This window comes from Methylobacterium sp. A49B, from assembly GCF_053346215.1.
The window spans coordinates 1-115,343 of sequence record NZ_JBKFBO010000112.1; the positions used below are offsets into that span (position 1 = coordinate 1).

Annotated in this window: 97 protein-coding genes (1 of these 97 running past the window's edge); 43 read left to right on the plus strand and 54 right to left on the minus strand. The window is 70.3% G+C overall.

Features of this window, described 5'->3' with window-relative positions; translation table 11 throughout:
• Window positions 1-14: 14 nt before the first annotated feature.
• On the minus strand, window positions 15-698 hold the full coding sequence (locus ACLBX9_RS19040; RefSeq protein WP_010684663.1) for a transglutaminase-like cysteine peptidase: 684 nt from the start codon (window positions 696-698) through the stop codon (window positions 15-17).
• A gap of 251 nt (window positions 699-949) precedes the next feature.
• On the opposite strand from ACLBX9_RS19040, the gene ACLBX9_RS19045 reads away from it, so the two are divergent.
• The 5 genes from ACLBX9_RS19045 to ACLBX9_RS19065 all read left to right on the plus strand — a co-directional run bounded on the left by ACLBX9_RS19045 (window position 950) and on the right by ACLBX9_RS19065 (window position 6,710).
• Window positions 950-1,537: a c-type cytochrome, methanol metabolism-related gene (locus ACLBX9_RS19045; protein ID WP_010684662.1), complete on the plus strand. Its 588-nt coding sequence runs from the start codon at window positions 950-952 to the stop codon at window positions 1,535-1,537.
• Window positions 1,538-1,675: 138 nt separating this feature from the next.
• Window positions 1,676-2,884 (plus strand): FIST signal transduction protein, encoded by a 1,209-nt coding sequence (locus tag ACLBX9_RS19050; RefSeq protein WP_010684661.1) that lies wholly within the window; start codon window positions 1,676-1,678, stop codon window positions 2,882-2,884.
• On the plus strand, window positions 2,881-4,227 hold the full coding sequence (locus ACLBX9_RS19055) for an ATP-binding response regulator (RefSeq protein ID WP_447720044.1): 1,347 nt from the start codon (window positions 2,881-2,883) through the stop codon (window positions 4,225-4,227). Before ACLBX9_RS19050 ends, ACLBX9_RS19055 begins: the two co-directional genes overlap by 4 nt.
• A 203-nt stretch (window positions 4,228-4,430) precedes the next feature.
• Window positions 4,431-5,843, plus strand: coding sequence for an MFS transporter (locus ACLBX9_RS19060; protein WP_010684659.1), 1,413 nt, complete (start codon window positions 4,431-4,433; stop codon window positions 5,841-5,843).
• 69 nt (window positions 5,844-5,912) lie between these two features.
• Entirely contained in the window at window positions 5,913-6,710 is a 798-nt protein-coding gene (locus ACLBX9_RS19065; protein ID WP_010684658.1) for an SDR family NAD(P)-dependent oxidoreductase, read from the plus strand.
• Window positions 6,711-7,162: 452 nt separating this feature from the next.
• Here ACLBX9_RS19065 and ACLBX9_RS19070 read toward each other — a convergent pair whose 3' ends face one another.
• The gene (locus tag ACLBX9_RS19070; RefSeq protein ID WP_010684657.1) at window positions 7,163-7,522 is read right to left on the minus strand and encodes an SWIB/MDM2 domain-containing protein; all 360 of its coding nucleotides are present in this window, start codon (window positions 7,520-7,522) and stop codon (window positions 7,163-7,165) included.
• Window positions 7,523-7,766: 244 nt separating this feature from the next.
• Between ACLBX9_RS19070 and ACLBX9_RS19075 the strand changes: the two genes are divergently transcribed.
• From ACLBX9_RS19075 to ACLBX9_RS19085, 3 genes are all read left to right on the plus strand, one after another.
• On the plus strand, window positions 7,767-7,889 hold the full coding sequence (locus ACLBX9_RS19075) for a hypothetical protein (protein WP_010684656.1): 123 nt from the start codon (window positions 7,767-7,769) through the stop codon (window positions 7,887-7,889).
• Between the two features lie 57 nt (window positions 7,890-7,946).
• Window positions 7,947-8,432, plus strand: coding sequence for a DUF2721 domain-containing protein (locus tag ACLBX9_RS19080; protein WP_447720045.1), 486 nt, complete (start codon window positions 7,947-7,949; stop codon window positions 8,430-8,432).
• A 122-nt stretch (window positions 8,433-8,554) separates the two neighbouring features.
• Entirely contained in the window at window positions 8,555-8,989 is a 435-nt protein-coding gene (locus ACLBX9_RS19085) for a PRC-barrel domain-containing protein (RefSeq protein WP_447720046.1), read from the plus strand.
• Between the two features lie 37 nt (window positions 8,990-9,026).
• On the opposite strand, the gene ACLBX9_RS19090 is transcribed toward ACLBX9_RS19085, so the two are convergent.
• On the minus strand, window positions 9,027-9,434 hold the full coding sequence (locus ACLBX9_RS19090; protein WP_010684653.1) for a hypothetical protein: 408 nt from the start codon (window positions 9,432-9,434) through the stop codon (window positions 9,027-9,029).
• 326 nt (window positions 9,435-9,760) lie between these two features.
• On the opposite strand from ACLBX9_RS19090, the gene ACLBX9_RS19095 reads away from it, so the two are divergent.
• The 5 genes from ACLBX9_RS19095 (at window position 9,761) to ACLBX9_RS19115 (ending at window position 16,487) form a co-directional block, all read left to right on the plus strand.
• On the plus strand, window positions 9,761-10,492 hold the full coding sequence (locus ACLBX9_RS19095; RefSeq protein ID WP_447720179.1) for a PRC-barrel domain-containing protein: 732 nt from the start codon (window positions 9,761-9,763) through the stop codon (window positions 10,490-10,492).
• Complete coding sequence (locus tag ACLBX9_RS19100) at window positions 10,489-11,871, plus strand: MFS transporter (protein ID WP_447720047.1); 1,383 nt, start codon at window positions 10,489-10,491, stop codon at window positions 11,869-11,871. Before ACLBX9_RS19095 ends, ACLBX9_RS19100 begins: the two co-directional genes overlap by 4 nt.
• 204 nt (window positions 11,872-12,075) lie before the next feature.
• Window positions 12,076-13,845: an ABC transporter ATP-binding protein gene (locus tag ACLBX9_RS19105; RefSeq protein ID WP_447720048.1), complete on the plus strand. Its 1,770-nt coding sequence runs from the start codon at window positions 12,076-12,078 to the stop codon at window positions 13,843-13,845.
• Window positions 13,846-14,056: 211 nt separating this feature from the next.
• Complete coding sequence (locus tag ACLBX9_RS19110) at window positions 14,057-14,986, plus strand: glutaminase (RefSeq protein ID WP_010684649.1); 930 nt, start codon at window positions 14,057-14,059, stop codon at window positions 14,984-14,986.
• A gap of 94 nt (window positions 14,987-15,080) precedes the next feature.
• Complete coding sequence (locus ACLBX9_RS19115; protein ID WP_447720049.1) at window positions 15,081-16,487, plus strand: MFS transporter; 1,407 nt, start codon at window positions 15,081-15,083, stop codon at window positions 16,485-16,487.
• A gap of 6 nt (window positions 16,488-16,493) precedes the next feature.
• On the opposite strand, the gene ACLBX9_RS19120 is transcribed toward ACLBX9_RS19115, so the two are convergent.
• On the minus strand, window positions 16,494-16,946 hold the full coding sequence (locus ACLBX9_RS19120; protein WP_447720050.1) for a hypothetical protein: 453 nt from the start codon (window positions 16,944-16,946) through the stop codon (window positions 16,494-16,496).
• Between the two features lie 82 nt (window positions 16,947-17,028).
• Between ACLBX9_RS19120 and ACLBX9_RS19125 the strand changes: the two genes are divergently transcribed.
• Window positions 17,029-17,583, plus strand: a complete 555-nt coding sequence (locus ACLBX9_RS19125; RefSeq protein WP_447720051.1) for a Uma2 family endonuclease — start codon at window positions 17,029-17,031, stop codon at window positions 17,581-17,583.
• A 52-nt stretch (window positions 17,584-17,635) separates the two neighbouring features.
• On the plus strand, window positions 17,636-18,649 hold the full coding sequence (locus tag ACLBX9_RS19130; protein WP_447720052.1) for an adenosine kinase: 1,014 nt from the start codon (window positions 17,636-17,638) through the stop codon (window positions 18,647-18,649).
• A 53-nt stretch (window positions 18,650-18,702) separates the two neighbouring features.
• On the opposite strand, the gene ACLBX9_RS19135 is transcribed toward ACLBX9_RS19130, so the two are convergent.
• The 9 genes from ACLBX9_RS19135 to ACLBX9_RS19175 form a co-directional block, all read right to left on the minus strand.
• Complete coding sequence (locus tag ACLBX9_RS19135) at window positions 18,703-20,397, minus strand: HAMP domain-containing methyl-accepting chemotaxis protein (protein ID WP_447720053.1); 1,695 nt, start codon at window positions 20,395-20,397, stop codon at window positions 18,703-18,705.
• Window positions 20,398-20,506: 109 nt separating this feature from the next.
• Complete coding sequence (locus tag ACLBX9_RS19140; protein WP_447720054.1) at window positions 20,507-21,478, minus strand: NADPH:quinone oxidoreductase family protein; 972 nt, start codon at window positions 21,476-21,478, stop codon at window positions 20,507-20,509.
• Between the two features lie 55 nt (window positions 21,479-21,533).
• Window positions 21,534-23,621, minus strand: coding sequence for an ATP-binding protein (locus tag ACLBX9_RS19145; RefSeq protein ID WP_447720055.1), 2,088 nt, complete (start codon window positions 23,619-23,621; stop codon window positions 21,534-21,536).
• A 224-nt stretch (window positions 23,622-23,845) separates the two neighbouring features.
• Complete coding sequence (gene polA, locus ACLBX9_RS19150) at window positions 23,846-26,998, minus strand: DNA polymerase I (RefSeq protein WP_447720056.1); 3,153 nt, start codon at window positions 26,996-26,998, stop codon at window positions 23,846-23,848.
• A gap of 22 nt (window positions 26,999-27,020) precedes the next feature.
• Window positions 27,021-27,380 carry a HepT-like ribonuclease domain-containing protein gene (locus ACLBX9_RS19155; RefSeq protein ID WP_447720057.1) on the minus strand — a complete coding sequence of 120 codons (360 nt, stop codon included), beginning with the start codon at window positions 27,378-27,380 and terminating at the stop codon, window positions 27,021-27,023.
• A gap of 117 nt (window positions 27,381-27,497) precedes the next feature.
• Window positions 27,498-27,722 carry a nucleotidyltransferase family protein gene (locus tag ACLBX9_RS19160; protein WP_447720058.1) on the minus strand — a complete coding sequence of 75 codons (225 nt, stop codon included), beginning with the start codon at window positions 27,720-27,722 and terminating at the stop codon, window positions 27,498-27,500.
• Window positions 27,719-29,191 (minus strand): UdgX family uracil-DNA binding protein, encoded by a 1,473-nt coding sequence (locus ACLBX9_RS19165; RefSeq protein WP_447720180.1) that lies wholly within the window; start codon window positions 29,189-29,191, stop codon window positions 27,719-27,721. The genes ACLBX9_RS19160 and ACLBX9_RS19165 overlap by 4 nt, the downstream gene beginning before the upstream one ends.
• A gap of 173 nt (window positions 29,192-29,364) precedes the next feature.
• Window positions 29,365-30,576 (minus strand): putative DNA modification/repair radical SAM protein, encoded by a 1,212-nt coding sequence (locus ACLBX9_RS19170; RefSeq protein WP_447720059.1) that lies wholly within the window; start codon window positions 30,574-30,576, stop codon window positions 29,365-29,367.
• A 76-nt stretch (window positions 30,577-30,652) separates the two neighbouring features.
• Window positions 30,653-31,180 (minus strand): regulatory protein RecX, encoded by a 528-nt coding sequence (locus ACLBX9_RS19175; RefSeq protein ID WP_447720181.1) that lies wholly within the window; start codon window positions 31,178-31,180, stop codon window positions 30,653-30,655.
• A gap of 224 nt (window positions 31,181-31,404) precedes the next feature.
• Between ACLBX9_RS19175 and ACLBX9_RS19180 the strand changes: the two genes are divergently transcribed.
• From ACLBX9_RS19180 to grpE, 3 genes are all read left to right on the plus strand, one after another.
• Window positions 31,405-32,832: a TAXI family TRAP transporter solute-binding subunit gene (locus tag ACLBX9_RS19180; RefSeq protein WP_447720060.1), complete on the plus strand. Its 1,428-nt coding sequence runs from the start codon at window positions 31,405-31,407 to the stop codon at window positions 32,830-32,832.
• Window positions 32,833-32,914: 82 nt separating this feature from the next.
• Window positions 32,915-35,707: a [protein-PII] uridylyltransferase gene (locus tag ACLBX9_RS19185; RefSeq protein WP_447720182.1), complete on the plus strand. Its 2,793-nt coding sequence runs from the start codon at window positions 32,915-32,917 to the stop codon at window positions 35,705-35,707.
• Window positions 35,708-35,811: 104 nt separating this feature from the next.
• Window positions 35,812-36,423 (plus strand): nucleotide exchange factor GrpE, encoded by a 612-nt coding sequence (gene grpE / locus ACLBX9_RS19190; RefSeq protein ID WP_010684633.1) that lies wholly within the window; start codon window positions 35,812-35,814, stop codon window positions 36,421-36,423.
• Window positions 36,424-36,440: 17 nt separating this feature from the next.
• On the opposite strand, the gene ACLBX9_RS19195 is transcribed toward grpE, so the two are convergent.
• From ACLBX9_RS19195 to ACLBX9_RS19205, 3 genes are all read right to left on the minus strand, one after another.
• Window positions 36,441-36,812: a hypothetical protein gene (locus tag ACLBX9_RS19195; protein WP_010684632.1), complete on the minus strand. Its 372-nt coding sequence runs from the start codon at window positions 36,810-36,812 to the stop codon at window positions 36,441-36,443.
• A gap of 178 nt (window positions 36,813-36,990) precedes the next feature.
• Complete coding sequence (locus ACLBX9_RS19200) at window positions 36,991-37,731, minus strand: outer membrane protein (RefSeq protein WP_447720061.1); 741 nt, start codon at window positions 37,729-37,731, stop codon at window positions 36,991-36,993.
• Between the two features lie 36 nt (window positions 37,732-37,767).
• A complete protein-coding gene (locus ACLBX9_RS19205) occupies window positions 37,768-37,902 on the minus strand; it encodes a hypothetical protein (RefSeq protein WP_447720062.1) in 135 nt (44 codons plus the stop codon).
• A gap of 480 nt (window positions 37,903-38,382) precedes the next feature.
• Here ACLBX9_RS19205 and ACLBX9_RS19210 point away from each other — a divergent pair, with 480 nt between their 5' ends.
• Window positions 38,383-39,228, plus strand: a complete 846-nt coding sequence (locus ACLBX9_RS19210; protein WP_447720063.1) for a DUF6502 family protein — start codon at window positions 38,383-38,385, stop codon at window positions 39,226-39,228.
• An 11-nt stretch (window positions 39,229-39,239) separates the two neighbouring features.
• On the plus strand, window positions 39,240-40,526 hold the full coding sequence (locus tag ACLBX9_RS19215) for a DUF5666 domain-containing protein (protein WP_447720064.1): 1,287 nt from the start codon (window positions 39,240-39,242) through the stop codon (window positions 40,524-40,526).
• A 334-nt stretch (window positions 40,527-40,860) separates the two neighbouring features.
• Here the strand turns inward: ACLBX9_RS19215 and ada are convergent, their stop codons facing one another.
• A complete protein-coding gene (gene ada, locus ACLBX9_RS19220; protein WP_447720183.1) occupies window positions 40,861-41,925 on the minus strand; it encodes a bifunctional DNA-binding transcriptional regulator/O6-methylguanine-DNA methyltransferase Ada in 1,065 nt (354 codons plus the stop codon).
• A gap of 174 nt (window positions 41,926-42,099) precedes the next feature.
• Between ada and ACLBX9_RS19225 the strand changes: the two genes are divergently transcribed.
• Entirely contained in the window at window positions 42,100-43,083 is a 984-nt protein-coding gene (locus tag ACLBX9_RS19225; protein ID WP_447720065.1) for an alginate O-acetyltransferase AlgX-related protein, read from the plus strand.
• A gap of 270 nt (window positions 43,084-43,353) precedes the next feature.
• Here ACLBX9_RS19225 and ACLBX9_RS19230 read toward each other — a convergent pair whose 3' ends face one another.
• On the minus strand, window positions 43,354-44,100 hold the full coding sequence (locus ACLBX9_RS19230; RefSeq protein WP_447720066.1) for a YebC/PmpR family DNA-binding transcriptional regulator: 747 nt from the start codon (window positions 44,098-44,100) through the stop codon (window positions 43,354-43,356).
• A gap of 195 nt (window positions 44,101-44,295) precedes the next feature.
• On the opposite strand from ACLBX9_RS19230, the gene ACLBX9_RS19235 reads away from it, so the two are divergent.
• Entirely contained in the window at window positions 44,296-45,366 is a 1,071-nt protein-coding gene (locus ACLBX9_RS19235; protein WP_447720067.1) for an SDR family oxidoreductase, read from the plus strand.
• Here ACLBX9_RS19235 and ACLBX9_RS19240 read toward each other — a convergent pair.
• From ACLBX9_RS19240 to ACLBX9_RS19260, 5 genes are all read right to left on the minus strand, one after another.
• Entirely contained in the window at window positions 45,356-46,624 is a 1,269-nt protein-coding gene (locus ACLBX9_RS19240) for an ABC transporter substrate-binding protein (protein ID WP_447720068.1), read from the minus strand. The two genes, ACLBX9_RS19235 and ACLBX9_RS19240, sit on opposite strands and share 11 nt — an antisense overlap.
• Before the next feature lie 211 nt (window positions 46,625-46,835).
• Window positions 46,836-47,585, minus strand: a complete 750-nt coding sequence (locus ACLBX9_RS19245; RefSeq protein WP_010684620.1) for an HAD-IA family hydrolase — start codon at window positions 47,583-47,585, stop codon at window positions 46,836-46,838.
• Window positions 47,579-48,265 carry a ribulose-phosphate 3-epimerase gene (gene rpe / locus ACLBX9_RS19250; protein WP_010684619.1) on the minus strand — a complete coding sequence of 229 codons (687 nt, stop codon included), beginning with the start codon at window positions 48,263-48,265 and terminating at the stop codon, window positions 47,579-47,581. The genes ACLBX9_RS19245 and rpe overlap by 7 nt, the downstream gene beginning before the upstream one ends.
• A 221-nt stretch (window positions 48,266-48,486) precedes the next feature.
• Window positions 48,487-49,347 carry a phosphoribulokinase gene (locus ACLBX9_RS19255; RefSeq protein ID WP_039893448.1) on the minus strand — a complete coding sequence of 287 codons (861 nt, stop codon included), beginning with the start codon at window positions 49,345-49,347 and terminating at the stop codon, window positions 48,487-48,489.
• Window positions 49,348-49,370: 23 nt separating this feature from the next.
• Window positions 49,371-50,426 (minus strand): class 1 fructose-bisphosphatase, encoded by a 1,056-nt coding sequence (locus tag ACLBX9_RS19260; RefSeq protein ID WP_010684617.1) that lies wholly within the window; start codon window positions 50,424-50,426, stop codon window positions 49,371-49,373.
• Between the two features lie 194 nt (window positions 50,427-50,620).
• Here ACLBX9_RS19260 and ACLBX9_RS19265 point away from each other — a divergent pair, with 194 nt between their 5' ends.
• The gene (locus ACLBX9_RS19265) at window positions 50,621-51,568 is read left to right on the plus strand and encodes a LysR family transcriptional regulator (protein ID WP_010684616.1); all 948 of its coding nucleotides are present in this window, start codon (window positions 50,621-50,623) and stop codon (window positions 51,566-51,568) included.
• Window positions 51,565-52,806, plus strand: a complete 1,242-nt coding sequence (locus ACLBX9_RS19270) for an NAD(P)/FAD-dependent oxidoreductase (RefSeq protein WP_447720069.1) — start codon at window positions 51,565-51,567, stop codon at window positions 52,804-52,806. The genes ACLBX9_RS19265 and ACLBX9_RS19270 overlap by 4 nt, the downstream gene beginning before the upstream one ends.
• A 6-nt stretch (window positions 52,807-52,812) precedes the next feature.
• Here the strand turns inward: ACLBX9_RS19270 and ACLBX9_RS19275 are convergent, their stop codons facing one another.
• The 3 genes from ACLBX9_RS19275 to ACLBX9_RS19285 all read right to left on the minus strand — a co-directional run bounded on the left by ACLBX9_RS19275 (window position 52,813) and on the right by ACLBX9_RS19285 (window position 55,804).
• Window positions 52,813-54,054 (minus strand): MFS transporter, encoded by a 1,242-nt coding sequence (locus ACLBX9_RS19275; protein WP_010684614.1) that lies wholly within the window; start codon window positions 54,052-54,054, stop codon window positions 52,813-52,815.
• An 84-nt stretch (window positions 54,055-54,138) separates the two neighbouring features.
• Window positions 54,139-55,044, minus strand: a complete 906-nt coding sequence (locus ACLBX9_RS19280; RefSeq protein WP_447720070.1) for an amino acid ABC transporter substrate-binding protein — start codon at window positions 55,042-55,044, stop codon at window positions 54,139-54,141.
• 115 nt (window positions 55,045-55,159) lie between these two features.
• Window positions 55,160-55,804: a glutathione S-transferase family protein gene (locus ACLBX9_RS19285; protein ID WP_447720071.1), complete on the minus strand. Its 645-nt coding sequence runs from the start codon at window positions 55,802-55,804 to the stop codon at window positions 55,160-55,162.
• 185 nt (window positions 55,805-55,989) lie between these two features.
• On the opposite strand from ACLBX9_RS19285, the gene ACLBX9_RS19290 reads away from it, so the two are divergent.
• The 4 genes from ACLBX9_RS19290 to ACLBX9_RS19305 all read left to right on the plus strand — a co-directional run bounded on the left by ACLBX9_RS19290 (window position 55,990) and on the right by ACLBX9_RS19305 (window position 60,528).
• Window positions 55,990-56,370 carry a response regulator gene (locus tag ACLBX9_RS19290; RefSeq protein WP_010684611.1) on the plus strand — a complete coding sequence of 127 codons (381 nt, stop codon included), beginning with the start codon at window positions 55,990-55,992 and terminating at the stop codon, window positions 56,368-56,370.
• 81 nt (window positions 56,371-56,451) lie between these two features.
• Window positions 56,452-58,425: an AI-2E family transporter gene (locus tag ACLBX9_RS19295; RefSeq protein ID WP_447720072.1), complete on the plus strand. Its 1,974-nt coding sequence runs from the start codon at window positions 56,452-56,454 to the stop codon at window positions 58,423-58,425.
• A gap of 153 nt (window positions 58,426-58,578) precedes the next feature.
• On the plus strand, window positions 58,579-60,195 hold the full coding sequence (locus tag ACLBX9_RS19300; RefSeq protein ID WP_447720073.1) for a hybrid sensor histidine kinase/response regulator: 1,617 nt from the start codon (window positions 58,579-58,581) through the stop codon (window positions 60,193-60,195).
• 18 nt (window positions 60,196-60,213) lie between these two features.
• Window positions 60,214-60,528, plus strand: a complete 315-nt coding sequence (locus ACLBX9_RS19305; protein ID WP_447720074.1) for a plasmid stabilization protein — start codon at window positions 60,214-60,216, stop codon at window positions 60,526-60,528.
• 17 nt (window positions 60,529-60,545) lie between these two features.
• On the opposite strand, the gene ACLBX9_RS19310 is transcribed toward ACLBX9_RS19305, so the two are convergent.
• The 4 genes from ACLBX9_RS19310 to ydiJ all read right to left on the minus strand — a co-directional run bounded on the left by ACLBX9_RS19310 (window position 60,546) and on the right by ydiJ (window position 65,522).
• Window positions 60,546-60,875 carry a type II toxin-antitoxin system PemK/MazF family toxin gene (locus tag ACLBX9_RS19310; protein WP_447720075.1) on the minus strand — a complete coding sequence of 110 codons (330 nt, stop codon included), beginning with the start codon at window positions 60,873-60,875 and terminating at the stop codon, window positions 60,546-60,548.
• Window positions 60,868-61,110 (minus strand): hypothetical protein, encoded by a 243-nt coding sequence (locus tag ACLBX9_RS19315; RefSeq protein WP_010684606.1) that lies wholly within the window; start codon window positions 61,108-61,110, stop codon window positions 60,868-60,870. The genes ACLBX9_RS19310 and ACLBX9_RS19315 overlap by 8 nt, the downstream gene beginning before the upstream one ends.
• 420 nt (window positions 61,111-61,530) lie before the next feature.
• Window positions 61,531-62,421, minus strand: coding sequence for a ketopantoate reductase family protein (locus tag ACLBX9_RS19320; RefSeq protein WP_447720076.1), 891 nt, complete (start codon window positions 62,419-62,421; stop codon window positions 61,531-61,533).
• Window positions 62,422-62,432: 11 nt separating this feature from the next.
• Window positions 62,433-65,522, minus strand: a complete 3,090-nt coding sequence (gene ydiJ / locus ACLBX9_RS19325; protein WP_447720077.1) for a D-2-hydroxyglutarate dehydrogenase YdiJ — start codon at window positions 65,520-65,522, stop codon at window positions 62,433-62,435.
• Between the two features lie 199 nt (window positions 65,523-65,721).
• Between ydiJ and ACLBX9_RS19330 the strand changes: the two genes are divergently transcribed.
• The 6 genes from ACLBX9_RS19330 (at window position 65,722) to rpmG (ending at window position 71,164) form a co-directional block, all read left to right on the plus strand.
• Window positions 65,722-66,060, plus strand: a complete 339-nt coding sequence (locus ACLBX9_RS19330) for a hypothetical protein (RefSeq protein WP_447720078.1) — start codon at window positions 65,722-65,724, stop codon at window positions 66,058-66,060.
• Window positions 66,061-66,196: 136 nt separating this feature from the next.
• On the plus strand, window positions 66,197-68,518 hold the full coding sequence (gene rnr, locus ACLBX9_RS19335) for a ribonuclease R (RefSeq protein ID WP_447720079.1): 2,322 nt from the start codon (window positions 66,197-66,199) through the stop codon (window positions 68,516-68,518).
• A gap of 23 nt (window positions 68,519-68,541) precedes the next feature.
• Window positions 68,542-69,006, plus strand: coding sequence for a DUF983 domain-containing protein (locus tag ACLBX9_RS19340; protein ID WP_447720080.1), 465 nt, complete (start codon window positions 68,542-68,544; stop codon window positions 69,004-69,006).
• Complete coding sequence (locus tag ACLBX9_RS19345) at window positions 68,963-69,706, plus strand: NUDIX hydrolase (RefSeq protein ID WP_447720081.1); 744 nt, start codon at window positions 68,963-68,965, stop codon at window positions 69,704-69,706. The genes ACLBX9_RS19340 and ACLBX9_RS19345 overlap by 44 nt, the downstream gene beginning before the upstream one ends.
• A gap of 83 nt (window positions 69,707-69,789) precedes the next feature.
• A complete protein-coding gene (locus tag ACLBX9_RS19350; RefSeq protein WP_447720082.1) occupies window positions 69,790-70,890 on the plus strand; it encodes an MFS transporter in 1,101 nt (366 codons plus the stop codon).
• Between the two features lie 106 nt (window positions 70,891-70,996).
• On the plus strand, window positions 70,997-71,164 hold the full coding sequence (gene rpmG / locus ACLBX9_RS19355) for a 50S ribosomal protein L33 (RefSeq protein ID WP_010684598.1): 168 nt from the start codon (window positions 70,997-70,999) through the stop codon (window positions 71,162-71,164).
• Window positions 71,165-71,303: 139 nt separating this feature from the next.
• Here rpmG and ACLBX9_RS19360 read toward each other — a convergent pair whose 3' ends face one another.
• From ACLBX9_RS19360 to ACLBX9_RS19390, 7 genes are all read right to left on the minus strand, one after another.
• Window positions 71,304-72,128, minus strand: a complete 825-nt coding sequence (locus ACLBX9_RS19360; protein ID WP_010684597.1) for an alpha/beta hydrolase — start codon at window positions 72,126-72,128, stop codon at window positions 71,304-71,306.
• A 186-nt stretch (window positions 72,129-72,314) separates the two neighbouring features.
• Complete coding sequence (locus ACLBX9_RS19365) at window positions 72,315-74,045, minus strand: alpha/beta fold hydrolase (protein ID WP_447720083.1); 1,731 nt, start codon at window positions 74,043-74,045, stop codon at window positions 72,315-72,317.
• 49 nt (window positions 74,046-74,094) lie between these two features.
• Window positions 74,095-76,530, minus strand: a complete 2,436-nt coding sequence (locus ACLBX9_RS19370; RefSeq protein WP_447720084.1) for a glycosyl hydrolase 2 galactose-binding domain-containing protein — start codon at window positions 76,528-76,530, stop codon at window positions 74,095-74,097.
• A 9-nt stretch (window positions 76,531-76,539) separates the two neighbouring features.
• A complete protein-coding gene (locus tag ACLBX9_RS19375) occupies window positions 76,540-77,511 on the minus strand; it encodes a DUF1839 family protein (protein WP_447720085.1) in 972 nt (323 codons plus the stop codon).
• Window positions 77,512-77,515: 4 nt separating this feature from the next.
• Complete coding sequence (locus tag ACLBX9_RS19380) at window positions 77,516-78,472, minus strand: amino acid--[acyl-carrier-protein] ligase (protein ID WP_447720086.1); 957 nt, start codon at window positions 78,470-78,472, stop codon at window positions 77,516-77,518.
• Complete coding sequence (locus ACLBX9_RS19385) at window positions 78,472-79,635, minus strand: acyl-CoA dehydrogenase family protein (RefSeq protein WP_010684592.1); 1,164 nt, start codon at window positions 79,633-79,635, stop codon at window positions 78,472-78,474. The genes ACLBX9_RS19380 and ACLBX9_RS19385 overlap by 1 nt, the downstream gene beginning before the upstream one ends.
• Window positions 79,632-79,886, minus strand: a complete 255-nt coding sequence (locus tag ACLBX9_RS19390) for an acyl carrier protein (RefSeq protein WP_447720087.1) — start codon at window positions 79,884-79,886, stop codon at window positions 79,632-79,634. Before ACLBX9_RS19390 ends, ACLBX9_RS19385 begins: the two co-directional genes overlap by 4 nt.
• Window positions 79,887-80,284: 398 nt before the next feature.
• Between ACLBX9_RS19390 and ACLBX9_RS19395 the strand changes: the two genes are divergently transcribed.
• The 9 genes from ACLBX9_RS19395 to ACLBX9_RS19435 all read left to right on the plus strand — a co-directional run bounded on the left by ACLBX9_RS19395 (window position 80,285) and on the right by ACLBX9_RS19435 (window position 92,954).
• On the plus strand, window positions 80,285-81,373 hold the full coding sequence (locus ACLBX9_RS19395; RefSeq protein WP_447720088.1) for an acyltransferase family protein: 1,089 nt from the start codon (window positions 80,285-80,287) through the stop codon (window positions 81,371-81,373).
• Window positions 81,374-81,736: 363 nt separating this feature from the next.
• The gene (locus tag ACLBX9_RS19400; RefSeq protein WP_010684589.1) at window positions 81,737-82,906 is read left to right on the plus strand and encodes a glycosyltransferase; all 1,170 of its coding nucleotides are present in this window, start codon (window positions 81,737-81,739) and stop codon (window positions 82,904-82,906) included.
• Between the two features lie 11 nt (window positions 82,907-82,917).
• Window positions 82,918-85,110 carry a GumC family protein gene (locus ACLBX9_RS19405; protein ID WP_447720089.1) on the plus strand — a complete coding sequence of 731 codons (2,193 nt, stop codon included), beginning with the start codon at window positions 82,918-82,920 and terminating at the stop codon, window positions 85,108-85,110.
• Window positions 85,110-86,336, plus strand: a complete 1,227-nt coding sequence (locus ACLBX9_RS19410) for a glycosyltransferase (protein WP_447720090.1) — start codon at window positions 85,110-85,112, stop codon at window positions 86,334-86,336. Before ACLBX9_RS19405 ends, ACLBX9_RS19410 begins: the two co-directional genes overlap by 1 nt.
• A gap of 44 nt (window positions 86,337-86,380) precedes the next feature.
• On the plus strand, window positions 86,381-87,517 hold the full coding sequence (locus ACLBX9_RS19415) for a glycosyltransferase family 4 protein (RefSeq protein WP_447720091.1): 1,137 nt from the start codon (window positions 86,381-86,383) through the stop codon (window positions 87,515-87,517).
• Complete coding sequence (locus ACLBX9_RS19420) at window positions 87,498-88,745, plus strand: glycosyltransferase family 4 protein (protein WP_447720092.1); 1,248 nt, start codon at window positions 87,498-87,500, stop codon at window positions 88,743-88,745. Before ACLBX9_RS19415 ends, ACLBX9_RS19420 begins: the two co-directional genes overlap by 20 nt.
• 110 nt (window positions 88,746-88,855) lie before the next feature.
• On the plus strand, window positions 88,856-90,079 hold the full coding sequence (locus ACLBX9_RS19425; protein WP_447720184.1) for a glycosyltransferase family 4 protein: 1,224 nt from the start codon (window positions 88,856-88,858) through the stop codon (window positions 90,077-90,079).
• Window positions 90,076-91,596: a lipopolysaccharide biosynthesis protein gene (locus tag ACLBX9_RS19430; RefSeq protein ID WP_447720093.1), complete on the plus strand. Its 1,521-nt coding sequence runs from the start codon at window positions 90,076-90,078 to the stop codon at window positions 91,594-91,596. Before ACLBX9_RS19425 ends, ACLBX9_RS19430 begins: the two co-directional genes overlap by 4 nt.
• A gap of 113 nt (window positions 91,597-91,709) precedes the next feature.
• Complete coding sequence (locus ACLBX9_RS19435; RefSeq protein WP_447720094.1) at window positions 91,710-92,954, plus strand: O-antigen ligase family protein; 1,245 nt, start codon at window positions 91,710-91,712, stop codon at window positions 92,952-92,954.
• A gap of 187 nt (window positions 92,955-93,141) precedes the next feature.
• Here ACLBX9_RS19435 and ACLBX9_RS19440 read toward each other — a convergent pair whose 3' ends face one another.
• The 17 genes from ACLBX9_RS19440 to ACLBX9_RS19520 all read right to left on the minus strand — a co-directional run.
• A complete protein-coding gene (locus tag ACLBX9_RS19440) occupies window positions 93,142-93,537 on the minus strand; it encodes a response regulator (protein ID WP_244625717.1) in 396 nt (131 codons plus the stop codon).
• Between the two features lie 509 nt (window positions 93,538-94,046).
• The gene (locus ACLBX9_RS19445; RefSeq protein ID WP_010684579.1) at window positions 94,047-94,964 is read right to left on the minus strand and encodes a LysR family transcriptional regulator; all 918 of its coding nucleotides are present in this window, start codon (window positions 94,962-94,964) and stop codon (window positions 94,047-94,049) included.
• A gap of 76 nt (window positions 94,965-95,040) precedes the next feature.
• Window positions 95,041-96,702: an OFA family MFS transporter gene (locus tag ACLBX9_RS19450; protein WP_010684578.1), complete on the minus strand. Its 1,662-nt coding sequence runs from the start codon at window positions 96,700-96,702 to the stop codon at window positions 95,041-95,043.
• Window positions 96,703-96,901: 199 nt separating this feature from the next.
• A complete protein-coding gene (locus ACLBX9_RS19455) occupies window positions 96,902-97,195 on the minus strand; it encodes a formate dehydrogenase subunit delta (RefSeq protein WP_010684577.1) in 294 nt (97 codons plus the stop codon).
• 9 nt (window positions 97,196-97,204) lie between these two features.
• On the minus strand, window positions 97,205-100,066 hold the full coding sequence (gene fdhF / locus ACLBX9_RS19460; RefSeq protein ID WP_447720095.1) for a formate dehydrogenase subunit alpha: 2,862 nt from the start codon (window positions 100,064-100,066) through the stop codon (window positions 97,205-97,207).
• Window positions 100,067-100,076: 10 nt separating this feature from the next.
• Entirely contained in the window at window positions 100,077-101,636 is a 1,560-nt protein-coding gene (locus ACLBX9_RS19465; RefSeq protein ID WP_447720096.1) for a formate dehydrogenase beta subunit, read from the minus strand.
• Window positions 101,633-102,106, minus strand: a complete 474-nt coding sequence (locus ACLBX9_RS19470; RefSeq protein ID WP_010684574.1) for a formate dehydrogenase subunit gamma — start codon at window positions 102,104-102,106, stop codon at window positions 101,633-101,635. Before ACLBX9_RS19470 ends, ACLBX9_RS19465 begins: the two co-directional genes overlap by 4 nt.
• Window positions 102,107-102,485: 379 nt before the next feature.
• The gene (locus ACLBX9_RS19475; protein ID WP_447720097.1) at window positions 102,486-103,142 is read right to left on the minus strand and encodes a glutathione S-transferase family protein; all 657 of its coding nucleotides are present in this window, start codon (window positions 103,140-103,142) and stop codon (window positions 102,486-102,488) included.
• Between the two features lie 96 nt (window positions 103,143-103,238).
• Window positions 103,239-103,703, minus strand: coding sequence for a cytochrome c-type biogenesis protein (locus ACLBX9_RS19480; RefSeq protein WP_039893440.1), 465 nt, complete (start codon window positions 103,701-103,703; stop codon window positions 103,239-103,241).
• Window positions 103,703-105,703: a heme lyase CcmF/NrfE family subunit gene (locus ACLBX9_RS19485; protein ID WP_010684571.1), complete on the minus strand. Its 2,001-nt coding sequence runs from the start codon at window positions 105,701-105,703 to the stop codon at window positions 103,703-103,705. The genes ACLBX9_RS19480 and ACLBX9_RS19485 overlap by 1 nt, the downstream gene beginning before the upstream one ends.
• Window positions 105,704-105,713: 10 nt before the next feature.
• Complete coding sequence (gene ccmE / locus ACLBX9_RS19490; RefSeq protein ID WP_447720098.1) at window positions 105,714-106,226, minus strand: cytochrome c maturation protein CcmE; 513 nt, start codon at window positions 106,224-106,226, stop codon at window positions 105,714-105,716.
• Window positions 106,227-106,402: 176 nt separating this feature from the next.
• On the minus strand, window positions 106,403-107,881 hold the full coding sequence (gene ccmI / locus ACLBX9_RS19495; RefSeq protein ID WP_447720099.1) for a c-type cytochrome biogenesis protein CcmI: 1,479 nt from the start codon (window positions 107,879-107,881) through the stop codon (window positions 106,403-106,405).
• 186 nt (window positions 107,882-108,067) lie between these two features.
• Window positions 108,068-109,486, minus strand: coding sequence for an ATP-binding protein (locus tag ACLBX9_RS19500; protein ID WP_010684568.1), 1,419 nt, complete (start codon window positions 109,484-109,486; stop codon window positions 108,068-108,070).
• Window positions 109,487-109,749: 263 nt separating this feature from the next.
• Window positions 109,750-112,404 carry a CBM35 domain-containing protein gene (locus ACLBX9_RS19505; protein ID WP_447720100.1) on the minus strand — a complete coding sequence of 885 codons (2,655 nt, stop codon included), beginning with the start codon at window positions 112,402-112,404 and terminating at the stop codon, window positions 109,750-109,752.
• A gap of 221 nt (window positions 112,405-112,625) precedes the next feature.
• Complete coding sequence (locus tag ACLBX9_RS19510; protein WP_447720101.1) at window positions 112,626-113,645, minus strand: ABC transporter ATP-binding protein; 1,020 nt, start codon at window positions 113,643-113,645, stop codon at window positions 112,626-112,628.
• 43 nt (window positions 113,646-113,688) lie between these two features.
• Window positions 113,689-114,534, minus strand: a complete 846-nt coding sequence (locus tag ACLBX9_RS19515) for a carbohydrate ABC transporter permease (protein WP_447720102.1) — start codon at window positions 114,532-114,534, stop codon at window positions 113,689-113,691.
• 2 nt (window positions 114,535-114,536) lie between these two features.
• A protein-coding gene (locus ACLBX9_RS19520; protein WP_447720185.1) for a carbohydrate ABC transporter permease crosses the window boundary here: on the minus strand, window positions 114,537-115,343 show its 3' portion. Its footprint extends 144 nt past the window's final position; only the last 807 of its 951 coding nucleotides appear in the window; the start codon falls outside the window, past its right edge — the gene reads right to left on this strand; its stop codon occupies window positions 114,537-114,539.

A 115,343-nucleotide genomic window follows, 5' to 3' on the forward strand; every position in this document is an offset into this window, starting at 1 on the left:
CCGCCTGAGGGCGGTCAGCGGTTTGCGGTGGTGACGGGGGAGGTGACGCCGCCGAGGGACACCCAGGCGACGGCGTCCTGGCTCTCGCGCTTGATGAACACGTAGCCGGTCTTGTGCCAGGGCAGGATCGCGCTGGTCTTGTTGTCGAGCACGAGGTCGCCCCGGTCGGTGATGAGGGTGAGCACCGCGTGGCCCTCGCCCTTCTCGTCGATCACCACGGTCATGCGCATCGCCCGCCGCGGCAGCCCGGCCTCGGCCAGCAGGTGGCGCTTGAGCAGTTGGAAGTCCTCGCAGTCGCCGATGCCGTCCTCGGCCAGGTCCCAGCGGTCGGCCACGTGCAGGTGCTCCTGGTCTGTCATCGGCTCGACCGCCTTGTTGACCCGCCGGTTCACCGACACGATCGTCGCCCAGGTCGACGGCGTCAGGCTGATCCGCGCCGGCTCGCTGCGGTCCACCGTGCACTCGGCCGCGTAGGACTGGCAGAACGTCACCCACGCGGCGATCGGACGGGCCTCCCCCTGAACCCGCGCCCCAGCCTCGCTCGGAAGGCTCGCCAGCGTCTGAGCCTGCGCGGTGGCGACACCGGCGAAGCCGAGGGCCGCCAGGGCCAGTGCGGCCGCGGCGCGGCGGCCGCGGGAGAGCCGACGCGATGCAGAGCCGGAAACCAGTCCCTGCATCTTCGAAGCCGCGAACCGCATCGCCGTGACCCAACCGTTAAGCTCTCGTTAACGAAAGCTCTCACGCCGGAGGGCCGGCGGCAATCCGCGGATTAACAAAAGGTTAATGCTGTGCGCAACGCGGATAAGCTGAGGGGACGCGGGGGCCTGCAACCGAGCGCGCACATGGCGCGAAAACGTGAACGCGCGCCGGTGCAATCGATCCGCGGGAACACCGTTATCCCCCCGCCGCGCCACCTCCAAAAAGCTTGTGGGCGGATGGAGGAACGCTCATGCGGTGCGCGGCAGACCTATTTTCCAGCTTGATGCTCGCCGGGATCGCGGCAGGCCTCGTTGCGGCGAGTCCCGCCGCCGCGGCGACACCGCCCGCCGCGCAGCCATCGAGCGCAACCGCAGCGCCCGCGGACCTGAAGAGCGGCGGCCCGACCCAGCCCGCCAAGGTGCAGGACGGTCAGTACACGGACAAGAACGGCGATCCGACGTACCACGTGACCGACGACGGCAAGAAGGTCGACTGGTACACCATGTCGGGCTACCTGCGGTACAGTTCGAACTGCATCGTCTGCCACGGGCCCGACGGCATGGGGTCGACTTACGCGCCCTCGCTCGTCGATGCCCTGAAGGGCATGAGCTACGCGCAGTTCGCCGGCATCGTCGTCGGCGGCAAGAAGGACGTGAACGCCTCGCAGGAGCTGGTCATGCCGGCCTTCGGCGAGAACAAGAACGTCATGTGCTACATGCCCGACATCTACACCTATCTGCGGGCCCGCTCCGAGGGCGCCCTCGGCCGCAACCGGCCGGCGGAGCACGAGCCCAAGCCGGCCGCCTTCGAGAAGGCCGAGGACGCGTGCATGAAGTGAGGCCGCGGGCGCCGGATCCGCAGGTCCGGCCACGGTCCGCCGGACGGTTGCACCGATGGGTTGCGCACGACATACTCACCCCACGACGCTGAAGAGCGGGCAGCAAGCCCGCCGAGGGGGCGCCAGGGGGTAGGAAACGTGGCTCAGGGAACTGGCGTGCGCCGCCATCTGTGCGGCATCCGGACGGCCTGGACGGACGCGGCCTCGGCCGCCGACGCGGTCTCGGACGTCGCCGCCTCCGTGGCCGACGCCGCCCTGTCGCAGATCGTCGTGTTCTTCTCCGCCGATTACGACGCCGAGATCCTGGCCCGCGAGCTGGAAAGCCGCTTCCCCGGCGTGCCGGTGGCCGGCTGCTCGATGTCGGGCGGCATCGCGCCCGCCGGCGGCCTCGATCGCGGCCTCGTCGCCATCGCGTTCCCGGCGGAGCGGTTCCGCATCGTCTCGACGGTGCTGGACGCCATCGACCATCTCGACGTGGAGCGGACCGCCTCGGCGGTGCGGGCGCTGCGCCGGACCCTCGATCCGCAGGAGCGGTGCCGCGAGGGCGACCCGGCGGCCACGCAGCGGCGCTTCGCGCTCTCGCTGATCGACGGGCTGACCAACGCCGAGGAGACGGTGGTCTCGGCGATCGCCTGGGCCCTCGACGGGATCCCGATCGTCGGCGGCTCGGCCGGCGACGACCTGCGCTTCCGCGACGCGGTCCTGCTCCACGGCGGCCGGATTCACCGGCAGGCTGCGGTCCTGATCCTGGTCGAGACCGATTTCTCTGTGGAGATCTTCAAGAGCGACAATTTCGAGCCGACGCAGACCAAGTTCGTGGTCACCGCCTCGGACGGCGAGCGCCGCACCGTTCACGAGCTCAACGCCGAGCCGGCGGCGCGGGAATACGCCATGGCGATCGGCCTCGATCCCGAGGGCCTGTCGCCGATGAGCTTCGCCGCCTACCCGCTCGCCGTGAAGGTCGGCGGCGAGTATTTCTGCCGCTCGATCCGGCGGATGAACGAGGACGGGTCGCTCAGCTTCTTCTGCGCGGTGGACGAGGGCGTGGTGCTCACCCTCGCCGAGCCGCGCGACATCGTCGCCTCGACCCGGGCGGAGCTGGCGCGCCTCGACGCGGCGCTGGGGGGCGTCGACCTGATCATCGGCTTCGAGTGCGTGCTGCGCCGCCTCGACGCCGAGAGCCGGCAGGTCCGCCACGGCATCGCCGACCTCTACCGCCGCTACAACGTCGTGGGGTTCGAGACCTTCGGCGAGCAGTACCGGGCGATGCACCTGAACCAGACCTTCACGGGCATCGCCATCGGCCGGTCGTTGGCGGAGGGCGGCGACCTCCCGGTGGCGTCGTGACGCTGCACCCGAACGGCCTCGAGGCCGACGCGTCCCTGCGCCGGCGCATCGAGAAGCTCGAGCGGATCAACGCGGCGCTGATGTCCCATGTCGAGCGCACCATGGACCAGCGGGGCAGCGCCTACTCGCTGTTCCAGACCGCCATCATGCTGGAAGGCCGGGTCCGCACGCGCACCGAGGAGCTGACCGGGCTGATGCACCGGCTGGAGCGCTCCAACGAGGCCCTGGCGGCCGCCAAGGAGGAGGCGGAGACCGCCAACCGCTCCAAGACCCGCTTCCTGGCCGCTGCGAGCCACGACCTGCTGCAGCCGGTCAACGCCGCCCGCCTGTCGATCTCGGCGCTGGCCGACCTCGACGTGCCGCCGGAGGCCCGCACCATCGCGGGCCAGGTGGAGCGCGGGCTGCAGACGATCGAGGACCTGATCAAGACGCTCCTCGACATCTCCAAGCTCGACGCGGGCATCGTCCGGCCGCAGCTGCAGCCGGTTTTCCTGCCCGACCTGCTCGCGGAGCTGGCGGAGAGCTTCAAGCCCTTCGCCGAGCGGAAGGGCCTGCGGCTCTCGGTGCGCTGCCCCGACCTCACCGTGACCAGCGACGTGGTGCTCCTGCAGCGCATCCTGCAGAACCTCGTCTCGAACGCGGTCCGGTATACCGCCGCGGGCGGGATCATCCTGGCGGCGCGCCGCCGGGGCGGCGGCGTCCGGGTGGAGGTGACCGATACCGGCTGCGGGATCAGTGCCGAGGATCAGGGCTTGGTCTTCGACGAGTTCTTCCGCGGCAGCGCCCGCACGGCCGCCGGGGAGGATCCGGGGCTCGGCCTCGGCCTCTCCATCGTCCGACGCATGGCCCAGGCGCTCGATCACCCGCTGGCACTGCGCTCGCGGCCCGGCCACGGCACGCGGGTGACCCTGGCGCTGCCCGTCAGCGCCGTCCCGGCCGCCGCGGCGCCGCCCGCCCCGGTGGCGACCCGGCTCTCGGGGGCGCATGTCCTGGTCGTCGAGAACGACGCCTCCACCGCCGACGCCCTGGCGCGCCTCCTGCAGAACTGGGACGCCCGGGTCTCGACCTTCCGGGATCTGGCCGGGGTGCGCGCCGCCGTCGAGGCCGGCGCCCCGCCGCCGGATATCTTGGTGCTCGACTACCATCTCGACGACGGCGCCTGCGGGCTCGACGTGGCGGCCTATTTTCGCGGACTGACGACCGAGCCGCTCCCGGTGATCGTCACGACCGCCGACCACACCGGCGCGGTCGAGGACCGGGTGACGGCGACCGGCGCCGAACTCGTGCGCAAGCCGATCAAGCCGGCCCAGCTCCGCTCGCTGCTGACCTACCTGCTGGCCTGAGGTACGAGCCCCGCGCGGCGCCGTTGACCTCCGCCGCGCAGCGAACGAACCCGTCCGCGCCGTGTCATTCAGCACACCGCGCCCCTCGACGGGATGCCCGGCCTGCGCGACAGGGGATGGCCTTCCCGGCGCCTGCTGCGCCCGGATCAACCCCAGCCATCGACGTCACGGACCCGACCGGGACGCCGCAGGAGCGCGCGCGCATGGCGCAGGTCCCGCCCGGTCCCGGCGCCGCCAAGGCCAGCCCTTCGGGCACCCCGCAGGACGGCCTGCCGCCGCGCGAGCGCGTGCTGGCCATGGCGGCGATCGGGCTCGCCATGACCATGGCGGTCCTCGACGGGGCAATCGTCAACGTGGCCCTGCCGGTGATGGCCAAGGACCTCGCGGTGAAGCCCGCCGACGCGATCTTCGTGGTCAACGCCTATCAGGTGGCCGTCACGGCGAGCCTGCTGCCCTTCGCGGCGCTGGGCGACATCTTCGGCTTCCGGAAGGTCTATCTGCCGGGCCTGGCGCTGTTCGTCGCCGCCTCGCTGGCCTGCGCGGTCGCGCCGAGCCTGCCGCTGCTGATCGCGGCGCGGGTCGTCCAGGGGCTCGGCGGCGCGGCGATCATGAGCGTCAATATCGGCTTCGTGCGCTTCATCTACCCGCACCGGATGATCGGCCAGGGCGTGGCCAACGTGGCGCTGGTGGTGGCCGTCGCCTCGGCGGCCGGACCCACCGTGGCGGCCGCGATCCTCTCGGTGGCGACCTGGCCCTGGCTGTTCCTGGTCAACATCCCGGTGGGCTTGGCGGCCCTGGCGGTCGCCTCCCGCACCCTGCCGGTGACGCCCGCCAGCAAGCGGCCCTTCGACCTCGTCAGCGCCGTGCTCAACGCCCTGACCTTCGGCCTGCTCATCATCGGCATCGACGGCCTGGGCGACCCGGATGCCCAGCGGATCGCCGCCGCCGAGCTCGTCGGCGCCCTGGTGATCGGCGCGGTGTTCGTCCGCCGCCAGATCCGGCTGCCGGCGCCGCTCCTGCCGGTGGACCTCCTGCGGATCCCCGCCTTCGCCCTGTCGATGGCGACGTCGGTCGCGTCGTTCTGCGCCCAGATGGTCTCCTACGTGGCGCTGCCGTTCTACTTCCAGGACGTGCTGCACCTCTCCAGCACGCAGACCGGCTTCCTGCTCACCCCCTGGCCGATCGCGGTGGCCGCCATGGCGCCGGTCTCCGGGCGCCTCGCCGACCGCTACCCCCCGGGCATTCTCGGCGGGATCGGGCTCGCGATGCTGGCGGCCGGGCTCGTCAGCGTCATCCTCCTGCCCGAGGCCCCCGCGACCCTCGACATCGCCTGGCGCCTGACGCTCTGCGGCCTCGGCTTCGGCCTGTTCCAGTCGCCCAACAACAAGGTGATCGTCACCTCCGCGCCGCGCGAGCGCGCCGGCGGGGCCAGCGGGATGCAGTCGACGGCGCGGCTCACCGGCCAGTCCCTCGGCGCGGCCCTGGTGGCGGTGATCTTCGGCCTGACCCACGGCCTCGGGCCCGAGCGGGCCGTGACCCTGTCACTCTCCTGCGCGGTGGCGCTCTCGGTGATCGGCGGCTGCGCCAGCGTCCTGCGGCGCAGTCGGAGCGGCTAGACGGCCGGTTCATGCCACCGGCCGCCACGGGTGCGCGTTGACCGCCCGTCAGACGCACGGGAGGGTCCCATGGATCTCGATCTCACCGGCCGCAAGGCCCTCGTCACCGGCTCCACCGCCGGCATCGGCTACGCCATCGCCAAGGAACTCTGCGATCTCGGGGCCGAGGTCGGCATCAACGGCCGGACGTCCGAGCGGGTCGAGGCGGCCCTGGCCAAGCTGCGGGGCGAGGCGGGTGCCGGCCGCGCCTTCGCGGCCGTGGGCGATGTCGCCACCGCGGCGGGCGTCTCAGCCCTCGTGCAGGCCCTGCCGACGGTGGACATCCTCGTCAACAACACCGGCATCTTCGAGCCGAAGCCGTTCTTCGAGATCCCGGACGCCGACTGGCAGCGCTTCTTCGACGTCAACGTGATGAGCGGCGTGCGCCTGTCGCGGGCCTACGCGCCCGGCATGGCCGAGCGCGGCTGGGGTCGGGTGATCTTCATCTCCAGCGAGTCGGGCATCAATACGCCGACCGAGATGGTCCATTACGGGATGACCAAGACCGCGCAGCTCGCGGTCGCCCGTGGCCTCGCCCAGACGGTGGCCGGGTCCGGCGTGACCGTGAACAGCGTTCTCCCGGGCCCGACCCTGTCGGAGGGGGTCGCCGAATTCATGACGCAGATGGCCGGCGGCAAGGCCGACGCGGATCTCGACGCGATGGGCCGCGCCTTCGTGGCCGAGCACCGCCCCTCCTCGCTGATCCGGCGCCTCGCGCGGGTGGAGGAGGTGGCGAACCTCGTCGCCTACCTGTGCAGCCCGGCGGCGAGCGCCACGACCGGCGCGGCGCTCCGGGTGGATGGCGGCGTGCTGCAGGGCATTTCCTGACGCCGTGGCCGGTCGGGTGACGACAGGGCCGAACGAGACGCGGGGCCGCTCTTCCGCACAGGCTTGCAGATTTACCCATCTGCGTCGGGAAAGACGGGTCTGCGGCTCCGCGCATTCCCTCCCCCGCAGAAGGGGGAGACGCGCTGAGCCGTCCACGATGCGTGAAGCCGGAACCCGCACGGGCGCGGACGCGTGTTGCCGGCTGCCTCGACCGGATGGGGCACCAGGGCCGGGAACACCGCACAGCGAAGCCCGGAATCCAAAGCGGCCGATCCCTCGCGATCGCGGCGGCCATCTCCGCCCGATCGGTCAGAACCCGCGGCTCGGGATTCCGGGCTCCCGCCTGTGGCGGACCCCGAAATGATCGTCGGCGCTCGCAGCCGACGCGCGAAGCGTCGGCACGCCAGGGCCGGGGCTCCGGACGCGAAGTCCGGCCTGGCCCTGGGGCGCGCTCAGGCCTTCAGGTGCGCGGCGAGATGCTTGTTCATCTCGAACATCGAGCACTTGTCTTTGCCGAAGACCTTCTTGAGCTTGTCGTCGGCCACGATCTCGCGCTTGTTCTGCGGGTTCTGAAGGTTGTGCTTCTTGATGTAGTCCCAAACCTTGCTGACCACCTCGCCGCGCGGGAGCGGGCTGGTGCCGACGATGGCGCCGAGTTCGGCCGAGGGCTTGAGGGGCTGCTGCAGGGCGTTCGGCTTCGTGCCGGCGGACTTGGTCGCGGCGGGCTTCGCAGCCTTGGCCGGGGCGGCCTTCGTCTCGGGCTTGGTGGTCTTGGCCGCCTTCGGTGCAGCCTTCTCGGTCTTCGTGGCCATAAACTTCCTCCGGTTCTCGGGCCGCAGGCCGGGGCATGAGCGCCCCACGGCCGAGCCAGCATAGCAGCAACTAAGCGGTGCCGCCCCCGTTCCAAGGGGAAATCGCCTTCGCGGGCCTCTCATCCACAAGGCAGGCGCGGAAATCCACACGGGAAGCTGCCGATCCGCACGGTCCGCGAAGATTATTCAACGGATCCGCACGCGCGAAACCTGCTCTTAACAATCCTGCGCCTCAAGTACAGTCATGTTCGCTCCTGCCCTCACGCTCGCGCTGCTGCTCGCCACGGCCCTGGTGACGGCGCTCGGCCTCGGCGTCAGCGCCGAGCCCGCCGCCCGCGGCGCGGAACCGGGGCGCGGTCTGGTCTGAGCCGCCCGCGGTCGCCGGGATTGCCCCGGGGACCGAGCGGGTGCACTGCCGGTCGGCATGACCAACCTGATCGTCCCCGCCACCCTGGAGAGCACCGCCCATGTCGTCCAGGTGGCGCTGAGCCCGGTCTTCCTGCTGTCCGGGATCGCGACGCTGCTCAACGTCTTCGGCACGCGCCTCGCCCGCGTGGCGGACCAGGCCGACCGCGTCTCCGGCCTCCTCGCGGGCGCGACCGACGCGGAGCGCCTCAGCCTGGGCCGACGCCTCGACCGGCTGCACCTGCGGTCCCTGGCCCTGGACGCCGCCGTGCTGATGGCCGCCCTCGGCGGGGTCGCCACCTGCGGCTCGGTTCTGACGCTGTTCGTCGGGGCCCTGCGCGACAACACGGTGGCGACCGTCCTGTTCGGATTGTTCGGCGCGGCGATCCTGTGCACGCTGTGCGCCCTCGTCACCTTCGGCTTTGAGATGCTGCTGGCCAGCCGCTCGGTCCGCGACCGGATCAACGAGCGGCGCGCCAGGGCAGGCGTTCCGCCCGATCTCTGAGCGCCCGGCACCCCGCCACGGGCACGCTCCCGGCCGGAGCGCGGAACCTGTGCCCGGCGACCCGCTTAGTCCGCAGGGACAACGGGATGCGGGACGGCCGCATCCGCGACCTGGGAGTGCGTATGCCGACGGACCTGCCCAACGAACGCGCCGTGCGGAAGCCCGGAACCCTGGAACTGGATCCCGCCGGCCCCGGTGTCGCCATCGACGAGACCAGCCGGCTGATCGCGTCCAACAAGGTCGAGGGCACGGATGTCTACGACCGCGGCGGGCGCCATCTCGGGGCCGTCCACAACTTCATGGTGGATAAGGTGTCGGGACAGGTCGCCTACGCGGTGCTGGCCTTCGGGGGCTTCCTGGGGCTGGGCGAGAACCACCACCCCCTCCCCTGGAAGGCGCTGACCTACAGCACCGAGCTCGGAGGCTACGTGGTCGATATCGATCCGGCCGCGCTCGCCGGCGCACCCAGTCACGGGCCGGGCGAGGACGGGTTCGCGGATCCGAGCTACGGCGGCCGGATCGAGGATTTCTACGGCCGGCGCGCGCCGACCGCGTGACCGGGGTTCTCCGGCGTCGCGACGTCGGGGGTCCGCTTCAGAACTTGCCGCCGAGGCCGACGCTGCCGCCGGGGGCCATCATCGGCCCCATCGATCCGCCGCTGCCGCCGCCCGAGACGGCCCCGTTGCCGCCGTCGAGGTCCTCACGGCGGATCCGCCGCTCGCTGGCATCCGCCGTCCGCGCCCCGGCGCCGGTGCTCTTGGGCAGCGCCAGCTGCCGGGTCGGGGCTGTCTGGAGCGGGCGGCCGTCGGCGTCGACACCGGCGTTGTGGGGCTCGCGGTTGGGCAGGGCGCCGCGCAGGGACGGCGGCAGGCCGACCTGCGTATCCGGCATCACGCCGCCGCCGCCGCCGAGGGCTTGGCAACCCGCCACCAAGCCGGCCAGGGCGGTGCCGAGCACGAGCCCGCGCGCGGCGGCGCTTCTCGACGGGGGGAGGGTCGACATCGTTCAGTCCTCGCAAGGGGCCGCGGTGCTGTCCGCGGCTCGCATGAGCTTTGATCCGCTCTCTACGCTGGGGTTGCGGCGAAAACCAGACGCTAGCCAGGCGCTCCCGCAACCGGCATCGGTTCCCGCCTTCGCCGCGGCCCGAACCTTGCTGCCCGGACGGCCGGATCCATAACTTCGCCCAGGTCCTGCGGCACGACGGCCGACCGCGGGCGGTTTCCTGCCGATGAGGGCGCTGGAACCGACCGAAACGGTCGCGGTTGCGTCGGCGTATCGATTCGGCCCGGCCCATCCTCAGAGGACGAAGCGTGTTCAGAACCATCCGGATGATCGCGGCCGTCACGCTCGCCCTCTGGGCGTCGGGAGCCGCGGCGCAGGCCCAGCCCGCCGGCAGCGAGGGCGCGTCCGGCGCGGCCCAGCCGCAGGCGCCGGCCGCCACGCCGGCTCCGAACGCGCCGGCGGCTCCGCCCGCACCCGCCGGGCCGTCCGCCGCGCCGGCGACACCGGCCCCGCCGCAGGCCCAGCAGCAGGGTACCCCGGCGACGGTCCTCGACACCCAGGACTACGAGAGCCTGCTCGGCCGCAGCGTCCGCAGCGCCGGCGGCGACGAACTCGGGCGGGTCATCGACATCATCATCGACAAGGATGGGCATCCCCGCGCCGCGATCATCGATTTCGGCGGCTTCCTCGGCGTCGGCACCCGCAAGATCGCGGTGGATTGGCGGGCCCTGCGCTTCACCCCGGATGGCGGCAAGGAGCGCAAGCTGTCCGTGGCTCTGACCCGCAATCAGGTCCGCGTCTCGCCCGAGTACAAGTCTGGTGAGCCGATCGTCGTGCTCGGCCCCGCGAGCCCGGCCGCCCCCGCCGAGGGGGAGCAGGCGGCAACGCCCGCCGCAACGCCCACCGCAACGCCCACCGCACCTGCCGCCGGCACCGCACCCGCCGGATCCCCCGCAGCGCAGCCGGCCCCCGCCGGCACGACCCCGGGCGCCCCGGTTCCGCCCGCCCCAGCCCCGGCCGCACCCGCCGCCCCGCCGGAGAAGGCTCCGGATAAATGACGGTGGCTCGATTGAAGGTCAGACCCGCCGCCTCCCCCCGCGAGCGCGAGGTGTCCCGGCAGGATCCGCGGTCCCGCGCCGTCCGCCTGAAGGATCCGGCGGCCGAGCGCCCGCGCGAGCCCGCGGCCGCGGCCGGGACCGCCCCGCCCGAGCGCGCGATCTCGGCGGCGAGCCGGTACGGCCTCGACGCCTTCGCGTTCTTCGTGGCGAACCTGCAGACCGGGTTCGGACCGTTCCTGGCGGTGTACTTCTCGCAGGCCAAGTGGACGCAGTCCGATATCGGCTTCGCCCTGACCGTCGGCAGCCTCGTGGCGCTCCTCGGGCAGGTCCCCGGCGGCGCCTTCGTCGACGTCGTGCGCTCCAAGCGCTTCGCCGCCGCGGTGGCGGTGGTCGGCATCTCGGGCAGCGCCTTCGCCCTGGCGGTCTGGCCGAGCTTCCTGGTCGTGCTCCTGGCGATGGCGGCCCATTCCGCGGCGAGCTGCGTGCTGACGCCGGCCATCGCGGCGATCAGCATCGGCCTCGTCGGGCGGGCCCGGGCGGGCGAGCGCCTCGGCCGCAACGCCAGCTTCGCGGCGGTCGGCAACGCGCTGGGCGCGGCCGGCATGGGGGCCATCGGCTACTACCTGTCCAACGGCGCCGTGTTCTACCTGACGGCGGCCCTGGTCGTGCCGACGATCATCGCCCTGGCCCGCATCCGGGCCCAGGATATCGACCCGGCGGTGCTCCGGGAGGCGCCTCCCGCCCAGACGGCCGCCGTCCCGGCGCCAGCCTCTGCCGGACCGGAGGGGATCCGGGCGCTGCTGACCAATCGCGGGCTCCTGTCCTTCTCGGCCTGCATGGTGCTGTTCTTCCTCGCCAACGCCGCGATGCTGCCGCTGGTCGGCAGCGTGCTCACCCTGCGGGCGAGCGAGACCGCCACCGCGCTGGTGGCCGCCTGCATCATGGTCCCGCAGGCGGTGCTGGCCGTCAGCGCCCCAGCGGTCGGCCGCGCGGCCGAGCGGTTCGGGCGCTACCCGGTGCTGCTGTTCGGCTTCGGGGCGCTTCCCCTTCGAGGCCTGATGCTCGCCTACACGACGAACCCCTACGGCCTCGTCGCCATCCAGGTGCTCGACGGGATCTCGGCCTCGGTCCTCGGTGTGATGGTGCCGCTCGTCGTCTCGGACCTCACCCGCGGCACGGGACGCTTCAACCTCGCCCTGGGCGCCGTCGGCACCGCCATGGGGATCGGCGCCGCACTCTCGACTTCGCTGGCCGGAATCATGGCCGACCGTCTCGGCAGCCACAGCGCCTTCCTGGGCCTCGCCATCGTGGGTTTCGCGGCGTTCATGCTGGTCGCGCTGATCATGCCGGAGACGCGCCAGGCCGAGCCCGCGTCCTGACCGGCCGCGGCACCGGATTCGCATGCCTGCGCGAGCGCCGCTCAAGCGGCGTTCAGATTGTGCGGATAAAAGCGCATCGTAGCTGCGGACCGGTGCAACATATGGCAACGCTGTCGCGTTGCCGCTGCGGGTCAGACTGCGCCCGCGCTGCACTCCGCCTCAGCCCGTAAGCCAAAGCCGCGCGAATACGGAATGGTCACCGCGATGGAAGAGCTGCACCGATACGCCGACAGGCCCTTCGCCTTCGTCGGGCGGTACCTCCGCCGCCGCTGGCTGCCGCACCTGGTAATTCTGATCTCGGTGCTGGGTGCCGTCGGCTTCTCGGTCTCCACCGATTATGCCCTCAAGGGCGTGGTCGATGCCCTGACGAAGGGTCCCGGGCCCGGCAACACGGTGGTGTGGAGCGCGCTCGCAGTCCTGATCGCCTTCATCGCCGCCGACAACATGCTCTGGCGCGTGGCGGCGCTCACGGGCGCCTTCACCTTCGTGGGCATCACGGGCGACATCCGGCGCGACCTGTTCCGGCACCTCACCGGCCATTCCCCGACCTTCTTCTCCGACCGCCAGCCCGGCACCCTGGCGTCGCGCATCACGGCAACCTCGAACGCGATCTTCACGGTCGAGAACATGTTCGTGTTCAACGTGATGCCGCCGACGGTCGCGGCCTTTGGGTCGATCGCCTACATTGCCACCGTCAACCTCACCATGGCGGGCATCCTGGCGGGCGTCTTCGCCGCCGTCGTGGTGCTGATGTTCAAGATGGCCTCCGCCGGCAAGCCGCTGCACCACGACTTCGCCGCCAAGGCGGCCTCCGTCGACGGCGAGATGGTCGACCTCGTGGGCAACATGTCGCTCGTGCGCGCCTTCTCGGCGTTCAAGCGCGAGGGTCAGCGCTTCGAGGGCACCATCGCCACCGAGATGCGGGCGCGCCGCTCGTCGCTGCTCTACCTCGAGAAGCTGCGCATCGTGCACGCGGTCCTCACCGTGCTCGCGGTCTTTGGCCTGCTCTACTGGGCGATCCAGATGTGGGAGGCCGGCCAGGCGACGAACGGTCAGGTGGTCCTGGTCTGCACGCTGGGCATCCGCATCCTCGCCGCCACCCGCGACCTCGCGGTGGCGCTGGTCGATGCCACACAGCACACCGCACGCCTGTCCGAGGCGCTCCACACCCTCCTGCAACCCCACGACCTCGTGGATCATCCGGAGGCCAAGCCCCTCACCGGCCAGGGCGCGCAGATCGCCTTCGACCACGTCGCCTTCAGCTACCCGGACGGGCGCGCGGTCTTCACGGACTTCGACCTCGTGATCGAGCCGGGCCAGCGCGTCGGCCTCGTGGGCAAGTCGGGTGGCGGCAAGTCGACCCTGTTCTCGCTGATCCAGCGCTTCTACGACGTGCAGAGCGGAACGATCCGCATCAACGGCCAGGACATCGACCGGGTCACCCAGGAATCCTTGCGCGAGGCCATCACCGTGGTGCCGCAGGATGTCTCGATGTTCCACCGCTCCTTGCGCGAGAACATCCGCTACGGCCGGCCAGAGGCCACCGACGACGAGGTCTGGCAGGCGGCCGAGGCGGCGCACTGCACCGACTTCATCAAGGCGCTGCCGGAAGGCTTCGACACGATCGTGGGCGACCGCGGCGTCAAGCTCTCGGGCGGTCAGCGCCAGCGCATCGCCATCGCACGGGCGATCCTGAAGGATTCCCCGATCCTGCTCCTCGACGAGGCGACCTCGGCGCTGGACGCCGAGTCCGAGCAGGCGATCCGCCACGCGCTGGCGAACCTCATGAAGGGCCGCACCGTCATCGCCATCGCCCACCGGCTCTCGACGCTGCAGGATTTCGACCGGATCGTCGTGCTGGAGGGCGGCCGCATCGCCCAGGACGGTTCGCCCGACAAGCTGACCCATCTCGACGGCTTCTTCCGGGAGTTGATGAAGAAGGAATCCATGGGCACGGCGCTCGCCGCCGCCTAGCGACCCGGGTCGGCGCGACCTTCCGGAGCCTGGCGCGCAGCGAGTGGCCTCGCTGCCTCGTCAGGATCCCAGCCGCCGGGTGTAGCGCCGCCCCTGTTCTCCCGGCCCCGGCGCGCTGCTAGAGCATTCCGCACCCGGACCGGACCTTGCATCGCCCGAGACGTCGCCGACCGGCCCGGCAGCGACGCGCCTCGTGCCTTGAGCCTCACCCTTGCCCGACCTCGCCCACGTCATTCGGGACATCTCCGACGAGATGGCCCAGCGCGCCGACCGGGGCTCGGTCGCCGACTACATCCCCGAACTGGCCCGGGTGGATCCGAACCAGTTCGGCATCGCGGTGATCGACGCCGCCGGCCAGGTCTTCGCGGGCGGCGACTGCGAGACGCCGTTCTCGATCCAGAGCGTCTCGAAGGTGTTCACGCTCACCCTGGCGCTCGGCATGGTCGGCGACCGGCTGTGGAAGCGGGTCGGGCGCGAACCCTCCGGCAACCCGTTCAACTCCATCGTGCAGCTGGAGCGGGAGCGCGGCGTGCCGCGCAACCCGTTCATCAACGCCGGTGCGATCGCGGTGACCGATGTGATCCTCTCGGGCCACGAGCCGCGGGAGGCACTGGGTGAAATCCTGCGCTTCCTCCAGTTCCTGGCCCAGGATTCGTCCATCGCCATCGACGAGACGGTGGCGGCTTCGGAGAAGCGCACAGGTTTCCGTAACACCGCGCTCGCCAACTACATGAAGTCCTTCGGCGTCATCGACAATCCGGTGGACTATACACTGGGCGTCTACTTCCACCATTGCGCCATCGCCATGAACTGTCGCCAGCTCGCCATGGCGGGCCGGTTCCTCGCCCATAACGGCGTGAACCCGTCGACCGGGCACTCGGTGGTGTCGGCCGAGCGGGCGCGCCGCATCAACGCCATCATGCTGACCTGCGGCCATTACGACGGCTCGGGCGAGTTCGCCTACCGGGTTGGCCTGCCGGGCAAGAGCGGCGTCGGCGGCAGCATCCTGGCGGTAGCACCGGGCAGGGCTTCCATCGCCGTGTGGTCGCCGGGGCTCGACGCCGCCGGCAATTCCCATCTCGGCCGCGTAGCCCTGGAACGGCTGACCCATCGCATGGGCTGGTCGGTGTTCGGGGCGTGAGCCGTGGAGCCCGCGATCAGCGCGGGCGCCCTTGTGGGCTCGGCCGTTCCGAGGCAGTTGCGGGCTGGGGCGGGAACGGAGCTCGGGGCGGCGCATGGCGACGATGGAAGTGCGGGCAGCCCCGGAGGGCCTTGAGACCGGCGTCCTGCTCGCCCGGCTCGACCGCCTGCCGCCGACCCGCACGATCCGGCGGCTCGTGGCGCTGCTCGGCCTCGGCTTCTTCTTCGAGCTCTACGACCTGCTGTTCACCGGCTACGTGGCGCCCGGCCTCGTCAAGGCGGGGATCCTGACCCCGACGACGCCCGGCCTGTTCGGTGCCAGCGGTGTCGCGAGCTTCGTCGCGGCCCTGTTCACCGGCCTGTTCATCGGCACCCTCCTGTGCGGCTGGCTCGCCGACCGCTTCGGGCGCCGGGCGATCTTCACGTGGTCGCTCCTGTCTTACACGGCGGCCAACGTGGTCATGGCCTGCCAGACCGAGGCCTTCGGCCTCAATCTCTGGCGGCTCATCGCGGGCATCGGCCTCGGCCTGGAGATGGTGACGATCGGCAGCTACCTCTCCGAACTGGTACCGAAGGCAATTCGCGGCCGCGCCTTCGCCCTGTGCCAGGGCATCGGCTTCACAGCCGTGCCGGCTGTGGCGTTTCTGTCGTATCTGCTCATCCCGGTCGCCCCGCTGGGCGTCGATGGCTGGCGCTGGGTGGTCCTGATCGGCGCCTCCGCGGCCCTCGTGGTCTGGTGGCTGCGCGCGGGCCTGCCGGAGAGCCCGCGCTGGCTGGTAGAGCACGGGCGCCTCGCGGAGGCGGACGCGGTTCTTCGCCGGCTTGAAGCGCAGGTGGCGGCCGAGTCCGGGCGCCCGCTGCCTGCACCCGCTGCACCAGAACCGGTGCAGCCGCGCGGCGCGTTCCGCGACCTCTGGGTGCCGCCCTACCGGCGCCGGGCGCTCATGATGGCAGGCTTCAACGTCTTCCAGACGGTCGGCTTCTACGGCTTCGCGAACTGGGTCCCAACCCTGCTGGTGGCGCAGGGAATCACGGTCACGTCGAGCCTCGCCTACACGGCACTGATCGCGCTTGCTGCCCCGGTCGGCCCGCTGATCGGGCTTCTCATCGCCGACCGGTTCGAGCGCAAGCACGTCATCGTGGCGGCCGCGCTCCTCTACATCGCCTGCGGCGTCGCCTTCGCACGCACCACGGACGTCAACGCGATCGTGGCGCTCGGCATCGGCCTGACGCTCGCCTCCAACGTCATGTCGTACAGCTTCCACGCCTATCAGGCCGAGCTGTTCCCGACCGGCATCCGGGCTCGGGCCGTGGGCTTCGTGTACTCATGGAGCCGCTTCTCGGCGATCTTCACCGGGTTCGTCATCGCCTTCGTGCTGCGTCAGGCAGGCACGCCGGGGGTCTTCCTGTTCATCTCGGCGGCGATGCTCATGGCGGGGCTGCTCGTCGGCCTCCTCGGTCCGCGGACGCGGGACGTGGCGCTGGAGAAGATCGTCGGGTGAGGATCCTCACCGGTCCGGCGGCGGACCGAAGCGTCCGAGGTAGCGGCGCGCCCGAGGCAGCGCATCGTGGACGAACTGTCTTGGCTCCCGGAGCCACAGCCCGCCGATGCGCCAGGACCTCCTTTCCGAGATCGGAACTTCCGGCGGCAGCGGGACCAGAGCGGCGCCCCAGCCGGGCATCCGGAGCCGCGCGCGGTCGAAGGTGCGGGCGATGTAGCGATTGCGCACGCAGTAGCCGTAATAGTCGAAGACCCAGGCCTCCGTCGCCACCACGATGTGGTTCCCGGTGAAGCCGGGCGCCGGCTTGAACCAGAGGACGGTCATCCCCGGCCTGCCGTACCGTTCGAGGAAGGCGTAGGCCAGGATGTGGCAGGCGCCGCAAGCGAAGAAGACGCGGTCTGGCAGGTTCCACCGCTTGACCGGGTCGTGCTGCGCGCCGGGAGTCCTGCGCAGATACATGCCTCGACGCTCCGCGGATCCGGCTCTCAGGAGCCCAGATCCATGCTAGCCTCTCCGCATGGTCGCACAGCCGAAGCCGCGGATGAATGTCGACGAGTTCCTGGCCTGGGCCGAGGATCGGCCGGGACGCTTCGAGCTGGTCGACGGCGAGGTGTTCGCGATGTCGCCGGAACGGGCCGGGCACGCTCTCGTGAAGTACGCCGCACAGACGGCCCTGCACCGGGCGATCGCCCGCGCCGGGCTCGGCTGTCGCATGATGCCCGACGGCATGACAGTCCGCGTCGACGCTAGGACGACGTTCGAGCCCGACGCGCTGGTCTATTGCGGTCCCCGAATGGATCTCGATGCCGTCGAGGTGCCTGATCCCGTCCTCGTCGTCGATGTGCAGTCGCCGGGTTCTCGCGCGGTCGATTCGGGCCTCAAACTGACCCGCTATCTCAGCCTTGCGAGCGTGATGCACTACCTGATCGTGGATTCGGTAAAGCGTCTCGTCATTCATCACCGCCGCGCGCAACGCGGCCTCATCGAGACCCGGATCGCGACCGAGGGTACGTTAGACCTGACCCCGCCCGGCCTCAGCCTGCCCGTGCCGGACCTGTTCGCCGATCTGCCGCCGGCCTCCGACCACGGAGCTTGATCCGATCCGAGGTGGATGCCACAGCGGCGCGGACTCGAATCAGGACGCCCGGATGACTGCAGCCCTCGATCTCCTCGTTCTCGGCAACGCGATCGTCGACGTGATCGCCCGGACGGACGACGCGTTCCTCGACGCGCAGGGCGTCACCAAGGGCGCGATGCAGCTCATCGACGAGCCGCGGGCCGAGACCTTGTTCCAGGCCATGGGACAGGCGACGATCGTCTCGGGCGGGTCGGGGGCCAACACAGCCGTGGGCGCGGCCCTGCTCGGCGCCAGGACGAATTTCGTCGGCAAGGTCCGCGACGACGAACTCGGCGGCCTGTTCAGCCACGATCTCAAGGCCACCGGCGTGGGCTTCACGGTCCCGGCCGCGATGGACGGACCGGCGACCGCGCGGTGCCTCATCCTGGTGACGCCGGACGGCGAGCGTACCATGAGCACCTATCTCGGCGCCTGCCAGGGACTCTCGCCCGACGACGTCGACAAGGCGCTCGTGAGCTCGGCCCGGGTCGTCTACCTTGAGGGCTACCTCTGGGATCCGCCGGCCGCCAAGGACGCGTTCCGGAAGGCCGCACAGATCGCCCATCAGGCCGGCAACGCCGTCGCGCTGACCCTGTCTGACGCGTTCTGCGTCGGACGCTACCGGGACGAGTTCCTGGACCTCGTCCAAGACGGCAGCATCGACATCCTGTTCGCCAACATGGGCGAACTCCAGAGCCTCTATCAGACCGACGATCCCGAGGCCGCCGTGGCAGCCCTGCGCGACGAGCGAAACGCCCGCGGGCGGCACCTGCTCGGCCTGGTCACGCGCTCGGCCGACGGTGCCCTGATGGTGCAGGGCGGAGAGGTCCGCGCGGTCGAGGCGAGCCCGGTCGACGCGGTGGTGGACACGACCGGCGCGGGCGACCTGTTTGCGGCCGGCTTCCTGGCGGGGCACGCCCGTGGCCTCGACAACGTAACGAGCGCGCGCCTCGGGACGCTGGCGGCCGCGGAAATCATCCAGCATATCGGCGCCCGCCCGCAGGCCGATCTCGTCGGGCTCGCCAAAGCGCGCGGACTGCTCTGAAGCACCCGCCGGGACAGGCGGCCAGCGTTCGCGCAGGCCGCGCCGGGTCCCGATCAGGCCGCTCGCACCGTTCCGAGGAAGTGCGTCACCTCGCGGCCGAGGGTCTCGGCGTGGTGCGTCAGTTCGGACGCCGCCGTGAGGACTTGGTTCGCCGCGGCCCCGGTCTCCTTCGCGGCCTCCGCCACGCCGGAAATCGTGTCTGTCACCTTGCCCGCGCCCTGCGCGGCCTCTGCCACGTTGCGGACGATCTCCTGCGTGGCGGCCCCCTGCTCCTCGACCGCGGCGGCGATCCGGGTCGCGACGGCGCTGATCTCCTGGATGCGCCCGCTGATCCGGCCCATGGCCGCGACGGCGTCCCCCGTCGATCCCTGGATCCGGGCGATGTGGCTGCTGATCTCGTCGGTCGCCCGGGCGGTCTGGCCGGCCAGCGCCTTCACCTCCGCGGCGACCACGGCGAAACCGCGGCCGGCCTCACCGGCACGCGCCGCCTCGATCGTCGCGTTGAGCGCCAGCAGGTTGGTCTGCTCGGCGATGGCGGTGATCATCGTCACCACGTCGCCGATGCGGGCCGCCGCGCCGCTCAGATCCTGCACCAGATGGGCGGTGGATTCCGCGTCCTCGACGGCCGCTTGGGTCATCGCCGTGGAGCTTGAGACCTGACGGTCGATCTCCTGGACGGAGGTTCCGAGTTCCTCGGCGGCGGCGGCCGCGGTGTTGACGTTGGATGCTGCCGTGCCGGCCGCGCTCGCCACCAGCCGCGACCGGTCGGCCGTGCCGGTCGCCGCCGTGGTCATGGTCGAGGCCGTGCTCTGAAGCGCCGCCGCCGCCGTCGACACCGTGCCGATGATCCCGCCGACGGCATTCTCGAAAGCGTCGGCGATCTGGCGTATGCCGGCCCGCCGCTGCTCCTCGGCGATGGCGCGTGCCTGGGAAGCCTCTGCCTCAAGGGTCCGATTCCGGAGCAGTCCGTCCTTGAAGACCTGGACGGACGCGGCCATGGCGCCGATCTCGTCGCGCCGCTCCGCGCCGAAGACCGGTACGGTCAGGTCGTCCGCCGCCAAGCGTCTCATCATGTCCGTCAGAGACCGGATCGGCCGCGCCACCGAGCGCCAGACCCACCAGAGCGCCGCTCCCGCGGCGATCAGGCCGATCAGCAACAACCCCAGGGAGAAGATCCAGGCCGCCTGGTAGGCCGCGTCCGCGCGGCGCGTCGCCGTCTCGGTACCCTCAGCGTTTACCTTGGCGAGGTCCGCGAGCGCGTCGAAGCTGTCAACCAGCGGCGGTCGGGCGGGCGCGATCGCGTCGCGGGCCGCGTTCCGGTCTCCCCGCGCGACCGCGGCGACGATCGGCTCGCGCACGGACAGGTACGCCTTCCAACGCTTCTCGAACGCGTCCCACAATGCAGCCTCGCGGGGGGTGCCGACGCGGGCTCTGTATTGCCGGAACTTTCCCGGGATCAAGGCGTCCATCTCGATGAATTCGTTATCGAGGTCCCGGTTCTCGCCCGCGTCGACGGCGACGACCTTGCGGATGGTCGTGGTGTGATAGCGGAGAACTAGGAATTGGAGCGCGTCCAGCTCCCTGTCCTTCCGCAGCCAGGTCTCGCGCGCCTCCGGGCCTGACGACTCGATCGTCTTGAGCTGCACCAAATTGCCAACATCACCTATAATCAAGATCAAAAGTCCGATTATAGATGATAGCGCCAGCTTGAAAGCTATATTATTAAACCAAATCATCGTCAGCTCCATTGCGATCACACCGCGGATCTGGCAGAGCATGATGACATTTTGCCGTAAATGCTTGGTTTCTCGACGATACGTCCTATGGTTTGTCTGGTGAATTCTTGGCGCGCGGCCCTCAGGGTCGCAGCAACACCTTCCCCACCGCGGCCCTGCGGGTCAGCAGGCCGAAGGCCTCGGGGAACTCGGTCAGCGGATAGACTCCATGAACCTTCGCGGTGAGCTCGCCCTCCGCCACCCAGCCGAGGAGCTGGCGCTGGTCGGCCTGATGCGCCTCCGGCTCGCGGTCCAGAAAGGCGCCCCAGTGGACGCCCTGCACGTCGAGTTCCTTGAGGAGCATCAGGTTCAGGGGCAGCCGCGGGATCGCGCCGGCGGCGAATCCGATCACGAGGTAGCGCCCGCGCCAGCCGAGCGCCCGCAGGGCCGGCTCCGCGTAGGCGTCCCCGACCGCGTCGTAGACCACGTCCACCCCGCCGCCGCTGATTGCGCGCAGCTCGTCCTTGAGCGTCGCGGGGTCGTAGACCAGCGTCGCCTCGGCCCCGTGGGCGCGGGCGACCGCGAGCTTCTCCTCCGAGGAGGCGCAGGCGATCACCCGCGCGCCGATCAGCCGGCCGAGTTCCACCGCGGCGAGGCCGACGCCGCCGGAGGCGCCGAGGACCGCGAGCCACTCACCAGGCTGCAGCCGCGCCCGGTTCGCGAGCGCGTGGAGCGACGTCCCATACGTGATGGTGAGCCCAGCCGCCTGCTCGTCCGGAACGGCGTCCGGAACGGGCGTGAGCTTCCTGGCATCGACGGCGATCCGTTCCGCGCAGCAGCCGTGCCCAGCATGGACGATCACCCGGTCGCCCACCGCGACGCCCGAGCTTCCCTCGCCCAGGGCTTCCACCACGCCGACGCCCTCTCCGCCGGGGGAGAACGGCAGCGGCGGCTTCACCTGATAGCGGCCGGCGACGATGAGCGTATCGAAGAAGTTCAGCGCCGCGAGCCGGATCCGCACCAGGGCCTGCCCAGGGCCGGGCACCGGGTCGGGGCGCTCGGCGATCTCCAGATGCTCCGGCCCGTCGAGCCTCGTGCACAGCAGCGCCCGCATCGCGTATCTCCTCCCCGGCATTTGCCGGTCGATGAGGCCCGAACCGGCGGCGCGGTCAAGCCGTGCCGATCATCTCGCGGATGCGCGCGCCCAGCACCTCCACCACGAACGGCTTGGTGATGACCTGCATGCCGGGATCGAGCTGGCCGTTCCCGAACACGGCGTTCTCCGCGTAGCCGGTGATGAACAGCACCTTGAGCCCCGGCCTATTGACCCGACCGGCCTCGGCCATCTGGCGCCCGTTCATCCCGCCCGGGAGCCCGATATCGGTCACCAGCAGGTCGATGCGCACGTCGGATTGCAGCACCTTGAGGCCGGCGCTGCTGTCGGCGGCCTCGATGGGAGTGTAGCCGAGATCCTCCAGAACCTCGGTGATCAGCATCCGCACGGTCGGCTCGTCGTCCACCACCAGCACGGTCTCCCCTGGGGCGGCCCGCGGCGGCGCGCCGAACCCGGCGTGCGGATCCTCCTCCGCCGCCGCCCCGAGATGGCGCGGCAGGTAGAGGCACACCGTGGTGCCCTGGCCGACCTCCGAGTAGATCCGAACCTGCCCGCCCGATTGCTGCGCGAAGCCGTAGATCATCGAGAGGCCGAGACCGGTCCCCTGCCCCAGCGGCTTGGTCGTGAAGAACGGCTCGAAGACCTTGTCGACGATCTCCGGCGGCATGCCGGTGCCGCTATCGGTGACGCACAGCGACAGATACTGGCCCGCCGGCATGTCGTGGCGCCGGGCGGCGCGCTCGTCGAGCCACGCATTGGCCGTCTCGACGGTGATGCGTCCGCCCTCCGGCATCGCGTCCCGAGCGTTGATGCAGAGGTTCAGGAGCGCGTTCTCCAGCTGCGGCGGATCGACCAGGGCGGTCCAGAGGCCGGCGGCGCCGACTACCTCGACGACCACCGCGGGTCCCACGGTGCGCCGGATCAGCTCCTCCATGCCGGCGACCAAGCGGTTCACGTTGGTGGGCTTGGGGTCGAGGGTCTGGCGGCGCGAGAAGGCGAGCAGCCGATGAGTCAGGGCCGCGGCGCGCTTGGAGGCCCCCTGCGCGGCGTTGATGTAGCGGTCCACGTCCATCATGCGGCCCTGGCTCAGCCGGGTCTGCATGAGTTCCAGGGATCCCGAGATGCCGGCCAGCAGATTGTTGAAATCGTGCGCGATGCCGCCGGTGAGTTGCCCCACCGCCTCCATCTTCTGGGATTGGCGCAGGGCCTCCTCGGCGGCCGCCAGGGCGTCGGCGCGCTCGCGCTCGGCGGTGAAGTCGCGGCCGACGGCGTTGATCACCCCCTCGCCGGGCCGGGCGGCCCAGCTGATCCAGCGGTAGCTGCCGTCCCGGTGGCGGTAGCGGTTGTCGAATCGCGCGAGACTTGTCCCCTCGGCGAGTTGCCGCGCCCCCTCGATCGTGCGGGTCAGATCGTCTGGATGGACGAGACCCATGAGGTTCGTGCCGACGAGTTCGTCCGCGTGCCAGCCGAGCACCTCGGTCCAGGCGGGATTCACGGCGGTGATCGTCGCGTCGAACAGGCAGCGCAGCATCATGTCGGAGGAGAGCGTCCACAGGGCGTTGCGGTCGGCGGTGCGCTCCTCGACCTGACGCGCCAGGGTGGCGTTGAGGTTGCGCAGCTCCGCGAGCGCCATCTCGAGCTGAGCCTGGCTGTCCTTGAGGGCGGCGTCGGCGAGCACCCGGCCGGTGGTCTCGTTCGTGAGAATGAACAGCCCGGCGACCCTGCCCTCGGCATCGAGCACCCGCGAGTAGGAGAAGCTCCACCACGTCTCCCGAGCGCCCCGGTCGGTGTCGAGCTGCCATGGCAGATCGACGAAGCGCTCGGGCTGGCCGGCCATGGCGGCGTCGATGATCGGCTTCGCCTGCACCCAGGCATCGGCCCAGACCGCGTCGAACCGCGCGCCCATGGCCCAGGGCAGCCGGGGGCCGAGGAGCGGGAAGTAGGTGTCGTTGAAGAAGAAGTGGAGGTCGGGGCCCCAGGCCAGGATCATCGATTCCGGCGAGTTGAGCACGAGCGAGAGCGCCGCGCGCAACTCCGCCGACCACGTCTCCGGGGCACCGAGGGGATGGCCGGTCCAGTCGCGGGCGCGGATCATGGCCGCAGCTTCGCCGCCGCCGTCGAGGAAGGAGAGAAGATTGGTCACAAGCTACGAACGCGGCATGTCATGGGCGTACGGCGTATGAGCGTCGTCGGCGGCATCTCCAAGAGGCCCGCTCGCAGTTCAACGACGTCGTTTCGGAGCACCACCGTCCTCGCGAGCGGAGCGAAGCAACCCACGGCACCAGGACATTGGCAGGGGTAGCGCTGACCGGCTTGCTTCGCACCAGTTGCAAAGGGGTCGGCTTAACGTCGATCCGACCCGACCTGTCAATGCGCCTCTTGCCAGTTCCCAGCCGCCTTGGCCTCCACCACCAGCGGCACCCGCAGTGTCAGCGCGGGCGCCGGCGCCTCCTCCATCACCGAGGCGATCACCGGGATCGCCTTGTCCACCTCGTCCTCGGCGACCTCGAACACCAGCTCGTCGTGCACCTGCAGCAGCATCTGCGCCTTGAGCTTCTTGGCCGCCAGCGCCGTCTCCATCCGCGCCATGGCCCGGCGGATGATGTCGGCGGCCGAGCCCTGAATCGGCGCGTTGATCGCCTGCCGCTCGACGCTGGCGCGCTCGGACGGGTTGTTGGAGCGGATCTGCGGGTAGTGGCAGACCCGGCCGAACAGGGTCGTCACGAAGCCCTTGTCGCGGCAACTCTTCTTGGTCGTCTCGATGTAGTCTCGGATCCCCGGGAACTGCTCGAAATACTGCTTGATGAACGCCGAGGCCTCCTCGCGGCCGATCCCGAGCCGGTCGGCCAGCCCGAAGGCCGAGATGCCGTAGATGATGCCGAAATTGATGGTCTTGGCCCGCCGCCGCAGGTCGGGGGTCATGTCCTTGAGCGGCACGCCGAACATCGCCGAGGCGGTGGCCGCGTGGATGTCGATCCCGTCCTCGAAGGCCTTCCGGAGTTCCGGAATGTCGGCCATGTGGGCCAGGAGCCGCAACTCGATCTGCGAGTAGTCGGCCGAGATCAGCCGGTTGCCGGGCGCGGCCACGAAGGCGCGGCGGATGCGCCGTCCCTCCTCGGTGCGGATCGGGATGTTCTGCAGGTTCGGCTCGGATGAGGAGAGTCGCCCCGTCGTGGTCGCCGCCAGGGAGAACGACGTGTGGACCCGCGCGGTTTCGCGATCGGCATGGGTCTGGAGGGAGTCCGTGTAGGTGGATTTCAGCTTCGAGAGCTGGCGGTACTCTAGGATCTTCTTCGGAAGTTCGTGGCCCGCCTGGGCCAGCTCCTCCAGCAGCGTGGCAGGCGTCGCCCATTGGCCGGAGGGTGTCTTCTTGGCCCCCGGCAGGCCCATCTTGCCGAACAGGATGTCGCCGATCTGCTTCGGCGAGCCGACGGAGAACTTCTCGTCGGCATCCTCCTGGATCTCCTCCTCCAGGCGGACGAGGATCTGCGAGAAGTCGCCGGAGAGCCGGCTCAGCATGTCCCGGTCGACCCGGATGCCGCGCTGCTCCATCCGGGCGATCACCGGCAGAAGGGGCCGCTCCAATGTCTCGTAGACCGCGACCCGGTGCTCCGCCACGAGGCGCGGCTTCATCATCCGCCACAGGCGTAAGGTGACGTCCGCGTCCTCGGCCGCGTAGGCGGTGGCCTTATCGATGGCGACCCGGTCGAAGGTCACCTTGTTCCGGCCGGTGCCGGCGACATCGGAAAACGTGATCGGCTGGTGGCCGAGATGGCGGCGGGCAAGCTCGTCCATGCCGTGGCCGCCCTTGCCGGCGTCGAGCACGTAGGAGATCAGCATCGTGTCGTCGAACGGCGCCACCTCGATGCCGTAGCGGGCGAGCACGACCCAATCGTATTTCAGGTTCTGCCCGACCTTCAGGACGCCCGGATGCTCCAGGAGCGGCTTCAGCCGCGCGAGGGCCTCCTTGAGCGGGATCTGGCCCGGCACCGGCTCGACCACGTCGGAGGGCGCAGCGCCCTCGCCGAACAGGTCGGTGGCGTCGGCCTGCACCTTGGCGGCCTGGACGTGGGCGAGCGGGATGTAGCAGGCGCGGCCGGTCGCCACCGCCAGCGAGACGCCGACGAGGCCGGCCCTGTGGGCGTCGAGGGCATCGGTCTCGGTGTCAACCGCAATCACGCCGGCCTCTTCGGCCTCGGCGATCCATGCGTCGAGCTGCTCCAGGGTCGAGACCGTCTCGTAGGCCGCGGTGTCGAATGGCGCCACCGCCTCGGCGGCGCGTGCCGCCACCACGTTGCCTGGCGTCGCTTCGACGGGGGCCCGGGGCTTGGCGGGGGCGTCGGGCAGGTCGAGATCGGCGAAGGGGTCGACCTCGCCGCCCTCCGGAGGAGCCGCGCCCGGCGGGCGCTCGGCCCCGGCCGCCGCTGTCTCGGGATCCGGCGGCACGGAATCGCCGAAGAACGGCACTGCGTCGCTACCTCCCGCGCCGTTGCTGTAGGCATGCGGCCGGGCGCCCGGCAGGAGTCGCGGATCAGGCTTCACTGCCTCGGGGTCGACGTGCAGCATCTGGGCGATGCGGCGGGTGAGCGTGTTGAACTCCATCGCCTTCAGGAAGCCGACGAGCTTCTCCGGGTCGGGCTTGGGCACGCCGAGTTCGTCCAGCGGCACCGGGACCGGCACGTCCTCCATCAGTGCCACGAGCTTGCGCGAGAGCTTGGCCTGGTCGACGTTGGCCAGCAGCGTCTCCCGGCGCTTCGGCTGCTTGATCTCGCCGGCCCGCTCCAGCAGGGCCTCGAGGTTGCCGAACTCCTTGATCAGCGCCGCCGCGGTCTTGAGGCCGATGCCGGGCACGCCGGGCACGTTGTCGGAGGTGTCGCCGATCAGCGCCAGCGCGTCGCCGATCTGGTTCGGCTGCAGGCCCTCCCACTTGGCGATGATTGCCTCGACATCGAGGTTGCGCTCGGGCCGATAGCCGGGCTTGCCCTTGGCGCCCGACTCGAAATCGTAGAACCGCACCTGCGGCCCGACGAGCTGCATCAGGTCTTTGTCGGAGGAGACGATGATGACGCCCGCGCCCCGCGCCTCGGCTTGGCGGGTGTAGGTGGCGATGAGGTCGTCGGCCTCGTAGCGTTCCAGCTCCACCGCGTGCAGGCCGAAGGCGCGCACCGCGTCGCGCATCAGCGGCATCTGGCGCTTGAGGTCGTCGGGCGCGTCGGGGCGGTGGCCCTTGTAGTCCGGGAACATCTCCTTGCGGAACGAGCCCTCTGACTTGTCGAAGACGATGCCGAGATGGGTCGGCATCGTGCCGGCCGCGCCGTCTTGCAGGAACTGCGCGATCTTGGTGCAGAACAGCCGCACGGCGCCGGTGGGCAGGCCGTCGGAGGGGCGCGAATTGTACTTCTGGTCTTGATTGATCGACTGGAAATAGGCCCGGAAGATGAACGACGAGCCGTCGACCAGGATCACCTGATCGCCGGGGCCGACCTTCTTGGGACTTGCGGAGGCGGTCTCGGCAGTCATGAGGGTGAGCGTCTCGGGGTGATCAGGGGTCGGACATGCGGACCAGCGCGGCGCGGCAGGCCGCAATCAGCACAGGCAGCTCGTCGTGGACGGTGAGCCAGACGATGTCCAGCGTCACGCTATCGTAGCCGTGCCGATAGACGTTGCCCGCGCCCGCGATCCGGCGCCACGGCACGTCGGGATACCGGGCCTTCGTCCCGGCGCTGAGCCGGCGGCTTGCTTCGGAGATGATCTCCAGGCAGCGAATGACTTCGCAATGGGTCCGCTCGTCCGCCTCGAAGGTCGACGACGTGAACCCAGTGACGAAATCAACGGCCCGTTGTGCGTTGACGAGCCTGTCCGCGCCGGCGGCGCCGGCGCGCTCAGAAAGCGACGAGGGCATCGCACTCGGCTCGCTCCCGGATCCGCCTCTTCAGGCCTTTGCGGTTCGCAATGTCGACTCGGATCGGAAACAGATCATCGATGAACTGGCACAGCCCGACGTAGCCGTAGACACCGCCTACGCGACCGGTGCGTCGATCTCGATCATCACGTCGACGTCGCTCTCCGCATGCGCCTCCCCCCGGGCGACGGATCCGAACAAGGCTGCGTGCAGCACCCCGCGGCGGCGCAGTTCCGCCTCGTTGGCGCGCAGGATGTCGAGGGCGGCGAGCTTGTCCAGGGCAGCGAACCGGAGGGATTCGGCGCCTGCCAGCATAGCAGAACCGCGAGGTTGGAAGATCACGCCGCGAGCTCCCGCCCCAGCGCCTGCACCCGGCGCAGGTCGTCCACGAAGGCCGCGTAGGCCTCCTCCTTCGCCTCGTCGGGCAGGCGCAGCAGGTAGGACGGGTGGACCGTGATGAAGCCCTGGAAGCGGTTGTCGTGCCGGTCGAACCGGAACGGGCCGCGCGCCCGGGTGATCGGCACCGCCTTGCCGGTCAGCGCCAGCACGGCCGTCGCGCCAAGGGCAACGACCAGCTTCGGGGCCACGAACTCGAGCTCCCGGTCGAGCCACCAGCGATAATGGCTGACCTCACCGGCCGTCGGCTTCTGGTGGATGCGGCGCTTGCCGCGCTCCTCGAACTTGAAGTGCTTGACCGCATTCGTCAGGTAGCTCACCCCACGGTCGATCCCGGCCTCCGCCATGGCGCGGGACAGGAGCTGCCCGGCCGGCCCGACAAACGGGCGGCCCTGCCGGTCCTCTTGGTCGCCGGGCTGCTCGCCCACGAAGGCGACCGTGGCGCCGACCGGCCCCTCGCCGAGCACCGCCTGAGTCGCGCCCGGCACGAGCGGCTCGGTCCGCCGGATGATCGCGTTCAGCTCGTCGAGGCTCTTGGGATCCTGATCGGCCATGGCGGCGACGGCGCGGGCGGGTTCGCGGCGTGTGGGCATGGTCGGCTCCCTCTCGATCATCGCTTCGGTGCGTCCGGCCGCGGCCCGGACGAGGGCGGGGATCGCGGCGGTCTCGGGCATGTTGTGCCAGTACTTCTTGGGCATCTCGGCCCGCATGGCCTTCAGATTGGTGCGGGCCGGGTTGAACGTGCTCTCGTAGTAAGTCTGCCAGCCGGCCTCGAAGCCGTCGCCCTCGGGCAGCTGCGCCCGGTCGCCCGGCGGCCCGAAGGTCAGGGTCTCGGTATCCCAATGGGCCGAGCCTTCGGGCGTCAGGATCGACCAGCGCATGCCGCGGAAGCGGCTGACGAAGAACGGAGCCGCTGCCTCCAGGATGTGGTGATCCGGCTCGAACCACGCGACGTAATGCTCGCCGCCGCTGTCCTCGGCCCGGCGGAAGCGCAGGAAAGCATGCATCTTGTGGAGGTCGCGCCCGATCGCCTTCGCCATCCGGTGCAGGCGGTGGACCAGCGGATCGCTGCCCACCTCCATCAGGTGCCGCTCGCCGTGGCAGACGCGCCAGATCAGCGCGTAGAGCAGGCCATAGCGCTCGGGATCGCGGTGGGGGATCACCTGCGGGATCAAAGCGGCGACGGGTTTCGGAAGGGTGAGCGGCGCGGCGGCAGTATGATCCGCCTCGGCGCCGAACAGGCCGGGGGCGTCCGTCACCGACCACGCCACCACCTCTGGCGGAACGCCATGTGCGACGAGGCCGCGGACGGCCTTGCGGAAGCCGTCGAAGTCGGCGCCCGGACGCAGGGTGATGGTACGCGGCGCGCGCGCCTCCCCTTCCCCCTCTGCGGGGGAGGGTAGCCCTCGCGTCAGCGAGGGTCGGGCCGGGACGAAGTCCCGCAAGAGGGGAGCGAGGCTTCCGGAAAAGGCAAGCCCGGCGGGCGCGCCAGCGCCTCTTCCTGCGCCGTCGCTCCCCGCTCCCGACGCGCTTCGCGGGCCACCCTCCCCCGCAGAGGGGGAAGGGAGAGGCTTGGTTCCAGGCCTCATCAGAACAGGCTCAGCTGCGTCGCCGGCTCGACCAGCCGCGCTCGTAGATCGAGCCGGTCGGTCAGCCCGATCGGGCGGTGATCGGCTGCAACGAGGAACGGCCGCGCCCGCTTCAGGCCCGAGGTCAGCCGGGCGACGTCATCCAGGCGCAGGGTGGCGTGGCGGCGTGCCTTGACGATCTTGTCCACCGCCCGTGCGCCGAGCCCCGGCACGCGCAGCAGCCATTCCCGGTCGGCTTTGTTCACGTCCACCGGGAATTTGTCGCGATGCTTTAGTGCCCAGGCGAGCTTCGGGTCGATGTCGAGGGCGAGCATGCCGCCCTCGGAGGCGTCCGCGACCTCGTCGGGCGTGAATTCGTAATACCGCAGAAGCCAGTCGGCTTGGTACAGCCGGTGCTCCCGCTGGAGCGGCGGCGGCTTCGGCGGCAGGATCGCGGAGCCGTCCGGGATCGGGCTAAAGGCGGAATAATAGACCCGCTTCAGGCCGACGCTGCCGTAGAGCAGCGCGCTCTTGCGGATCAGCGCCTCGTCGGTGGTGGAATCCGCGCCCACGATCACCTGCGTCGAGTGGCCGGCGGGGGAGAAGCGGCGCTTCTCGGCCTTGGCCTGCACGATGCGCTCGCCGATCTGAGCCATGGCGCCCTGGATCGCGGCACCGTCCTTCTCGGGGGCGAGGCGCTCAAGGCTGGCCTCGGTCGGCAGCTCGACGTTGATCGACAGGCGATCGGCGTAGAGGCCGGCCTCCTCGATCAGCCAGGGACTCGCCTCGGGGATCGACTTCAGGTGGATGTAGCCGGCGAAGCCATGGTCGCGCCGGAGCGATTTCGCCACCCGCGTCAGCAGCTCCATCGTGTGGTCGGGCGACTTGATGATGCCCGAGGAGAGAAACAATCCCTCGATGTAGTTCCGCCGGTAGAAATTCAGGGTGAGGTTGACGACTTCCTCGACCGAGAACTTCGCCCGCCTGACGTTCGAGGAGCGCCGATTGATGCAGTAGGCGCAGTCGAACAGGCACCAGTTGGTCAGCAGGATCTTGAGCAGCGAGACGCAGCGCCCGTCCGGCGTATAGGCGTGGCAGATCCCGGCTCCGGTCGTGGAGCCGAGCCCGTCCTTGCCCGCAGCCCGCTTCGGCGCGGCCGAGGAGGCGCAGGAGGCATCGTACTTCGCGGCATCCGCCAGGATGCGCAACTTCTTGGCGAGAGCTTCGTCCATCGAACAGACAATGAACAACCCGGCCGAAGGTGCAAGCGCGGCCGCTCATTCAACCCGAGCCGCGATGCCGCACCCGTCACGCCGGAGCATCGCCCTCGTCGTCGACCACCCGTCGGGCGAGATCGTACGCGAAGCCGGCGCGCGCCAGGGCAGCCAGATCCCGGTCTCGATAGGCGGCCCGCTGATCCGGACGGCGGTGCGGGCCGAGCCGCCGCCGTTTGGCGTAGGCCCGGGCCGCCTGATCCTCAATCCCCTGCGCCTCCCCGTCGGCCAGGGCGTCGCGTTCCGCCTGCATGGCGGCCTCGACTACGTCGCGTGGGACGCCCTTGGCGGCGAGCTTGGCCGAGACGCCGCGGCTCGACGTGCCGCGGCGTCGCAGGGTGGCGAGGCGCATGTCGGCGAAGCGCGTGTCGTCCACGAGACCCGCCGAGACCGCCCGCGCCACGGTCGCGGTGACGAGGTCCGCGAAGGCCGCGGGGTCCTCGCCCCGGGCGCGGGCGCGCTTCTGGACGCGTCGCGCGAGGGTCCGGCGCAGCATCTCGGTCGAGGCGCTGTAGCGCTCTAGGTAATGAAGTGCTGCCCGCTCGAGCCAGGCCGGGTTCACCGGCCCCGGAGGTTTGATCTCCCGCTCACGGCGCTCTGGCGCGGATCCTGCAACGTTTGGCGGTTTCACCGGTTCTTCACGATCTCGACAGGTTTGCGTTCCATGACTCGGGTATGGAACGCGCGCAACGCGACAGGCTCGGCCATGGCCCGAACCACCGTTCTTCGTCCGGTCCCCCGCAGAACCGATGGCGGAGGCGCCTCCATGCCGCGGCGGCATCCCTGATGCGGCGCGAGTGGCTCCTGGTCCTGGTGGCCCTGGGGCTGGCCGCGGTCGCGGCCGGGATCGTCTATCTCTCGCGCCCGAATACCCTCACGGTGGCGGTCGGGCCGCAGGACGGGCCGGAGGCGGCGCTGATCGAGGCCTACGCCAACGCCCTCGACCGGGCTCGCGAAGATGTGCGCCTCAAGGTGGTGCGCTACGGCGACGTCCGCGACAGCGCCATGGCGCTCCAGCGGAACAAGGCTGACCTCGCCGTGGTGCGGCCGGACGTATTCTTGCCCGAGAACGGCCTGACGCTGGCGATCCTGCACGACGAGGCCCTGGTCATCGCGGCGCCCGAGGCGGCCGACATCGACGATGTCCCCGCACTGGCGCGCAAACGCCTCGGCATCGTGGTGCGGCACAGCGCCGACCTGTCCTTCCTGACAAACCTTCTCTCCTTCTACGACCTTGTGCCGGACACGCCCAGCGCGGATGCTGCGGAGGACGGTCAGGGGGCCAGTGAGCCCGAGGCCGCCGCGGGCCACGTCGTCGTGGTGCCCCTCAAGGTCGGCGAGGTCACGGCCGCGCTCACCGACAAGCGCGTCGACGCGGTCGCGGTGATCGCGAGCCCCGCCTCGAAGGCGGCCGCCGCCATGGTGCGGGCCGTCGAGCTCGGCGCGCCGGACCGCAAGATCGGCTTCGTCTCGATCCCGGACGGGGACGCGATCCTGCAGCGCTTCCCAGAGCTCCAAGCGGTGACCATCCCGGCCGGGACCTTCGGGGGCCGCCCGAAACGCCCCGACGAGGAGGTCAAGACCGTCGGCGCCTCGTACCGCCTGATGGCCCGCGGCACGGTGAGCCGAGTCGCGGTCGCCTCGGCGACGCAGCACCTGTTCGAGTGGCGCTCGCGGCTCGCCTCGGCGGCCCCCGTCGCCAAGCTGATGAAGGCGCCGGACTTCGACACCACGGTGGCAGCAACCTCCGCGCGCCTGCCGAACCACCCCGGCGCGGTCGACTATTTCGAGCGCGAGCAGCAGACCTTCCTCGACCGCTACGAGGATTACATCTACCTGTTAGCCTTCTTCGGCGGCACGATCGGCTCCGGCTTCGCCTGGCTCGGACAGCGGCTGGCCCGCAAGCGTCGGGAGCGTGTGGACTTCGTTCTCGACCGCCTCCTCGACATCATGCGCGAGGTGCGCGCGGCGACGAGCAGCGCCGAACTCGACACCATCGCGGTCGAGACCGACGGGCTGGTGGCCGACGTGGTCTGCTACGCCCGTGAGCGCAGCATCGACGCCCGCACGGTGAGCGCGCTGATCCTGGCGGTCGACGGCGTCCACGCCGCCATCGCGGATGCGCGGCGGCAGATGAGCGAGGCCGAGCCGCGGGCGGCCGGCCGCAACCGGACCGCGCGGTTGCTGGCCCTCGACCTCCCGGCTGCGGAGTAGTGGTCGGCAGCCCGCGCAGCCCGCGGCGTCGGGTGCATCCTCCCGTGGCTGGCGGCGTAGGCATATCATGCTAACGGGAGCCATGTTCGATCCCGTCGCCGCCCTCGACACGGTCCTGGAGAACCTCGACCGGGAGGCCCGCGAGCCCACCAAGCTCCGGGCCGCGCTGGTGCCGCAGCTGCGCCGGGTGATCGAGGAGGGTCACCGCGCCGCCGAGGCGCAGCTCCTCGAGGACCGCAACGGGCTGCGCTGCGCCCAGACGCTCTCGGCGCTGACCGACGCCGTGGTCCGGGCGATCCACGACGCCGTGGTCTGGCGGCTCTACCCCAACGACAACCCCACCACCGGCGAGCAGCTCGCCGTGGTCGCCACCGGCGGCTACGGCCGGGGCACGATGGCGCCGGGCTCGGACATCGATCTGCTGTTCCTGCTCCCCTACAAGCAGACCGCGTGGTCGGAGAGCGTGGTCGAGGGCATGCTCTACGTCCTCTGGGACCTGAAGCTGAAGGTCGGCCACGCAACCCGCTCGGTGGAGGAGTGCCTGCGTGAGGCGCGGGCCGACATGACAATCCGCACCGCCCTCCTGGAGGCGCGGTACCTGTTCGGCACGCGCACCCTCTACGAGGAGCTGGTGACGCGCTTCGACGCGGAGCTGGTGGTCGGCTCGGCCTCCGAGTTCGTGGACGCCAAGCTGCGCGAGCGCGACATGCGCGTCTCGAAGGCCGGTTCCTCGCGCTACCTCGTCGAACCCAACGTCAAGGACGGCAAGGGCGGTCTGCGTGACCTGAACACGCTGTTCTGGATCGCCAAGTACACCTACCGGGTGCGCGACCAGATCGAACTCGTCAGCGCCGGCCTGTTCACGCCCGAGGAATACGCGCTGTTCGAGCGCTGCGAGGAGTTTCTGTGGCGGGTGCGCTGCCACATGCACTTCGCCACGAAGCGCGCGGAGGAGCGCCTGTCCTTCGGCCTGCAGCCGCGGATCGCCGAGCGCTTCGGATACGAGGCGCGGGGCGGCCTTTCCGGCGTCGAGCGCTTCATGAAGGCCTATTTCCGCATCGCCAAGGATGTCGGCGACCTGACCGCCATCGTCTGCGCGGAGCTGGAGGCGCGCCACGCCAAGCGCACGCCGGTGCTGGACCGCTGGATCGGGCGTTTCCGCGACCGCTTCCGCGCCACCGCCATGGAGGCGGAGGACTTCTGGATCGATCACGGCCGCGTGAACCTGCGCGCGGAGGACGCCTTCGAGCGCGACCCCGTCAATCTGATCCGGCTGTTCTGGCTCGCGGACCGGCACAACCTCGCGATCCACCCGGACGCCAAGCGCCTCGCCAGCCGCTCCCTGCGGCTCGTCAACCCGTCGCTGCGCGGGGACCCGGAGGCGAACCGCCTGTTCCTCGACATCCTGACTTCCCGGAACGCCCCCGAGGAGGCGCTGAGAGAGATGAACGAGGCGGGGGTGCTCGGCCGTTTCATCCCGGATTTCGGCCGCATCGTCGCGATGATGCAGTTCAACATGTACCACCACTTCACGGTGGACGAGCACCTGCTGCGCACGGTCGGCGTGCTGGCCGACATCGAATCGGGCCGCAACCAGGAGACCTATCCGCTGGTCTCGCGCCTCGTGCATTCGATTCACAACCGCACGGCGCTCTACGTGGCGATCCTGCTGCACGACATCGCCAAGGGCCGCCCGGAGGATCACTCGATCGCCGGTGCCGCCATCGCCGAGAAGCTCTGCCCGCGCTTCGGCCTCAACCAGGCCGAGACCGAGACGGTGCGCTGGCTGGTGGAGCACCACCTGCTCATGTCGATGACCGCGCAGAGCCGCGACCTATCGGACGCGAAGACGATCGAGCGCTTCGCCGCCAGCGTGCAGAGCCTGGAGCGGCTGAAGCTCCTGACCATCCTGACGGTGGCCGACATCACGGCGGTGGGCCCCGGGGTCTGGACGGCCTGGAAGGGCACCCTGGTCCGCACCCTGTACGACGAGACCGAGGTCTACCTGTCGGGGGGCCATTCCGAGATCGCCCGCACCGACAGGGTGCGCCTCGTCCAGATGAGCCTGCGCGAGCAGCTTCCGGCCTGGGCCTCCGAGGAGTTCGACGCCTACGCGGCCCGACACGGGCAGGCGTACTGGCTCAAGGTCGACGGCACGCGCCAGATCAAGAACGCCATCTTCCTGCGCGACGCGCTGCGCGACGGCCGGACCAGCGCCACCGACGTGGCCCTCGACCCGGTGCGCGGCGTCACCGAGATCACGATCTACTCGCCGGATCACCCGCGCCTGCTCGCCATCATCACCGGGGCCTGTGCGGCCGCGGGCAGCAACATCGTCGACGCGCAGATCTTCACAACCACCGACGGGTTCGCCCTCGACACGATCTTCATCTCCCGCGCGTTTGAGCGGGACGAGGACGAGCTGCGACGGACCAAGCGGGTCACGGCAGCGATCGAGCGGGCCCTCAAGGGCGAGATTCGAATCGCCGACCTCGTCGCCGACAAGCATCCGCAGACCAGCACGCGGGCCAAGACTTTCCCGGTGCCTCCGGACGTGACGATCGACAACGCCCTGTCAAGCCGGGAGACCGTCGTCGAGGTCACGGGCCTGGACCGCCCCGGCCTGCTCTACGAGCTGACCTCCGCCTTCGGCCGCCTCTCGCTCAACATCACCTCGGCCCACGTCGCGACCTTCGGCGAACGGGCCGTTGACGTCTTCTACGTCACCGATCTGACCGGCACCCGCGTCACCCAGCCCGACCGGCAGGCGGCCATCCGCAGCGCCGTCATGGAGGTCTTCGCCGGCGACGTCGCCGCCCTCAAGGCCGAGGGACTGGAAGCCCTCGTGGCGGCGCCGCCGCCGCGCGAAGCCTGACGGCCGGGTTGATTTCGCAGGCCCGCGGCCAGATATCTGCGCCGGTCCCGTCGGCCCCCGAACCACCCTGCCCTCACGACTGAATCGCGATGACGAGCAACGACATGCCCCAGGATGACCAGCGCCAGACCACGGTGGAAGCCGGCGCCGGCGCCGCGCAAGACGCCGCGCCGAACGGCCATGGCGCCGAGGCCACCGTCGATCCCGTAGCCGAGGCCCTCGCCCTGCTGACGGCCGAGCGCGACGAGTTGAAGGACCGGATGCTGCGCACGCTCGCCGAGATGGAGAACCTGCGCCGCCGGACCGAGCGCGAAGTGGCGGATGCCCGCGCCTACGCGGTCACCAACTTCGCGCGGGACGTGCTGAACGTCGCCGACAACATCCGCCGCGCCCTCGACAGCGTCCCGGCCGACGCGAAGGCGACGGCCGACGGCGCGCTGAAGGGCCTGATCGACGGGATCGAGCTCACCGAGCGCGACCTCGCCAAGACGCTGGAGCGCCACGGTGTGAAGATCGTCGAGCCCGAGGGCCAGAAGTTCGATCCGAACCGCCACCAGGCGATGTTCGAGGTGCCGAACCCGGAGGTTCCCGCCGGCACCGTCGTGCAGGTCGTCCAGGCCGGCTACGTCATCGGCGAGCGCGTCCTGCGTCCGGCCCTGGTCGGCGTGGCCAAGGGCGGCCCGAAGGCGGCGGCGAGCCCGGCCGACGCCGCCTGATAGCCCCGCGGCCTGCCCTACTGACAGGGCAGCGCCGTGGCGAAATCCGAGATGAACTGCGCCGTCTGCCGGATCTGAGCGGGCGTGCGCGGGTCGCGGGCGACGGCACCGGCCTCGACTTGGAGACGCCGGTGGCAGGCGCAGCTCGTCAGGATTCCCGAGGACGGTTCGGTCGAGCAGGCATCATGGTGCGCGCAGGCGAGGTCCAGCGCGTCGATCGGCGGGTAATCGGGACCGCGACTCCCCGGTCCGCAGAAATTGCCGTAGATCAGGAGCGCCCCGCGCCCGGACGGCCCGGGCGGGACAATGTCCTGCGCCCGCGCGGGCGCCCCGCAGGCGAAGAGCGCGGCTATCAGCGTCGCGACGATGGTCAGGCTGGGAGCGTTCACGGCCGATCCTGTCGGGAATGCCTCCTGGCACCGCGCGGTGGTCCCGTGCGGGGTCCGGCATCCGCGACTCCGACCGGTGGCGGACAGCGTCCGCCGGCGGAGCGAGTCCCGGAGCCGAACGACCTGCATAGCGCCCCAGCGGAGCTGAGCCGTCAAGATCTGCAGAACTCAATATTGTCTAGAATCGGTAATTCACACCCGCTCGAACCAGAGCGAATCCCGAGTCTTGTTTGCCGGCACCGTAATACGCGGGAGTGCTGGTGTTGTAGTATGTCGTTCCGGCGAACCCGCGGTCGAGGTGGAGGTATAGCGCCTCGATCTTTGCGGAGAGCTTCTCGGTGAAGGCGTACTCGATGCCGCCGCCAGCCGCGTAGCCGGTCCGGTCGGTCCCGGGCAGCGTGTAGGGGTAGGACGCGGCGTAGGACGAGCGGGAGCCGCCGCCATACGCGAAGCCGCCGGTTCCGTAGACCAGCACCCGGTCGAAGGCGTAACCGAGGCGGCCGCGCACCGTCCCGAAATAATCGAGGCTCGGACGAACGCTGTAGTACGGCGTCGAGCCGAGATAGGCGGCGTCCGCCTTGGCGAGGGAAGCGCCCTGGATGTCGGTCTCGAAGCCGACCACGAAGCCGGAGCCGGGCGTGAATTGATAATTGTACCCGATCTGTCCGCCGCCGGCGAAGCCGCCGGAGCGGCTCCCGCCCGTCACCGCGCCGTAGGTCGGGTCGGTGTAGCCGCTGCTTCCCGAGGGGAACGCGTATCCCGCGTTCAGACCGGCGTAGAAGCCCGTCCAGGTGAAGACCGGCAGCGTCGGCGGAAGCGGCGGAGGCGGCACGCGACGGGGCAAATCCGCCGCTTGGGCAACGGACGCGATCAGGCCTGCCGCGGCACCGAGGAGCACGGCCCGGTAGAATGTCGTCATGGGGGGATCTCGGGTTGGAGCGGCGGAGCCGCGGGGTCAGAGAGCCAGCAGGAGCAGGCCCACGACGGTGACGGAGAGGATGAGGCAGAGCGCCAGATCGAGGATCGGGGCGCCACCGCAGGTGGGCGCCGGCCGCGCGGAGTCGTCGCCGGCACCGAACAGGGCGATCACGCGCGCACCTCCGGCAGACTGGAGACTCCCGCGGCAGTTTTCACGGCTCGCAGGGCGCGTTTCGGCGTGACGGCACCCGAGGGTACCGCCGCCCCGTCTGAGGGGTTGACGGGAGCGGCGGTCTGCGGCGCCCTCGGTACGCCGGCGCGGTGGACCGTATCCGCATAAGCGATTCCGAGGGCGGGCAGGGCGAGGGCAGCCGCGACGCAGGAGACGCGTCGCAGCTGCAGCATGGCTTGGTGGTGTCCGGAGCAGCGGGGGCCCGAGGGCGTGGTCAGTTTGATCGGCGGCAGCGCGTCATGAACGAAGCTGCGGGTTACGAGCGTCATGCCATCGGCTCCGCTTTTGGCGTGGGAAATTTGACCACGCCTCGAAGCTACGTGTGCAAAAATCCCACGTCAATTCGGAAACTGCTCATGCGTGTGCGCCGCCGCACGTTGTGGGATTGTCTCCCACGACGCTTCCTATATCGATGAGGCCATGTCGGAGACTGCCGAAACACCGCGGGACGGCGCCAGCCTGCACGCCCCCCTGGCGCGGCTTCTGCGCCCGCTCGTGCGCCTGCTGGTGTCGCGCGGCATCACCTTCCCAGCCCTTACCGACCTGCTGCGCGAACTCTACGTGAACGTCGCCGAATACGACTTCGCGCTCACCGGCAAGGAGCAGACGGACAGCCGCGTCTCCCTGCTCACCGGCATTCACCGCAAGGAGGTCCGCCGGCTGCGCGGCGCGGGCGCTCCGGTCAGCGCCGTGCCGGCCGTCGTCTCGCGCACCAGCCGGATCATCGCCCGCTGGATCGCCGATCCGGCCTTCACCGATCCGCAGGGGCATCCGTTGCCGCTGCCGCGGACGGCCGAGGGTGGCGCGCCGTCGTTCGAGGCCCTGGTCTCAGGTGTCACCCGCGACCTGAGGCCCCGGGCCGTGCTCGACGAGTGGCTCGACCGCGGGCTCGCCTTCCTGGATGCCGGGGACCGGATCGTGCTGGCGGAGGCCGCCTACGTGCCCCGGGGCGACGGCGCGGAGGGGCCACAGCTCTATTATTTCGGCCGCAACCTGCACGATCACATCGCGGCCGCCGTGGCCAACATCGTCGGCGAGGCGCCGCGTTTCCTCGAACGGGCCGTCCACTACGACGGCCTGTCGAAGGAACTCGCGATCCGGCTCGAGGCGCGGGCGCGCGAAATCGCCATGGAGGCCCTGCAGCAGGCCAACCGGGAGGCGCACGCCGCCTGCCAGACCGATTCGGGCGGCGAGCATCGCTGGAACTTCGGCCTCTACGTCTACACGGAAGCCACGCCGCCGACCCGTTCCTCGGGCGAGCGCTGAGGGGCCGCCCGGTGCGATCCTTGCCAAACCGCCGGCTGGTCCTGCGCCTCCTCGTGGGCGCCGCGGCCCTGCTGCCCGATTCCGTCAGGCCCCAGGAGGCGCCGCGCGACCAGGGCATCGGCGGCACCGGCATGATGCGGACCGACGAGCCGCGGCCTCCACCCCTCGGCGAAGGCGACCGCGGCATCGGCGGCACCGGCGTGATCGGCACGATCCGCCGCTTCGGCTCGATCATCGTCAACGACCTGCGCATCGCCTACCCGCCCGCGGTGGAGGTGCGGATCGACGGCGAGCCCGCGAAGGCCGCCGACCTGAAGATCGGACAGGTGGTCCACGTGGTCGCGCGGCCGGACGGCAGCCACCTCGCCACGCGCCGCATCGACGTGACGAGCGAGGTGGTCGGCCCGGTCGATTCGGTCGCGCCCGGGCGCATGGTTGTGCTCGGCCAGCGGGTTCTGACGACGGGTCTCACCGGCGACTGGAAGCCGGGCGCGCGAGTCGCGGTCAGCGGCCTGCGGCGGCCGGACGGCGTGATCGTGGCGAGCCTCGTTGAGGCCCGCGGGTCCGGACCGGACCGTGTCGCCGGCCCGGTCCGGCGCGGGGCGGACGGCGTCCTCGCGATCGGCGGCCTGCGGCTGACCGGGGCCGAGGCCCTGCCGGCGGGAAAGCGCGCCCTGGTCACCGGCACCGCGGCGAACGGGGCCCTCCGCGTGACCAACGCCGCGCAGATGGGCCTGCCGTTTCCGCCGGGCCTGAGGCAGGTCTCCATCGAGTCCTATATCGGCCGGGCCGGCGCCGGGCTCGACCTCGGCTCGGGCTACGCCGTGACCGGCCGCCCGAGCGCCGCGGTGCCGCGCCAGGGCAGCGTGCGCGCAGTCCTGACCGCCTCGGTCGCGCGGGACGGCGACCTGACGGTGGAGCGGCTGCGGATCGAGAACCGCATCGCGCCCGAACGGCCGCAGCCGGACGCGCCGCAGTTCCAGCGGCAGCGGGACCACCTGGACCTGCGCAACCTGCCCGACGACGTGCCCGGGCGGTTCGGCGCCGAGCCCGGGCGCCAGGGCAATGTTGGCGGTCCCGAACCCCGCGGACCGGCGGTCGATACGCGGCCGGGCGCCGGCACGGTGCCCGGAGCGGAGGCCCCCGGGCGCTTCGGGGCGCCGCGCGAGGGTTTCGGCGGCGGTCAGCCCCCGGGCCCCGGCGCCTTCCCGGTCGGTCCCGGCGGATTCGGCGGCCCTGGCGGCTTCGGCGGCCCTGGCGGATTCGGCGGTCCCGGGGGCGGCGGGGGGCGACGCTAGCGGGTTGCGCCTGTACGGAGCCTCGTCGAGAAACGGCCGTCCCACCCATCCCCCTCATCCTGAGGTGCGGCGAAGCCGCCTCGAAGGAGCCCTCGGGGAACCGTGCGACTTCTGGAAGGCTCCTTCGAGGCCTCCGCCGCGCTCCGGCACCTCAGGATGAGGGGGGAGGGTTGAGATCATCGGTGTCCAGATCACCAGGATCCGAACCTGTGTCTTGTCCTGTGACCCAGCGCGATCAGGAACGGCGCGACCGCGAAGCCGCGCAGGTTTATGCGCCGTCTTTGCGGGTTTCGCGGAGGGTCGGGGGACCCCGCTCCGTGGCCCTTCGAAGGCCTCAGACCTCCGCCTCGCGGTCGAGCAGGGCGCGCTTGCGGGCGACACCCCAGCGGTAGCCCGACAGGGCTCCGTCTGAGCGCACTACCCGGTGACAGGGGATCGCGACCGCCAGCGCGTTGGCCCCGCAGGCCTGGGCGACGGCCCGCGTCGCGGCGGGCAGGCCGATCGCGCGGGCGATCTCGGCGTAACTCGCCGTCGATCCCACCGGGATCTTCCGCAATGCCTCCCAGACCCGCTGCTGGAAGGCGGTGCCGCGAATGTCGAGCGGCAGGTCGAGCCCCTCACCGGGCGCCTCCACGAGTCCGACGATCTGCGCCATCCAGCGCTCGAAGGTCGGGTCGCCCCCCTCGAGAGCCGCGCCGGGGAAGCGATCCTGAAGGTCCCGCAGCAGGATATCCGGCCCGTCGCCGAGCAGGATGGCGCAGACGCCCCGGTCGGTCGCCGCCACGAGGATCGCCCCCAGGGAGCAGGCGCCGATCCCAAATCGGATGGCAAGGCCGGCACCGCCCTTCCGGTAGGCCGCAGGCGCCATCCCGAGGCGCGGGGCGCCCCCCGCGTAGAAGCGGCTCGCCGCGCCGTAGCCGGCCTCGTAGAGCGCTTCCGTCACCGAGGCGGCGCCCGGAAGCCGTTCGGCCAGGACGGCGGCGCGGTAGGCGGCGGCGTAGGCCTTCGGCGTCACGCCGGTGGCGGCCTTGAACACCCGGTGGAAGTGGTAGGCGCTCAGGCCGGCGGCGCCGGCGAGCTCGGCGAGCGTCGGCATCGTCTCGGCCGCCTCGATCATGCGGCAGGCGCGGGCGACCGACTCCGCCCGGCGCTGGGCCAAGCCGGGCTCGTCCGGCCGGCAGCGCCGGCACGGCCGAAAGCCCGCGGCCTCGGCCTCGGCGCAGGTCGCATGAAAGCTGACGTTCTCGGGCCGTGCCGCGCGGGAGGCGCAGCTCGGCCGGCAATACACCCCCGTGGTGCGGACCGCGTACACGAAGCGGCCGTCCGCGCGCGCGTCGCGGGCGGAGAGGGCGGCCCAGCGCTCGGCGTCGTCGGGATCTGAGTGCGGGACGAAGCTCATGGCGGCGGCACTATGCGGCTTGGCGCGGGCGTTGAGGAGAGGCATGACGGGCCTGGCGGGCGGGAGGGATCGTCGCTTCATCCTGTCGTCCCGCCGCCTGACGCGCATCCCGCTCCTTGCTGCCGAATCCGCCGGGCCGGCAGAGGGGCGCGCCGCCGATCGTGCGAGTGTACCGTGGCCTCAAGCATCCCCGAGCACATCCATGTCGGACAGGACGACTGGCTCTTCCTGAAGACCGGGACGAACGACGTCCTCGGCCAGTACGAGCGGGCGGACGAGACGACGGAGCTCATCTGGCAGTGGCGCAGCCTCGTCGCGACCCGGGAGCGGCGGCTGAGGTCCATGGGCATCCTGTACCGCCACGTCGTCGCCCCGGAGAAGCTGATGATCTACGATCACCGGCTCGACGGGCTCACGATCCGGCCGGCCGCCTCGCCGGCCTACCGCCTGCTGCACAACGAGCCGCCGCTCGGCCGCGGCGGACTCCTCGCCCGCTACGCCGCTCGGCGTCGGCGGCAGCGCTGGCGGGAGACCTGCATCGATCTGGTGGCGCCGATGCGGGCGCAGCGCGACGCGGCCGACCTCTACTGCCGGACCGACACCCACTGGTCCCCCGACGGGTGCTACCTGGCCTACGCGGAGATCTGCCGGGCGCTGGGCACCGAGCCGCGGCAGGACCTGCGGGAACGACCGTCCTTCGAGACCGATCACGACGGCGATCTGGGCAGCGCCTTCGATCCGCCTCGCCGGGCGCGCTCACGCACCGTCCTGATGCAGCGTGACGCGGTGCGGACCTACGGCAGCCCGATCGTCGAGGCGCGCGAGAAGGCCGGGCTTCTGCACACGCTCCATGTCGGCGCCCACGTGATCTACGGCAACGCCAGCGCCACCGACCCGCGCCGGCTGGTGCTGTTCGGCGATTCGTTCTCGCACGTCATGCCGTACATGCTGACGATCCTGCTGGCGGAGACGTTCCGCGAGGTGCACTTCATCTGGAGCACCTCGCTGGACTGGCCGTATATCGAGCGGGTCCGGCCCGACATCGTGCTCACCGAGGTGGCCGAGCGCTTCATGGTCCAGCTGCCCGACGACACCTTCTCGGTGGAGCGCTACGCGCAGGAGCGCTTCGGCGCGGAACTCGCGGCGGCGGGCGGCTGAGCGCCGGTCGCAATTCTCACGACCGTGTCGCGTCTCGGAGCCTGAACCCCGTCATCCCGGGACTGCGCAGCAGGGCCTGGGATCCAGAACCTCGACGCGTGCTCGGACCGGCTCTGTTGGCGGCTTTGGATTGCCCGCCTCCGGCGTGCCCCTTCGGGTCCGGGTTCGCCCTCGGCGCCCCGGAAGGTCAGGGCTCGATGGCAGGCGGGCAGCAGACATCGGAGCCGTCGCAAGTCGGGACTCCGGTGTCTTGGCCGACGCGGTGAACGCTCAGGCCTGCAGCTTGGCCACCAGCGCGTCCGACAGGGCGAAGTTCACGTAGACGTTCTGCACGTCGTCCTGATCCTCGATCACCTCCACGAGGCGGATCAGCTTCTCGCCGGTCTCGTCGTCCACATCGATCGTGTTCTGCGCCTTCCAGATCAGGCCGGTGCGGCTCGGATCGCCGAAACGGGCCTCCAGCGCCTTGGCGACCTCGCCGTAGGAATCCTGGGCGCAGATGACCTCGTGGCCGTCCTCGCCGGAGCTGACGTCGTCGGCACCGGCCTCGATGGCGGCCTCCAGCATCGTGTCGGCATCGGCCACGGAGGCCGGATAGGCGATCACCCCGACCCGGTCGAACATGAAGGCGACGGCGCCGGTCTCGGCGAGGCTGCCGCCGGACTTAGTGAAGGCCGAGCGGACGTCCGAGGCCGTGCGGTTGCGATTGTCGGTCTGCGCCTCGACGATCAGCGCGGCTCCGCCCGGACCGTAACCCTCGTAGCGGATGTCCTCGAAATTCTCGCCGTCGGCACCGGCGGCCTTCTTGATGGCGCGCTCGATGTTGTCCTTGGGCATGTTCTCGGCGCGGGCCGCCAGGATCGCGGCGCGCAGGCGCGGGTTCATCGCCGGGTCGGGCGTGCCGAGCTTGGCCGCCACCGTGATCTCGCGGGCGAGCTTGCCGAACACCTTCGAGCGGACTGCGTCCACCCGGCCCTTCCGGTGCATGATGTTCTTGAACTGCGAATGGCCTGCCATGGCGATGAGACTTTTGTTCGTTGGCGAGGGCGGATGTCCGGGACCCCGCCCCCGCGGCTGTGAGGTCGCCGCGTTATAGGCCGCCGCCTTCCGGCGAAGCAACGCGCCCGCTCACGGCGCGGGAGATCGAGCGGCGGCGGAAAGATTGCCGCCTCGAGACGTTGCCGCAGGGATTCCCTCTCACGTGGATGCCCGATGCCGAGCCGGAATGGACGCAACACGGTCATGGTGGCGGGGGCGAGCGCGGGCGTCGGCCGCGCGGTGGCGCATGAATTCGCCCGGCACGGGTGGAATGTGGGACTCATCGCGCGGGGCGAGGTGGGGCTCCGGGGCACGATCCGCGACGTGGAGCGGGCCGGCGGCCGGGCCATGGCCTTCGCGGCCGACGTCGCCGACGCGGAGGCCGTCGCCCAGGCCGCCGACGAACTGGCGGAGCGGTTCGGCAGCATCGACGTCTGGGTCAACAACGCGATGGTGACGATCTACGCGCCGGTGCAGGAGACGAGCCCGGACGAGTTCCGGCGCGCCACCGAGGTCACCTATCTCGGGCAGGTGCACGGCACGCTCGCGGCGCTCCGCCACATGGTCCCCCGGGACCGGGGCACGATCGTCCATATCGGTTCGGCGCTGGCGTACCGGTCGATCCCGCTCCAGGCCAGCTACTGCGCCGCCAAGGCGGCGGTGCGCGGCTTCGTCGATTCCCTGCGCAGCGAGCTGCTCCACGACGGCAGCCGGGTCCGGCTGACGATGGTCCAGCTGCCGGCCGTGAACACGCCACAGTTCGACTGGGCGCGCTCGCGGCTGCCGCGCAGGCTCGAGCCGGTGCCGCCGATCTACCAGCCCGAGGCCATCGCCCGCCACGTGTTCCGCGCGGCGCACGACGCGCCGCGGGAACTCTGGATCGGCGCCTCGGCCTGGAAGGCCATCGTCGGAAACATGCTGATCCCGGGCTGGATCGACGGCTACCTCGCCCGGCACGGCTATCGCGGGGAGATGACCAGCATGCAGGCTCAGAAGAACCGCCCCGACAATCTCTACGATCCGGTCGACACCGATCCCGGGGCGCATGGGCGCTTCGACGGCCGGGCGACCGGGCATGTGGCGGCCGCCGACCCGCGCTGGCTGAAGCTCGGGCTCGCCGCGGCACTGGGCGTGGTGGCCGGCACGATGCTGTTCGCCACCGAGGCGCACGGGCAGACCGACGGGCGGCGCCGCGGCAGGCGTGCCGCGTCCGAGGCCATCGGTCCGGGTGCAGCTACTCGATGACCTCGTCAGCCCTGGCGAGGAGCGCGGGCGGAACCTCCAGCTCAAGCGCCTTCGCGGCCACGAGGTTGATGATCATCTCGTACCGCGTCGGCAATTGGACCGGCAGCCCCGCCGGATCAGCGCCTTTCAGGATTGCGTTCACGTAGGTGGCCGCACGCTGAAGCTGGCTCGGGGCATTGACGCCGTAAGAGAGAAGGCCGCCGCTGCGGGCGAAATAGGCGTCTCCGTAAACACCCGGGAGCTTGTAGCGGCTGGCGAGGCCCGTGATGAGGCTTCGGCTGCCCAGGGTCAGCGCGTGCGGTGCAACCACGACGGCATTTCCGTTCCCCGCTTCGGCGAAGCCGGTCATCAGGGTCTCGATCTCCGGTACGGTGCGGACCGGAATTCCGGTCAGCTCGAAGCCCAGACGGGGCGCCGACTCCTGGGCGGAATGCCAGAACTCGACATGGGGCGACGCGGCCGGGTGGTACATGAAACCCACCCGCCGTGAGCCAGGGCTCACCGCCTTGAGCACCTCAAGCCACTTGCTGCCCATCGGCTGCTCGAAATTCGCGAAGCCGGTGAGGTTGCGTCCGGGTCGATTGATGGAGGCGGCATAGCGGCTCCCGACCGGATCCCCGATGAAGACGAACACGATCGGTATCGATCGGGTCTCCTGCATCGCGATCGTGACGACCTGATTGGTCCCCGCCACGATGACGTCCGGCTTGAGGGCGATCAACTCGCGAACGAAGGTGCGTGCCCGGTCCGCGTCGATCCCGGGCCACCGGTAATCGATCCGGATGGCGTGACCGTCCTCAAGACCGAGCTTCTGCAGACCTTCGGTGAAAGCCTGTACACACAGAAGCGTCTGCTGATCTTGCTCCGGAAATCCAAGTATAACGCCGATGCGCCGCTGTTCGGCTCTCGCCCAGGACCGGCGCGGCCATGTCGCGGCGGCCGCGGTCAAGAGACCCAGGAGCGCGCGCCGCCTCATCCTCAGCCCCTTCAGCCGATGCGGTTCAGATCCCACCTTAATGCAGTTCACCCGTCCCAGATTGCAATAAGGATCCACAAAGACCAATAACCGATCGACATCAGCCTTTGGCCTAGCCGGCCGGCTGGCAATACCTTGAAAGCTGACGGCGTGGAAGGTCAGCCCAACTTCATCGCCGGGTGCATCGGTCGGACAACCTCGCCGACCGCGCGAAATCGGATATGCGGCTCCGGCCGGCCAGGAAACCTCCGACCGCGAAATCGAACGGCCTGTGCGTTTCAATGCCCCGTATCGAGGGGTGCTTCGAAAGCAGGGCCTCGCCGAGCGGGACGATGTCCCACCTGCCGCGTCGTGCTGCGGGATCCCAGGACCGGGAGAACGGGCGAGCCCCGGGTCGGCAAGCTGAACGAGACACCGTAAGGGCTGCGGCAGCGACCGGACTGCCAGGCATCCGATCCGGATCGCCTGAAAGAACCCGCGCAGGGGCGGAGCGTCAGCGACGTCCCGCGTGCCAATCCTGCAAGGCGGCCACCGTCACCACCCCGCCCGGCCATTCCAGCCCGGCGATATGCCGATGCGGTTGCCCCGGTTCGCCGAGATCCGAGACCGCCGAGAAAGCGCCGTCGAGCTGGTGGCTGTCGGTGTAGCGGCTGCGGGTCGCCAGGACCGGCAGGCCGGCGGCGCGGGCCGAGTCGATGCCGGCAGCGGAATCCTCGACGGCCACGGCCTCCCCGGGGGCGACGTTCAGGCCGGCGAGCGCCAGGAGAAACACGTCCGGCGCGGGCTTCTTGCGTTCCGCCTCGTCGCCGGCCGCGATCACGTCGAACGGGGTGGCGCCCGGCGGGAAGTTCACCGCCAGGAGCTGATCGACGTTCGGCCGGCTGGTGGTGGTGGCCACGGCCAGGAGGATTCCCGCCTCCCGCGCCTCGGCGATCAGCCGCGCGATGCCGGGCCGCAGCGGCAGCCGGGTCTCCTTTACGAGGTCGCCGTAGGCTGCGGTCTTGCGGGTGTGGATCTCCGGCGCCAGAGCATGGAACGCCGCGGCCTCCGCCGCGTGCCGCGTGTCGATGTAGTGGGCGAGCCGCTCCTTGCCGCCCATGACGGTGAGCAGGTCGGCGTAGAGCGCCGGGTCCCAGTGCCACGGCAGGCCGACCTCCGCGAAGGCACGGTTGAACGCCTGCCGGTGTAGGTCCTCGGTCTCGGCGAGGGTGCCGTCGACGTCGAAGATCAGGGCCCTCAGCACGACAGGTCGCGACCGGAGGCGCCCTCCGCGCCGTCCCGGATCGCCGCGATGCGCGCGGCGTAGCCGTCCGGGCCGCTGCTGAAGACGGCGTTGCCGGCCACGAAGGTATCGGCGCCCGCCCGGCTCGCGGCCTTGACGGTCTCGGGGTCGATACCGCCGTCGACCTGGATGCGAATGTCCCGGCCGGCCACCATGGCCCGCACCCGGGCCACCGACTCCATGGCGCCCTTGATGAAGCTCTGCCCGCCGAAGCCGGGATTGACCGTCATCACCAGCACGAGGTCGACGAGGTCGAGCACCGGCTCGACCATGGCGGCCGGCGTGCCCGGATTGATCGCCACGCCGGCGCGCTTGCCGAGGTCGCGGATCGTCTGGAGCGAGCGGTGGATGTGCGGCCCGGCCTCGGCATGGACCGTGATCCCGTCGGCACCGGCCTGGGCGAAGGCCGCGAGGTACGGATCGGCCGGGGCGATCATCAGGTGCACGTCGAAGAACTTTTCCGTGTGCGGGCGCAGGGCCTTCACCACTGGCGGCCCGAAGGTGATGTTGGGCACGAAGTGGCCGTCCATCACGTCGAGGTGGATCCAGTCGGCGCCCGCCGCGTCCACGGCGCGCGTTTCCTCGGCGAGCTTCGAGAAGTCGGCGGACAGGATGGACGGGGCGATGACGGGAGGAAGCATCACAGGTCTTTCAGCAGCAGCGGGCTCTGATCACGGTCGGCCGGGGCCGGTGCAACTCTGGCCCTCATCCTGAGGTGCCGCGGGGCAGCCTCGAAGGAGGCCTCCAGGGCTCGCAGGCTGGCCGGAGGGCTCCTTCGAGGCCTCCGCTGCGCTCCGGCACCTCAGGATGAGGGTCTGATTGGGATCAACGTTTCGGATGGCGCGACGGTGCGTCTTCTCCCTTACGCCAGCCGGCGGCGGCGCTCGACGAGCTGCATGATCATCGGCGTCAGGATCAGCTGCATGGCGAGGTCGAGCTTGCCGCCCGGGATCACGATGGAATTGGCCCGGCTCATGAAGCTGTCGTGGATCATGGAGACGAGATACGAGAAGTCGATCCCCTTCGGATCCTTGAAGCGGATCACCACCATCGATTCGTCGGCGGTGGGTATCCAGCGGGCGATGAACGGGTTCGAGGTATCGACCGTCGGCACCCGCTGGAAGTTGATATCGGTGAACGAGAATTGCGGGCAGATGGTCTGCACGTAGTCGGGCATGCGCCGCAGGATCACGTCGGTGACAGCATCCGTGGAGTAGCCGCGGAACGAGCGATCCCGGTGCAGCTTCTGGATCCATTCGAGGTTGATCACCGGCACGACGCCGATCTTCAGGTCGGCGTAGCGGGCGATGTCGACGTCCTGATCGGCCACGCAGCCGTGCAGGCCCTCGTAGAAGAGCAGATCGGAATCCGGCGGGAAGGCCTCCCAATCCGAGAAACTGCCCTCCGGGATGCCGTACAGGCGGGCGTCGTGCTGATCGTGGGCATAGTGACGGGTACGGCCGGTACCGGACTCGGCGTAGCTGCGGAACACCGCCTCCAGCTCCGGCAGGAGATTGGCCCGCGGCGCGAAGTGCGACAGGGTCGGCTCCCGCGCCATCATGCCCCGCATCGTGTCCCGGTCGAAGGCGTGGAAGCCGTCGCCCTCGATGAACACCGCCCGCACATCCTCCCGGCGGAAGATCTGCTCGAAGGTGTTGCGCACCGAGGTTGTCCCGGCCCCCGAGGAGCCGGTCACCGAGATGATGGGGTGCCGCGCCGACATGGTTTGACGACTTCGCCGAGCGGCTACGAGCGCATCAAGCCGCGCTGGCCGAACAGCGGCGAGCGGCCGGCATCGGGCTTGCCGCCGCCGTAATAGGCGGCGACGCAGCTCACCTCCTCGGTGGAGCCGCAGACCAGCGGCGCGCGCTCGTGGATGCCGGTGGCCACCAGGTCGAGGATGCGCGTCTGGCCGTCGGTAGCGGCGCCGCCGGCCTGCTCGACCAGCATCGCCACGGGGGCGACCTCGTAGAGCAGCCGCAGGCGGCCGCGGGCGTAGTTCTTCCGGGCGTCGCCCGGGTACAGGAACACGCCGCCACGGGTGAGCACGCGCTGGATGTCGGCCACCAGGGAGGCGAGCCAGCGCATGTTGTAGTCCTTGTCGCGCGGGCCTTCGGTGCCGCGCTGGCAATCCTCGATGTAGGCCTTCACCGGAGCGTCCCAGTGCCGGGCGTTCGAGGCGTTGATGGCGAATTCCTTGGCGGAGGCCGGCACCGACATGGCCGGGCTCGTCAGGCGGAACTGCCCCTCCGCGCGGTCCAGCACGTAGGATTGCGTGCCGTCGCCGAGCGTCAGGATCAGCGCGGTGGCCGGGCCGTAGGTCACGAATCCGGCGGCGATCTGTGCCGAGCCGGGCGTCGTGAACGAGGCGAGCGGGTTGGCGGGATCCTTGATCGACGGCCGGATGCCGAAGATCATACCCACCGCCATGTTGACGCCGATGTTGGACGAGCCGTCGAGCGGGTCGATGGCGACGGCGAGCGGCGCATCCGGGTTCAGCCGCATCACCTCCTCGGCCTCCTCGGAGGCGACTTCGGCGACGGGGGCGGCGCGCAGGGCGGCGGTCACGCTCTCGTGCGCGATGACGTCGAGCGCCTTCTGGACGTCGCCGTCACTGTTGTGCTCGCCGGCCGCCGCCAGGTCGCCGCTGAGCGCGCCGCGCCCGATCCGCTCGCTGATCTCCACCGCCGAGCGCGCCACCGCCGCGATCACCGTGGCGGCGTCCTTCAGGGCCGGGTTGGCCGACACGGCCTGCGCCAGGCAGGCCTCGAGGGGTGTCCCGATCGCCGCTGAAATTGCCATCGGCCTACTCCTCCTGCTCGGATCCCGTCCGCCGGGATCGCGCGTTCCGCGCGGGTTCTGTAACGGCCGCATCCCTGCCAAGATAGCGGTCTCTGCCCGCGGATCGACAGGAACTCGTGGCGGGGCCTTCAAGATTTCTGTGCGATCTTGTGCCATAGGACGAAAAAAACGAGACCTCCGCCGAGAAACTCGCCATGCGCAACCTCTCCCTCAAGCAGCTCCAGGCGGTCGCTGCGGTGGCCCGCCTCGGCACCATGACCCGGGCGGCGCAGGAGCTGAACGTCACCTCGGCCGCCCTCTACGCGCGCATCCGCCAGCTGGAGGAGGAGGCCGGGCTCCTGCTGTTCGACCGGACGCCCGGGGGCCTCAAGCCGACCGATGCGGGCCGCGAGATGCTCTGGGCGATCGACAGCATCAACACCGTGCTGGAGACCTGCACGGACCGGCTGCGCACCCTGCGCGGGGCCGAGGGCGGGCGCGTCGCTCTGGGCGTCGTCTCCACCGCCAAGTACTTCGCCCCGCAGGTGATCGCCGGCTTCGTCAAGAAGCATCCCGGCGTCGAGATCAGCCTGTCGGTGCGCAACCGCGGCCAGACCGTCGAGGCTCTGCGCGGCTACGAGATCGACTTCGCCCTGATGGGCCGGCCGCCCCGGGACTTCCCGATCGAGGCCGCGACCTTCGGGCCGCACCCGATCGTGCTGATCGCCCCCCCGGGGCACCCGCTGGCGGGCAAGTCCGGTCTGAATCGCGAGGATCTCGCCGACCAGCCGTTCTTCCTGCGCGAGGAGGGCTCGGGCACCCGCATGGTGTTCGAGGAATTCATGGCCGGCGTGCTGGTGAAGCGGGCGCCGCTCGACATCGACACCGGCTCGAACGAGACCATCAAGCAGGCGGTCATGGCCGGGCTCGGGATCGCGCTGCTCTCGGTCCATTCGGTGGCGGCCGAGCTGGAGAGCGGCCGTCTCGTGCTCCTCGACGTGAAGGGCCTGCCGATCCGGCGCGACTGGTACGCGGTCCGGCGCGCCGACAAGGTGCTCGGGCCGGCCGCCTCCGCGGTCTGGTCGTACCTGATGTCGGAGGGCGCGCGCAGCCTGCCCGGCGTCGCGCAGAGCGGGCTGGCCCTCGCGGGAGCCCGGGCGTGAGCACGGCCGGCATCGTCGTCGCGGGCGCGGGCCAGGCAGGCTTCCAGCTCGCCGCCTCCCTCCGCGAGGGCGGATTCCGGGAGCCGATCACCCTGGTGGGCGACGAAACCGCCCTCCCCTACCAGCGGCCGCCCCTGTCGAAGGCCTACCTCGCCGGCAAGACCGATCCGGAGGGGCTGCTCCTGCGCCCGCCCGGCTACTTCGCCGAGCACGCGCTCGACCATCGGCCGGGCATCCGGGCCGTCGCCATCGACCGGGCGGAGCGCGGCCTCGAGCTCTCGGACGGCACGCGCCTGAGCTACGACCATCTCGTGCTGGCCACCGGCGCCCGCAACCGGCCCCTGCCCGTCTCCGGCGCAGACCTCGACGGCGTGCGCCAGCTGCGCGGCCTCGCCGATGCCGACGCGCTCAAGGCGGCGATCGAGGCCGCCCGGGCGATTGTGGTGGTGGGCGCCGGCTTCATCGGGCTCGAATTTGCGGCCGTCGCCGCCGCGCGCGGGCTCTCCGTGACGGTGATCGAGGCGGCCGAACGGCCGATGGCCCGGGCGGTCTCGGCCGAGATGGGGGACTTCTTCCGCACCGCCCAGGCAGCGATGGGCGTGCGCTTCCTCTTCGGAGCGGGCGTGACGGCGATCCTCGGGCGCGACGGTCGCGTCGCCGGCGTGGCCCTCGCGGACGGGCGGGAATTGCCGGCCGATCTCGTCCTCGTCGGGATCGGCGTGCTTCCGAACCGGGAACTCGCGGTCGCGGCGGGCCTGCCGGCCGAGGACGGGGTGCGGGTCGACGCGTTCCTCGCCACGCCCGATCCGGCGATCTCGGCGATCGGCGACTGCGCCCGCTTCCCCAGCCCCTTCGCCCGCGGGCTCACGCCGGACGGCACGGTGCGCATCGAATCCGTGCAGAACGCCATCGACCAGGGACGCTGCCTCGCGGCCCGGCTCACGGGCAGGCCCGCGGCCTACGGCGCGCTGCCCTGGTTCTGGAGCGACCAGGGCCCGCACAAGCTGCAGATCGCCGGGCTGTCGGGCCCCGGCGACGCCAGCGTGGTCCGCGGCTCCGGTTCCGCCTTCTCGGTGTTCCGCTTCCGGGACGGGCGCCTGAGCGCGGTCGAATCCGTCGACCGGGCGGGCGACCACATGATCGCCCGGCGCCTGCTCGCCGCCGGGACGCCGCTCACGCCCGAACAGGCGGCCGATCCCGGCTTCGACCTCAAGGCGTTGGCGCTGCGGAAGGCCTGAGGCCGCTCAGCCCGGGAACGCCACCGGTGGCGGCTTCTGCCGCAGGGCGAGGGCGGTGCCGATGCCGAGCGCCAGGATGGTCACGGCGCATCCGGCGAGCGCCCCGAACTGGCCGAGCCGGAGGAGCGCCTGCCCGATCACCGCGACGCCGAGCGCCTGCCCGCAGAAGAACGAGAAGGCGTGGAGCGCCACCGCGGAGGCGCGGGCGGTGGGCGCAACCTCGGTGACCTGGGTCTGGTAGGTGTTGTGCAGCATGTAGAAGCCGAGGCCCATGGCGGTGAGCGCGGCGCAGTCGACCTGCCAGGAGCCGGCGAGGCCGACCACCGTGAGCGACGCGCCGCAGATCAGGCCGCCGCCGATCAGCATCCGCGGCAGGCCGAGCAGCCGCACCAGCAGCCCGACCAGCGCCGAGTAGAGCAGGCCGCCGACGGCGAACCCCGCCAGCACGAGGCCGGCCTCCCGCGGACCGCCCTCGCCCCTGGCCTCGATCAGCGGCGCAAGGTGCGGGAACACGCCGAAGATCGCGATCGCCTCGATGAACACCGCCGAGAACAGCACCCGCGCCCGGGGATTGCGCAGGATCGTGCGGTAGCGCGTCACCGCCTCGCCGAAGGCCGGGCGGCGGGCGGCGGCCCGGCCGGTCCGGTCGAAGCCGAACACGGTGGCCGCGCAGGCGAAGGCCGCCACGGCGGCGGTCACCGCGAAGACCCCGCGCCAGCCGATCGCCGCCTCGATCAGGCCCGCGAAGGTCGAGCCGGACAGCTGGCCGAGGATCACCGCCACGAGGAACCGCCCGATCGCCACTTGCCGGCTCTCCATCGGCACGCGGTCGCCGAGCAGGGCCAGCGACAGGGGGATGCAGCCCCCCGCCGCAGCGCCCGCCAGCATGCGCAGGCCGAACAGGCTGCCGATGTCGGGGGCGATGCTGCACAGGGTGAGGGCGACGGCGAGCACCGCGAGGCAGGTGCTCATCACCCGCTCCTTCCCGAGGGCGTCGCCGATCGGGCCGAGCACCGGCTGGATGAACGCATAGGGCAGCGCGAAGGCCGTGGAGAGGAGCGCCACCGTGTGGGCGTCGCTCGCGAGGTCGCGGGCGAGAACGCCCACCAGAGGCTCGACCGAGCGCAGCGCGAAGGTGCTGCCGAAGCCCGCGCAGGCCAGCACCACGATCAGCCGCGGGATCGACGTGGCCGGGGGCGCGGCCCGGGCCGCGGCAGGCGTGAGAGCCGGCTCTGTGCTGTCGGTCATGGGGAGACGCTTCGCGACGCGGACCAAATCAGACCCGCGGCATCGCATCTCCCTTGCCGGAGCGGAACCCCGCCGCGCGACAGATCAGTGCGCGTAGAACGCAGGTTCAGAATTGTCGCTCGGGTGCGCGAAGGCCCAGCGCAGGGCGGAGGACAGCGGCACGTTGTAGGTCAGGCCGCGCGGCGGCACCGGCTTCAGGAACCAGCGGTCGTAGAGCGTCATGATCTTGGGGCTCCGGTAGAGCTCGGCCGTCGCCCGGTCGACGACGGCCTTGAAGGCCGGATCGTCCCTGCGCAGCATGATCCCGTAGGGCTCCGGGTTGGACAGCGTCTCGTCGCTGACCACGTAGGCGGAGGGCTCCTTGGACTGCGCGGCCACGACGCTGAGCTGCACGTCGTCCATCACGAAGGCCGCGGCCCGGCCGGTCTCCACGAGCAGGAACGCCTCCGGCACGTCCTTGGCGGCGATCACCGTGATGCCGAGCTTCCGCTCGTTGTTGGCCTTGATCAGCATCAGGATGTTGGTCGAGCCCGCCACCGACGAGACGGTCTTGCCACGCAGGTCATCCAGGCTGGCGATATTCTGGTCCTTCCGGGACACGAAGCGGGTCGCCGTCAGGAAGTGCGTGTTGGTAAAGTCCACCTGCTTCTTGCGGTCGGCGTTGTTGGTCGTCGTCCCACATTCGAGGTCGATCGTGCCGTTGGTCATCAGCGGGATGCGGGAGGAGGAATTGACGAACTCCATCCCGATCTCCAGGCCCGGCATCTGCAATTCGCGTTTCACGGCGTCGGCGATCTTCAGGCAGATATCGACCGCGAAGCCGACCACCTTCTGGTTCTGGTCCAGGTAGCTGAACGGGGTTGCGGTATCGCGCACGCCGAGGACCATCCTGTTGTTGTCGCGGATCTTCCTGAGTGTGCCGGTGCGTTCGGCCGACTCGGCGGGAGCACCGAGGAGAAGCGCGGCGAGAAGGGGAGCGAGCAGACGCATGGGCTGGGGTGTTCCGGTCGCGCTGTGGAGGCCCACGGTGAGTCCGGCGCCTGGAAGCCCGACCGCGCGCCGGATCGGGCTCCCGGGGATCGCCTCAGCAAGAGTCCGGCCGCAATCAGGCCGATGCGGCCGCCTCGTGCGCCGCCGCCAGTTCCGCATCCGCGGCCGCGACCTTCAGGGATGCCGGCCGCGCCCGGATCCGCTCGACATAGGCGTTCAGCACCGGATGGGGCGCGACGAGTCCGAAACCCATGGTCCAGCCGAGGGCGCCCCCCCACAGGATGTCGGCGGCGCTGAAGCGCTCGCCGAGGAGGTACGGCCCCGGGGTCAGCGTCTCGGTGACGCGGGCGATGACGCTGTCGTAATCGGCGTAGGCCGACATGGCGCGCGGGCCCGGCTCCCGCTTGAGGTAGCGGTCGATCACCGCGGGCTCGTAGCAGGAGCCGTAGAACACCATCCAGCGCAGGTAGGTCGCGCGGGCGGGATCGGTCGCCGCCGGGGCGAGGCCCGCCTCCGGGAAGAGGTCGGCGAGATAGAGGTAGACGGCCGCCTGTTCGGTGACCAGAGCCTCGCCGTTGCGGATCGCCGGCACCTTCGCCATCGGGTTGATGGCCCGGTACGCGTCCTGGAGATGCTCGCCCGCGCGCATGTTGAGGGCGTGCAGCCGGTACGGCACGCCCAACTCCTCGAGGAGCACACGCACTCCGGAAGAGCGCGTATTGGGTGCGTGATAGAACTCGATCTCGGGTTTGTTCGCCATACTGTCCCTGCCAGTATTGTGGAATCGCGGCGCGGCACGCTCTTACCGGGGGAAGTCCGGGTCAACCCGGGTCGCGACCGGAACATCACACGGACCGGAATCGCGGCTTGAGCGTTGGGCCATTGTGCGATGCCGCGCGTTGGGGTGCCTGCTGGCGCGACGCGGGCCGGGGGTGCGAGTGTTCGATGGCGAAGATTCTGCTGGTCGAGGATCACGAAGAGATCTGGGATTTCCTCTCCCGCCGCCTGAAGCGGCGCGGCTACGAGGTGATCCTGGCGCATGACGGCGAGGCCGGCGTCCGGCAGGCCCGGTCCGGCCAGCCGGACGTGATCCTGCTCGACATGAACCTTCCGGTCCTCGACGGCTGGTCTGTCGCGCGCGCGCTGAAATCCGGCACCGACACGCGGGCGATCCCGATCATCGCCCTCACCGCCCACGCGATGTCGGGCGACCGGGACAAGGCGATTCAGGCCGGCTGCGACGACTATCATCCGAAGCCCGTCGATTTCTCGAAGCTCCTCAGCCAGATCAGCGCCGCCCTCGGCGAGACCGCGCAGGCCGGCTGACATGGCACCGGATCGGCGCGCCGTCCTCCCCCAGGCCGCGCAAGCGGTCGACACCCGATCCGATCCGAGTGGAGCATCCCGTTGAGCGAGGATCCCGTCACCGCCCAGCGCCTGCGGGAAGGCCTACCGGTCATCGTCGCGCTGGCCTCGCTCCTCCTCGTCGTGGCGACGATGGCGGCGCTCTATCTCGGCCGTGAGATCCTCGTGCCGGTGACGCTGGCGATCCTGCTCAGCTTCGTCCTGGTACCGGCGGTCCGGATGCTGCGGCGCCTGCGGGTGCCGCGGGCGCCCGCGGTGCTCCTGGTGGTGGTGATCGTGTTCGGCGCCCTGTTCGGCATCGGCAGCCTGATCGCCAGCGAGGCATCCCAGCTCGCCGCCGACCTGCCGCGCTACACGCTGGTGATGCGGACCAAGATCAAGGACCTGCGCGGGGCGACGGCCGGCACCGGCACGCTCTCGCGGATCGCCGACATGGTGCAGGACTTGAGCGCCACCCTTCAGCCGCCGCCGGCCGCCGAGATCAAGGGCGAGCCCGGCTCGCCCACGCACCCGATCACCGTGGAACTCACCCCCGTCCGCGCCAGCGTGATCGACACGCTGCAGACCTTCGCGGGCCCCGTGCTCCACCCGTTGGCCACGACCGGCCTGATCCTGATCTTCACGATCTTCATCCTGCTCCAGCGCGAGGATCTGCGGAACCGGGCGATCAAGCTCGCCGGCGGCTCGGGCGACCTGCGCCGCACCACGGCGGCGATCGACGATGCCACGAGCCGGCTGAGCCGGTTCTTCCTGGCGCAGCTCGCCCTCAACATCGGCTTCGGCGTGGTGATCGGCTTCGGACTTTGGATCATCGGCGTGCCGAGCCCGACGCTGTTCGGCGTGCTCGCCGCGATCCTGCGCTTCGTGCCCTATATCGGCGCCGCGATCAGCGCGCTGCTGCCGCTGATCCTCGCCGCCGCGGTCGATCCCGGCTGGAGCATGGTGATCGCCACCGCGGCCCTGTTCCTGGTGGTCGAGCCGATCTGCGGCCACGTGATCGAGCCGCTGCTCTACGGCCACTCGACCGGCCTCTCGCCGGTCGCCGTCATCCTGGCGGCGACGATCTGGACCTTCCTGTGGGGCCCGATCGGCCTCGTGCTGGCGACCCCCCTCACCGTCTGCCTCGTGGTGCTCGGACGGCACGTGCAGAGGCTCTGGTACCTCGACGTGCTGCTCGGCGACCAGCCCGCCCTGTCGCCCCCGGAGATCTTCTACCAGCGCATGCTCGCCGGCGATCCCGTGGAGGCGATCGACCAGGGCTGGCAGTTCCTGAAGGAGCGGGCCCTCGTCACCTACTACGACGAGGTTGCCCTGGCGGGGCTGCTGCTCGCGCAGGAGGATCTCTCGCGCGGGACGCTCGACCGCGAACGCCAGGCGGAGGTCGGCACGGCGATCCGTACGGTGGTGGATCGTCTGGGCACCGCCCCGGTCGCGCGGCGGCCCCGGCGGGGATCCGGACGCGGTCCCGACACCGAGACCGCCGCCGCGCTGGCTGCCGTCGGGCCTGACCGGCAGGTGGCGGGCATCGTGCTGTCGCGCGAGGATCTCGCCCCCGGCTGGCGCAGCGAGACACCAGTCCTGTGCGTGTCGAGCCGCGGCCCCTTCGACGAGGCGGCGACGCTGATGCTGAGCCAGATCCTGGCACGGCACGGTCTCGCCTCGCAGATCCTGTCGATGGCGGCGATCCGCGCCGGCGAGCGGCCCGAGAACCCCGAGGGTCTCGCGCTGATCTGCTTCTCCTACCTGGAGCCGGTAAGTCTGTCGCAGATCCGCTTCACGGTCCGGCAGGCCCGCGCCGCGGTGCCGGGGGTGCGCATCCTCGTCGGCTTCTGGCGCGAGCGCGATCCGGCGACACTCGATCGCCTGCGACGGGCGACCTCGGCCGACTTCCTGGTGACGTCGCTCAACGAGGCGCTCTCGGCGGTCCTGGGTGCCTGCCGCGAGCCGGCACCCGCGCGGACCAGCCCGGCACCGGCCGCCGCGCTTCCCAGCCCGGCACGGACGGCGGCGGCGTGACGTCTCCGCGGCGCCCCGGCGCTCCCCACAGGCGCGACACCACCGACGGGACCGGGCGGTCGACATCGCGTCTCGGACCACTAGAGTCGCGCGCCGAGCTGAAGCGGCGCCGCATCGACCGCCTGCACGGCCTCAGGGTGAAGACCGCCTCGCATGTCTGAAACACCCGAAACCCCACCGGTCGGCGCAGGTCCGCAAGTCAGGGACAGCGCACCGAGCGATGTGACCGATCGCAAGAGCGACATCTTCTTCGCCGCTGTCGAGACCACGCGGATGCCGATGATCGTCACCGATCCGCGGCAGCCCGACAACCCGATCATCTTCGCCAACCGGGCGTTCCTGGCGATGACCGGCTATACGCCCGAGGAGCTGATCGGCCGCAATTGCCGCTTCCTGCAGGGTCCCGACACCGACCGGTCGACGGTGACACAGGTTCGCTCGGCCATCGCCGAGAAGCGGGAGTTCGCTACCGAGATCCTGAATTACCGCAAGAACGGCTCGACTTTCTGGAACGCCCTGTTCGTCTCGCCGGTCTACAACGCCGACGGCGAGCTCGTGTACTATTTCGGCTCGCAGCTCGACGTCTCCCGGCGCCGCGACGCCGAGGAGGCGCTGGGACAGGCCCAGAAGATGGAGGCGCTCGGCCAACTCACCGGCGGCATCGCGCACGATTTCAACAACCTGCTGCAGGTGATCGTCGGCTACGTCGACATCCTGGCCGCCGGCCTGGAGAAGCCCGACGCCGACCGGGCCCGGCTCGGCCGTGCCACCGAGAACATCCGGCAGGCGGCCGAGCGTGCCACGACCCTGACGCAGCAGCTCCTAGCCTTCGCACGCAAGCAGCGCCTGGAGGGGCGCGCCGTCAACCTGAACACCCTGGTCGAGGGCATGGGCGAGATGGTCGCCCGCTCCGTGGGCGAGGCCGTGAAGATCGAGCTCGACCTCGCCGCGGACCTCTGGAACTGCCGGGTCGATCCGACCCAGGCCGAGGTCGCCATCCTCAACGTGCTGATCAACGCCCGGGACGCGATGCCGGACGGCGGCACGGTGCGGATCACCACGGAGAACAGCGAGGTCGCCGCGAGCGGCGAGGTCGGCCCGCTGCGCGACGGCCGCTACGTCAGCATCGCCATCCGGGACTCCGGCACTGGCATCCCGCCGGCGGTGCTCGCCCGGGTGATGGACCCGTTCTTCACGACCAAGGAAGAGGGCAAGGGCACCGGCCTCGGCCTGTCGATGGTCTACGGCTTCGCCAAGCAGTCGGGCGGCGCGGCGCAGATCGAGTCCGCGGTCGGCGAGGGCACGACGGTGCGCCTGTCCTTCCCGGCGACGGACGGTGACGTGAACGCCCCCGCCAAGGTCTCGCTCCGCGCCGTGGACCGGCAGGGCACCGAGACCATCCTGATCGTCGACGACCGCGAGGACGTGGCGGAACTCGCCCGGACCATCCTGCGGGACTTCGGGTACACGACGCTGACCGCGGGCAACGCCCGCGAGGCCCTGGAGATCTTGGATTCCAGCGGGCGGGTCGACCTGCTGTTCACCGACCTGATTATGCCGGGGGGGATGAACGGCGTGCTGCTCGCCCGCGAAGCGCTCCGCCGCCAGCCGCGGCTCAAGGTCCTGCTGGCAACCGGCTACGCGGAGGCGAGCCTGGAGCGAACCGATATCGGCGGCTCGGAGTTTGATCTGCTCAACAAGCCCTACCGGCGCACGGAGCTGGTCCGCCGCGTGCGCACCCTCCTCGACGGGCCGACCGGCGTGGGCTGATCTCACGGGAGATGGGCGATGTCTCAGGGCGACAAATCGAAATACACCGACAAGCAGAAACGCAAGGCTGAGCACATCGCAGAGTCCTACGAAGCCCGCGGCGTGCCGGAGAAGGAAGCCGAGGCCCGCGCTTGGGCCACCGTCAACAAGGACGATGGCGGCGGCAAGAAGCCGGGCGGCTCGGGCCGGGGCAAGGCCACCGGACATCCGGCAGCCCACAAGGGCGGCGCGACCGGGGGCAAGGCGTCCGCGGGACGGACCGCGGCCGAGCGCTCCGCCTCGGCCAAGAAGGCCGCCGCAACCCGGAAGGCGAACGCGGTCGCGCGGGCGTGAACGGCTGGGATGATGGTTTAAAGGTCCAGGAAGAATGCGATTGCAGCACTCACATCCCGCAGGACGGCGTCTTCCAGGGCACCGATTGTCTGATTGATCTTCGTCGTCGGTACCGTGACGATCTTGTCGATCTGCACTTGGCTGTCGACCGTCAACCCGTTTCTCGTCGTAGGCTTCACATCCACGCGCAGCATCGATGCATGCGCGACGAGTTCCGTGGTAATCAGGCATACCGTCACGCTGTCGAGACCGGCGAACGCGCTGTTCTGTAGGATTACCCACGGCCGTGGCTTGCCGGTGTAAACGCCTTTGGTCGCCAGAATGACGATGTCGCCGCGATCAAGCATCGTCCAGGTCCTGCACGTCCTCGATCAGCGCGAGGCTCTCCGCTGCATCCGGAGCGGCGGTCACGACGCGGGATTGTCGGGCCGCCTCGCGTCTCAGACTGTCGCGGACATACTGCTGCATGAGTTGCCGCAGGACATCGCTGGTGGTGGTGTGCTCACGTTGCACAGCTTCGGTGAACGCGGTTCTCAGACGACTATCCGTCCTGACTTGAATGACGGTGCTGTCGCGTCCCATCGCCGCCTCCTGTGCACGACTGCGGTGTACGACAGGCCGCGAGCGCAGCAAACTCGAAGACACAAGCAGTGGGAGCCAAAAAGGGCATCGGGTTTGGGACGAAGGCAGCGGCAGGAAGCCAGCTGGCCCGGGCGGCGGCAAGTCTGCTGGGCCGTCGGTCGCGTCGTCTGGGGCAAGGCGTCCACAGGGCGGACGGCGGCCGAGCGCTCAGCCTCGGCCAGGAAGGCCGCAGCGACCCGGAAGGCGAGCGCCGCGGCGCGGGCGTGAGCCGGATCGACGAGCAAAGGCTGGACCGCCCCGTCTTTGCGAGCAGAGCGAAGCAACCCAGGAGCGCCACGGTCGCCGACGTCGTGCTGTCCTGGGTCGCTTCGCTGCGCTCGCGATGACGGTCCGCGCCATCGGAAGCGACTCACGGCGACCTTAGCCCTTCTGCTCGACCAGCTTGACCAGCGTGTGCAGCATCCGGTTGGCCGGCGTCGGGATGCCGAGCGCCGCGCCCTTGCGCACGACATAGCCGTTGAGATGATCGATCTCGCTGGGCCGACCGCGGGCGAGGTCCTGGGCGGTGGACGAGCGCTGGTCGGCCATGGCCGTGCTCAGCGCCATGACGCTGTCGAAGATGTCGGGCGCCACCGAGACGCCCGCGGCTTCGGCGACGGTGACGCATTCCTGCACCACGTCGGTCATGGCGGCGACGACGCCCTCGCCCTGGACCAGCCGGCCGTAAGGCAGCTGCGTCAGGGCCGAGAGGGCGTTGTAGGCGCAGTTCATGATGAGCTTGCCCCACAGCGCGTCCAGGGCGCGCCCCGAGACGGTCGTGGGGGCACCGGCCGCGGTCAGGGCGGCGGCGATCCGGTCGCTCGCCTCGGAGGCGCCCAGGATCAGGTCGCCCCGGCCGTTGTGCCGGACGCGGCCCGGCCCGGCCATGGCGGTGGCGACGTAGACCGCCACGGGTACGACCGCCCGACCCAGGAGATCGGCGAGGCGCTCAGCGTTGTCGACGCCGTTCTGGAGGCTCAGGATCGTCGCGGACGGCTCGAGATGCGCCGCGATCATCGCACCCGCCGCTTCGGTGTCGCCGGACTTCACGCAGACCAGCACGAGGTCGGCTCCGGCGACCCCGTCACCATCCACGGTCGCCCGTACGGGTACGGAGGCCGTTTTCTCCGAACCTTCGAGCACGAGGCCGTCCGCGCGCACGGCCTCGACGAGGGCCGGTCGGCCGATCAGCGTCACCGCGTGGCCGGCGCGCGCCAGGAGGAATCCATAATAGCAGCCGACCGCGCCGGCCCCCACGACAGCGACGTTCATTCCGCCCTCGCTCATCGCGCCGCGGCCGCCGCCTGCTCGGGATGAAACGGCGCCGCACCCTGGCTGCTGGTGCGGACATGATCGAGGAGGGCCTGGGCCGGATGGCGCAGGCGCACACCGTCGACGAGCTTCGCTTGGCAGCGGCAGGAATAGCCGTCCGCCAGCAGAACGCAGCCCGGCGCCTCGGCCACGTGCCGCGCCCAGCTCAGGCCGTAGATCGCCTCCGACGTCGGCCGGTGGCGTGTCTCGTGGCCATAGGTGCCGGCCATCCCGCAGCAGCCGGCCGCCGGCACCTCGAGCCGCAACCCGAGATGGGCGAACAGGGCCTGCCAGTCGCGGACCGCGCCCGGCGCGTTGGTCCGCTCGGTGCAGTGGGGCAGGAGACGCAGGGTGCCGCCACGCTGGCGCGGCGCGATCCGGTCGAGCTGCGTGGCGAGCCACTCCTGCAGAAGGTGGACCTTCGGCAGGTCGAAGTCGCCGCCCAGGGCCTGCGCGTATTCGGACCGGTAGGTCAGCGTCATCGACGGGTCGATCCCGACCAGCGGCACGCCCTGGCGCGCCAGATCCCGCAACATCGCGGCGTTGGACCGGGCGACGGCGGCGAAGCGGCCCAGGAATCCGTGCACATGCAGCGGCTTGCCGTTCGGCCGATAGGGCACGAGCCAGGGCTTGAAGCCGAGGGCGATCAGGAGGGCGCAAGCATCGGCCACGACCTCGGCGTCGAAGTGGCTGGTGAAGGCGTCCTGCACCACCAGAACCGCGTTCTCCCGCGCCCGCGGGTCGAGCCCGGCCAGCGCCTGCGGGGTCGCGACGGCGACGCCGAGAGACGCCAGACGGACCTTGAGGGATACGGGCGACAGGCCCGGGATCCCGACCAATCCGGCCTTGGCCAGCAGCAGGCGCGCGACCGGGTTGGTCAGGAGCGCGTTGCTCAGCCGCGGCGCCCTGCCGGCGAGCGGCAGGAGCGGCTCCAGCGCGGCCACGAGGTGATCCTTCAGGGGCCGGGCATAGCGCGTGTGGTAGAGCGCCAGGAACTTCGCCCGGAATGTCGGCACATCGACCTTGATCGGGCAGGAGCCCGTGCAGGACTTGCAGGCGAGGCAGCCGTCCATCGCCTCCTTGACGGCGTGGGAGAAGTCCTCGGCCCCGGACCGCCGGCGGAAGCCGCTCCGCAGCGTCGCCGCCACCTCCCGCACCCATCCGGCGCGCTGCCGCGCCAGCTCCGCGGCCGGATCGATGCCGGATTCCGCCGCGCGGCGCAGCCACTCGCGCATCAGCGAGGCGCGACCCTTGGGCGAGTGTCTGCGCTCCCGCGTCGCCTTCCAGGACGGGCACATGGCCTCGTCGGCGTCGAAGCTGAAGCAGGCGCCGTTGCCGTTGCAGTGGAGCGCTTCGTCGAAATCCTGGCGGACCGGCGCCGGGATCGTCCGGTCCTGCTCCCCGCGGCGCGGCACCCCATCGATACGGGTCAGCCCCGTCCCCTTCGCTGAGGCGATCTTGCCCGGGTTCATGCGGTCGCCCGGGTCGAAGGCGCGCTTGATCGCCTCGAGGGCCGGCATCAGCGGCCCGAACGTCTCCGGCACGAACTCCGATCGAAAGCCCTTGCCGTGCTCGCCCCAGAGCAGGCCGCCATACTTGGCGGTGAGCGCCACGACACCCTCCGTCACCTCGCGGATCAGGCCGTTCTGCGCCGGGTCCTTCAAGTCGATGGCCGGCCGGACGTGCAGCACGCCGGCATCGACGTGGCCGAACATGCCGTAACGCAGGCCCTTGCCGTTGAGGAGCGCCCGGAACTCGGCGATGAAGTCGGCAAGCCGCTCCGGCGGCACGGCCGTATCCTCCACGAAGGGGATCGGGCGGGCGTTCCCTTTGGCGGCACCCAGCAGGCCCACCGCCTTCTTGCGCATCGTCCAGAGCTGCTCGATCGCCTCGCCCCGGGCGATGGTGAAGCCGAGGCGCTTGGTGTCGGTGCCGCGCTCGGCCTCCAGCAGGCCGGTAAGCCGCCCGAGGGCAGCCTCCACGCTCGCCTCATCGTCGCCGACGAATTCTACGAGGTTGATCCCGTCCACCGGCCGCCCCGCCGGATCGTCGGGGAAGAAGGCGCGTACCTCGGCCCAGATCGGATCCTTGCGGGCGAGCGCCAGCACCGTCGAGTCGATGGTCTCCACCGAGGCGGCGCCGAACGGCAGCAGCGCCTGGGCATCGCGGAGCGCCGCGTCGAAATCGACGTAGGAGAGCGCCACCAGGACCGCGGCCTTCGGGATCGGCAGCACATTGAGCCGCGCCTCAGCGATCAGCGCCAGCGTGCCCTCCGAGCCGCAGATCACGCTCTTCAGGTCGAACCGGCCCGCCGCATCGCGCAGGTGTGCGAGGTCGTAACCCGTGAGGCAGCGGTTGAGCTTGGGGAAGCGCTCGGCGATCAGTGCCGCGTTCGTGGTGACGACCGCGTCGACGGTCCGGTGGATCTCGCCGACCCGGTCGTTGCGGCCCTTGGCGGCTTCGAGGCCGGCCGCGTCCAGCGGCTCGGCGGTCCAGACCGTGCCGTCGGTGAACACGCAGGTCAGCGCCAGGACGTGGTCGCGGGTCTTGCCGTAGAGACACGAGCCCTGCCCGCAGGCATCGGTGGAGATCATGCCGCCGAGGGTGGCGCGGTTCGAGGTGGAGAGTTCCGGCGCGAAGAACAGGCCGTGCTTGGCCAATTCCCGGTTGAGCTGATCCTTCACCACGCCCGGCTCGACCCGGGCCGTGCGATTCGCGACGTCGATCTCCAGGATGCGGTTCATGTGGCGCGAGGTGTCGACCACGAGGCCGTGGCCCAGGGACTGGCCGTTGGTGCCGGTGGCGCCGCCCCGGGGCCGGATCACGATCTCGGAAAAGCGCGGGTCGTCCAGGAGCTTGGCGATGCGCACGAGGTCGTCACGGGTGCGGGGGAAGGCCACGGCCCCCGGCTCGACCTGATAGATCGAGTTATCGGTCGCGAAGACGGTGCGGTCGGCGTCTGACAAAGTCAGGTCGCCCTCGAAACCGCGCAGGCGCAGCTCGGCGCAGGCCGCGGCGTAGAGCGGCACGGCCTCGGTATGGCGGGTCAGGACCGGGATCATTCAAGCCTTCTACACCCGGCGTATCGCGAGGGAAGATCGGTGGTTTCGGCGAGAACGTCGCGGCCATGCGAGGGACGGGCGCGCCCCGTCCTATGCCGGCTGCATGGGGCGCGGCAGGAAGGGAAACCGGAAGGAGCGCGCATCGGACAACGCTGGCATTCGGCTTGCCAAGAAGGCGGCACCTTCGGGACGGATGCCCATGAACACGAGCGTGGAACGCGTCAGGGACGCCCTGGCCGAGCTGATCAAGGCGGCCCTCATCTCCGACGACAGTCGCAGTCTCGCCTGCCGTGACGCCGGTCGCGCGAAGCTCGGGGCGCTCGCGGATGATCCGCCCGACCCGGCGAGCCTGCGCATGGACGGCGCCTGGACGCTGGCGATCGAGGAGGCGGAGACGCCCGACCTGGCACCGCAGGAAGGACAGGTGAGCCTGACCCTCCCGCGCGCCTGCCCCTTCGCCCTGGAAGCCATCCTCGCGCCCGGCTTCGACGTGGACGCGGCGGTGGATCACATCCGGAAGATCGCTTCGACCGGCTGATCGCGCCTGTTGAGGACGCTCGGCCCGGCGTTGCCGCGGAGGGGCCGGATACCCATCTTAGGATCACAGGACCGGACAGCCGGTCCGACGCCCGCACGCGGGCCCTGTCTTCCGAGAACCGTCCGGCACCCACCTTTTGGCACGACGCACCACCGCCCCGGCGGACGAGCCCGCCGCTCCCCCGCCCCTCCCCACCCGTGAGCAGATCCTCGCCTTCGTCGCCGAGTCGAAGGAGCGCGTCGGCAAGCGCGAGATCGCCCAGGCTTTCGGCATCAAGGGGGCCGCCAAGATCGACCTGAAGCGTCTGCTCAAAGAGATCGAGGAGGACGGCGCCCTCGACCGGGGCCGCGGCGGCCTCGCCCCGGCGGGTCATCTGCCGCCGGTCGTGCTTGCCGACATCCGATCGCGGGACCGCCACGGTGATTTCCTGGCGGTGTCCGCAGAATGGACCGGCACGGGCAAACCGCCGGCCATCGTGCTGACCCAGGGGCGCGGCCCCCGCAAGGGCAGCCGGCCGGCGGCGGGAATCGGCGACCGGGCCCTGATCCGCGTCGCGCGCGACGGGGAGGGCGGCTACACGGGCCGGGTCGTCAAGGTCATCGGGAAGAACCGCGCCGAGATCATCGGCGTCTACCGGACCGGCGCGCAGGGCGGCCGGATCGTGCCGGTGGAGAAGCGCTCGCAGGGGCGCGAGATCCTGATCCCGCCCGGCGAGGAAGGCGAGGCCCGCGACGGCGATCTGGTCAGCGTCTCGATGGAGCGGGAGACGCGCTTCGGCCTGCCGCGGGGCCGCGTCCGGGAGCGGCTGGGTTCGCTGGGCTCCGAGAAGGCGGTGAGCCTGATCGCGCTGCACCTGCACAACATCCCGCACGTCTTCGCGGAGGCGACTCTCGCGGAGGCCGACGCCGCCAAGCCCGCCACGCTGAAGGGCCGGGAAGACTGGCGCGACCGGCCGCTCGTCACCATCGACCCGCCGGACGCCAAGGATCACGACGACGCCGTCATGGCCGAGGCCGATCACGACCCGGCCAATCCCGGCGGCTTCGTCCTCACCGTCGCCATCGCGGACGTGGCCGCCTATGTGCGCGCGGGTTCGAGCCTCGACCGCGAGGCCCTGGAGCGGGGCAATTCGGTCTACTTCCCCGACCGGGTGGTGCCGATGCTGCCCGAGCGGATCTCCAACGACCTGTGCTCGCTCCGGGAGGGCGAGGACCGGCCGGCTCTGGCCGTGCGCATGGTCATCGCTGCCGATGGCGCGAAGCGCCGCCACAGCTTCCACCGGGTGATGATGCGCTCGCGGGCCAAGCTCGCCTACGCGCAGGCGCAGGCCGCCATCGAGGGGCATCCGGACGACGCGACCGGGCCGCTCCTAGAGACGGCGCTTCGCCCCCTCTGGACGGCCTACGCGGCCCTGCGCGAGGCCCGGGACCGCCGCGGCCCGCTCGCCCTGGATCTGCCCGAGCGCAAGGTCCTGCTCTCGCCCGACGGCGCCGTCGACCGGGTGATCGTGCCGGAACGCCTCGACGCGCACCGGCTGATCGAGGAGTTCATGATCCAGGCGAATGTCGCCGCCGCCGAGACCTTGGAGCACGCCCGTCAGCCGCTGATCTACCGTGTTCACGACGAGCCCGCGCTGGAGAAGATGCGGGCGCTGGGCGAGGTTCTGGCTTCGGTGGGCATCAAGCTGCCCAAGGAGGGGGCGCTGCGTCCCGCCCTGTTCAACCGGATCCTCGCCATGGCGGCCGAGACCGAGCACGGCGTCTTCCTCAACGAGGTGATCCTGCGCAGCCAGGCGCAGGCGGTCTACGCCGCCGAGAATCTGGGCCATTTCGGCCTGAACCTGCGTCGCTACGCGCATTTCACGTCGCCGATCAGGCGCTATGCGGACCTGATCGTCCACCGGGCGCTGATCACCGCCGGCAGGCTCGGTACCGACGGGCTCGCGTCCGACATCTCGGCGGGGGAACTCGCGCAGATCGGCGAGCAGATCTCGGCGGCCGAGCGTCGGGCCATGGCGGCCGAGCGCGAGACCATCGACCGGCTGATCGCCCACCACCTCGCCGATCAGGTCGGGGCCACCTTCGAGGGCCAGATCGCGGGCGTGACCCGCGCCGGCCTGTTCATCAAGCTCGACGAGACCGGGGCGGACGGCTTCGTGCCGGTCTCGCAGCTCGGCGCCGAGTATTTCCGCCACGAGGAGGGCCGCCACGCCCTCGTGGGCGAACGGACCGGGGAGACGTTCCGCCTCGGCGACCGGGTCGAGGTGCGCCTCGTGGAGGCCGCGCCGGTGGCCGGCGCCCTGCGCTTCGAGCTGCTCAGCGAGGGCCGGAGCCGCTCCGGCGCGCGGAAGGCCGGCCCGGGCAAGAAGCCCGGTGGACGTCCGTTCAAGGCCGCGCCGCCCGGTCGCCCGGCCGGCATCCGCAACACCGGGTCGCGCCATCGCGGCTCGCGCCGCTGATCCGGGCGGTGTAGAGCCTGGACATGGCCGTCGACGCGACTCCCCAGCGCACCCGCCTGATCCCCGCCATGGCCCGCGGCTTCATCGGCCGCTGCCCGCATTGCGGCCAGGGCCGGATCTTCGGCCGGTTCCTCAAGGTGCGGCCGGAATGCGATGTCTGCGGCCTGGAGCTGCATCACCATCGGGCCGATGACCTGCCACCCTACGTGGTGATCTTCATCGTGGCCCACATCGTCGGCTACCTGATCCTGGAGACGGAGAGCGCCTACGAGGTGCCGCTCTGGGTGGAGATGGGCGTCTGGCCGGTCTTCACGCTCCTGTTCGCGCTCGTCCTGCTTCAGCCGGTCAAGGGCGCCGTCGTCGGGTTGCAATACGCCCTTGGCATGCACGGCTTCGCCACGTTACCGCGGAGCCGCCCCGCCCCGGGGACGAAGGAGACCCGCCTTGCCGGAGCCGCAGCAGGAGCCGCAGATCACCACCACTCCTGAGCGCAGGCCGGCAGCGGCGCGCCTGCGCCCCCGGGACGCCGCCACCATGATCGTGATCGACCGGCGCGGGCGGGGCGGCCCGAAGGTCTTGATGGGCCGGCGCAATCCGAACCTCGCTTTCATGCCGGGCAAGTTCGTCTTCCCGGGCGGCCGGATCGAGCTCGGTGACCGCCACATGCCGGTGGCCGGCGCCCTGCCCGATTACGCTGAGGCGGCGCTGACCCGGCTGGTGTCCCGGCCCCCGCACCATCTCGGGCGCGCCCTCGCCCTGGCGGCCATCCGCGAGACCTACGAGGAGACCGGCCTGCTGCTCGGCACGACCGAGCACGGCGCTCCCGAGGACGCGCCCGCGGGCTGGGAGGGCTTCACCCGGCACGGCGTGCTGCCGGACCTGGAAGCGCTTCACCTCGTCGCCCGGGCGATCACGCCGCCGAAGCGCGTGCGCCGGTTCGACACGCGCTTCTTCGCGGTCGACCGCCGCATGGTGGCGGCCGAGGAACCGGGCCGAGTGCAGGCCGACGCCGAGTTCACCGAACTCGCCTGGGTCCGGCTCGACGCGGCGCGCAAGCTCGACCTGCCGTACATAACCCGCGCCATCCTGGACGACCTTGAGGCGCAGATCGCCGCCGATTTCGCGCCGCACCGGATGATCCCCTTCCACTACGAACGCTACGGCCGCCGCGAGCGGGTGGCCTTGTGAGCCGCCCAGAGGAGCGGAGGCGGGACGCGCGGCGGGGAATCAGGTCGGAGGATGTCGCGGCGATCTCGGCCGCCATCACATGCGTGACCGTCGTCGGCATCGGGTTGAGCCTGTCGATCCCGCTCCTGTCGATCGAGCTGGAGCGGCGCGGCGCGTCGAGCACTCTGATCGGGCTCAACACCGCGGTGGCCGGCCTCGCCAGTATCGGCACCGTCCCGTTCGTGCCGCGGCTCGCCGCGCGAATCGGCGTCGCCCCGCTGCTCGGGCTCGCGCTCGCGGTCGGGGCGGTCAGCCTCGCGCTGTTCCCGCTCCTGCCGGGGATCGCCCTGTGGTTCCCCCTGCGCTTCGTGTTCTCGACGACGCTCGGCGCGCTGTTCGTCCTCTCCGAGTACTGGATCAACGCCGCAGCACCACCGGAGCGACGCGGCCTCGTGATGGGCATCTACGCCACCGTCCTGGCCGCGGGCTTCGCGGTCGGCCCGCTGCTGCTGGCGCTCGTCGGAACCGAAGGGCCCGCGCCCTACGCCACGGGGGCTCTGCTGATGCTGGCCGGGGGGCTGCCGATCGTGGTCGCCCGCGGGCTGTCGCCGACGATCGAAACCGGCTCCGGCCGCGGCCTCCTCGGCTATCTACGGCTCGCCCCCGGGGCGCTGGCGGCCGCCCTCGCCTACGGGGCGGTGGAGACCGGAATCTTCGCGATCCTGCCCCTGTATGGCCTGCGCCTCGGCTACGACGCCCAGGGGGCGGCCGGGCTCGTCAGCTTGGTCGCCCTCGGCAACGTGCTGTTCCAGATCCCGTTCGGCTGGCTCGCCGACCGGCTCGACCGCGGCGCGGTGCTGCTCGGCGCCGGCCTCGCGGGCGCGGCCGGCTCGGCTCTGATTCCGCTCGCGGCCGGCAGCCCGGCGGCATTCGGCCTGCTTCTCCTCGTCTGGGGCGGGATCGCCGGCACGCTCTACACCGTCGGACTGGCGATGCTCGGCGACCGCACGCCGCCGAACGACCTCGCCGGTGCCAACGCGGCCTTCGTGGTGCTCTACAATGTCGGCCTCATGCTGGGACCGCCCCTGATCGGGGGCGGGCTCGACCTCGTGCCGCCGCACGGCTTCGCGCTGGCGTTGCTGGCGCTCTTTCTGGCCTTCGCCGGATGGCTCGCCGCGACCGGGCGCGGGCGCGCCCGCTCTTGACCTGCCGGGCCCGATCGGGCATTCACCCGCCCGTATTCGGCCGGGCCCTCCCGGCCATTTGCGTTTCGCTCACGCGGAATGCCGCACCCTGCAGGAGCGCCGCGCCATGGCCAAGGCCGTCACCGTCAAGATCAAGCTCGTCTCCACCGCCGACACGGGCTACTTCTACGTCACCAAGAAGAACTCCCGGACGCAGACCGAGAAGCTGTCGATGCGCAAGTACGACCCGGTGGCGCGCAAGCACGTCGAGTTCAAGGAATCTAAGATCAAGTAATCAGCAGGACGTTACAGCTTGACGACTTGCGAAGCCGCCCCGACCGGGCGGCTTTTCTTATGCGAGATCCAGCATCGCCACGATGTCCGAGATCGCGGTCCGGCCTGAGCTGCTGCCGCAGCGAGGGCTTGGCCCGCGCTCACAGCGCGGCGTGCACGCCCTCGACGAAATGCTTGATGTCGGCGATGACCGGCGCTCGGCGCGCGAAGGGAAGGCCGATCGAAAGCAGTGTTCCACCGTGCCCGAGCCCCGGATAGATGTGCATCTCCGGGTCGTTTCCGGCCGCCTTCAACCGGTCCGCGAGTGCGATCGTGCCGGATGGTCTGACGTCCTGATCGTTCGCGCCGGTGAGCAGCAGCATGGCCGGGTGCGGCCCCGCGGCATGATTGATCGGCTGCAGGGTGGGATCGCTACCGGCGAAGACCTCCTCGTCCACGGTCTCGGTCAGGGATGACACCGTGTAGGGTCCCGAAAGCCCGATGACGCCCGCCAAGGCTGCCGGGCTTGAGCCCGCGTGCTCGAGCCACGTCCCATCGAGCCCCAGCATCGCGGCAGCCCAGGCGCCGGAGGAATGTCCGGCCACCACGACGCGCTTCGGATCGCCCCCGAAGGTCTCGGCGTGGGCGATTGTCCAGGCAACGGCGGCGGCGTTGTCGGTCAGAATGTCGGACAGGCTCCCGTTCGGGAAATGGCGGTATTCCGGGATCACCGTGACGATGCCCTGCCGCGCCAGGGCGGCGCCGAGGAAGGCGACCGCCTTCTTGGAACCGGAGCGCCACCCACCGCCGTAGAGGAAAACCACGACGGGATGGGGACCGGCCGTGTTCGGCTGATAGACGTCCGCCAGTTGCTGACCTCCGGCGGCGTAGGAGACGTCCTTATGGACGCGAACCTCGGCAGGCGCGAGGAGGTTCAGGAGCATCAGCGCCACGCCGAGGACCTTGCTGGATATATAGCTCAGCATGAGCCGCGCATCCCCGGTCAAAAATGGGCGGCGAAGACGATACCAGATGGTAAACCGTCACGATAGGCAGTGAGGCACTCGATTCACGTAATTTGAATACAGTCTATCGTGACGTGCCGCGGCACTGTCACCGAGATCTCTGCCGCGGCGGTCCGGTGCGACGGCTGACCCGGCGGCCGACGCTGCTCACGTCCAGCTCGGAGCGGCGAGGCCGGTGCCCGGGACAGCGGGAAGCGCCTCCTCCGAGCGCGCCGCCGGGACCCTCTGCACGGCGCGCAGGAGTTCACGCAGCGCCCGTCCGAGTTCGAGCTGCGCCTGGACCGAGCTGAGGTTGTGATCGACGCCGGGTATGACCATGACCGGGGCGCCGAGACGCCGGTCGGCCCGGCCGGGGAAGCGCCCCAGGTGGCGGCGGGCGGCGATGAGGCCGGGATCTCCCGCACTGTAGAGCAGACGAATCTGGGCGCCCCGGCGCCGGAGACCGGCGATCCGCCGGGCCACGGAGCCGCCGGGGACACCCGGACGCCACGCCCGGCGTGCACGCCGTAGGGCCGCAGCCGCACCCCGTCGGGCCAGGGCTCCGGCGATCGCCCTGACGTGGATCTTCCCGGAGAGCAGGCGGCGCCACGTCGAACCCTGCGCGAGAAGCCCCGCATAGGTGTGGACGCTCCCGAAAGTCTGCCGGATCACGGTGTCGAGATCCTGATCCGGGTCCCAGTCGAAGCAGTAGAGATTGATCAGGAGCGCCCCGTCGATGCGCGGGTCGCGGCAGAGAGCCTGGAACGCCGCGTAGGCACCGCTGCAACCGCCGACCAATACGATCGGGCCGCCCGTGCCGGCCACGTGGTCGATCGCCGCCACGACATCGGCGAAGCCGTCCGGCGCGAAGAGGGGTCTGCTGTCGTCCGGCCGCCCCGCGCTGTCGCCGATGCCGCGGAGATCGAAGCGAGCCGAGGCGACACCTTCGGCCGCAAGGCGCCGGGCGAGATCCGTCGTCTGGCGTCCCCACCCGGAACGCACGGTCATGCCCGTCGAGACGAAGAGCACCGTCGCGGCTGCGGGATCCGCCACGCGCGGCTCGCACTGGATCCCGAAGAGGCCTGGAACGGATCGGATCGGCCCTTCCGTCCATCCCGATCCCTCCAAGTGGGCCGGCTGCAGGACCGCCGGCAGCGGCGCAGAGACCGCCATCGCCTCGGTGGCGAAGGCCGTGACGCGGCTGAAATCCGCCTCCGGCACGCTCGCGAAGATCGGATCGCCGACGAGTTGGGCGAGGCCTGGAAATGGCCCGGCGGTGACGGCACAGCCGAGGGCTTCGAGACGGGCGGCGAGGGCCTTGGCCTCCGGAGCGAGGAGCAGGATGCTACGGGCCGGCGACCGCTCGATCCGCGCGAGGTCGAGGTGCGCGAGGTCGGCGAGGAACGACGCCCCCATGCGGAACCCGCCGATGTCGAGGCTGTCCGGCTCCTGCGGCGGAACCGAGCCGTCCGGCAAGCGTCCGATCGTCTGGGCGCGCAGCCGCATCTCGCGCAGATATGCCCGTCCGCTGGCGACCGGCGCCAGCAGGACGAGGCGGTCCACCGCCTCCGCCTCTGCCGCCAGGGCCGCGAAGGCCCCGCCAAGACGCAGGCCGACGAGGGTGATCTCGGCGACCCCGGCCATCTCGCGCAGGAAGCGGATGGCCTGATGGATCGCCGCAACGCAGCCGGCGACCCGCAACTCTGCGGGATCACCGGAGTCGCCCTCACCGGGATAGTCGAAGCGCAGGGTCGGGCAGCCGGCAGCCGCGAGGTCTCCCGCCAGCGCGCGCCAGGGCCGGTGGGCCGCCATCTGCTCGAAGCCGTGGGCGCCGCAGAGGACCACGCCGCGCCGGCCCGCCGCCGGATGGAACCAGCCGAAGAGGCCGTCGAAGGTCACGGGAAACGGCTCGTCCGCCCTGGCGGAACGCGCGCCCCCGGATCCAGCCTCAATCGTCATGGCCGAATTCCGCGACCGCGTTGCCGTTGATCGCGCGAACCTGGCCGCGCGGGAGCCGGGCGCAGCCCGGGAAGGCGATGGTCCGCACCGACCCCGGCGCGAGATGGAAATAGTTATCGTCCGGAAGCGCCCCTGAGGTCTGGATCTGCACGCCGAGGGCGAGACGATCCGCGGCGATGCGCAGCCCGGGGCCCGCATCCGTCGCCACGGGTTCGGCGCGCAGGCCGATGTCCTCTCGCGCGACCGAACGACCGCCCGGGAAGTGGAAGCTCTCGGCGAGGATGGTCCCGTCCGCGCCGATCAGCCGGGCCTGCGCCAGATCGTGGACGCGCGGTCCGAACCGGTAGCTGTCGGTGGCGTCGAAGAAGCGGCCGAGCAGCTCGGCGGAGGAGAGCGTCAGGGTAGAGCGTGCCCCCACCGCGACGACCCGCTCGGCCTGGGCCGCGACCCGACCGCCGGCATCGGACAGGCTCAGCGCCAGCGTCATCTCCCGCGCCGTGTCGGTCTCGTTCAGGACATGGAGATGCAGGCCGTCGAGCCCCTCGTCACTGATCACGACCTGCACCGGCCGGAAGGCCCGCTTCAGCGCGTACCACCCGGATTTCGGCCGCTGTGTCCAGTCGATCACGCCCCAGCCCGCTCCCGGCCCGAGGTCGCGCAGCATCAGGACGAGGCCACCCGCCGTCGGCGATTGCGGCCGGCGCCACTCCGCGAAGGTCGCCTCCATCACCTCGGCCACGGCGGCGCGCCCGAGTTCGAGGTAGCGCTCCGGATCGTGCGCGCGCAGCGCGGCGGGATCGACGCCGTAGAGCACGCCGACATAGTGGTCGCGCACGGTCTCGAAATCCCAGTCGGCCCCCCGGTCGCGGGGGATTCCTGCGGCCCAGCGTGGATCATCCGGTCCCGCCGGCCCCGGGGTTCCGGGCTCGGGCGGATTGGCGAAGGCGAGGCACTCGCTGGCGAAGCCGACCTGCGCCCGACGGGCATCCTCGAGGGGGCGCCGATAGGCGCCGACGCCGAAATAATGCGTGCAGCCCTCGCGCGGCAGGAACGGCAAGGCACCCCCGGACGGCGAGTTGGGAACCACCACGAGGTCGGGGCGCAGCGTCGCCGCGAGCGCGCCGAGGCCCGTCGCGCAGAAGGCGTCGGCCCAGACCGACCGCGGCGCGCCGAGCATGGCCGCCTGCTGCCAGACCTCGCTGCCACCGCAGAGCACGCAGAGGGACGGCGCCGTCTGCGTCCGGTCGAGGAAGGCCGTAACCTCCCCGGCCAGCCGGCCGGCGAAGTCCGGATCACCGTGCGGATAGTCGAAATTCGCCAGCATCAGATCCTGCCAGACCAGGATGCCGAGTTCGTCGCACAGGTCGTAGAAGTCCGTGGCCGGGTAGAGCGTCGTGCCCGGCACGCGCAGCATGTTCATGCCGGCTTCGCGCGCGAGGGTGAGCAGGGTGCGGTCTCCCTCGGCACCGAGCCCGACGAGGTCCGGCGGCATCCAGTTGGCCCCGCGGCAGAAGACCGGCACCCCGTTGACCGCGAGCGACAGGCCCTCCTCGAACGGCCGGGTCAGCGACAGGCTCCGGAATCCCACCCGACCGAGATCGAGCAGCGCGCCGTCGACGCGCGCCGCGGCGGGGTGGAGATGCGGCGTCCCGTGGGTGTGCGGCCACCAGGGCGCGATGCCGGGCAGCACCAGTTCGCCCGCGAACAGGCCGGGCTCGATCGCGGTCAGCGGCGCTTCGCGCCCGGCGCAGACGAGCACGGCCGAGGTGGTCCCGCTGTCGAGGTGAAGGCGCGCGAAGAGGCGGCCAGTCTCCCCGTCGAAGGTCGCGCGCAGGTCGGCCGCCGCGGGTTCGGATTGCACGGCCTCCACGGTCACCGGACCGAAGGGACCGACGTGATCGATCTCCGGGCACCATCCCGGCATGAAGCCGAGGAGGCTGGTGCGCTGGTGGCGCAATGAGCCGGGCGTGATCATCCATGGCCGCCAGCGCCCGCGCCGGGCCGGACGGTCGAGGTCCGCGCGCAGCGATCGGAAGCAGATCGCGAGGTCGGCTTCCCCGCCGAGGTCGGCCTCGATGGCCTGCGGCTCGAACATCGAGCGGGACGTCAGGACCGGCACGCCGTCGAGCCAGATCTCCGCGAGCGTCGCGAGTCCCTCGAAGCGCAGGCGAACCCTCCCGGAGCCGACGAAACGCGCGCGATACCAGACGTCGCGGTCGTGGATCGGCTCGGGCGCCGTCTCGCTCCAGCGCCCGGCGGCGCGCAGCGCCGCCGCGGCGGTCCCCGGAACGGTGGCGGGGATCCAGTCGGTCACCCCGTCGAGGTCTCCGGGGTTCGCGCAGGCGCCGGGCGGCGTCAGGGCGAGGCGCCACGGCCCGGGCGTGCCGCCGGGCACCCGGCCCTCGACGCTGCGGATGCGGGCCATGGATCGCTCTTAGGAGGCGAGAGCCCGGTCGAGGGACGCGAAGACGCGGTCGTAGGTCGCCGCGATCAGATCGAGGCGCGACGCAAGCCCCGCGGCGCTCTTCCGGTGGAAGGCGCGGGCGAGCTGGAACTGGAAGGCCTTCGCCTCGCGGCTCAGGTCGGCCGCCGCCTCGGTCGCGGGCGCGAATGCTCCGATGCCCTGGCCCTCGAGCCACGCCAGATGACTGGAGAGCATCTCGAAATTGGCGCCGAGCTGGCGGGTGGTGTTGAAGGCGTAGGCGTGGAACACACTGAGCGGCTGACACACCAGCCCGTCGGCCGTCGCGGCGAGCGCATCGCGGAAGGCCAGGACAGGATTGTGCCGCGGCGCCCGGGCGCGATGCCGCACGAGCAGGTCGCGGGCGGCCCTTGGAAGCTCGGCCGGGTCCATGGGCGGCGCGACGGCCTTCACGAACTCGGCGTAGGGCGGCAGCGTCGCCGGGCCGAAAATCCCGGCGTAATCCGCGCCGGAGAGCCGGAAGCGGCCGGCATTGTGGAGGTAGTCGAGTTCGCCCGCCGCCGGATCGATGGCCAGGATGCCGATCGTCGTCTTGCCGTGGTCCCGGCCGTAGGTCGTTCCGCTCGTGTCGGGCAGATAGATCGCGTCGACCTCGACCAGCACGGGCCGGCCGGCCTTCGCCTGGATCACGGCATGCGCCTCGATCCCCGCGTAGACCGCGAGTTCAAGCACCTCCAGCCCGTAGAGGCGCTCGATGTCGCCCGGGGGCGGCTTGAAGAAGGTGAACTGGTCGCCCTCGAAGTCCTGGCGCAGGGTGAAGCCCAGCATGGCCTCCGGCACGAGGCCACGGCCGTGCAGCAGCTCGATCCAGAGGTCCACGTAGCAGTTCGTCTCCGGCCAGTCCCGGCCGGCATCGTGGAGCGCGTGCGGGAGGTAGGGGTCCGCGAGCCCGGACCCCGACGGCAGGCGAAGGGCGGCCGTCACCGCCTCAGCCCCACAGCGTGGCGCGCACGGCCTCGGGCCATTCGGCGAGGTCGAGGCCGTGATGGCGCAGGAGCGCCAGGGTGATCCGCTCCAGTCCGAAGCCGACGCAGGCGGTGTGGGCGACGCCACCATCAGCCTGACGCAGCCCCCAGGTGGTGCCGAAATGGTCCTGGTGGTAGTTGAAGCTGAGGCAGGCGGTCGGCTTGTCGACGCTGTTGACCGGCACGTTCAGCTCGAACTTGAGGCCCTGCTCCCGCTGGTTGTTGGCCATCATCCGGCCGGCCCGTCCGAAGAACGGGTCGTTGGCCACGTCGATGGCGAGCGGGAGGTCGAGGTCGCGGATCATGGCGGTGCCGCGCTCGAGCCAGGATTCACGGAACGCCAGAACCTGCTCGGGGCTGCCCATGCGCACGTACTCGCGCATCCGGAAGAGCTGCATCCGGGTCGGCTCCAGCGAGGGCTCGCGCCGGAAGCAGTAGGATTGCAGGTCGAACAGGCGCCCTTCGGTGGGGAGCGGTCCCCGGGCGGCGGCGGCCGGGTAGAGCGGGTAGCAGGCCGCAGGCGTCAGGACGATGTCGGTCGCCTCCTGCTGGCCCGTCCAGTCGCGCCCGGCCTCGACACAGGCGAGGATCTCGGCATGGCCCGCGGAATCGCCGCAGAAGCTGTGCACCGTGCCTGCGAGGTTCGGGAAGCCCTTGAGGTAGCCGCTCCGCTCGAAGGCCGGCCGGCTCATGCCGGGCGGGAAACGCATGACCTCGGCGCCGTCCGCCGCGCCGAGGCGCGTGATCAGCCGGTCGAGGGCATCGACGACGCTCTCGAAGGCGCCGCTCCGGCCGTAGAGACCGTCGACCCCGGTGCGGATCAGCAGACCGTGGTCGAACAGGCGGTCGAGGAAGGTCGGCTCCGCGACCGGTGCCCCTTCGGCACGATCCTCGCCGTGAGAGGAGGACAGCGATTCCATCACACGCTCATGAGCTGGCCGCTGCCCTTCTGCACGAGCAGGAGCTTGGCGGTGTTGGCGAGGATACGGTCGTTGCCGATCATCAGCGGCGCCGACAGGACGTCGCGCAGTGGTCGGCCCAGGCTGAAGGGCGTGTCGTTGCGGTAGCCCGCGAGCCCGACGATCGCGAGCGCGCGCCGCACGATATCCACGGCCATGTCGGAGACCGTGACCTTCAGGTTGTTCAGCATCACCGAGAAGCCGATCGACCCGATCGTGTCGGCGTCCCCGTGCGCGTCCTCGAAGCGGCGCAGGGCCGACACGATGGTGCCGCGCATGGCCTGATGCGCGTTGGAGACCTCGGCCAGCCGCGTCGCCGTGGGCGGCACCTGACCGGGCCGGCGCCGCGCCTCGGCCTGCACGAAGGCGCGGGCGCGGTCGACCGCGTAGGTCGTGATGCCGTACCACACGCTGCTCCAGAGCAGATGGGACGAAGCCAGCATCGACTGCGCGGCGATCTCCGCGAAGGGCTTCGGCAGGATCTGCTCGAGTGGCACGTCACGGGCCTCGAGGCGGAACCCTTCGCTGCAGGTACCCCGCATGCCCAGCGTATCCCAGTCGCCGGTGCGCACGAGGGAGATCTGATCGGCGAGCAGCGCCACGAGCACCTGATCGGAGGTCGGAGCATCCGGGTTGCGGCGGGCGGTCGCCAGAATCAGGTCGGCGTGCGACCCGTAGGAGATCACCGACGCGTCCTTGCCCAGGGAGAACACATCGCCGGTCGCCTCGACCGCGCAGAGGCTGTTGCGCAGGTCGCCGCCGATGCCGGCCTCGGTGGTCGAGGACGCCACGAGCAGCTGCTCGCGGGCGATCCGCTCCATCAGCCGGCAGTGCCACGCGCTGTCGAGGCCGTGCGTGACAAGGCTCGACACCTTGATGTGGTGCATGGCGAACACCATCGCGGCCGCGCTGCAGGCATGGCCGAGGGTGCTGCACAGCTCGGCAATCTGCGTGAGCCCTGCGCCCTCGCCGCCGAACTGGCTCGGAATCTGGAGGCCGAGCAGGCGCTCGGCCTTCATGGCGGCGACGGCTTCCTCGGGGAAGCGGCCATCGCGGTCGACGGCGTCGGCGTGGCGCGCTGCCACAGCCGCCGCCCGCTCAGCGCGCGCGGTCAGAGTGCTCATGCGGCGTCCTGATGGATCAGCGTGGAGACGGCCTCGCGGATCGAGCGGATCGACGCGAAGGACTTGCGGTTCAGGAGGCTGTCGGGAAACTCGACGCTGAAGCGCTCTTCGAGCGCGAGCATCAGTTGCACCGAACCGAACGAGTCCAAACCAAGGTCGAACAGGCTGTCGTCCTCGGAGAGTTGCTCGGCCTTGCCGGCGAATGCCTCGTTCGAGCCGAGGATCTCACGGATGATGTGTGTGATATTCAAGGCAGAACCCCTTCGAAGTTGTCGCAACCCTATAGAGCCGACCGACCGCGAGTCAAATACTACATTGAACAATAGTAAGCGAATTTAATCCGGGCCGTTTTGGATTCGCAATCGGAAACGTCGCCACTGTGACTGCCAAGGGTTAGGCATCCGCCCTCCCGAAGCAACGAGCATTCTCGCTAACGGCTCTGATCGCTTAATTTCAAGCGCACAGAACGCATAAATCACATAAACGTGATCTCAATCCGTGTCCAGTACTTAAACTTGGAACGACCCCTAAGAGACAGCATGTGTATTTAGGAAGAATCTGGAGATTTCGTGACTCCGCGGGTCGGGATCCGGCAGGGTACCCCGGCCACGTCTGACCTGGGCGGGCGGCCATCCCCGGACGGCACGTCATGATCTACAATCTGCAGGTTCTGCGCGCCCTCGCGGCATACGGCGTGTTCCTGACCCATTTCGGCCCCTATGCGGCGCCGATCCTGCCGAGGCCGGACCTCTTCGCCTTCGGCGCGACCGGCGTCGATGTCTTCTTCGTCCTGTCCGGCTTCATCATGTTCGTGAGCACGAGCGGGCGTGGGGAGACGGCCGGACGCTTCCTGCTGCGGCGGGCGGCGCGGGTCGTTCCGGTCTACTGGCTTGTCACAGTGGGGCTGGCTCTGATCGCCATGACCGGCTTGAAGCCCATCGGGATCATGGAATTCCGAGCGGAGTATCTGCTGCAGTCTCTGCTGTTCGTGCCGTTCTCGCGCGGCGGCTACATCGAGCCATTGGTCTCGGTCGGCTGGACGCTCAATTATGAGATGTTCTTCTACGCAGCCTTCGCCGGCCTGCTGCTGGTGCCGATGCTTGCTCAGAGAGCGCTGGCCGCAGGTGCGCTTTTCGCCGGGCTGATGCTCCTCGGCCTCCTGCCCGGCCCGGGGTTCTACTGGGCGTTCTACACGAAGCCGATCGTGGTCGAATTCGCCGCCGGGATCGGGCTCGGATACGTCTATCTGCGCCTCGGCGCGCCGAACCCGGACTTCCCGGTTCGGCGCGTGGCCGTGGCAGCCTTCGCGGCGGCCGGCCTGCTCATTCTGGGCGGACAGGTCGTCGCCGATGCCTGTGGCTACGGACCTGAAATGACCGGTTTCATGCGGCCGCTGGTCTGGGGCACCGCAGCAACCCTCATCGTCGGCGCGATGCTCCTTCTGGAGCGCGGCGGGGTCTTGGTGCGCTCGCGCTGGCTGCTCGCGCAGGGAAATGCCAGCTACTCCTTCTACCTCGTCCACAACCTCCTCTTGCACACCGCCGCGAAGGTCGTGTCGCCCATCCTGGCTCCAGGCCTTCCGCGGGTCACGCTGATCTTCCTGCTCGCGTTTGTGGCCTCGGCCGCGATCGGAGACATGCTGTACCGGCACGTCGAAGTCCCGCTGAGCGCGGCCCTGCGGCGCCGGTTCGATCGGCAGCCGGCCTCCCGCCCTGTGGCGGAGGCCGCAACCTCGTAACCGGACCTCAACTGCCAGATCGAGGCGGACGCGGCGGGCCACCCATGATGGACGCTCGCGCCGCCTGCGCGCGGCGGGATCCAGATGCCTCGCCCGAGGCCGCTTGACGTCCGACGACCACGGATATCGAGACGTCGGGCAGCCGACCCGAAATCGATATCGAACTTAATATTAAATTGCAATTAATCTTACTATCGCTCTTTCCTCACTGAACGGATGCTATTTAATCCCTGCATTCGCGGCGTTGACTTCTTTTTTATCCGCGAAAACTCTACTCCCCGTAGGCAGCACCGCATTTCCAGGGCGAGATCCGCTTGGCGGACACCCGCCCCCGACGTTCGGCGCACCGACGAGGAAGCTGCGATGCGTGTCGCGATCGTACACGACTGGTTGTATGTGGTCGGAGGTGCCGAGCGGGTCCTCGAGCAGTTGCTCAGGATCTATCCCGGCGCGGACGTCTACGCGCTGTTCGACTTCCTGCCGGAGGAGGATCGGGCCCGCCTCGGCTACGAGCAGGCGCATACCAGCTTCATCCAGCGCATGCCCTTCGCGCGCACGCGGCACCGGAACTACCTGCCTTTGATGCCCCTCGCGATCGAGCAATTCGACCTGTCGGCCTACGACCTCGTCATCTCGAGCAGCTACGCGGTGGCGAAGGGCGTCCTGACCGGACCCGACCAGCTGCACGTATCCTACATCCACTCGCCCATGCGCTACGCCTGGGACATGCAGCATACCTATCTGCGGGAGAGCGGTTGCGAGGCCGGGGTCAAGAGCCTGCTCGCCCGCCTCGTGCTGCATCGGATGCGGGTGTGGGACTTCCGAACCGCGGCCGGGCCGAACGCCATCGTGGCCAATTCGGCCTTCGTGGCCCGGCGGATCAAGAAGGTCTACGGCCGTTCCGCGGAGGTGATCCACCCGCCGATCACGCTGTCCGACCAGCGCTTCGAGGGGCCGCGCGGGAACCACTTCCTCGTCGCGAGCCGGCTCGTCCCCTACAAGAACGTCGAGGCGGTGGTGCGCGCCTTCGCGCAGCTCCCGGACCTCCACCTCACCGTGGCGGGCACCGGTCCGGACGCCGCGCATCTCCGGGCGATCGCCGGACCCAACGTCTCCTTCGCCGGCTTCGTCTCCGACGCGGGGCTGCGCCACCTCATGGCCACCGCCCGCGCCTTCATCTTCGCCGCCGAGGAGGATTTCGGCATCATCGTGCTGGAGGCCTCCTCCGAGGGCACGCCCGTGCTGGCGCTCGGCCGCGGGGGCGCCCGGGAAACCGTCCAGGTGCGCGGCCCGCAGCGCACCGGCATGTTCTTCGAGACCCCCGAACCCGATGCGGTCGCGGCCTGCGTGCGGCGGTTCATCCAGCAGGAGGACCATTTCACCCGGGAGGCCTGCAGGTCCCAGGCGGAGATGTTCTCGGCCGATCTGTTCCGGGTCCGCTTCTCGCGCTTCGTGGACGAGCAGATGGCTCAGCATCGGGCGGCCTGCGAGACCCGGCCGCGCATCCTTCCGCGACTCGAAGCTGTGGGCTGAGGACGATGTCCATGTCGCTCATGACGGTCGACCTGGCGAACCGGTCTCCGGTCCGCGCCGCCCCGCCGGCGACGGAGCGCCGCGAGGGTCTCGCCGCGCCCCTCGCCCGGATCTGGCGCCGCCGCACCCTGTTCGCGGTGGTGTTCACCGCGGTCCTCGGCCTCGCCATCACAGCCCTGATGATGATCCAGCCGCAATACGTGGCGAGCGGCTCTGTCATCGTGGCGGAGGCCGAACCGGGCGCCCACAACGCCTCGATGGCCTGGATCCAGAAGATCGGCGACCCCGCCGACATCGAGAGCCAGATCCTGGTGATCCGCTCCCCGCGGCTACTGCGGCTCGCGATCGAGGACGGCCTCGCCGCCCCCGTGCTGGCCGAGTGCCGCTACGCCGCCACCGGCGGACGTCCCGCGACGATCTCGGAGAAGAAGGACGCGGCCTGCCTGAAGCTGACGACCGACCGCAACGCCCTCGTCGAGTACCTGCAGAAGCGTTACGCCGTCACCAGTTCCGGGCGGTCCCGCATCATCACCATCGGCTACAAGTCGCCGCTGCCCGAGACGGCGCAGACGATGGCCAACGCCCTCATCAACGCCTTCCTCGAGGATCAGCGCGAGGCCCAGGCCTCCAGCCGCAAGTCCGCGGCCGACTGGCTGCACACCGAGGTCAGTCAGCTCGACGCGTCGATCCGCAGCGACGAGACCCGGATCCAGGATTTCCGGCGCCGCAAGGGGCTGCTGAAGGGGTCGAGCGCGCCGATCAGCGCCGAGCGCCTCACCAACATCAGCCATCAGCTCGCCAATGCCGAGGCCGCGAAGGCGGACGCCGCCGCGCGCCTCGGCGAGATCGAGAACCGAAGCCGCGACGGCTCCGAAAGCGCCCCCGCGGTGCTGGCCAGCCCGACCATCGTGGCGCTCAAGCAGCAGCTCAGCGGCGTCAGCGCCCAGCTCGCCAACCAGAGCACAAACCTCGGGACGAACCATCCGGCGATCCGGGCGCTGATCACCGAGCGGGCGAGCCTGCGCGCGCGCATCGATCAGGAGATCGGCACCATCGCGCAGGGATTGCGCAAGACCTACGAGGCGTCGAGCGCCCTGGCCACGTCGCTCCGCGCGCAGCTCGAGACGGCCAAGACCGAGGCGGCCGCCGCCATGGACGACGAGGCCTCGATCGAGGGCATGGTCCGCAACGCCGAGATCAAGCGCACACGCTACGCCGATCTCGTCAAGCGCACGGGCGAGCTGGAGACCGAGCGGCGCATCCTCACCGGCAGCACCCGGCTGGTCAGCCTCGCCGAACTGCCGCAGGAGCCGTTCTCGCCCAAGACCCTGCCGTTCCTGGCAGGCGGCATCGTGCTCGCGGGCGTGCTGGCCTCCGCGGCGGCGCTCCTGCGCGACGTCACCGACCGGCGGGTGCGGACCTCCGCGCAGTTGATGGCGGGGACCGGCGCCCCGGTCTTCGCCCAGCTGCCGTGGCTGGAGGCCCCCGGCTTGGTCGGGCGCCTCTCCGACCGCCATCGGGAACTCGACCTGCCCGACGCCCTGGCGCGGGCGCGGATCGACCCGACGATGCAGAACGTCCTGCGCAACCTCCACGCCCATCTGGTGCTGGTGGGCCGGAGCGCCTCGCAGGTCGTCCTGGTGACCTCGTCGAAACCCCGCGAGGGCAAGTCGTTCACCGCCTTCGCGATGGCGGGGATCGGTGCGGCGAGCGGGCGCCGGGTGCTCCTGGTCGAGTGCGACTTGCGCCGGCCGAACTTCGAGGGATCGCTCGGCCTCGGACGAAGCCCCGGGCTCGGCGGCGTTCTCCGCAACGAGATCGACCCCGCCGACGCCGTAGTCTCGACCGGCCGCTTCGACGTGATCCCGGCCGGGACCCCCACGCCGGACTCGACCGAGTTGCTGATGAGCGAACGCATGCGCGACTTCATCGCCTGGAGCCGCCGCTACGACCTCGTTCTCCTCGACACGCCGCCGACCAGCCTCCTGATGGACGCGTCGATGCTCGCCCGCCACGTGGACGGCGTGCTCTGCTGCGCGCGCTACGGCCGCTCGCAGCTCTCCGACACCGTCGAGACCGTGGCGAACCTGCGCCGGGCGGGGGGCACAGTCCTCGGCATCGCCATGACGATGGTCAGGCCGGGCCTGCAGCCGACCTACGACGTGACGCCGCTTCCCGAGCCGCGCCACGCGGAGGCGGTGTGATGAGCGGCGCCCTGCCCGCCGAGGCGCTTCCTGCCGGCCGGCCCCTCGACGGAAGCCGCGGGGTCCAGATCGCGGAGCGCAGCCGCCCCCGGGTGCTGTTCGTCAGCCATACCGGGACGATGTCGGGGGCGGAACTCGTCCTGCGCGACGTCGTGCGCCCCTGGCCCGGCTCGGCAGCCTTCCTGTTCGAGGACGGCGCCCTCGCCAGCGACCTGAGGAGCCGGGGTCTCGAGATCCGCCTGGCGCGTCGCGGCACCGGCCTGTCGGGCCTGCGCCGCGATGCCTCGCCCCTGCGCGCCCTTCCGGTGCTCGGGCGGCTCGCGGGGCTCGCGCTGGAGCTGGCCGGCGCCGCGCGCGACTGCGACGTCGTCTACGCCAATTCGCAGAAGGCCTTCCTGCTCTCGGCGCTGCCCGCCCGGTTGGCCGGTCGCCCGATCATCTGGCACCTGCACGACATCCTCGACGGCGCCCATTTCGGCCGGGCCCAGCGGATCGTGCAGGCGCGCCTCGCCAACCTCTGCGCGGCCCGGGTCGTCGTGCCGTCGCAGGCTGCGGCGGACGCCTTCGTGCGGGCCGGCGGGCGATCGCACCTGGCGACGATCGTGCCGAACGGCCTCGACCTCGACCGCGATCCCCGCCCCCCGGCGGTTCTGCGGGCCGAACTCGGCCTGCCGGTGGGGCCCCTCATCGGCGTGTTCAGCCGCCTCGCGCCCTGGAAGGGGCAGGACGTGGTGATCGAGGCGCTGGCCACGCTTCCCGGTGTCCGATGCATCGTGGTCGGCGCGCCCCTGTTCGGCGAGGACGCCTACGCCGCGCAGCTGCGCGATCTGGCGGCGGCGCGCGGCGTCGCGGACCGGGTGCTGTTCCTCGGCCAGCGCGGGGACGTGCCCACGCTGATGCAGGCGGTGGACGCGGTCGTGCACCCGTCGGTGGATCCCGAGCCGTTCGGCCGGACCCTCGTCGAGGCGATGCTGGCCGGCGTGCCGGTGGTCGCCACGGACGCGGGCGCCTCGTCCGAGATCCTCGACGGCGGCGCCGCCGGCACCCTCGTGCCGCCGCGGCGGCCCGACCGCCTCGCCGCTGCACTCGCGGAGCTGCTGGCGGCGCCGGACGCCTTCGCGGCGCGCACCCGCCTCGCCCGGGAGCGGGCGCTGTCCCGCTACGGGGCGGCCGGGATGCAGACCGCCCTCGCCGACCTCATCCGTCAGGTCGCCGCCCGCGCCTGAGCGGCCGGCGATCCTCCCAGACGATCGGAGCCGATGGAACCGACATGCCGCGCGTCCTCGTGAACATGCCGAGCCAGTTCGCCGGGCGGCCGTCCGGCGTCGCGCTCGTCGCCTTCCGGGTGATCGCCGGGTTGCTCCAGCGGGGCACCTTCTCGGTCGTGCTCCGCTCGCCCTGGACGCGCGCGCAGCTGCCCCCGGCGATCCGCGATCGGATCGAGGTGGTCACGGTGGCGCGCCCGCGCATCATGCTGCTCGACGTCCTGCGGCAGGCCTTCGCGGTCCCGAGGCTGTGCCGGACCCGGAACATCGACGTGGTGCTCAATGCTGACCCCTACGGTGCGGCCTTCGGGGGACGCGCGCGGGTCAGCGTTGTCCACGATCTCTACTTCCGGACGATGCCCGACCGCACGGGGTCGCGCGAGGCGCTGACCACGGACCCGATCTTCCGGCTGGTCCTCGGCAACAGCGCCCGGATCATCGCGGTCTCGGAGACGACGCGGGCCGACCTCGGGCGCCACTATCCGTTCCTGCGGGACCGGACGCAGACGATCCCCTCCGCCGCGATGCTCGATCCCGCGGCGACGGATCCGACGTTCGAAGCCCCGGCCGGGCCCTTCGTGCTGGCGGTGGGCAACGCCCTCTACAACAAGAACTTCGCGACCCTGGCCCAGGCCGTCGCAGCTCTCGCCCAGCCGGGACTCGGGATCGTCCACGTGGGCGAGGATCCGGACGAGGCGATCGCCGCCGCCCTCGGCGACGCTCCGGTGCGGCTGACGCGCCTGGCGCGGGTCGGCGAGGGCCGGCTCGCCGCCCTCTACCGGAGCGCCCTGTGCCTGTGCGTGCCGTCCTTCGCCGAGGGCTTCTGCCTGCCCGTCCTCGAGGCGCAGGCGCTGGGCTGCCCGGTGATCTGCTCGAACCGGTCCGCCACCCCCGAGATCGCCGGCGCGGGCGCGCTGACCTTCGACCCCGCCGACGCCGCGGCTCTGACGGCCTGCCTGCGCCGCCTCATCGACGAGCCCGGGCTGCGGGACGCGCTGATCGCCCGCGGTCACGACAACGCCCGCCGGTACGACTGGGCCGAGACGGCCCGCCGTTACGAGGCGCTGCTCCTCGACGCGCTCCGCGACGCCGCGCGCGAGGATCCCGCCCAGGAGGTGCCGCATGCGCATCCTGCACCTTAGCTCCCTCTACGCGCCCGAACAGGTCGGCGGCGCGGAGCTGATGGTCGAGACGCTGGCGCGCAGCCAGGTCGGGCTGGGCCACGCCGTCGCGGTCGCCTGCGCCTCCCGGCAGGTGCAGGCGCCGGCGATACAGGACGGCGTCACCGTCTACCGCACCGGCCACGGGACGCCGTTCCACATCCTCGACTGGCCGCAGCGCGGGCGCCTCGACCGCCTTCGCTACAAGCTCGCCACCCAGTGGAACCGGCCGACGCTCGCCCGGATGGCGGCCGCGGTCCGGGACTTCGCGCCGGACGTCGTCAACACGCACTCGATCTCGGAACTGACCCCGGCCATCTGGCCGATGCTCCGGCGGCTCGGCGTCCCGGTGGTGCATACGCTGCACGACTTCACCAGCCTCTGCACCAACGGCGCGATGGCACGGCACGGCCAAGCCTGCGCCGGCCAGCACCTGAAATGCCGAGTCTATTCGGAGCCGCACCGGCGCTGCCAGCGGGCGGTCACGGCGGTCGCCGCCGTGGGTTCGGACATCCTGGAGCGGCACGTCGCGGCCGGCTTCTTCGAGACGGTGCCGGCGGCCCTGCGTCAGGTGATCTGGAACCCGATCCCGCTGGCGGACCCGCCGACCCGCGAGCCGCGACCACCGGGCGCGCCCGTACGGTTCGGCTATCTCGGCCGCATCGAGCCGTCGAAGGGTTTCGACGTGCTGCTCGATGCCTGCCGGCGCCTGCCGCACCGGGGCTGGCACCTCGCGGTCGCCGGCCGGGCGGTCGACGGGCTCGACCGCTACCATGGCCTGACCGAGGGGATGCCGGTCACCTTCCTGGGCTACGCGGAGCGCGACGCCTTCCTGGACGGCATCGACTGCCTCGTCGTCCCGCCGGTCTGGCCCGAGGCTTTCGGCCGGACGGTGGCGGAAGCCTACGGCCGCGGCGTGCCGGTGATTGGGACCGCCATCGGCGGCATCGGCGAGCAGATCGGCTACGGCCCGTGGCTCGTGCCGCCTGGCGACCCCGCCGCCCTGGCCACGGCGATGGCACGGGTCATCGACGAGCCCGGCCGGCTCGCCGACGGGCTCGCCCGCGCCGCGACGGTCCGCGCCGGGACCGATCCGGCCGCCGTCGCGTCCGCCTACCTCGATCTCTACGCTGCGGCCCGCAGCGCTCTGCTTTCTGAATCTTCCCCGGCGCGCGCGAAGCGCCCGCACCTCAGCGAGTGCCGTCCATGACCGCCGCCGCCCTGCCCCAGGCCTACGCCCGCCTCATGCCCGGCACGCCGGCCGCCTCGGGTCGCGACGCGCGGCTCGACGGCAGTGCCCTGCGCGCCGCCACGACGCCGCTGCGGATCCTGCACCTCAGCGCGCTCTACCCGCCCTACATCGTGGGCGGCGCGGAGCGCTCGGTGGAGCACCTCGCCGAGGAACTGGTCGCGGCGGGCCACACGGTCGCGGCGGCCTGCATCGCCCGGGAGCCCGAGCCCAAGAGCTTGCGCGGCGGCGTCACCGTCTACCGCATGGCGCACCACAACGATTTCTGGCTGGAGGACTGGCCCAAGGCGAGCCGCGTCGGCCGTGCCTGGGCGAAGCTCAAGCAGCAGTGGAATTTCGCCATCGCGGCCGAGTTCGGCCGGGTCCTCGACGACTTCCGGCCCGACATCGTCAACACGCACTCGCTTCTCGACGTCTCGACCCTGGTCTGGCGCGAGGCGGCCAAGCGCGGCATCCCGATCGTCCACACGGTCTGCGAGTACGACCTGATCTGCGGCAACGCCGCCATGTTCAAGAACGGCAAGCCGTGCGAGCGCTGGCACCTCGGCTGCAAGGTGGTCAACGCGGCCAAGCAGGTCACCAACCGCGCCGTGGACGCCGTCGTGAGCGTCGGCACCGAGATCCTCAAGACCCACGTCGCCCACGGCCTGTTCACCCATCTCGCGCCCGAGCGCCGCCGGGTGATCTTCTACTCCTGCACCGTCCCGGAGGGCGACCCGGAGGCGCGGCGGCGGATCGACCGGACGGGCAAGCCGATGACCTTCGGCTATCTCGGCCGGATCAACACCGAGAAGGGCGTCGGCACGCTGATCGACGCGTTCCGCCGGATCGTGCCCGGCGACTGGCGCTGCCTCGTGGCCGGGCAGGCGATGGACGACTCGATCGAACGCTTCAAGGCGCGCGCCGAGGGCCTGCCGGTGGAGTTCGTCGGGTGGGCCAAGCCCGCAGACTTCCTCAGCGCCATCGACGTGCTCGTCGTGCCCTCGTTCTGGGCCGAGCCCTCGCCGCGCACGATCTACGAAGCCTACACGATGGGCGTCCCGGTGATCGGCGCCGCCTCGGGCGGGATCCCCGAACTCATCGGCGAGGACAACGCCGACTGGCTGTTCACGCCGGGCGACGATGCCGATCTCGCCGCGCGGCTGAAGGCCGTGATCGCACGGGGGCGCGGCGATCTGCCGGACGAGCGCAGCTTCCAGCACGTCATCCGCGAATCCACCTCGGAGCGCGTCGCCGAGAAGTACCTCGACCTCTACGCCGAACTCGTCGCCGAGCGTCGGGCGGCCCGACCGTGAGCGCCGGCACGCCGGTTCTGACCGAGGCCGCGGCGGCCGCGGACGCCTCCGAGATCGTGCCGGGCCTCTCCGGCAGGGAGGTGACAGGCCGATCCTTCGACGCGGCGCGGTGGGTCGCGCTCGCCTCCGTGGGCAACGTCGTCCTGAGCTTCGGGGTCTTCCTCGTGCTCGCCCGGCTCATCGGGCCGGCGGAGTTCGGGATGGTGGCGATCGCCGCCGTCTTCATCGATATCCTGCAGATCGTGGCCCGCTGCGGCCTGCCGGACGCGGTGGTGCAGCGCGCCGATTGCGACGAGGATTTCGCCGCCACCGCGTTCTGGGTGATGCTCGCGGCGGGCGCGCTCTGCGCGGCGTCGCTGGTGGCCCTCTCGGCCCCGATCGCCTGGATCTTCGACCTGCCGGAGCTGCGCCCGGTCCTGTGCGCGCTCTCGGCCTGTTTCGTGATCACCGCCGCCGGCGCCATCCACGAGGCGCGCCTGCAGCGCAGCTTCGGCTTCCGGAAGCTCGCCCTGCGGGCGCTCGGCTCCAACATCCTGGGGGGCGCGGCCGCCCTGGCGCTGGCGTTTGCCGGCTACGGCGTCTGGAGCCTCGTGGTGCAGCGCCTCGTCGCCGCCACGGCGACCACGCTGCTGACCTGGACGGCGTCCCGCTGGATCCCGGCCCGCCGGGTGGACCTCGCCGCCGCGCGCGCGCAGATCGCCTTCGGCCAGCGGATCTTCTGCACCTACCTGCTGCTCGTCGCGTCGATCCGCAGCCAGGAGGTGATCGCCGCCTACTTCCTGTCGGCCGCCGATGTCGGCTACCTCCGCCTCGCGTGGCGGTGCATCGACCTCGTGAGCCAAGTGGCGGTCATCCCCCTCACCACGGTCGGCCTGACCACCTATGCCCGCCTGCAGGACCGGCCGGCGGACCTCGCGGCGGCCTTCCGGGGCTTCACCGTGGCCTCGGCCTTCGTGGCGGTCCCGGCCTTCTTCGGCATGGCGGCCGTCGCCCCGACGCTGATCCCGTTCCTGTTCGGCGACCAGTGGCACGATGCGGCGCCGGTCCTGCGGACGCTGGCGCTTCTGGCGCCGGAATTCGTCGCCACCTCGATGCTGTGGATGATCTTCACCGCGCTCGGGCAGACCGGCACCGCGCTGCGGCTGGCGGGCGCCCAGTTCGGCCTCGGCGCGCTGGCGGCCGTCGTGACGGCGCCCCTGGGACTCGCGGCTCTGGCCGCCGGGCACGTGGTGCGGGCCTACCTGTTCACGCCCCTGATCGTGGGCCGGGCCGGCCGCCTCGTCCCGGTGAGCAACCTGAACCTTGCCCGCGTGCTCCTGCCGGTGACGACCTGCGCGGCGGTGATGGCGGGACTGGTTCTGCTGGTCCAGGACCCGATCCGCGAGGCCTTCGGCGACCGGTTCGGCCTGTTCGCGGCGGTCGGGGTCGGCGTCCTGGCCTATGCCGTCCTCGCCCAGGCCCTCATGTGGAATACGGTGCGGACCGCCCTCGCCTTCTTCCTGCGCCGCAACGGCTGATCTGCACCCTCCGCCAACCTTTGTGGGCGAGAGTGACGGCGACGGACCGGCACCCGCGGCGGGATGCGCGGGCGTTCGAACGGGTCGGGACCATGACGGGACGGACAGCGTCGATGAGGGAGCACGCGCCGGCATCGTCCGTCGTGGTCGACGGCGCGGCCGTCTTCCTCCTCGGCGCGGCCCTGCAGTTCAACGTTCTCACCTCGTCCTTCGGGTTGCCGTTCCAGCGCCTGTCCGATCTCCTGCCCTTCCTGCTGATCCCCTGGTTCGGCCTGCGCCGCGCCGTCGTCGCGGAAGCCCTGCACAACATCGCGCCGATCATGGGGATCGTCGCCCTGATCGCGATCTCCCTGGTCCTGAAGGCGCACACGCTGGCGGGCGACGTCTACCTGACGCTCGTCCTGCTGCTCTACATCGTCCAGGGGTTCATCCTGCTCGTCCTGTTCCGCGACCGGCGCCTCGAGAATGCCTTCTGCATGGGCCTGCTGGCGGGCCTCCTCGGATCCGTCGCCGTCCTGCTGCTCGCCTCGACGGGCGCGTCCCTGGAGCGCTTCGGCCTCGCGGTTCCGACGGACGGGGTCGACGAGGAACTGAGGCTGTTCTTCCAGGACAAGCTGGGCGGGCTCTGGGTCTCCGGAAACGAGACCGGCCACGTCTTCGCAGTCGCCGGGGCTGCGGCACTGCTGCTGAGCCTGCGCTACCGCATGAAGGCGATCTACCTCGTCTATGTCGCGGCCCTGCTGACGAGCTTCCCCCTGACGAACAACCGGGCGGGCCTGTTCATGCCGCTGCTGTGTCTGGCCGTGCTGATGCGGCGGAACATGCGGGCGCCCGTCGTGCTGAGCGTGCTCGGGATCCTGAGCGTCCTGGCGATCGCTTGGTCGCTGACCGGGGACATCCCCCTCCCCGGGACCCTGGCGCAGGCGCTCGAGAGGCGCTTCGCCGCGGACACCAACCTCTCCGGCAACGTCGACGAGCGGTTCCTGTCCGGGGTCTCCGCCCTTCAGCTCGTCGCCGCCTACCCGTTCGGCGTCGGCGAGATCGCCCGGCGCGAGGAACTCCAGGCGCTCACCGGCCTCGTGACGCCGCATAACGGGTTCGTCTCCCTGGCGCTGCAGAGCGGACTCGCCACGCTTCTGCTCCTCGTCGCGGGGCTCATACGGATCCTGACGGCGCCCGCGGCTGCCGGTCCGCTGCTGACCTACACAGCCCTGTTCCTGATCCCGTCGCTGATGTTCGAGGAGCTCTCGGTCAATCAGTACGTCCTGTTCTTCATGGCCCTCGTCGTGGCGTCGCTGGCGATCCCGCTCGACCACGCAGCCCGGCAGTCGGGGCCGGCCGATCGGATCCCCGTCTGACCGCATCGCTCGAGACTGCGCCGTCATCACGGTTGCAGTCGCCTGCCCCAGGGTTGCGCACCCTCGATCGGCCCAGCGTTGTCCCGATCGCTTCACGCCGCGCGCGGCCGGCAGCGCCGGAGCCGTTACCCGGACAGGCCGGGCCGCCGTGCACCGGGCGCAGGTCAGATCGCGGCCCGCGCAGTCTTCAGGCGTGCTGCGCGATGATGCCCCGCACGGCAGCCAGCATACGCGCTCGGGCATAGGGCTTGCGCAGGAAACAGGCCCCGCTCGGCACGTCGCCGGGAACCGGCTCGACCTTGCCGGAGGTCATGATGATGCCGACCTTCGGCCAACGCCGGTCGATGCAGGCCGCCAAGACGATACCGTCGAGCCGACCGCGCAGATCGATATCGGTGATGACCACACGAATAGTGTCTAAATTTTCCAAGGCACAGACAGCATCCGCCGCGCTGCAGACGTCAACGGCCTCGTATCCGGCGATTTCCAGTCCCTCGACGGCGGCCATCCGCTCAATGACTTCATCTTCCACGACGAGTACCGCTGGCTGTGAACGGCGCGGCATCTTCGAGCGCGAACACATCACCAGAAATTCTCCGCCGCCACCCCTCACGGTTCATGAACTATCAAATCCGCGCCCCGATCAAGCCACGCAGAGTTGCAATTTATCAATTTTTGTAAGCAGAAGTGGCATTTACAGCGCCGCCGCGCGCATAAAACGCTGCCGCCATTGTGCTTTTGCGGAAAACATGATCTTTATACAGAAGTGCCATCCGAAAGTCTGAGATTATAACTTGAGTTGCGTATTCGAATGCAATACAGGTTGCGCATAGCTCGGCGCCGGGCCGAAGGCAGCGTCGATATAGCCTCCCAGACTATCGAGGCGCCGACCGTCACCGCGGCGATCGAGGTTGCCAGCCGCGCCATGGGCGCGTTCCTGGCGGATGTACCGGGCATCGGGATCCTCACAGAGGACGCAGCGGGCGGCCTCGTCTGGTCCTGCCGACGGAACATGCCCTCTCCGCCGGAGCCCGAGTTTTTCCTGTCCTGACGTGCCTCTGACCCGGCCGGCCTGGGCGGCGCGGCCGGTGGTCAGGCCTGTGCGGATCGAGACAGGTCGGGGTCCAGCGTCCGCGCGAGCGACCGGGCGATAGCGACCAGAGCCGTCACGATGGGTGTCGACGGCTCCCGGCGCGGGGCCACGAGGCCGATCGTGTGCTCCAGGTCCGGGGCGGTGATCGGAATGGCGCGCACGCCATCCATTGGGCCCAGGGCGTCCACCAGGATCTCCGGCATGATCGAGGCCCAGCGCAGGGTGCGCACATGGGTCAGCAGCACGATCATCGAGTTGGACTCGAGGGTGGCGGCGGGGTCCGCGCCGGCCTCGCGGATCTGCTGGTCGATGATCCGCCGGTTCTGCATGTTGGGCGTGAGCAGGCAGAGCGGCAGGCTGCTGGTCTCGGCCCAGGTGACGCTCGACCGCCCGTCGAAAGGGCCGCCGATGGCCGTCACCAGGCGGTAGCGCTCCCGGTACAGCGGGACCGACACCACGCGCCCCAGGGGCTCGTTGTCGAGATAGGTGAGCCCGGCATCGGCCTCCAGATTCTCGATCAGTGAGAAGATGTCTGCCGAGGTCGCGGACTCCACCGAGAGTCGCACGTCGGGATGGCGTTCCCGATAGGGCGTCGTCAGCTCCACGACCATCGGCAGAGCGGTCGGGATCGCGGCGATGCGCAGGTGGCCTGTCAGCCCTCGGCGCAGGCCCGTGACCTCCTCGTGCATCGCCCGCGCGTCGGCCACGATGCGCCGCGCCCATTCCAGCACCCGCTCACCCTCGGGGGTGAAGCCCTGGAAACGGGATCCGCGCAGAACGAGCTGCACGCCGAAGCGGTTCTCCAGCTGCTTCACGCCGGCCGACAGGGTCTGCTGGGTCACCCCGCAGGCTTCGGCGGCATGGCCGAAATGCTGCTCACGGGCGAGCGCGAGCAGGAAGTCCAGCTTGTCGATCACGACGGAAGGATCCTGGCACGGCGAGGCGCGCCGAGCCTAGCGGCCCGCCGCGCCCGCCACAACCGGCGGCCCGGCCTCAGCGGAACAGGATGAAGGCCTTCGACAGGGTGATGCCGATGCCCCAGACGATCGGGATGCCGACCACCGCCCAGGCCAGGGCGGCGCCGAGGCTGAAACCGCCGCGCCCGATGCCGAAGGATCCGGACGGCCCATCGGCCGTGGCGCCGGTGCGGACGTCGAGGGACGCCCGCTCGGAATCGGACATGAACCAGCGCTGGGCCAGGGGCCGGACCAGGAGGTTGCAGAGGAAACCGACCGCCAGGAAGCTCGCCAGCACGTACATGGTCCGGCCGTAGAGGTCCGCCCCCTGCACGCCCGCGGCGACCTGCGCCTCGCGGATCTTGGTGATGACGAACGGCCCGACGATGCCTGCCATCGACCATGCGGTGAGCAGACGCCCGTGGATGGCACCCACGAACTGTGTGCCGAACACGTCGGCGAGGTAGGCCGGGACCGTCGCGAAGCCGCCGCCGTACATGGACAGGATCACGCAGAAGATCGCGACGAACAAAGCCTGCGAGCCGATGCCGGCCGCCCAGGGTGCCGCCGCGTAGAGCAGGCCGCCCAGCGCGAAGAAGATCGCGTAGGTGCCCTTCCGCCCGATCCGGTCCGACATCGAGGCCCAGAAGAATCGGCCCAGGATGTTGAACAGCGAGAGCAGGCCGACGAAGCCGGCCGCGATGGCGGCGACCTGCGCCTTCTGGCCGCCGTCGAGGGCGGCGAAGCCGGTGCCCGGCAGGCCGATCAGCTCGCCGCCGAAGATCTCCTGGAGCATCGGCGAGGCCAGCGCCAGCACGCCGATACCGGCGGAGACGTTGAGGAACAGGACGAGCCAGATCATCCAGAACTGGAAGGTCTTGTGCGCGTCCCGCAGGTGGACGTGGCCCGAGGCGATCATGGCGTTCTTGGCGGTCGGGGCCGTCCAGCCATCCGGGCGCCAGCCGGCCGGAGGAACGCGGTAGCCGAAGGCGCCGCCCAGCATGAACAGGATGTAGCCGACCCCCATCACCGCGAGCGTCTGCCAGACACCGGCCGAGTCCGCGGTCCGGAAGCCCTTGATCAGGGTGTCTGCAAGCGGCGAGCCGATCATCGCACCGCCCCCGAAGCCCATGATGGCCATGCCGGTGGCCATGCCGCGGCGGTCGGGGAACCACTTGATGAGGGTCGAAACCGGCGAGATGTAGCCGAGGCCGAGCCCGACGCCGCCGATCAGGCCCATGCCGAGCCAGACCAGCCAGAGCTGGTGGACATAGACGCCGAGCGCGCCGATCAGGAAGCCGCCGCCCCAGCACAACGCGGCCACGATGCCGGCCTTGCGCGGGCCCGCGCGCTCCAGCCATCCGCCGAACAGGGCGGCCGACAGGCCGAGCACGACGATGCCGATGGAGAAGACCGTAACGAGGTCGCTGACGCGCCAGTCACAGGTGGTGGTGAACAGGGCAGTCATCACGCCCATGTCGGGGCAGGCGGCCGGCGCGGGCTTGCCGACGGAGAGCGCCCGCGTCAGCGGAAGCCAGAAGACCGAGAGGCCGTAGGCCATCCCGATGCAGAGATGGATCGCGAGCGCCGCCGGCGGAACCAGCCACCGGTTGAAGCCCGGCCGGGCGACGATGCGCTCGCGCGAGAGCAGACCCGGCGCGACATCGGGCGCGACCGCACCCGCAACCCCAAGACTCATGACGTCATCCTCTCCGGCAGCCACTTGGATGGGCGGCTTGTCGGAGGATGATGCGCGATCTGTGTGCAGGGCACCAGAGTCGCGCCACGCTTGGGCGACATTTTTAATCCTGATTGCAACGGTTTGTATGCAGCAGGGCCAAAGAAAAGGGCCCCGCAAGGGGCCCTGATCACGCGCGCTCCGCGCTTTACCGCCGGTCTCAGCCCGCGTCGCTGGCCCCGGCCCCGGCGAGTTGCGGGTCCCGGGTCGCGGGACGCACCGGGCTGTCGGCGGCCGGCTCGGCGCCGTGCAGCGCCCGCCGCACCAGATCGTCGACCCGGTCGCCCTGCTCCGGCAGGGCGGCCTCGAGATGCGCGATCATCTTGGGCGTCCAGAACGCCTTGATGTGCTTCTGGATTCCCGCGACCGCCTCCTCCTCCGGGTAGGACCGGAAGAAGGTGGCGATCTGGTTGGCCATGCGGACGAGCTTGTCCGCCTGCGTCACGGCACTCATCGGATACTCTTACTCTGCCGCGTCCAGGGTCTGGGCGATCCGGGTCAGGGAGAAGTCCTCCTCGTAGAACTTCGCCTGCCAGTCGGAGGGCCGGTTGGTCCGCCGGACCTGCACCGCCGTCACCTTGTACTCGGGGCAATTGGTCGCCCAGTCCGAGTAGTCGGTGGTGATGACGTTGGCGCCGGTCTTGGCGTGGTGGAAGGTGGTGTAGACCACGCCGGGCTGCATCCGCTCGGAGACCTTGGCCTTCAGGGCGATGTCGCCCGAGCGGCTCTCCAGGGCGACGAGGTCGCCGTCCACGATGCCGCGCAGCTCCGCGTCGAACGGGTGGATCTCCAGCACGTCCTCCTCGTGCCAGCGCGAGTTCTCGGTGCGCCGGGTCTGCGCGCCGACATTGTACTGGGACAGGATCCGGCCCGTGGTCAGGATCAGCGGGAACTTCGCGCCCGTCCGCTCCTCGGTGGCCACGAACTCGGTCATCATGAACCGGCCCTTGCCGCGGACGAACCGGTCCACGTGCATCATCGGCGTGCCGAGCGGCGCCTTCTCGTTGCAGGGCCACTGCACCGAGCCAAGTTCGTCGAGCTTGGCGTAGGACACGCCGGTGAAGCTCGGGGTGAGCGAGGCGATCTCGTCCATGATCTCGGACGGGTGGCTGTAGTTCATCGGGTAACCCAGCGCGTTGGAGAGCATCACCGTGCCCTCCCAGTCGCCGTAGCCGCCCATCGGGGCCATGACCTTGCGCACGCGGGAGATGCGGCGCTCGGCATTGGTGAAGGTCCCGTCCTTCTCGAGGAACGAGGCGCCCGGCAGGAAGACGTGCGCGTATTTGGCGGTCTCGTTCAGGAACAGATCCTGGACGACGATGCACTCCATCGCCTTCAGGCCCGAGGTCACGTGGTGCGTGTCCGGGTCCGACTGGGCGATGTCCTCACCCTGGATGTACATGCCCTTGAACGAGCCCTCGACGGCCTCGTCGAGCATGTTGGTGATGCGCAGGCCCGGGGCGTTGTCGAGCTTGGCGCCCCAGAGGGCCTCGAAGCTCTCGCGGGTCGCGTCGTCCGACACGTGGCGGTAGCCGGTGAGCTCGTGCGGGAACGAGCCCATGTCGCAGGAGCCCTGGACGTTGTTCTGGCCGCGCAGCGGGTTCACGCCGGCGCCGAGCTTGCCGATGTTGCCGGTGGCCATGGCAATGTTGGCCATGCCCATGACCATGGTCGAACCCTGGCTGTGCTCGGTGACGCCCAGCCCGTAGTAGATGCCGGCCGCGCCGCCCTTGGCGTAGAGCCGGGCCGCGCCGCGGACCTCCGCCGGGTCGAGACCGGTGAAGGGCTGCTGGCTTTCCGGGGAGTGCCGCTCATCGGCGATGAACCGGGCCCAGGACTCGAACTCGGCCAGATCGCAGCGCTCGCGGACATAGGCCTCGTCGACCAGCCCCTCGGTGACGATCACGTGCGCCAGCGCGTTGATGAAGGCGACGTTGGAGCCGGGCTTCAGCGGCAGGTGATAGTCGGCCTTGATATGGGGCGACTTCACGAGGTCGATCTTGCGCGGATCGGCGACGATCAGCTTGGCGCCCTCGCGCAGCCGCTTCTTCATGCGCGAGCCGAAGACCGGGTGGCCGTCGGTCGGGTTGGCGCCGATCACCAGGATCACGTCGGAATGCTCGACCGACTTGAAGTCCTGCGTGCCGGCCGAGGTGCCGAGCGTCGACATCAGGCCGTAGCCGGTCGGCGAGTGGCAGACGCGGGCGCAGGTGTCGACGTTGTTGTTGCCGAAGGCGGCGCGCACCAGCTTCTGGACGAGATAGGCCTCCTCGTTGGTGCAGCGCGACGAGGTGATGCCGCCGACCGAATCCTTGCCGTACTGGGCCTGGATCCGCTTGAACTCGGAGGCCGCGCGGTCGATCGCCTCCTCCCAGGAGACCTCACGCCACGGATCCGTGATCTTCTCGCGGATCATCGGCTTGGTGATGCGGTCCTTGTGGGTGGCGTAGCCGTAGGCGAAGCGGCCCTTCACGCAGCTATGGCCCTCGTTGGCCTTGCCGCCCTTGTAGGGGACCATGCGGACGACGCGCTCGCCCTGCATCTCGGCCTTGAACGAGCAGCCGACGCCGCAATACGCGCAGGTCGTCACCTCCGCGTGCTCGGGCTGGCCGTACGCGTGGATCGATTTCTCCTGCAACGTGGCCGTCGGACACGCCTGGACGCAGGCGCCGCAGGAGACGCACTCGGACTCGAAGAAGTTGGTCGGGCCGGCCGCCACGCGGCTGTCGAAGCCGCGGCCCGCGATGGTCAGCGCGAAGGTGCCCTGCACCTCCTCGCAGGCGCGGACGCAGCGGTTGCAGACGATGCACTTCGACGGGTCGTAGGTGAAGTACGGGTTCGACTCGTCCTTCGGCAGGTACTTCTCGGAGCTCGGCCGGACGTGGTTGTCGCCCTCGTAGCCGTAGCGCACGTCGCGCAGGCCGACGACGCCCGCCTGGGTCTGCAGCTCGCAGTCGCCGTTCGCCGCGCAGGTCAGGCAGTCGAGGGGGTGGTCGGAGATGTAGAGCTCCATCACGCCCTTGCGGAGCTTGGCGAGCTTCTCGTTCTGCGTGTGCACCACCATGCCGTTCTCGGCCGGGGTCGTGCAGGAGGCCGGGGTGCCGCGCCGCCCCTCGATCTCCACGAGGCACAGGCGGCAGGAGCCGAACGGCTCCAGCGAGTCGGTGGCGCAGAGCTTCGGGATCTGCGTGCCGGCATGCATCGCCGCCGCCATCACCGAGGTACCGGCCGGCACCGTCACCGACATGCCGTCGATCGTCAGCGTCACCGTCTGCTCGCTGACGCGGATCGGCGTGCCGTAGTCGATCTCCTTGATCAGGCCCATCGACGTCTCCTCACTCGGCCGCGGCCGGCAGATCGCCGGCGCGCCTGAAATCCTCGGGGAAATGGGTGATCGCGCTCATCACCGGCATGGGCGTCAGACCGCCCATGGCGCAGAGCGAACCGTCGGTCATGACCTCGCAGAGGTCCTCGACCAGCTTCAGGTTCGCCTCCGGCCGGATGCCGGCGATCACCTTGTCCATGGTCTCGACGCCGCGGGTCGCGCCGATGCGGCAGGGCGTGCACTTGCCGCACGACTCGGTGGCGCAGAACTCGAAGGCGAAGCGGGCCTGAGAGGCCATGTCGACGGTGTCGTCGAACACCACGATGCCGCCGTGGCCGACGAGGCCCTTCTTGGCCGCCATCGCCTCGTAATCGAGGGGCGTGTCGAGGAGATGGTCGGGGAAGTAGGCCCCGAGCGGCCCGCCGACCTGCACGGCCCGGACCGGCCTCCCTGAGCGGGTGCCGCCGCCGAAATCCTCGATGACCTGACGGAGGGTGATGCCGAAGGCCATCTCGATCAGGCCGCCGTGCCTGACGTTGCCGGCGAGCTGGATCGGCAGGGTGCCGAGCGACCGGCCCATGCCGTAATCGGCGTAGGCCCTGGCGCCGTTCTCCAGGATCCACGGCACGGCCGTGAAGGTCATGACGTTGTTGACCAGCGTCGGCTTGCCGAGGAAGCCCTTGAGCGCCGGGATCGGCGGCTTCGCCCGCACGATGCCGCGCTTGCCCTCCAGGCTCTCCAGCAGCGAGGTCTCCTCGCCGCAGATGTAGGCGCCGGCGCCGAGGCGCACTTCCAGGTGGAAGCTCTTGCCGGAGCCCAGGATGTTGTCGCCGAGCACCCCGGCCTGGATGCCGTTGGCGATCGCCTCCTTGAGGGTGGCGAAGGCCTGCGGGTACTCGGAGCGCAGGTAGATGTAGCCGCGGGTGGCGCCGGTCGCGACGCCCGCGATGGTCATGCCCTCGATGAGGTTGAAGGGGTCGCCCTCCATCATCATCCGGTCGGCGAAGGTGCCGGAATCGCCCTCGTCGGCGTTGCAGACCACGTATTTCTGGTCCGCCTTGGCGAGCATCACGGTGTTCCACTTGATGCCGGCCGGGAAGCCGGCACCGCCCCGGCCGCGCAGGCCGGAATCGCGCACCGCCGCGACGATGCCCTCGGCATCGAGCTTCAGGGCGGCCTCCAGGCCGCGATAGCCGCCATGGGCCCGGTAATCCTCGACGGAGACCGGGTCGATCACGCCGCAGCGGTGGAAGGTCAGGCGCTGCTGCCGGGCGAGGTAAGGGATCGCCTCCGGATCGCCGAGGCGCAGGGCGTGGTCGCCGCCCGTGGTCAGGCCGGCATCCAGCAGGGCGTCAACATCCTTGACCGTCACCGGCCCGTAGGCGACGCGCCCTTTGGGCGTGCCGACCTCGACCATCGGCTCCAGCCAGAACAGGCCGCGGGAGCCGGTGCGGACGATCGTGACGTCCAGTCCGCGGCGCTCGGCGCCGGCGAAAAGGGCACGGGCGACCTTGTTGGCGCCGAGGCCGAGCGCGACGGCGTCGCGCGGGATGTAAAGCGTGACGCTCACTGGCGCACCTCCGTCAGGGCGGCCTCAAGGGCGTCGGCGGTCAGATGCGCGACCGGCTCACCGTCCACCAGCGCGGCGGGGCCGTTAGCGCAGAGGCCGAGGCAGTAGACCGGCTCGACCGTGGCGCTGCCGTCAGCCGTCGTCTCGTGCCAGCCGCAGCCCAGGCGGCCGAGGATCTCGCGGTGCAGCTTGTCCGAACCCATGGCCTGACAGGCTTCGGCCCGGCACAGCTTCACCTCGTGACGGCCGGCGGGGTGGGCTCGGAAGTCGTGGTAGAAGGTGATGCAGCCGTGCACCTCGGCGCGGGACAGGTTCAGGGCGTCCGCGATCAGCGGCACGGCACCGGAATCCACGTAGCCGAACGTCTCCTGCAGCGCGTGCAGGATCGGCAGCGTGGCCCCTTCGAGATGGGTGTGTTCGGCGATGATCCCGGATGCGCGCTCTGCGCTCCAGGGCTCGTGACGCGCCATGGTTTCCAGCCCAGTCTGTTCCTGTTCTAAGGCGAAGAGGAACAGAATTGCCGGTTGGCTTCAATCGCGCTGTCCGGTTGCGCGACAAAGGACGTTTGTCGAGCTGTAACTCGCGGATTCGCCGGTTCGATACCAAAGGTTTAAGTGGCTGAGGAAAAAGATTCTCTCGGTCTCAACAGGGCCCAAAATCTTTTTGCGTGCACCGCAACAAAAATGGGTGCTCTGCAATAAATTGCATCCTACCTGCAGATGACTGACCGGTCTCCGCCATGGCCGACCGTCTTTGCGCGCGGAGCGAAGCAACCCGGTAGCGCCACGCTTGCCGATGTCGCAATTCCCTGGATTGCTTCGCTCCGCGCGCCATGACGGCACCCCCGTTTCAGAACTCCATCTCCAGCTCTTCGATCTCGTCCGGCTCGTCGGCGGCGGCCTCGGCCCACTCGACCATCAGCGGCCAGTGCAGGATCGTGTCGCGGTAGGCGGCGGACCGGGGCGGCAGGGAAACGTCATAGGTGCGGAAGCGGGTGCAGACCGGCGCGAACATGGCATCCGCCAGGCACGGCCGCGCGCCGAACAGGTACGGCCCGTCGTAGCGGTCGAGGCAATCGTCGAAGATCGTGACGATGCGCTCGATATCGGCTTTCGCGCCGTTGAACACCCGAAAGTCAGGGTGGAACGCTCGCAGGTTCATCGGCAGGGCCGAGCGCAGATTGACGAAGCCGGAATGCATCTCGCCGGAGATCGAGCGGCAATGGGCCCGCTCCGCCACGTTCCCGGGCAGGAAGCCGGCCTCCGGGAATGTCTCGGCCAGGTACTCGGCGATGGCGAGGCAGTCCCAAACCACGACAGTGCCATGGCGCAGGCGCGGCACCAGGAAGGACGGCGACAGGTGCAGCAGTTCCGCCCGGCTGTTGAGATCGGCTCCGGACAGAACCTCGGTCTCGAAGTCGAGCCCCGCCATCCGGCAGATCAGCCAGCCCCGCAGGGACCACGAGGAGTAGTTGCGGCTCGAGATGGTGAGCGTTGCGGCCGTCATCGTCCTGCCCCCAGGCGCATCGCCGATTCTACGGCTTCGATGTCGCATCCAAGACTCGTGCCGAGTGCGGGAGGCGAATCACGGCCGCGAGCGATTCTACTCCCGTCGCAGGAGCGCGGCGACCTCGGCCTCCTCGGCAGCCGAGAGGGTCCGGGCGGGAGCGGCCGGCCGGCGCCGCGCGAGGCGCCAGATCCCGAATGCGCCGAGCAGCACCGCGAGCACGGGCGTCAGCCACAGCAGAAGGGTGTGCAGCGCGAAGACCGGCCGCAGGAGCACGAACTCACCGTAGCGGGCGACGACGTAATCGCGCACCGCCGTGTCGCTGTCGCCCTTCTCCAGGCGCTCACGGACGATCAGGCGCAGATCCTTGGCCAGCGGCGCGTCGGAATCGTCGATGGACTGATTCTGGCAGACGAGGCAGCGCAACTCAGCGGAGATCTCCCTGGCCCGGTGTTCCAGAACGGGATCCTTCAGCACCTCGTCGGGCTGGACGGCGTGGGCCGGGATCGACGCGATCAGGGCGATCGCGGCGATCACCGTGCGGCGTGCGCGGGCCGCCATCACTCGGCCGGCACCGCGGCCGGCAACGGCCGCGCCTTCGCCTTGGCGGGGACGCCGACGCGCATCCGGCGATCGGTGAGCGACAAGCCGCCGCCGAGTGCCATCACCACGGCCCCGAGCCAGATCAGCAGCACCAGCGGCTTGTAGTACAGGCGCAGGCCGACGCCGCCATCCTGGCTCATCTCGCCGAGGCTGGCATAGACCTGGCTCGCGCCCACCGTCAGCAGGCCCGATTCCGTCACCGCCATCTTGCGGCTCGGATAGAAGCGCTTGCCCGTCTCCACGTGCCCGACCTCGTCGCCGGAGCGGGTCCGGATCGTCAGTGAGGCGGCGGCCTCCTCGTAGTTGGGACCCTGGCGCGGCCCGACCCGATCGAGGGTCGCCACGTAGGGACCGGTCGCGAGGGTCTGGCCGGGCTTCAGCGTCGCCAGCCCCTCGGTCGCCCAGCCCTGGGCAGCAATGCCCAGCACCACCACGCCGACGCCGGCATGGGCGAGCGCGGTCCCCCAGGCCGAGCGCGGCAGGCCGACGGCCCGTCGACCGATCTGGCCGATCGAGCGCGCCCGGCTCGCACCGTAGCCGCGGGCGCGGGAGACGATCTCCAGCGCGGAGCCGATCAGCAGGTAGGCGCCCAGGCCGATCCCGACGGGCGCCATGACCGGGCCGCCCCAGGTGAGCGCCAGCACCGCGAAGCCGACCACCAACGCGACCGAAAGCGCGGCGAACAAGCGCTGTGCCGCGGCGAGGACGTCGCCGCGCTTCCAGGCAAGCGCCTGCCCGAAGGGCACGATCAGCAGCAGCGGGATCGCGAGCGGCACGAAGGTGGAATTGAAGAACGGCGGCCCGACCGTGATCTTCTCGCCGGTCAGCATCTCCAGCACCAGCGGGTAGAGGGTGCCCACCAGCACGGTGGCGCAGCCCGCGACCAGGAACAGGTTGTTGAGGACGAGCGACCCCTCGCGGGAGATCGGCGCGAAGAGGCCGCCCTGGCGCAGGAGCGGCGCCCGCCACGCGAACAGCGTCAGCGAGCCGCCGATGAACAGCACCAGGATTGCCAGGATGAAGACGCCGCGGGTCGGGTCGGTGGCGAAGGAGTGGACCGAGGTGATCACCCCCGAGCGGACCAGGAAGGTGCCGATCAGCGAGAGCGAGAAGGTCAGGATGGCGAGCAGCACCGTCCAGACCTTCAGGGCGTCGCGCTTCTCCATCACCACGGTGGAGTGCAGCAGCGCCGTGCCGGCGATCCACGGCATCAGGGAGGCGTTCTCGACCGGATCCCAGAACCACCAGCCGCCCCAGCCGAGCTCGTAATAGGCCCAGTAGGAGCCCATCGCGATCCCGAGCGTCAGGAAGCACCACGCGGTCAGCGTCCAGGGTCGCACCGCCCGCGCCCAGACGGCGTCGATCCGGCCGTCGATCAGCGCGGCCACCGCGAAGGCGAAGCTGATCGAGAAGCCGACATAGCCGAGGTAGAGGAGCGGCGGGTGGATCGCGAGGCCGGGATCCTGCAGGAGCGGGTTGAGGTCGTTGCCCTCCAGCGGCGCCGGGATCACGCGGCTGAACGGGTTCGAGGTCGTGATGATGAACAGCACGAACACGAAGGTAATCAGCCCCTGCACGCCCAGCGTGCTGGCCCGCAGCCGCGGCGGCACGGAGTTCTTCGCCGCCGCGACGCAGGCGCCGAACAGGGTGAGGATCAGGACCCAGAGGAGCATCGAGCCCTCGTGGTTCCCCCAGACGCCGGAGATCTTGTAGATCAGAGGCTTCTGCGTGTGCGAGTTCTCGACCACGTTCTGGACCGAGAAGTCGGACGTGACGTGCGCGTAGGTGAGCGCCGCGAAGGCGAAGAGCACGCAGGCGAAGGCGCCGAGCGCCGCCTGCGAGGCGGTCTGGCGCAGGGCCGGGTCGCCCGACCGCGCGGCCCAGATCGGCATCACCACCTGGACGAGGGAGATCGCCAGCGCGAGCGCGAGGGCGAAGTGGCCGGTCTCGACGATCATGCGAAGTCTCTCACCGCTCGCTGCGCGGGCCGAGGGTGCTGTCCGCCGCCGCGGTGGCGGGCTTCGGCGCCGGAGCGGCCTTGTTCGGGCCGCCCTCCTGCCAGCGTCCCTGCGCCTTCAGCGCGTCGGCCACCTCACGGGGCATGTAGGATTCGTCGTGCTTGGCGAGCACGGTGTCGGCGCGGAACTGGCCGCCCGGCTCGAGGACACCCTCGGCGACCACGCCCTGCCCTTCCCGGAACAGGTCCGGCAGCATCCCCTTGTAGTGGACCTCGACGGTCTCGTTCGTGTCGGTGACGGCGAAATCGACCGTCTGATCGGGGCCGCGCTTGAGCGAGCCGTCCTTCACCAATCCCCCGAGCCGCAGGCGCGTGCCCGGGGCGATGGCCTGCTTGGCGATGTCGGTGGGTGAGCGGAAGAACACGATCGAGCCGCTCATGGCGAACAGGATCAGCCCGACGGCGAGCGCGAGCACGCTGCCGCAGGCGGCGATCAGGATCAGGCGGCGGCTCTTACGCGTCACGATATGTCCACCCCGCGATCCGGGGGGCGGTCTCCCGCCCGGACCCGAACCGTTCTCATTCTGGCTCATCAGGGTGTCGGCTCCGCGCGGTCCCGGGTCAAGGGCAGGCGTCGGGACCGATTGTCGTACGGGGGCGTTCGGAGACGGTTTTGGCGGCCCCTCGCGACCTTGTGGGATCAAGGGTTTGGTTTGGCCGGCAGATCGAGTTCCCGGGCAAGCCCGTCGAGGCGGGCGACGGCCTCGCTGTTCGCGGCGAGCGCCATCCGGGCGCGGTCGAGGGCGCTGATCGCCTTCTCGCGCTCGCCGAGGGTGCTGTAGGAGCGCACGAGGCGCATCCACTCGTCCGGCATGCCGCCCCGCGCGGCGAGGCGCCGGTCGAGCCCCTCGACCATGCCGCGGATCGCCGCGTCGCGCTCCGCCTGCGGCATGGCCCGCACGGCCGCCATCGCGGCCTCGGTCTCGGCGCGGGCCGCCGGACCAGTCTCGGCCGGCCGGGCCGGAGCACCGCCGCCGCCGAGACCGACGGCGCGGGCGCCCTGTTCCACCTGGGCAAGACCCTGTGGATCACCCGCGAGGGCGGTGCGGGCCCGGGCCAGGGCAGCCGCTGCCTGATCCTGCTCGCCGAGCACGACGCGGGACCGGACGAGCCGGAGCCACTCGTCGGGGGTGCCGCCGCCGGCCTTCAGCCGGGCGTCGAGCCCGTCGACCATGCCACGGATCGCCGCCTGCTGCTCAGCGGGAATCTTCGGCTCCGTCGGAGGCGCCGCCGGCGGCGGCGGCTCGCCCTTGAGCCGGGCCAGCGTCTGGCGCACGACCCCGAGCCAGGGCGCGTCCGGCGGCCCGGCGGCTTCGAGGGTCGAGAGCTGGCGGATCGCCTCGCCGGTGTCGCCGGCCTGCTCGGCCGCCCGGGCGAGGTAGAACCGGGGCTTGGGCGCGTTCGGATCCTTGGCCTGCGCCTTCTCGAACAGGGCCTTCGCCTCGGGCGAGACGGTGCCGTCGCCCGCCGCCGTGAGGGCCTCGGCCTGATCGGCGAGGATATCGGCGCTCTCGCCCTTGATGCGCGCGATGTTCCCGTAGGCGCGCGCCGCATCGTCGAAGCGGCCGGTGCGCATGTAGACCGGGGCGAGCACGGCCCAGCCGCGGGCGTCGTTCGGGTCGCGGGCGAGGCGCGCCTCGATCTGACCCATGGCCTTCATCAGCTCGTCGGCGCCGCCGCGCGCGGCCTGCCGGTCGGCCTCGGTCTGCGCGGGCAGCTCGGGTGAGCCGTAGAGACCGTAGGCGATCAGCGCCACGAGGGGGATGGTGGAGAGCGCGAAGGCGGAGGCGGCCCGGCGCCTGCGCAGGCGCGGCTCGGCCGGGCGCGCCGCCTCGGCGACGCCATCCTGCGCGGCCTCGCGCTCCGCCTCGCGGCTTGCCCGGAGCAGGCGGCGGCCCGCCTCCGCCTTGGCGGTCTCGGCCTCGTCCGGAGCGATCAGCCCGCGCTCCAGATCGCGCGCGATCTCGGCGATCTGATCCTCGTAGAACGCGGTCTCGGTGGCGAGGCCGGATCCGCCGGCCTCGCCGGTCGGCACGGCGGCACGGCGCGACATCGGCCAGAGCAGGCCGAGCACGGCCGCCGCGGTCAGGGCCGCCAGAATGAACCAGATCGCCGTCATGGACCTTATCGCCAACGAGCCGGACCGGCCCGCTCCTCCCCACGCCATGTGGAGCCGGCAGCTTGACGCCACGACGCCTCCCGACGGCGGCACGGTGTCACGCAACTATCCCGCGAAGACAAGGGCCTAGCCAGGGCCATGAGGCCGCGTCCCGCCGCGCGGCATCCACATCGGAGGTGAACAGCCTCAGTGCGCGGCGGCTCCGACCGGCGCGTCGCCCGGCACCTCCAGCACCGCCCGCAGGCCGCCGAGCGCCGCCTGTTCCAGGGTGAAGCGCCCTCGGTACAGGGCGGCGAGATCGGCCACGATCGACAGGCCGAGGCCGGAGCCGGGCTTCGATTCGTCCAGCCGCCGGCCGCGGCCGAGCACGGCCTGGCGGGCCTCCGGCGGCAGGCCGGGCCCGTCATCCTCGATGGCCACGACGAGGTGGGGATAATCGTCCTTGTCCACCGCTTCGGCCCGGATCGCCACCCGGGCATTCGCCCATTTCGACGCGTTGTCGACGAGGTTGCCGACCATCTCCTCGAAATCCTGCCGCTCACCCCGGAAGCGCAGGCCCGGCGGCACGTGGACATCGTAGGCGATGTCCTTGTCCCGGTAGATTTTCCCGAACGTCCGGACGAGTCCGGCGAGCGCCGGCTCGACCTCCGTCGACGTCCCGAGGGTGCCGGCGAGCGCTGCGGCGCGAGCCCGGTCGAGGTGGTAGTTGACCTGATCGCGCATCACCGCGGCCTGCTCGCGGATCTTCTGCGCCAGCTCTTCGGGCGCGTCCGAGGCGCCGACCTCGTTGACGATGATCGAGAGCGGCGTCTTCAGGGCGTGGGCAAGGTTGCCGACCTGGGTGCGGGCGCGCTCCAGGATCTCCCGGTTGGTCTCGATCAGGAGGTTCACCTCGCCCGTGAGCGGCGCGATGTCGCGGGGATAGGTGCCGGTGATGCGGTCGGCCTCGCCCCGGCGCACGGCGCCGAGCGCGGCACGCATCTTCTTCAAGGGCGCGAGGCCGAACCGGATCTGCAGGAGGGTGGTGATCGCCAGCGACAGGCCGAGCAGGCCGAAGGTGATGGTCAGCGAGTTGCGGAAGCGATCGACGTCGTTGACGATCTCGTCGGCGGGACCGGCGACCCGGACCGTGTAGCGGCCCTCCTCGCCGAGATCGACGTCGCGCTCCATGATGCGCAGGAGGCGCCCGTCCTGCCCCTTGCCGTAGCCCTGGCGGATCTGACCGACCCCGACCTTGCCGTCGGAATCGGTCGCGGCCGGCAGCGGCACGCCCACGAGGGAGCGGGAGGTGCGCACGTCCCGGGGCTTCGCGTCGGGCTTGCCGACCTGCCAGTACCATCCGGACAGGGGCAGGTCGAAGCGCGGGTCGCCCAGCGAGAAGGTCCGGCTCTCCGGATCGTTGGGCGAGACGAGGTCGGTGGCGAGATTGTTGGCGAAGACGAGCAGCCGGCTGTCGAAGGACCGCTCGGTGTTCTCGCGGTAGAGGGTCGTGAGAATCCAGGCCGCGATCAGCAGGATCGCGGAGCTCGCCAGGAAGGCCGAAACGGCGAGCCGCACCGCGATGGAGCGGCGGCGCAGGGAGAGGAGGCCGATGAGATCAATCACGACGCGGTCACCACGCGACCCGATCCTTCACGCACGGCTCCTGGCGGCCCGGCCAGCCGCCGCACCGATCTGCAGCGCGGCTTCGCCCGGGTCAAGGACGCGCGTCGGCCGTCCAGGTGGCCGGCGAACCGGCACCCGCGCGGTCCGCGCGGGTGCCGGCCCCGGGGATCAGCCTCCACGGAGGGCGGGGGATCGAAACCGCCGACCCGGACTCCGACGGCCTTTCGGGTCCTGGCGCGACCCGGAGGGATCGCGCCGGGACCTCACACGAGCGGACGCGTGACCGGGGCCACGGGCTGCACGGGCGCGAAGACGACCGCGTCGATGCACGGGCCGACGTCGCCGGGGCTGAAGATCGTCACGGGCGCAGCCCCCGTTTTCAGTGAGACCGGCAGGGTTCGCTGCCAGAAACTGATCCAGCTGTAGGTGTACCGCAGCCGTGCCGAGCCGACGAGTGTGTCGGCTTCCGATACGTTGAGGCTCAGATCCACCACCTGCGGATTGTAGTCGTGCTTGCCGGCGACCTGCGCGTTCGAATACACGACCGTGAGATCGTAATCGCCCGCGCCGACAGACGACGGCCGGCTGATCTCGAGGGCGTTGGTCGAACCTCCTCCGAGGCCGGTCACGTAGCCGGTCCCGGACACGTTGGAACCCGCCGACTGATCGACCGCCGTGAACTTCGCGGCCCCGAGCACGCGCACCGTCTCGGCCGAGACACGACAGGCGTTCGCATCCGCCCCGCGGTTTCTCCGTGTGGTGAGCGCCTGGACCCGCACCTCCGCCGATGACGAGAGGACGATCTCGTTGATGCCTTCGACGAGATGGAGGCACAGGTTGCTCCGCCACCGGCCGGCCTTGTCGACGGCGGGTACGGTGAACGGGCGCCCGTTCAGGGACACGGTGACCGCCGCAGGGTCCGACGCGGTCCAGGCGAAGTCCACATCGTAGTAGCCGCGCTCGATCGCCGTCACGTAGATGGAGGCCTTCCCTTGCCCCGACAGCACGGCGCAGCCAGAGTCGGTCGCGCCCCAGTCGAGCTTCGATCCGCCGCTCAACCGGAAGGTGGTGGACGGATATTCGGTGACCTCGCCGTCGTCGATGTATTTGAGGAACAGCTTGTCCAAGGTGATGTCGGATCCGGGCAGCTTCGAGGACCCGTCGGAGCTCGCCCGGATGGAGAGCGTGTGCTCACCGGTGGTCAGCACGACGGACCGCTCGGCGCTGCCCCGGTAGTTCCATCGATCCGTGCTCGTCAGCGCAAGATCGGCCGCGTATTGGATGATGCCCTGATCCTTTCCATCCACGAACAGGGCGTGGCGTCCGGGCGCTCCCGGAGTCGCTGCGATCACCTGAAGGCGATAGGTCCCGTCCTGCGGAACCGTGACCTTCCAATCGAGCCGCGATCCGGCATCGTTGAACTGGCCGACGTCGCGGCCGCCGGAGGCCAGGAACTGCCAGCCGTTGGCCGCGGTCGGGTTATGATCGAAGACCTTGGCCGAAGCGATCTGAAGCGTTTCCGCTTCGGCGGCGGTCAGCCATGTCTGTGAGGAGAATGACTGGACCACATCCCGCATCTGAGCCGGCGTGATCAGGATCTGATAGCCGGAGTACCGGTCGCAGCCCGGAACGGTGAGGCTGAACCCGCCGCTCGCGATGTCGATCGTCCGCGCAGCCTGGATGACCCGTGGGGTCTCCGCCAGCCCCTCCGCGCCGCAATGCACGACCTGCCTAACCTCGACGTCCACGCCGGTTCCGAACTTGGCGGTATCCAACCCCGTGACGTTCAGCGCAACGTCGCCATCCTGGCCGCCCCACAGGATCGTGGCCCGCCGGTTGTCGGTGTCGATGGCACCGATGGCCCGGAGCCGATCGGCCGTCTTGGCCGACGGCGTCGTCGTCTGCACGGTCTCGCTCCCGTCCAGATCGCCATACCACTTGAACATCCACCAGCCGCCATTCGCTCCGCCCGGCCGCGCCGTGTTGTCCGATAGATTGCCGGCATAGTTCCAGTAGGCGGCCTGGGCGTCGACCTTCGTGTCCTCGAAGAGCGACATCCACTGAACCAATTGACCTGGGACACTCATGTCCCGCAGCATGCCGTACTCGGTGATGTTGATCGCGATCGGCGAGATGCCGAGCGCTTTCTCGACGGCGCGATACTCCTGGTAGTGGATCGGATAGGTTCTGAGATTGTCGACGCCGAGCTCATGCCAGATGAAGACGTCCGGAAGACACTTGTTGTCGCGCGCGTAAGTCAGCAGGTCGGTCGATTGATCCTTGCGCCACTGCGTATGGCCGGGGCCGCCGACCCGCGCGTGACCGAGCCCGTGGCGGGTCCAGACAGCCTGGATCGCGTCGTAAGCCGCCTTCCAATCCTCCAGGAACTGCTGCTTCATCTTGGACCAGTTCGCGTACCAGTTCCCGCCATCCGGCTCGTTGAAGGGGATGAAGACGTACCGCTCGGGATGCGCCGACCGCGTCGCGACCGCCTCGGTGACGAACTCGACGACTTCGAGATAATCCCAGGTCCCGTTCCCGCCCGTCGTGAAGGTCCCATCCGTCTGGTTGTATGTCCGCGTGTCGCCGGGGCGCGCACCGCCGTTATAGGCCCAGTCCGGATAGTAATCCTGAATGTAGATGCACATGTCCTTGCCGTATCCGGCGAAGAAGCTGCTCTCGGTGGTCAGGGCGTCGCCCGACGGGTGCTGGGTTCCGTAGGGCGCCTTCTGCGAGACGTTGGTGATGTGCGCGCCGTTGATCAGGGCCTGCGTCGGCACGCCGTCGTCGCCGAGACCGTAGAGGAAGCCGCTTGCACCGCCACGGAAAGCTCCTGTTCTTGATTTGTTTCCAAAATCCGCCGTCACCGTGTTGTTTGGCGCGCCGCTCGTCTGACCCAGCGCAGTGGTATCCGACATGTTGATCTCCGGGTGGTGGGGGTTCGCCCCTGCCATGCTGCAGGACGGGCATGGCTCATCTGCCGACGACGAACGACTTTGCCGGCCGCACCTTTCGGTGGGCCGGTCATCCGAGCGTTCGCCGTCGATCAGAGCTGGGAGCGGGGTGCAGAGCGCCCGCAGCCCCATCGGGCGCGGGGCCGGAACGCCCGAAAAGGGCGATCCGCGAGGGCCTCAGGAAGTTAGATGCGGAGGGCTTCGCCGTCGGCGGCGAAGCGATGGAGCTGAGTCCGCTCGGGGACGACCACCACCGAGGCACCGCGGTCGATCCGGACCTCGCCGCTCACGCGGGCATTCACGGTGCCGCCCTCGTTCAGGTGGACATGGATGAACGTGTCGGATCCGAGGTGTTCCGAGGCGGAGGCGATGCCGGCCAGCCCGTCGGCCGGGCTTTGGCCAGAGGCCGGCACGATGACGAGATGTTCGGGCCGGATGCCGACGAGCGGGGCACCCAGCGCGTCCGCCGCCGGGCCACGCAGGATGTTCATCGTCGGCGAGCCGATGAACTGCGCGACGAACAGGTTGGCGGGATTGTTGTAGATCTCCAGAGGCGCGCCGATCTGCTCGATGCGCCCGCGGTTGAGCACCACGATCGTGTCGGCCATAGTCATCGCCTCGACCTGATCGTGCGTGACGTAGATCATCGTGGTTCCGAGCTGCCGATGCAGCTCGGAGATCTCGAGCCGCATGCCGACCCGCAGGGCGGCATCGAGGTTCGACAGGGGCTCGTCGAACAGGAACGCCTTCGGCGCGCGGACGATGGCCCGGCCGATGGCGACGCGCTGGCGCTGGCCGCCCGACAGCTGGCTCGGACGGCGGTCGACGAAGTCGGTCAGATTGAGCCGGGTGGCCGCCTCAGCGACCTTCTCGGCGATCACCGACTTCGGCACCCCGGCCATCTTCAGCGGGAAACCGATGTTCTCGGCAACGCTCATGTGCGGGTAGAGCGCGTAGGATTGGAACACCATGGCGAGGCCGCGCTCGCCCGGCGGCGCCTCGCTCACGTCCCGTCCGTCGATCTCGATCGTGCCGCTGGAGATCTCCTCCAGCCCGGCGATCAGACGCAGCAGGGTCGACTTTCCGCACCCCGAGGGTCCGACGAAGACCACGAACTCGCCTTGACCGATCTCCAGATCGAGGGGCGGGATCACGGTCCTGTCTCCGAACGCCTTCGTGACCCGCCGCAAGCGAATGGACGTCATCGCGCACGCAACCTTATGATCTCGTTGTGCAATCCGCCTCAGATCAGCCCTTCACCGCTCCGGCGGCGAGGCCGGTGATCAGGAACCGCTGCACGTAGACGAAGCCAAGCGCCACCGGCAGGGCGGCCAGCACGGACGCCGCCGTCAGCGATCCCCAATCCGTCTGGTGCGATCCCTTGAAGATCATGATGCCGGGGGTCAGCGTGCGGCGGACATCGTCGTTGATCAGCACGTAGCCGAACATGAATTCGTTCCAGGCGGCGATGAACGCGAAGACAGCGGTCGCCATCAGGCCCGGGAGGCTGACCGGCAGGAGGATGCGCAGGATGAAGCCCAGGCGCGAGCACCCGTCCATCGCTGCGGCTTCCTCCAGTTCGCGCGGGATCGCGTCGAAGAATCCCTTCAGCATGAAGCTCGCGAGCGGCACCATGAAGGTGCAGTAGACGATGACCAGGGCCGCGTAGGTGCTGAGAAGCCCCATGTTGCGGATCAGGACGTAGAGGGGGATCAGCAGCAGGACGCCGGGGATCATCTGCGAGAGGATCAGCCCTCCGGCGACGATCTGCGTCACCGGGAGATAGGACCAGCGACTCATCGCGTAGCTGGCGAAGATCGAGAGGGATACCGTCACGATCGTCGAGGCCCCGGCGACGATCACGCTGTTGCCGAAATAGATCAGGAACGGGCTCTCCAGCACGACGGAGCGGAAGTTGCTCAAGGTCGGGCTCGCGATCCAGAGCGTCGGCGCGGTGCTGAAGACCTCGCCGGGCGGCTTGAACGCCGTGTCGATCATCCAGAGGAACGGGAAGACGCAGAAGGCCACGAAGAAGGCCAGCACGAGGCCGGTGGCGAGGCCCGACACGGTCCTGTGACGCGCGGAGACAACCATGATCAGCGCGCCGCCCGCGCCCGGGCGAGGCCGGCCTGTACGAGGAACAGCGCTGCCATCGCGGCCATCGACAGGGTGGCCAGGGCGCAGGCGAGGCCGACGTCGAACTCCTGCAGGGCGTAGCGGTAGATCAGGATCGGCAGCGTTTCCGTCGCATCGAGCGGGCCGCCCTGGGTCATCACCCAGATGAAGTCGAAGTTGATCGCCGTCCAGATCACGTGGACGACGATCAGGGTAAGCGACACCGTCCGGACGTGCGGCAGCGTAAGGACGACGAAGCGCCGGACGGTCCCCGCGCCGTCCAGGGCTGCGGCCTCGTACAGGTCGTCCGGGATCGACGACAGCGCCGCCAGGAGGCTGATCGTGTAGAAGGGGAAGCTGCGCCAGATGTTGACCAGGGTCACGGTGAGCAGGGCCGTCTCGCTGTGCCCGAGCCAGTCGTGGGGCGTGGTCAGCAGGCCCGCGCGGACCAGCCAGGCGTTCAGGACGCCGTAATCGGGATTGAGCAGCCAGGCCCAGTTGACGCCCGCGATGGCGATCGGGATCACCCAGGGCAGGATGACGAGGCCGCGCACCAACGCCCGGCCCCGGAATGGCCGGGCCAGCGCCAGGGCCGATGCGAGGCCGAAGGCGTATTCTCCGGCCACGGACACGACGGTCCACACCAGCGTGTGCATCAGCGCCGGCAGGAAGTGCTCGTCGTCCAGCACCGTTCGGAAATTCTCCAGGCCCGCGAAGCCGCCGACCCTCGCGTCGATCAGGCTGGCGTGGTGGAGGCTGTTCCAGACCACGCCGGCGAGGGGGGCGGC

Excerpts from the sequence above, each read along its gene's own strand:
- ACLBX9_RS19040 (WP_010684663.1), bottom strand. The coding sequence starts at position 698 with ATGCGGTTCGCGGCTTCGAAGATGCAGGGACTGGTTTCCGGCTCTGCA.
- ACLBX9_RS19045 (WP_010684662.1), top strand. The coding sequence starts at position 950 with ATGCGGTGCGCGGCAGACCTATTTTCCAGCTTGATGCTCGCCGGGATC.
- ACLBX9_RS19060 (WP_010684659.1), top strand. The coding sequence starts at position 4,431 with ATGGCGCAGGTCCCGCCCGGTCCCGGCGCCGCCAAGGCCAGCCCTTCG.
- ACLBX9_RS19065 (WP_010684658.1), top strand. The coding sequence starts at position 5,913 with ATGGATCTCGATCTCACCGGCCGCAAGGCCCTCGTCACCGGCTCCACC.
- ACLBX9_RS19070 (WP_010684657.1), bottom strand. The coding sequence starts at position 7,522 with ATGGCCACGAAGACCGAGAAGGCTGCACCGAAGGCGGCCAAGACCACC.
- ACLBX9_RS19075 (WP_010684656.1), top strand. The coding sequence starts at position 7,767 with ATGTTCGCTCCTGCCCTCACGCTCGCGCTGCTGCTCGCCACGGCCCTG.
- ACLBX9_RS19080 (WP_447720045.1), top strand. The coding sequence starts at position 7,947 with ATGACCAACCTGATCGTCCCCGCCACCCTGGAGAGCACCGCCCATGTC.
- ACLBX9_RS19085 (WP_447720046.1), top strand. The coding sequence starts at position 8,555 with ATGCCGACGGACCTGCCCAACGAACGCGCCGTGCGGAAGCCCGGAACC.
- ACLBX9_RS19090 (WP_010684653.1), bottom strand. The coding sequence starts at position 9,434 with ATGTCGACCCTCCCCCCGTCGAGAAGCGCCGCCGCGCGCGGGCTCGTG.
- ACLBX9_RS19095 (WP_447720179.1), top strand. The coding sequence starts at position 9,761 with ATGATCGCGGCCGTCACGCTCGCCCTCTGGGCGTCGGGAGCCGCGGCG.
- ACLBX9_RS19100 (WP_447720047.1), top strand. The coding sequence starts at position 10,489 with ATGACGGTGGCTCGATTGAAGGTCAGACCCGCCGCCTCCCCCCGCGAG.
- ACLBX9_RS19105 (WP_447720048.1), top strand. The coding sequence starts at position 12,076 with ATGGAAGAGCTGCACCGATACGCCGACAGGCCCTTCGCCTTCGTCGGG.
- ACLBX9_RS19115 (WP_447720049.1), top strand. The coding sequence starts at position 15,081 with ATGGCGACGATGGAAGTGCGGGCAGCCCCGGAGGGCCTTGAGACCGGC.
- ACLBX9_RS19120 (WP_447720050.1), bottom strand. The coding sequence starts at position 16,946 with ATGTATCTGCGCAGGACTCCCGGCGCGCAGCACGACCCGGTCAAGCGG.
- ACLBX9_RS19125 (WP_447720051.1), top strand. The coding sequence starts at position 17,029 with ATGAATGTCGACGAGTTCCTGGCCTGGGCCGAGGATCGGCCGGGACGC.
- ACLBX9_RS19130 (WP_447720052.1), top strand. The coding sequence starts at position 17,636 with ATGACTGCAGCCCTCGATCTCCTCGTTCTCGGCAACGCGATCGTCGAC.
- ACLBX9_RS19135 (WP_447720053.1), bottom strand. The coding sequence starts at position 20,397 with ATGGAGCTGACGATGATTTGGTTTAATAATATAGCTTTCAAGCTGGCG.
- ACLBX9_RS19140 (WP_447720054.1), bottom strand. The coding sequence starts at position 21,478 with ATGCGGGCGCTGCTGTGCACGAGGCTCGACGGGCCGGAGCATCTGGAG.
- polA (WP_447720056.1), bottom strand. The coding sequence starts at position 26,998 with ATGACTGCCGAGACCGCCTCCGCAAGTCCCAAGAAGGTCGGCCCCGGC.
- ACLBX9_RS19155 (WP_447720057.1), bottom strand. The coding sequence starts at position 27,380 with ATGCCCTCGTCGCTTTCTGAGCGCGCCGGCGCCGCCGGCGCGGACAGG.
- ACLBX9_RS19170 (WP_447720059.1), bottom strand. The coding sequence starts at position 30,576 with ATGGACGAAGCTCTCGCCAAGAAGTTGCGCATCCTGGCGGATGCCGCG.
- ACLBX9_RS19180 (WP_447720060.1), top strand. The coding sequence starts at position 31,405 with ATGCGGCGCGAGTGGCTCCTGGTCCTGGTGGCCCTGGGGCTGGCCGCG.
- ACLBX9_RS19185 (WP_447720182.1), top strand. The coding sequence starts at position 32,915 with ATGTTCGATCCCGTCGCCGCCCTCGACACGGTCCTGGAGAACCTCGAC.
- grpE (WP_010684633.1), top strand. The coding sequence starts at position 35,812 with ATGCCCCAGGATGACCAGCGCCAGACCACGGTGGAAGCCGGCGCCGGC.
- ACLBX9_RS19200 (WP_447720061.1), bottom strand. The coding sequence starts at position 37,731 with ATGACGACATTCTACCGGGCCGTGCTCCTCGGTGCCGCGGCAGGCCTG.
- ACLBX9_RS19210 (WP_447720063.1), top strand. The coding sequence starts at position 38,383 with ATGTCGGAGACTGCCGAAACACCGCGGGACGGCGCCAGCCTGCACGCC.
- ada (WP_447720183.1), bottom strand. The coding sequence starts at position 41,925 with ATGAGCTTCGTCCCGCACTCAGATCCCGACGACGCCGAGCGCTGGGCC.
- ACLBX9_RS19230 (WP_447720066.1), bottom strand. The coding sequence starts at position 44,100 with ATGGCAGGCCATTCGCAGTTCAAGAACATCATGCACCGGAAGGGCCGG.
- ACLBX9_RS19235 (WP_447720067.1), top strand. The coding sequence starts at position 44,296 with ATGCCGAGCCGGAATGGACGCAACACGGTCATGGTGGCGGGGGCGAGC.
- rpe (WP_010684619.1), bottom strand. The coding sequence starts at position 48,265 with ATGCTTCCTCCCGTCATCGCCCCGTCCATCCTGTCCGCCGACTTCTCG.
- ACLBX9_RS19255 (WP_039893448.1), bottom strand. The coding sequence starts at position 49,347 with ATGTCGGCGCGGCACCCCATCATCTCGGTGACCGGCTCCTCGGGGGCC.
- ACLBX9_RS19260 (WP_010684617.1), bottom strand. The coding sequence starts at position 50,426 with ATGGCAATTTCAGCGGCGATCGGGACACCCCTCGAGGCCTGCCTGGCG.
- ACLBX9_RS19265 (WP_010684616.1), top strand. The coding sequence starts at position 50,621 with ATGCGCAACCTCTCCCTCAAGCAGCTCCAGGCGGTCGCTGCGGTGGCC.
- ACLBX9_RS19275 (WP_010684614.1), bottom strand. The coding sequence starts at position 54,054 with ATGACCGACAGCACAGAGCCGGCTCTCACGCCTGCCGCGGCCCGGGCC.
- ACLBX9_RS19280 (WP_447720070.1), bottom strand. The coding sequence starts at position 55,044 with ATGCGTCTGCTCGCTCCCCTTCTCGCCGCGCTTCTCCTCGGTGCTCCC.
- ACLBX9_RS19285 (WP_447720071.1), bottom strand. The coding sequence starts at position 55,804 with ATGGCGAACAAACCCGAGATCGAGTTCTATCACGCACCCAATACGCGC.
- ACLBX9_RS19290 (WP_010684611.1), top strand. The coding sequence starts at position 55,990 with ATGGCGAAGATTCTGCTGGTCGAGGATCACGAAGAGATCTGGGATTTC.
- ACLBX9_RS19300 (WP_447720073.1), top strand. The coding sequence starts at position 58,579 with ATGTCTGAAACACCCGAAACCCCACCGGTCGGCGCAGGTCCGCAAGTC.
- ACLBX9_RS19305 (WP_447720074.1), top strand. The coding sequence starts at position 60,214 with ATGTCTCAGGGCGACAAATCGAAATACACCGACAAGCAGAAACGCAAG.
- ACLBX9_RS19310 (WP_447720075.1), bottom strand. The coding sequence starts at position 60,875 with ATGCTTGATCGCGGCGACATCGTCATTCTGGCGACCAAAGGCGTTTAC.
- ACLBX9_RS19315 (WP_010684606.1), bottom strand. The coding sequence starts at position 61,110 with ATGGGACGCGACAGCACCGTCATTCAAGTCAGGACGGATAGTCGTCTG.
- ACLBX9_RS19320 (WP_447720076.1), bottom strand. The coding sequence starts at position 62,421 with ATGAACGTCGCTGTCGTGGGGGCCGGCGCGGTCGGCTGCTATTATGGA.
- ydiJ (WP_447720077.1), bottom strand. The coding sequence starts at position 65,522 with ATGATCCCGGTCCTGACCCGCCATACCGAGGCCGTGCCGCTCTACGCC.
- ACLBX9_RS19330 (WP_447720078.1), top strand. The coding sequence starts at position 65,722 with ATGAACACGAGCGTGGAACGCGTCAGGGACGCCCTGGCCGAGCTGATC.
- ACLBX9_RS19340 (WP_447720080.1), top strand. The coding sequence starts at position 68,542 with ATGGCCGTCGACGCGACTCCCCAGCGCACCCGCCTGATCCCCGCCATG.
- rpmG (WP_010684598.1), top strand. The coding sequence starts at position 70,997 with ATGGCCAAGGCCGTCACCGTCAAGATCAAGCTCGTCTCCACCGCCGAC.
- ACLBX9_RS19360 (WP_010684597.1), bottom strand. The coding sequence starts at position 72,128 with ATGCTGAGCTATATATCCAGCAAGGTCCTCGGCGTGGCGCTGATGCTC.
- ACLBX9_RS19370 (WP_447720084.1), bottom strand. The coding sequence starts at position 76,530 with ATGGCCCGCATCCGCAGCGTCGAGGGCCGGGTGCCCGGCGGCACGCCC.
- ACLBX9_RS19380 (WP_447720086.1), bottom strand. The coding sequence starts at position 78,472 with ATGGAATCGCTGTCCTCCTCTCACGGCGAGGATCGTGCCGAAGGGGCA.
- ACLBX9_RS19385 (WP_010684592.1), bottom strand. The coding sequence starts at position 79,635 with ATGAGCACTCTGACCGCGCGCGCTGAGCGGGCGGCGGCTGTGGCAGCG.
- ACLBX9_RS19395 (WP_447720088.1), top strand. The coding sequence starts at position 80,285 with ATGATCTACAATCTGCAGGTTCTGCGCGCCCTCGCGGCATACGGCGTG.
- ACLBX9_RS19400 (WP_010684589.1), top strand. The coding sequence starts at position 81,737 with ATGCGTGTCGCGATCGTACACGACTGGTTGTATGTGGTCGGAGGTGCC.
- ACLBX9_RS19405 (WP_447720089.1), top strand. The coding sequence starts at position 82,918 with ATGTCGCTCATGACGGTCGACCTGGCGAACCGGTCTCCGGTCCGCGCC.
- ACLBX9_RS19410 (WP_447720090.1), top strand. The coding sequence starts at position 85,110 with ATGAGCGGCGCCCTGCCCGCCGAGGCGCTTCCTGCCGGCCGGCCCCTC.
- ACLBX9_RS19415 (WP_447720091.1), top strand. The coding sequence starts at position 86,381 with ATGCCGCGCGTCCTCGTGAACATGCCGAGCCAGTTCGCCGGGCGGCCG.
- ACLBX9_RS19420 (WP_447720092.1), top strand. The coding sequence starts at position 87,498 with ATGCGCATCCTGCACCTTAGCTCCCTCTACGCGCCCGAACAGGTCGGC.
- ACLBX9_RS19435 (WP_447720094.1), top strand. The coding sequence starts at position 91,710 with ATGAGGGAGCACGCGCCGGCATCGTCCGTCGTGGTCGACGGCGCGGCC.
- ACLBX9_RS19440 (WP_244625717.1), bottom strand. The coding sequence starts at position 93,537 with ATGTGTTCGCGCTCGAAGATGCCGCGCCGTTCACAGCCAGCGGTACTC.
- ACLBX9_RS19450 (WP_010684578.1), bottom strand. The coding sequence starts at position 96,702 with ATGAGTCTTGGGGTTGCGGGTGCGGTCGCGCCCGATGTCGCGCCGGGT.
- ACLBX9_RS19455 (WP_010684577.1), bottom strand. The coding sequence starts at position 97,195 with ATGAGTGCCGTGACGCAGGCGGACAAGCTCGTCCGCATGGCCAACCAG.
- fdhF (WP_447720095.1), bottom strand. The coding sequence starts at position 100,066 with ATGGGCCTGATCAAGGAGATCGACTACGGCACGCCGATCCGCGTCAGC.
- ACLBX9_RS19470 (WP_010684574.1), bottom strand. The coding sequence starts at position 102,106 with ATGGCGCGTCACGAGCCCTGGAGCGCAGAGCGCGCATCCGGGATCATC.
- ACLBX9_RS19475 (WP_447720097.1), bottom strand. The coding sequence starts at position 103,142 with ATGACGGCCGCAACGCTCACCATCTCGAGCCGCAACTACTCCTCGTGG.
- ACLBX9_RS19480 (WP_039893440.1), bottom strand. The coding sequence starts at position 103,703 with ATGGCGGCCCGCGCACGCCGCACGGTGATCGCCGCGATCGCCCTGATC.
- ACLBX9_RS19485 (WP_010684571.1), bottom strand. The coding sequence starts at position 105,703 with ATGATCGTCGAGACCGGCCACTTCGCCCTCGCGCTCGCGCTGGCGATC.
- ccmI (WP_447720099.1), bottom strand. The coding sequence starts at position 107,881 with ATGACGGCGATCTGGTTCATTCTGGCGGCCCTGACCGCGGCGGCCGTG.
- ACLBX9_RS19505 (WP_447720100.1), bottom strand. The coding sequence starts at position 112,404 with ATGTCGGATACCACTGCGCTGGGTCAGACGAGCGGCGCGCCAAACAAC.
- ACLBX9_RS19510 (WP_447720101.1), bottom strand. The coding sequence starts at position 113,645 with ATGACGTCCATTCGCTTGCGGCGGGTCACGAAGGCGTTCGGAGACAGG.
- ACLBX9_RS19515 (WP_447720102.1), bottom strand. The coding sequence starts at position 114,534 with ATGGTTGTCTCCGCGCGTCACAGGACCGTGTCGGGCCTCGCCACCGGC.